At 62.7% G+C, this 115,343-nt stretch carries 104 protein-coding genes (1 of these 104 running past the window's edge); 59 read left to right on the top strand and 45 right to left on the bottom strand.

Going from position 1 to position 115,343, the window contains the following annotated elements; translation table 11 throughout:
- Positions 1 to 124 precede the first annotated feature (124 nt).
- The 4 genes from QMK17_RS17530 to QMK17_RS17545 form a co-directional block, all read right to left on the bottom strand.
- Positions 125 to 538, bottom strand: a complete 414-nt coding sequence (locus tag QMK17_RS17530) for a DUF1707 SHOCT-like domain-containing protein (protein ID WP_283510570.1) — start codon at positions 536 to 538, stop codon at positions 125 to 127.
- A 420-nt stretch (positions 539 to 958) separates the two neighbouring features.
- Positions 959 to 1,156, bottom strand: coding sequence for a hypothetical protein (locus tag QMK17_RS17535; RefSeq protein ID WP_283510668.1), 198 nt, complete (start codon positions 1,154 to 1,156; stop codon positions 959 to 961).
- Between the two features lie 185 nt (positions 1,157 to 1,341).
- Positions 1,342 to 1,494 carry a hypothetical protein gene (locus QMK17_RS17540; protein WP_283510571.1) on the bottom strand — a complete coding sequence of 51 codons (153 nt, stop codon included), beginning with the start codon at positions 1,492 to 1,494 and terminating at the stop codon, positions 1,342 to 1,344.
- A gap of 34 nt (positions 1,495 to 1,528) precedes the next feature.
- Complete coding sequence (locus QMK17_RS17545) at positions 1,529 to 1,948, bottom strand: DUF7144 family membrane protein (protein ID WP_283510572.1); 420 nt, start codon at positions 1,946 to 1,948, stop codon at positions 1,529 to 1,531.
- A gap of 171 nt (positions 1,949 to 2,119) precedes the next feature.
- On the opposite strand from QMK17_RS17545, the gene QMK17_RS17550 reads away from it, so the two are divergent.
- Positions 2,120 to 3,244: an AI-2E family transporter gene (locus QMK17_RS17550; RefSeq protein ID WP_283510573.1), complete on the top strand. Its 1,125-nt coding sequence runs from the start codon at positions 2,120 to 2,122 to the stop codon at positions 3,242 to 3,244.
- A 175-nt stretch (positions 3,245 to 3,419) separates the two neighbouring features.
- On the opposite strand, the gene QMK17_RS17555 is transcribed toward QMK17_RS17550, so the two are convergent.
- The 10 genes from QMK17_RS17555 to QMK17_RS17600 all read right to left on the bottom strand — a co-directional run bounded on the left by QMK17_RS17555 (position 3,420) and on the right by QMK17_RS17600 (position 16,916).
- On the bottom strand, positions 3,420 to 4,082 hold the full coding sequence (locus tag QMK17_RS17555; RefSeq protein ID WP_283510574.1) for a GAP family protein: 663 nt from the start codon (positions 4,080 to 4,082) through the stop codon (positions 3,420 to 3,422).
- A 355-nt stretch (positions 4,083 to 4,437) separates the two neighbouring features.
- A complete protein-coding gene (locus tag QMK17_RS17560) occupies positions 4,438 to 5,085 on the bottom strand; it encodes a helix-turn-helix transcriptional regulator (RefSeq protein WP_283510575.1) in 648 nt (215 codons plus the stop codon).
- Positions 5,086 to 5,189: 104 nt separating this feature from the next.
- Positions 5,190 to 7,085: an AAA family ATPase gene (locus tag QMK17_RS17565; protein ID WP_283510576.1), complete on the bottom strand. Its 1,896-nt coding sequence runs from the start codon at positions 7,083 to 7,085 to the stop codon at positions 5,190 to 5,192.
- A 576-nt stretch (positions 7,086 to 7,661) separates the two neighbouring features.
- The gene (locus tag QMK17_RS17570; RefSeq protein ID WP_283510577.1) at positions 7,662 to 9,455 is read right to left on the bottom strand and encodes an acetyl/propionyl/methylcrotonyl-CoA carboxylase subunit alpha; all 1,794 of its coding nucleotides are present in this window, start codon (positions 9,453 to 9,455) and stop codon (positions 7,662 to 7,664) included.
- Between the two features lie 145 nt (positions 9,456 to 9,600).
- Positions 9,601 to 11,076, bottom strand: coding sequence for a condensation domain-containing protein (locus QMK17_RS17575; protein ID WP_283510578.1), 1,476 nt, complete (start codon positions 11,074 to 11,076; stop codon positions 9,601 to 9,603).
- 181 nt (positions 11,077 to 11,257) lie between these two features.
- A complete protein-coding gene (locus QMK17_RS17580) occupies positions 11,258 to 11,662 on the bottom strand; it encodes a SufE family protein (RefSeq protein ID WP_283510579.1) in 405 nt (134 codons plus the stop codon).
- A 23-nt stretch (positions 11,663 to 11,685) separates the two neighbouring features.
- Positions 11,686 to 12,582 (bottom strand): sulfurtransferase, encoded by an 897-nt coding sequence (locus QMK17_RS17585; protein WP_283510580.1) that lies wholly within the window; start codon positions 12,580 to 12,582, stop codon positions 11,686 to 11,688.
- Positions 12,583 to 12,631: 49 nt separating this feature from the next.
- The gene (locus tag QMK17_RS17590; protein WP_283510581.1) at positions 12,632 to 14,023 is read right to left on the bottom strand and encodes a condensation domain-containing protein; all 1,392 of its coding nucleotides are present in this window, start codon (positions 14,021 to 14,023) and stop codon (positions 12,632 to 12,634) included.
- Complete coding sequence (locus QMK17_RS17595) at positions 14,024 to 15,457, bottom strand: condensation domain-containing protein (protein WP_283510582.1); 1,434 nt, start codon at positions 15,455 to 15,457, stop codon at positions 14,024 to 14,026. It lies immediately after the preceding gene.
- 16 nt (positions 15,458 to 15,473) lie between these two features.
- Entirely contained in the window at positions 15,474 to 16,916 is a 1,443-nt protein-coding gene (locus QMK17_RS17600; protein WP_283510583.1) for a condensation domain-containing protein, read from the bottom strand.
- A gap of 828 nt (positions 16,917 to 17,744) precedes the next feature.
- Between QMK17_RS17600 and QMK17_RS17605 the strand changes: the two genes are divergently transcribed.
- Complete coding sequence (locus QMK17_RS17605; protein WP_283510584.1) at positions 17,745 to 18,866, top strand: hypothetical protein; 1,122 nt, start codon at positions 17,745 to 17,747, stop codon at positions 18,864 to 18,866.
- Here the strand turns inward: QMK17_RS17605 and QMK17_RS17610 are convergent.
- Positions 18,847 to 20,136 carry a glycosyltransferase gene (locus tag QMK17_RS17610; protein ID WP_283510585.1) on the bottom strand — a complete coding sequence of 430 codons (1,290 nt, stop codon included), beginning with the start codon at positions 20,134 to 20,136 and terminating at the stop codon, positions 18,847 to 18,849. The two genes, QMK17_RS17605 and QMK17_RS17610, sit on opposite strands and share 20 nt — an antisense overlap.
- Positions 20,137 to 20,313: 177 nt before the next feature.
- On the opposite strand from QMK17_RS17610, the gene QMK17_RS17615 reads away from it, so the two are divergent.
- Positions 20,314 to 21,645, top strand: coding sequence for a hypothetical protein (locus QMK17_RS17615; protein WP_283510586.1), 1,332 nt, complete (start codon positions 20,314 to 20,316; stop codon positions 21,643 to 21,645).
- A 64-nt stretch (positions 21,646 to 21,709) separates the two neighbouring features.
- Complete coding sequence (locus tag QMK17_RS17620; RefSeq protein ID WP_283510587.1) at positions 21,710 to 22,156, top strand: flavodoxin domain-containing protein; 447 nt, start codon at positions 21,710 to 21,712, stop codon at positions 22,154 to 22,156.
- On the opposite strand, the gene QMK17_RS17625 is transcribed toward QMK17_RS17620, so the two are convergent.
- The 3 genes from QMK17_RS17625 to QMK17_RS17635 all read right to left on the bottom strand — a co-directional run bounded on the left by QMK17_RS17625 (position 22,142) and on the right by QMK17_RS17635 (position 24,833).
- Positions 22,142 to 22,768, bottom strand: a complete 627-nt coding sequence (locus QMK17_RS17625; protein ID WP_283510588.1) for a Maf family protein — start codon at positions 22,766 to 22,768, stop codon at positions 22,142 to 22,144. The two genes, QMK17_RS17620 and QMK17_RS17625, sit on opposite strands and share 15 nt — an antisense overlap.
- 11 nt (positions 22,769 to 22,779) lie before the next feature.
- A complete protein-coding gene (locus QMK17_RS17630) occupies positions 22,780 to 23,088 on the bottom strand; it encodes an acyl-CoA carboxylase subunit epsilon (protein WP_442972789.1) in 309 nt (102 codons plus the stop codon).
- A gap of 104 nt (positions 23,089 to 23,192) precedes the next feature.
- Positions 23,193 to 24,833, bottom strand: a complete 1,641-nt coding sequence (locus tag QMK17_RS17635) for an acyl-CoA carboxylase subunit beta (protein ID WP_283510589.1) — start codon at positions 24,831 to 24,833, stop codon at positions 23,193 to 23,195.
- Between the two features lie 136 nt (positions 24,834 to 24,969).
- Between QMK17_RS17635 and QMK17_RS17640 the strand changes: the two genes are divergently transcribed.
- From QMK17_RS17640 to QMK17_RS17655, 4 genes are all read left to right on the top strand, one after another.
- Positions 24,970 to 25,800: a biotin--[acetyl-CoA-carboxylase] ligase gene (locus tag QMK17_RS17640; RefSeq protein ID WP_283510590.1), complete on the top strand. Its 831-nt coding sequence runs from the start codon at positions 24,970 to 24,972 to the stop codon at positions 25,798 to 25,800.
- 90 nt (positions 25,801 to 25,890) lie between these two features.
- The gene (locus QMK17_RS17645; RefSeq protein WP_283510591.1) at positions 25,891 to 26,511 is read left to right on the top strand and encodes a PH domain-containing protein; all 621 of its coding nucleotides are present in this window, start codon (positions 25,891 to 25,893) and stop codon (positions 26,509 to 26,511) included.
- A gap of 34 nt (positions 26,512 to 26,545) precedes the next feature.
- Positions 26,546 to 27,226, top strand: coding sequence for a response regulator transcription factor (locus QMK17_RS17650; protein WP_283510592.1), 681 nt, complete (start codon positions 26,546 to 26,548; stop codon positions 27,224 to 27,226).
- Between the two features lie 9 nt (positions 27,227 to 27,235).
- On the top strand, positions 27,236 to 28,558 hold the full coding sequence (locus QMK17_RS17655) for a sensor histidine kinase (protein ID WP_283510593.1): 1,323 nt from the start codon (positions 27,236 to 27,238) through the stop codon (positions 28,556 to 28,558).
- A gap of 58 nt (positions 28,559 to 28,616) precedes the next feature.
- On the opposite strand, the gene QMK17_RS17660 is transcribed toward QMK17_RS17655, so the two are convergent.
- Positions 28,617 to 29,180, bottom strand: coding sequence for a GtrA family protein (locus tag QMK17_RS17660; protein WP_283510594.1), 564 nt, complete (start codon positions 29,178 to 29,180; stop codon positions 28,617 to 28,619).
- A gap of 266 nt (positions 29,181 to 29,446) precedes the next feature.
- Between QMK17_RS17660 and QMK17_RS17665 the strand changes: the two genes are divergently transcribed.
- Genes QMK17_RS17665 through QMK17_RS17675 form a run of 3 tightly spaced genes read left to right on the top strand, consistent with a single transcriptional unit; the run spans position 29,447 to position 31,544 of the window.
- Positions 29,447 to 30,646 carry a 5-(carboxyamino)imidazole ribonucleotide synthase gene (locus tag QMK17_RS17665; RefSeq protein ID WP_283510670.1) on the top strand — a complete coding sequence of 400 codons (1,200 nt, stop codon included), beginning with the start codon at positions 29,447 to 29,449 and terminating at the stop codon, positions 30,644 to 30,646.
- Positions 30,643 to 31,170: a 5-(carboxyamino)imidazole ribonucleotide mutase gene (purE, locus tag QMK17_RS17670; RefSeq protein WP_283510595.1), complete on the top strand. Its 528-nt coding sequence runs from the start codon at positions 30,643 to 30,645 to the stop codon at positions 31,168 to 31,170. Before QMK17_RS17665 ends, purE begins: the two co-directional genes overlap by 4 nt.
- Complete coding sequence (locus tag QMK17_RS17675) at positions 31,167 to 31,544, top strand: hypothetical protein (protein WP_283510596.1); 378 nt, start codon at positions 31,167 to 31,169, stop codon at positions 31,542 to 31,544. The genes purE and QMK17_RS17675 overlap by 4 nt, the downstream gene beginning before the upstream one ends.
- Here QMK17_RS17675 and QMK17_RS17680 read toward each other — a convergent pair.
- On the bottom strand, positions 31,541 to 32,248 hold the full coding sequence (locus tag QMK17_RS17680; protein ID WP_283510597.1) for a TIGR03089 family protein: 708 nt from the start codon (positions 32,246 to 32,248) through the stop codon (positions 31,541 to 31,543). The genes QMK17_RS17675 and QMK17_RS17680 overlap by 4 nt on opposite strands.
- Before the next feature lie 31 nt (positions 32,249 to 32,279).
- Positions 32,280 to 33,758, bottom strand: coding sequence for an LCP family protein (locus QMK17_RS17685; protein WP_442972791.1), 1,479 nt, complete (start codon positions 33,756 to 33,758; stop codon positions 32,280 to 32,282).
- 348 nt (positions 33,759 to 34,106) lie between these two features.
- On the opposite strand from QMK17_RS17685, the gene rfbD reads away from it, so the two are divergent.
- From rfbD to QMK17_RS17700, 3 genes are read left to right on the top strand one after another with little or no spacing between them, the layout of a single operon-like run.
- On the top strand, positions 34,107 to 34,973 hold the full coding sequence (rfbD, locus tag QMK17_RS17690) for a dTDP-4-dehydrorhamnose reductase (RefSeq protein ID WP_283510598.1): 867 nt from the start codon (positions 34,107 to 34,109) through the stop codon (positions 34,971 to 34,973).
- A 34-nt stretch (positions 34,974 to 35,007) separates the two neighbouring features.
- Entirely contained in the window at positions 35,008 to 35,919 is a 912-nt protein-coding gene (locus QMK17_RS17695; RefSeq protein ID WP_283510599.1) for a glycosyltransferase family 2 protein, read from the top strand.
- Positions 35,909 to 36,994 (top strand): NDP-sugar synthase, encoded by a 1,086-nt coding sequence (locus QMK17_RS17700; protein WP_283510600.1) that lies wholly within the window; start codon positions 35,909 to 35,911, stop codon positions 36,992 to 36,994. Before QMK17_RS17695 ends, QMK17_RS17700 begins: the two co-directional genes overlap by 11 nt.
- A gap of 13 nt (positions 36,995 to 37,007) precedes the next feature.
- Here the strand turns inward: QMK17_RS17700 and QMK17_RS17705 are convergent, their stop codons facing one another.
- From QMK17_RS17705 to cofD, 3 genes are read right to left on the bottom strand one after another with little or no spacing between them, the layout of a single operon-like run.
- Positions 37,008 to 37,556: an NUDIX hydrolase gene (locus tag QMK17_RS17705; protein WP_283510601.1), complete on the bottom strand. Its 549-nt coding sequence runs from the start codon at positions 37,554 to 37,556 to the stop codon at positions 37,008 to 37,010.
- A 5-nt stretch (positions 37,557 to 37,561) separates the two neighbouring features.
- Positions 37,562 to 38,917 carry a coenzyme F420-0:L-glutamate ligase gene (locus tag QMK17_RS17710; protein ID WP_283510602.1) on the bottom strand — a complete coding sequence of 452 codons (1,356 nt, stop codon included), beginning with the start codon at positions 38,915 to 38,917 and terminating at the stop codon, positions 37,562 to 37,564.
- Positions 38,914 to 39,882, bottom strand: coding sequence for a 2-phospho-L-lactate transferase (gene cofD, locus QMK17_RS17715; protein ID WP_283510603.1), 969 nt, complete (start codon positions 39,880 to 39,882; stop codon positions 38,914 to 38,916). Before cofD ends, QMK17_RS17710 begins: the two co-directional genes overlap by 4 nt.
- 930 nt (positions 39,883 to 40,812) lie before the next feature.
- On the opposite strand from cofD, the gene QMK17_RS17720 reads away from it, so the two are divergent.
- On the top strand, positions 40,813 to 41,073 hold the full coding sequence (locus QMK17_RS17720; RefSeq protein ID WP_283510672.1) for a WhiB family transcriptional regulator: 261 nt from the start codon (positions 40,813 to 40,815) through the stop codon (positions 41,071 to 41,073).
- Between the two features lie 107 nt (positions 41,074 to 41,180).
- Here the strand turns inward: QMK17_RS17720 and QMK17_RS17725 are convergent, their stop codons facing one another.
- Entirely contained in the window at positions 41,181 to 41,669 is a 489-nt protein-coding gene (locus tag QMK17_RS17725) for a metallopeptidase family protein (protein WP_283510604.1), read from the bottom strand.
- A gap of 133 nt (positions 41,670 to 41,802) precedes the next feature.
- On the opposite strand from QMK17_RS17725, the gene QMK17_RS17730 reads away from it, so the two are divergent.
- The 13 genes from QMK17_RS17730 (at position 41,803) to secA (ending at position 59,448) form a co-directional block, all read left to right on the top strand.
- The gene (locus tag QMK17_RS17730; protein WP_283510605.1) at positions 41,803 to 42,222 is read left to right on the top strand and encodes a DUF3499 domain-containing protein; all 420 of its coding nucleotides are present in this window, start codon (positions 41,803 to 41,805) and stop codon (positions 42,220 to 42,222) included.
- A gap of 229 nt (positions 42,223 to 42,451) precedes the next feature.
- Positions 42,452 to 43,828 carry a phosphomannomutase/phosphoglucomutase gene (locus QMK17_RS17735; RefSeq protein ID WP_283510606.1) on the top strand — a complete coding sequence of 459 codons (1,377 nt, stop codon included), beginning with the start codon at positions 42,452 to 42,454 and terminating at the stop codon, positions 43,826 to 43,828.
- A 74-nt stretch (positions 43,829 to 43,902) separates the two neighbouring features.
- On the top strand, positions 43,903 to 45,021 hold the full coding sequence (locus tag QMK17_RS17740) for a tobH protein (RefSeq protein ID WP_283510607.1): 1,119 nt from the start codon (positions 43,903 to 43,905) through the stop codon (positions 45,019 to 45,021).
- Positions 45,021 to 46,259 carry a mannose-6-phosphate isomerase, class I gene (gene manA / locus QMK17_RS17745; protein WP_283510608.1) on the top strand — a complete coding sequence of 413 codons (1,239 nt, stop codon included), beginning with the start codon at positions 45,021 to 45,023 and terminating at the stop codon, positions 46,257 to 46,259. The genes QMK17_RS17740 and manA overlap by 1 nt, the downstream gene beginning before the upstream one ends.
- Positions 46,260 to 46,414: 155 nt before the next feature.
- Positions 46,415 to 47,923, top strand: a complete 1,509-nt coding sequence (locus QMK17_RS17750; RefSeq protein ID WP_283510609.1) for an amino acid permease — start codon at positions 46,415 to 46,417, stop codon at positions 47,921 to 47,923.
- 233 nt (positions 47,924 to 48,156) lie between these two features.
- The gene (gene ahcY / locus QMK17_RS17755; protein ID WP_283510610.1) at positions 48,157 to 49,662 is read left to right on the top strand and encodes an adenosylhomocysteinase; all 1,506 of its coding nucleotides are present in this window, start codon (positions 48,157 to 48,159) and stop codon (positions 49,660 to 49,662) included.
- 24 nt (positions 49,663 to 49,686) lie between these two features.
- Positions 49,687 to 50,352, top strand: a complete 666-nt coding sequence (locus tag QMK17_RS17760; protein WP_283510611.1) for a dTMP kinase — start codon at positions 49,687 to 49,689, stop codon at positions 50,350 to 50,352.
- A gap of 4 nt (positions 50,353 to 50,356) precedes the next feature.
- Positions 50,357 to 51,034 (top strand): MtrAB system response regulator MtrA, encoded by a 678-nt coding sequence (mtrA, locus tag QMK17_RS17765; protein WP_283510612.1) that lies wholly within the window; start codon positions 50,357 to 50,359, stop codon positions 51,032 to 51,034.
- Positions 51,031 to 52,824, top strand: coding sequence for an MtrAB system histidine kinase MtrB (gene mtrB, locus QMK17_RS17770; RefSeq protein WP_283510613.1), 1,794 nt, complete (start codon positions 51,031 to 51,033; stop codon positions 52,822 to 52,824). Before mtrA ends, mtrB begins: the two co-directional genes overlap by 4 nt.
- Entirely contained in the window at positions 52,821 to 54,599 is a 1,779-nt protein-coding gene (gene lpqB / locus QMK17_RS17775) for an MtrAB system accessory lipoprotein LpqB (protein ID WP_283510614.1), read from the top strand. Before mtrB ends, lpqB begins: the two co-directional genes overlap by 4 nt.
- 75 nt (positions 54,600 to 54,674) lie before the next feature.
- Positions 54,675 to 55,394, top strand: coding sequence for a ComF family protein (locus QMK17_RS17780; protein ID WP_283510615.1), 720 nt, complete (start codon positions 54,675 to 54,677; stop codon positions 55,392 to 55,394).
- A gap of 216 nt (positions 55,395 to 55,610) precedes the next feature.
- Positions 55,611 to 56,279: a ribosome hibernation-promoting factor, HPF/YfiA family gene (gene hpf, locus QMK17_RS17785; protein ID WP_283510616.1), complete on the top strand. Its 669-nt coding sequence runs from the start codon at positions 55,611 to 55,613 to the stop codon at positions 56,277 to 56,279.
- A 271-nt stretch (positions 56,280 to 56,550) separates the two neighbouring features.
- The gene (gene secA, locus QMK17_RS17790) at positions 56,551 to 59,448 is read left to right on the top strand and encodes a preprotein translocase subunit SecA (protein WP_442972790.1); all 2,898 of its coding nucleotides are present in this window, start codon (positions 56,551 to 56,553) and stop codon (positions 59,446 to 59,448) included.
- A gap of 41 nt (positions 59,449 to 59,489) precedes the next feature.
- On the opposite strand, the gene QMK17_RS17795 is transcribed toward secA, so the two are convergent.
- Positions 59,490 to 59,879: an Rv3235 family protein gene (locus QMK17_RS17795; protein WP_283510618.1), complete on the bottom strand. Its 390-nt coding sequence runs from the start codon at positions 59,877 to 59,879 to the stop codon at positions 59,490 to 59,492.
- Between the two features lie 504 nt (positions 59,880 to 60,383).
- Here QMK17_RS17795 and QMK17_RS17800 point away from each other — a divergent pair.
- The 5 genes from QMK17_RS17800 (at position 60,384) to QMK17_RS17820 (ending at position 66,442) form a co-directional block, all read left to right on the top strand.
- Complete coding sequence (locus tag QMK17_RS17800) at positions 60,384 to 61,850, top strand: WS/DGAT/MGAT family O-acyltransferase (protein ID WP_283510619.1); 1,467 nt, start codon at positions 60,384 to 60,386, stop codon at positions 61,848 to 61,850.
- Entirely contained in the window at positions 61,825 to 62,397 is a 573-nt protein-coding gene (locus tag QMK17_RS17805) for a DUF6912 family protein (RefSeq protein WP_283510620.1), read from the top strand. Before QMK17_RS17800 ends, QMK17_RS17805 begins: the two co-directional genes overlap by 26 nt.
- Before the next feature lie 126 nt (positions 62,398 to 62,523).
- Entirely contained in the window at positions 62,524 to 63,639 is a 1,116-nt protein-coding gene (locus tag QMK17_RS17810) for a ferredoxin reductase (protein WP_283510621.1), read from the top strand.
- Positions 63,640 to 63,776: 137 nt separating this feature from the next.
- Complete coding sequence (locus tag QMK17_RS17815) at positions 63,777 to 65,099, top strand: fatty acid desaturase family protein (RefSeq protein ID WP_283510622.1); 1,323 nt, start codon at positions 63,777 to 63,779, stop codon at positions 65,097 to 65,099.
- An 86-nt stretch (positions 65,100 to 65,185) separates the two neighbouring features.
- Entirely contained in the window at positions 65,186 to 66,442 is a 1,257-nt protein-coding gene (locus QMK17_RS17820) for a fatty acid desaturase family protein (RefSeq protein WP_283510623.1), read from the top strand.
- A 51-nt stretch (positions 66,443 to 66,493) separates the two neighbouring features.
- Here QMK17_RS17820 and rsgA read toward each other — a convergent pair whose 3' ends face one another.
- Genes rsgA through ybaK form a run of 3 tightly spaced genes read right to left on the bottom strand, consistent with a single transcriptional unit; the run spans position 66,494 to position 69,346 of the window.
- The gene (rsgA, locus tag QMK17_RS17825) at positions 66,494 to 67,483 is read right to left on the bottom strand and encodes a ribosome small subunit-dependent GTPase A (protein WP_283510673.1); all 990 of its coding nucleotides are present in this window, start codon (positions 67,481 to 67,483) and stop codon (positions 66,494 to 66,496) included.
- Positions 67,480 to 68,805 carry a 3-phosphoshikimate 1-carboxyvinyltransferase gene (gene aroA / locus QMK17_RS17830; protein ID WP_283510624.1) on the bottom strand — a complete coding sequence of 442 codons (1,326 nt, stop codon included), beginning with the start codon at positions 68,803 to 68,805 and terminating at the stop codon, positions 67,480 to 67,482. Before aroA ends, rsgA begins: the two co-directional genes overlap by 4 nt.
- 46 nt (positions 68,806 to 68,851) lie before the next feature.
- The gene (ybaK, locus tag QMK17_RS17835) at positions 68,852 to 69,346 is read right to left on the bottom strand and encodes a Cys-tRNA(Pro) deacylase (RefSeq protein WP_283510625.1); all 495 of its coding nucleotides are present in this window, start codon (positions 69,344 to 69,346) and stop codon (positions 68,852 to 68,854) included.
- Positions 69,347 to 69,577: 231 nt separating this feature from the next.
- On the opposite strand from ybaK, the gene QMK17_RS17840 reads away from it, so the two are divergent.
- On the top strand, positions 69,578 to 70,237 hold the full coding sequence (locus QMK17_RS17840) for a sigma-70 family RNA polymerase sigma factor (protein WP_283510674.1): 660 nt from the start codon (positions 69,578 to 69,580) through the stop codon (positions 70,235 to 70,237).
- Positions 70,234 to 70,539 (top strand): mycothiol system anti-sigma-R factor, encoded by a 306-nt coding sequence (gene rsrA, locus QMK17_RS17845; protein ID WP_283510626.1) that lies wholly within the window; start codon positions 70,234 to 70,236, stop codon positions 70,537 to 70,539. The genes QMK17_RS17840 and rsrA overlap by 4 nt, the downstream gene beginning before the upstream one ends.
- A gap of 78 nt (positions 70,540 to 70,617) precedes the next feature.
- Here rsrA and QMK17_RS26510 read toward each other — a convergent pair whose 3' ends face one another.
- Complete coding sequence (locus tag QMK17_RS26510) at positions 70,618 to 70,692, bottom strand: 50S ribosomal protein bL37 (protein ID WP_115967926.1); 75 nt, start codon at positions 70,690 to 70,692, stop codon at positions 70,618 to 70,620.
- A 109-nt stretch (positions 70,693 to 70,801) separates the two neighbouring features.
- On the opposite strand from QMK17_RS26510, the gene QMK17_RS17850 reads away from it, so the two are divergent.
- The gene (locus QMK17_RS17850) at positions 70,802 to 71,017 is read left to right on the top strand and encodes a biotin/lipoyl-binding carrier protein (protein WP_283510675.1); all 216 of its coding nucleotides are present in this window, start codon (positions 70,802 to 70,804) and stop codon (positions 71,015 to 71,017) included.
- 18 nt (positions 71,018 to 71,035) lie between these two features.
- Entirely contained in the window at positions 71,036 to 72,514 is a 1,479-nt protein-coding gene (locus QMK17_RS17855; RefSeq protein ID WP_283510627.1) for a sensor histidine kinase, read from the top strand.
- Between the two features lie 152 nt (positions 72,515 to 72,666).
- Here the strand turns inward: QMK17_RS17855 and QMK17_RS17860 are convergent, their stop codons facing one another.
- Positions 72,667 to 72,921 carry a WhiB family transcriptional regulator gene (locus QMK17_RS17860; protein ID WP_026347946.1) on the bottom strand — a complete coding sequence of 85 codons (255 nt, stop codon included), beginning with the start codon at positions 72,919 to 72,921 and terminating at the stop codon, positions 72,667 to 72,669.
- A 329-nt stretch (positions 72,922 to 73,250) separates the two neighbouring features.
- The gene (locus tag QMK17_RS17865; protein ID WP_283510628.1) at positions 73,251 to 74,207 is read right to left on the bottom strand and encodes a diacylglycerol/lipid kinase family protein; all 957 of its coding nucleotides are present in this window, start codon (positions 74,205 to 74,207) and stop codon (positions 73,251 to 73,253) included.
- An 83-nt stretch (positions 74,208 to 74,290) separates the two neighbouring features.
- Here QMK17_RS17865 and QMK17_RS17870 point away from each other — a divergent pair, with 83 nt between their 5' ends.
- Entirely contained in the window at positions 74,291 to 74,716 is a 426-nt protein-coding gene (locus QMK17_RS17870; RefSeq protein ID WP_283510629.1) for a hypothetical protein, read from the top strand.
- 35 nt (positions 74,717 to 74,751) lie between these two features.
- On the opposite strand, the gene QMK17_RS17875 is transcribed toward QMK17_RS17870, so the two are convergent.
- Complete coding sequence (locus QMK17_RS17875; protein ID WP_283510630.1) at positions 74,752 to 75,249, bottom strand: GNAT family N-acetyltransferase; 498 nt, start codon at positions 75,247 to 75,249, stop codon at positions 74,752 to 74,754.
- Complete coding sequence (locus tag QMK17_RS17880; protein WP_283510631.1) at positions 75,246 to 75,881, bottom strand: acid phosphatase; 636 nt, start codon at positions 75,879 to 75,881, stop codon at positions 75,246 to 75,248. The genes QMK17_RS17875 and QMK17_RS17880 overlap by 4 nt, the downstream gene beginning before the upstream one ends.
- A gap of 248 nt (positions 75,882 to 76,129) precedes the next feature.
- On the opposite strand from QMK17_RS17880, the gene QMK17_RS17885 reads away from it, so the two are divergent.
- Positions 76,130 to 77,608, top strand: a complete 1,479-nt coding sequence (locus tag QMK17_RS17885) for a DHA2 family efflux MFS transporter permease subunit (RefSeq protein WP_283510632.1) — start codon at positions 76,130 to 76,132, stop codon at positions 77,606 to 77,608.
- Positions 77,609 to 77,758: 150 nt separating this feature from the next.
- Positions 77,759 to 78,556 carry a ParA family protein gene (locus tag QMK17_RS17890; RefSeq protein WP_283510633.1) on the top strand — a complete coding sequence of 266 codons (798 nt, stop codon included), beginning with the start codon at positions 77,759 to 77,761 and terminating at the stop codon, positions 78,554 to 78,556.
- A gap of 7 nt (positions 78,557 to 78,563) precedes the next feature.
- On the opposite strand, the gene QMK17_RS17895 is transcribed toward QMK17_RS17890, so the two are convergent.
- Positions 78,564 to 79,832, bottom strand: a complete 1,269-nt coding sequence (locus tag QMK17_RS17895; RefSeq protein ID WP_283510634.1) for an Rv3212 family protein — start codon at positions 79,830 to 79,832, stop codon at positions 78,564 to 78,566.
- Positions 79,833 to 79,843: 11 nt separating this feature from the next.
- Positions 79,844 to 81,532: a DEAD/DEAH box helicase gene (locus QMK17_RS17900; protein WP_283510635.1), complete on the bottom strand. Its 1,689-nt coding sequence runs from the start codon at positions 81,530 to 81,532 to the stop codon at positions 79,844 to 79,846.
- Positions 81,533 to 81,883: 351 nt separating this feature from the next.
- On the opposite strand from QMK17_RS17900, the gene QMK17_RS17905 reads away from it, so the two are divergent.
- Both QMK17_RS17905 and QMK17_RS17910 read left to right on the top strand, forming a co-directional pair.
- Positions 81,884 to 82,615, top strand: coding sequence for a ferritin-like fold-containing protein (locus QMK17_RS17905; protein WP_283510636.1), 732 nt, complete (start codon positions 81,884 to 81,886; stop codon positions 82,613 to 82,615).
- A 127-nt stretch (positions 82,616 to 82,742) separates the two neighbouring features.
- A complete protein-coding gene (locus tag QMK17_RS17910; protein ID WP_283510637.1) occupies positions 82,743 to 82,970 on the top strand; it encodes a DUF3107 domain-containing protein in 228 nt (75 codons plus the stop codon).
- 96 nt (positions 82,971 to 83,066) lie between these two features.
- Here the strand turns inward: QMK17_RS17910 and QMK17_RS17915 are convergent, their stop codons facing one another.
- Positions 83,067 to 83,720, bottom strand: a complete 654-nt coding sequence (locus QMK17_RS17915) for a TetR/AcrR family transcriptional regulator (RefSeq protein WP_283510638.1) — start codon at positions 83,718 to 83,720, stop codon at positions 83,067 to 83,069.
- Between the two features lie 280 nt (positions 83,721 to 84,000).
- On the opposite strand from QMK17_RS17915, the gene QMK17_RS17920 reads away from it, so the two are divergent.
- The 3 genes from QMK17_RS17920 (at position 84,001) to QMK17_RS17930 (ending at position 87,419) form a co-directional block, all read left to right on the top strand.
- The gene (locus tag QMK17_RS17920; protein ID WP_283510676.1) at positions 84,001 to 85,191 is read left to right on the top strand and encodes a DUF3152 domain-containing protein; all 1,191 of its coding nucleotides are present in this window, start codon (positions 84,001 to 84,003) and stop codon (positions 85,189 to 85,191) included.
- A 54-nt stretch (positions 85,192 to 85,245) separates the two neighbouring features.
- A complete protein-coding gene (gene moeZ / locus QMK17_RS17925; RefSeq protein WP_283510639.1) occupies positions 85,246 to 86,421 on the top strand; it encodes an adenylyltransferase/sulfurtransferase MoeZ in 1,176 nt (391 codons plus the stop codon).
- A gap of 143 nt (positions 86,422 to 86,564) precedes the next feature.
- On the top strand, positions 86,565 to 87,419 hold the full coding sequence (locus QMK17_RS17930) for a TIGR02569 family protein (RefSeq protein WP_283510640.1): 855 nt from the start codon (positions 86,565 to 86,567) through the stop codon (positions 87,417 to 87,419).
- A 6-nt stretch (positions 87,420 to 87,425) separates the two neighbouring features.
- On the opposite strand, the gene QMK17_RS17935 is transcribed toward QMK17_RS17930, so the two are convergent.
- Entirely contained in the window at positions 87,426 to 88,121 is a 696-nt protein-coding gene (locus tag QMK17_RS17935; protein WP_283510641.1) for a FadR/GntR family transcriptional regulator, read from the bottom strand.
- Positions 88,122 to 88,204: 83 nt separating this feature from the next.
- Here QMK17_RS17935 and QMK17_RS17940 point away from each other — a divergent pair, with 83 nt between their 5' ends.
- The 6 genes from QMK17_RS17940 (at position 88,205) to QMK17_RS17965 (ending at position 96,089) form a co-directional block, all read left to right on the top strand.
- Positions 88,205 to 89,452: an MFS transporter gene (locus tag QMK17_RS17940; protein WP_283510642.1), complete on the top strand. Its 1,248-nt coding sequence runs from the start codon at positions 88,205 to 88,207 to the stop codon at positions 89,450 to 89,452.
- A gap of 221 nt (positions 89,453 to 89,673) precedes the next feature.
- Positions 89,674 to 91,086 (top strand): nitrate/nitrite transporter, encoded by a 1,413-nt coding sequence (locus tag QMK17_RS17945; RefSeq protein WP_283510677.1) that lies wholly within the window; start codon positions 89,674 to 89,676, stop codon positions 91,084 to 91,086.
- A 49-nt stretch (positions 91,087 to 91,135) separates the two neighbouring features.
- Positions 91,136 to 93,634, top strand: coding sequence for a nitrite reductase large subunit NirB (gene nirB / locus QMK17_RS17950; RefSeq protein ID WP_283510643.1), 2,499 nt, complete (start codon positions 91,136 to 91,138; stop codon positions 93,632 to 93,634).
- A 103-nt stretch (positions 93,635 to 93,737) separates the two neighbouring features.
- Positions 93,738 to 94,139: a nitrite reductase small subunit NirD gene (gene nirD, locus QMK17_RS17955; RefSeq protein ID WP_283510644.1), complete on the top strand. Its 402-nt coding sequence runs from the start codon at positions 93,738 to 93,740 to the stop codon at positions 94,137 to 94,139.
- Positions 94,136 to 95,356, top strand: a complete 1,221-nt coding sequence (locus QMK17_RS17960; protein ID WP_283510645.1) for a uroporphyrinogen-III synthase — start codon at positions 94,136 to 94,138, stop codon at positions 95,354 to 95,356. Before nirD ends, QMK17_RS17960 begins: the two co-directional genes overlap by 4 nt.
- Position 95,357: 1 nt before the next feature.
- Positions 95,358 to 96,089 carry a sirohydrochlorin chelatase gene (locus tag QMK17_RS17965; RefSeq protein ID WP_283510646.1) on the top strand — a complete coding sequence of 244 codons (732 nt, stop codon included), beginning with the start codon at positions 95,358 to 95,360 and terminating at the stop codon, positions 96,087 to 96,089.
- Here the strand turns inward: QMK17_RS17965 and QMK17_RS17970 are convergent.
- Positions 96,046 to 97,806 (bottom strand): NTP transferase domain-containing protein, encoded by a 1,761-nt coding sequence (locus QMK17_RS17970; RefSeq protein ID WP_283510647.1) that lies wholly within the window; start codon positions 97,804 to 97,806, stop codon positions 96,046 to 96,048. The genes QMK17_RS17965 and QMK17_RS17970 overlap by 44 nt on opposite strands.
- Entirely contained in the window at positions 97,803 to 98,237 is a 435-nt protein-coding gene (locus QMK17_RS17975; RefSeq protein WP_283510648.1) for a PaaI family thioesterase, read from the bottom strand. Before QMK17_RS17975 ends, QMK17_RS17970 begins: the two co-directional genes overlap by 4 nt.
- Before the next feature lie 225 nt (positions 98,238 to 98,462).
- On the opposite strand from QMK17_RS17975, the gene yczR reads away from it, so the two are divergent.
- On the top strand, positions 98,463 to 99,920 hold the full coding sequence (gene yczR, locus QMK17_RS17980) for a MocR-like transcription factor YczR (RefSeq protein WP_283510649.1): 1,458 nt from the start codon (positions 98,463 to 98,465) through the stop codon (positions 99,918 to 99,920).
- Positions 99,921 to 99,926: 6 nt separating this feature from the next.
- Here yczR and QMK17_RS17985 read toward each other — a convergent pair whose 3' ends face one another.
- The gene (locus QMK17_RS17985) at positions 99,927 to 100,226 is read right to left on the bottom strand and encodes an MGMT family protein (RefSeq protein ID WP_283510650.1); all 300 of its coding nucleotides are present in this window, start codon (positions 100,224 to 100,226) and stop codon (positions 99,927 to 99,929) included.
- Positions 100,227 to 101,003, bottom strand: a complete 777-nt coding sequence (locus tag QMK17_RS17990; protein WP_283510651.1) for an alpha/beta fold hydrolase — start codon at positions 101,001 to 101,003, stop codon at positions 100,227 to 100,229.
- Positions 101,004 to 101,091: 88 nt separating this feature from the next.
- Between QMK17_RS17990 and QMK17_RS17995 the strand changes: the two genes are divergently transcribed.
- Together QMK17_RS17995 and QMK17_RS18000 are read left to right on the top strand one after the other, a co-directional pair.
- On the top strand, positions 101,092 to 104,466 hold the full coding sequence (locus QMK17_RS17995; RefSeq protein WP_283510652.1) for an ATP-dependent helicase: 3,375 nt from the start codon (positions 101,092 to 101,094) through the stop codon (positions 104,464 to 104,466).
- Entirely contained in the window at positions 104,463 to 107,954 is a 3,492-nt protein-coding gene (locus QMK17_RS18000) for an ATP-dependent helicase (protein WP_283510653.1), read from the top strand. Before QMK17_RS17995 ends, QMK17_RS18000 begins: the two co-directional genes overlap by 4 nt.
- A gap of 7 nt (positions 107,955 to 107,961) precedes the next feature.
- Here the strand turns inward: QMK17_RS18000 and QMK17_RS18005 are convergent, their stop codons facing one another.
- Positions 107,962 to 108,348: a DoxX family protein gene (locus tag QMK17_RS18005; RefSeq protein WP_283510654.1), complete on the bottom strand. Its 387-nt coding sequence runs from the start codon at positions 108,346 to 108,348 to the stop codon at positions 107,962 to 107,964.
- 124 nt (positions 108,349 to 108,472) lie between these two features.
- Here QMK17_RS18005 and QMK17_RS18010 point away from each other — a divergent pair, with 124 nt between their 5' ends.
- Both QMK17_RS18010 and nudC read left to right on the top strand, forming a co-directional pair.
- Positions 108,473 to 109,540: a potassium channel family protein gene (locus tag QMK17_RS18010; RefSeq protein WP_283510655.1), complete on the top strand. Its 1,068-nt coding sequence runs from the start codon at positions 108,473 to 108,475 to the stop codon at positions 109,538 to 109,540.
- Between the two features lie 24 nt (positions 109,541 to 109,564).
- Positions 109,565 to 110,470: an NAD(+) diphosphatase gene (gene nudC / locus QMK17_RS18015; RefSeq protein ID WP_283510656.1), complete on the top strand. Its 906-nt coding sequence runs from the start codon at positions 109,565 to 109,567 to the stop codon at positions 110,468 to 110,470.
- Positions 110,471 to 110,474: 4 nt separating this feature from the next.
- On the opposite strand, the gene QMK17_RS18020 is transcribed toward nudC, so the two are convergent.
- Positions 110,475 to 110,735, bottom strand: a complete 261-nt coding sequence (locus tag QMK17_RS18020; protein WP_283510678.1) for a mycoredoxin — start codon at positions 110,733 to 110,735, stop codon at positions 110,475 to 110,477.
- Positions 110,736 to 110,853: 118 nt separating this feature from the next.
- Here QMK17_RS18020 and QMK17_RS18025 point away from each other — a divergent pair, with 118 nt between their 5' ends.
- From QMK17_RS18025 to QMK17_RS18035, 3 genes are all read left to right on the top strand, one after another.
- Entirely contained in the window at positions 110,854 to 112,983 is a 2,130-nt protein-coding gene (locus QMK17_RS18025) for an ATP-dependent DNA helicase UvrD2 (RefSeq protein ID WP_283510657.1), read from the top strand.
- Positions 112,984 to 113,184: 201 nt separating this feature from the next.
- Positions 113,185 to 113,508, top strand: coding sequence for a hypothetical protein (locus QMK17_RS18030; RefSeq protein ID WP_283510658.1), 324 nt, complete (start codon positions 113,185 to 113,187; stop codon positions 113,506 to 113,508).
- A 231-nt stretch (positions 113,509 to 113,739) separates the two neighbouring features.
- Positions 113,740 to 114,012: a WhiB family transcriptional regulator gene (locus QMK17_RS18035; RefSeq protein WP_283510679.1), complete on the top strand. Its 273-nt coding sequence runs from the start codon at positions 113,740 to 113,742 to the stop codon at positions 114,010 to 114,012.
- 85 nt (positions 114,013 to 114,097) lie between these two features.
- Here QMK17_RS18035 and QMK17_RS18040 read toward each other — a convergent pair whose 3' ends face one another.
- A protein-coding gene (locus QMK17_RS18040) for an ABC1 kinase family protein (protein WP_283510659.1) crosses the window boundary here: on the bottom strand, positions 114,098 to 115,343 show its 3' portion. It continues 71 nt past the right edge of the window; only the last 1,246 of its 1,317 coding nucleotides appear in the window; the start codon falls outside the window, past its right edge; its stop codon occupies positions 114,098 to 114,100.

Genomic DNA, 115,343 nt, shown 5'->3' on the forward strand with positions numbered 1-115,343 from the left:
ACCCTCGACGCAGGCATTCAGCTCTCGACTACCAAGCCCCGAACGATGTCCACTACAGTTACCGGCAGCACGACAACGCGGCCTGAATTTAACCATCTCCAGTGTCCGAAATCCCCGCGGCAGATCAGTCGCCCCCGAACAGCAGCGCGCCCGCGAGGGGGACCAGTAGAAAGAACAGCCAACTGCTGTCCACTGGCACGACGAAAAACAGGACCAGCGCGATGATCGGAACTGCACCCATGACTGCTTTGCGCCAGTCCCAACCAGTGTCAGCAGCGGGCTCATCTTGTGAGTGCGGCGCCGGTGAACTGGACTTCGAAATGTCCAGAGGCCTTGACACGGTGGGTGCCAGTGACGGCGTCGGCAGATCGATGAACACGGCATCGAGTTCGCCGCGCGTGGTAGCCGAGGTGACGACAGCGCTTCGCTCATCGAACTCGGGAAGAGTAATTCGTCCGTCGCTCAAGTGTTGGCTGAGATTGGACAGTGCCTGCTCGCGTTCGGACGTACCTATGCGAACGTCCGGGTTCTCTGCCATGCGCTACACCTTAGCCGCACACAGACGAAGCCGGACATCAGTTTCAGAAGACGCTTGCACTACTTCAAAGACCTCTGCGCGTTAGCCCGATACTGACCCTTTCGAGTGGTATTTACCGGCAAGTTTCGTATGTAGGTGGTCATCCGAAAGAGATGAGAGCCGCGGACTTCGACCGCTCCACGCTCTCTGTGAGCAGCGGCCGCGACGACCGCGATCACGGCCAACAGTAGCCCCCAGAATGCTCCGCCAGGGGCCCCGCGCCCCTGAGATCGCGTAGTTGATGACAGTGACGAGTTGTTGTTTCTGCAGATCTTTGAGCGTGTCGACGTTGGGAGCGGAGAAATCCGATCGCGTAAGTCAGTTGTGGGCGAGGGCGGAATGCTCACCCACGGAGCCCAGATCGCGACGGTTAGAGGTGAGTCAAGGAAGTCGACGCATCTCTACGACGGTGAGCCCCAGGGTGTCGAACCGGCCAAGAATCCCGCGGAGTTGAGTATCGCTGTGTACGGGCCCGCACAGCGCGGTGAATGCGCGCTGACTCGGCGCGGTGGTGAACTCCGGGAATACAGCCAGGGCGCGTTCGCTGAGCTCACCCTTGATCAGAAATTCGTAGCGCATCGGTGGAGTGCGTCTGGGTACGGACACAGTCGTCTCCTCGAAAGCAGGTGGCGCCGACACTCTGGTTCACGTGTGGAGTAGGTCCTTCATCGGTGAGGAGTGGGGCGGTGGATTCTCCGTCCAGCGCTAGATCGACCCGAGGCGCTGTGCGGGCGCGTTGCTGTCGCGGCGGGTCTTCATGTGGGCTACCGGACGACGAGAGCTGCAACGAACACGATCAGTGCAACAACCCCGAGGACCATCAGTGCCGTGAATACTGTGGGATTCGACAGCAACGGAACCGTGCGATCCGTCGAGGTCTCCTCCGCAGTAGGGGCCCCGGGGTCGGGGTTCTTCACTCTTACAGGTTCATTCGACCGAGAGAGCATCGAGTCACAACGCGGGCCTCGGGTCCCAGGTTGCGACTGCCCAGATCACGATCAAATCGAGAGTGATGATCAGGATGGACCACAGCGGGTAGTACGGGAGCCAGAGGAAGTTGGCGACGATCGACACTGCGGCGATGATGACAGCTGAGGCCCGGGCCCACACCGCGCCACTGAACAAGCCGAGCGCTATGGCGCCGAGCAGGACCGCCAGTATGATGTGGATCCATCCCCACGTCGTCAGGTCGAGCTGATACGTGTAAACAAAGCCGACGACGAAGAGTTCATCTCCCACCACTGCGGAAATCCCCTGCAGCAGTGTAACGATGGCAGCAGTGAGAAGCAGCAGTGCGGCAGCGAACGTGGTACCGCCTGCCACCCCCCGCCGGACGGGATGACGGTGAAGGCTGGAATCCGATGTTGCCATGATTTGTCCTTCCGCTTGATTGACGAGTGTCGGGCAAGTCTCATGCGAAGCATGTCCTGACTTCTCATCCGTGCGGGGTGAACGTCACCCCGCACGGATGAGAAGTCAGGACGTACGGCAAGGCATCGTTCGAGTCGATCGTTTGTGCCCATATACGTCAGGAGCGGTCCCATGTCGCGCATACCCGATCCCCACGTATTGCCGCAGGTTCCGACGTGGTCGTTGCCACGAGGGGTCATCGTCCTGCTCGGATCCGCCGGATTGGTCATCACGATCGCCGGCGCAAGAGCCTTCGCCAACGTCCTCGGCCCGGTGCTACTTGCGTTGATGCTCACGGTTGCGGTACATCCGCTACCGAACTGGCTGCGGCGCAAAGGGGTACCGAACGCAGTCGCCGTCGTCGCAGCTGTGCTGGCAGTCTGGGCAGTGCTCGGCGTCCTGGTGGTGTCACTGGTAGTTTCCGTTGCCCAACTGTCCTCGCTGCTTCCGACCTACGCGGACCGCCTCGACGAGTTAGTGGCCAATGTCGAGTCGACTTTGGCTGCCAGGGGAATCAGCACGGACGATATCGACGCAATGTTGTCCGGCATCGATCCCAACACAGTATTCGCGCTGGTCGAATCTATCGTGACTGGGACTCTTGGGATTTTCTCGAGCCTGTTGTTCGTCCTGATCGTCGCGCTGTTCATGGCCGTCGACGGCATGTCCTACACGTCGCGAATGAAAATCTTGGACCGGGTGCGGCCAGATATCGCCATGGCGTTTTCCTCGTTCGCCGGAGGGACCCGCCGCTACCTGGTTATCTCGACCGTCTTCGGGTTGATCGTCGCGGTACTCGACGGCTTGGCACTGTGGGCGCTGGATGTTCCGTTGCCTGTGCTGTGGGCGCTGCTTGCTTTCATCACCAATTACATTCCCAATATCGGTTTCGTACTCGGCGTCATTCCACCGGCCCTGCTCGCGCTCCTGCAGGGCGGGCCTGTGTTGATGCTTGCCGTCATCCTCGTATACAGCGTCCTCAACGTGGTCATTCAGTCGATCATTCAACCCAAGTTCGTCGGTGACGCAGTCGGATTGTCGGTCACACTGACATTCCTGTCCTTGGTGTTCTGGGCATGGGTACTGGGCCCACTGGGGGCGATACTGGCTATACCGGTCACGCTCCTCGCCAAAGCCCTACTGGTGGACATCGATCCGTCCACCCGGTGGGCCGACGTCCTCCTCAGCGGCGGTGCGGTACCGCCTCCACCGGACGGAAGCGAGGATAGCGAAACAAGCGAAACGTCGAAGGAATGAACGAGATTTCTTGATCACGAACAGCCTTTCGCCATTGCCGGCCTCTTGTGATTGTGGGGCACGTAGCTCCGGTCGAGACTGCGTCGGAATTTGTTCCTGTATTTGTCCGCCCGACCGCGATCAGGCCCGCGGTGCAACCGGCGAGCAGCACTACGTCAGCGGTGCTCCTACACGATCAGAACAGTCCGCCCATTCCCTTGCCGATCAATACCACCGAGATCACCAGAATCAGGACACTCATCACCGCTGCATTGTTCGTCTCCAGCCATTCCTTCAGGGATGCGAGCGGTGCCGACAGGCGCTGAGCTGCAACTTGATACGCGATCACTGGTAGCGCGACCGTCGAGGACCCCAAGATGACGAACACGGCTACAGCGACGATCGTCTGCCCGCTGTCGACGGCGCCGCCGCCGATGGTGACCCCCGCTGCAATACACATCAGCAGATTCTTCGGATTGATCGCGGCGAGCGCGAAACCGACACCTAACGCTTTGCCTGCAGTCATGCCGTCGATGGCGGTCATCCACTTCGGAGTGGCATGCTCCGCCCCGCGGGTGCGCCATTGACGAATTCCAACCAGAAGCAGCAGCACACCGATGGCAAGTTTGATCCACGACGAGGTCGCCGACGGTTCATCGTCAGATCCGGTCGCTGCACTGCCGACAAGAACGAAGATCGTAGTGGCGATGATGATTCCGCCGATCCATCCGGCTGCGAAGCCGATGCTGGTGCTGCCCGCGTGCTTACCGAGCAGCATCAAAATCGCGGCGATGATGGGGATTGGGGAGACAGCCACACCGATTGCCAGCGGTAGTAGGTCTCCGAGCACTGTTCCCACTGTCGGTTCCTTTCAGCGACCGGTCGTGTGTATCGCGATGTGAACTCGGCGAAGACTGGGCGATATTTGGCGCCCATAGGACCGGTCGCTGATCGCACCATCGTAAGCAGTGACGTGTTCCTCTTTCAGTTCGCTTGCAGTGGGGAACTTCCGAACGGTCGATGTGCCCGGCATGTCGGCCTCCATCAAGTAGTGGTGGTGTTCGACTCGACGGTATGAGCAGCCCTGGCAGCAGCTTTCATCAGTTGTGGGTGAGGGGTCCCCTCGGACGACTCTGATGCCGACACTCTGGTGCATCGATCGAGCAGTCTCGTCATCCTCGAAGAGTGAAGCGGGCAGTCGCCTCCGCTCGCGGTCAAATCATCCCGAGTTTCTGCGCTGCTGCGATAGCGTCACGGCGATTGGTGACACCGAGCTTGCGGTAAATCCCTCGCAGGTGTGTCTTGACCGTGTTGACGGAGATGAATTTGTCGGCGGCGATGGACTCGGCGGTGCGGAACGAGGGTAGTTCACGCAGCAAGTCCATCTCTCGTGGGCTCAACCTGACCACGGAGGTGTCGATACCGGGTTTGACGGCGGCGCGAACAACGGCGGCGAAGCCATCGAGCGTGCCGAACCGCCCGAAGTTGCGGTCGAGGACTGTCCGCACGTACCGCTGACTGTATGTGAACGGACGCAATAGTTTTTGTGACTCACCGACAGTGAGCGCGTTACGGAGTGCAGTGAATGCGGTGTCGGTATCGCGCTCTGCTGCCAGAGTTGTCGCTTCGAGCCACGCCCACACCGCTGTGATGGGATGTAGTGCCGGTAGCGAACCGTCCAGGACTGGATCCAGTGCGACATGCGCACCAACGAACCTGCCGTGGAATCGTTCGACCATCGCTGACAGCACTGCACTTTCGGCAGTGTCACCGAGTTTGTGGTGCACGAACGCTGCGTAGTTCGTGGCGTCGACGATGTTGCCCGCAGCGAGAAAGGTGTGCTGGACATCGGCTGCGATCATCGCTGTCAAGTGTGGCGGCAGAGGATCTGTCTCTGGCGTGAACCGAGTTCGGAGTCGGTCGGCTACTTTGCTCGGCAAGCTCGTGCGGTCGGTGATGGCGTGGATCAGCTGGCCGGTTTCCGCCATCGCAGGCACGAGGGAGTCGTTGAGCACCGACCAGGAGACGTCGTTGCGGCCGGGGGCCAGTCCATTCGGAGGTCGGCGGCGTAGACGGCATAGGCCTGGATCAAGGCGACCGTATCGGCAGGACCCAGACTGTGAGTGTTGGTCAGAGCCACCGCAGTCATCGCGGTCGAGGTGACCGCGTCGAAGCGGCCTGTGAACGCCGACAACACAGTTCGTGCCCCCAGGCAGTGCAGTTCGAGTACCGGTGAGTGAGCCGCGTGTGCGTGAGCGCTGGCGTCTACGACATGTCGATCTGCATCGGCGAGCCGGCCGAGAAAGAGTTCCGTCGCCGCTTGGTGGAGAGCGATCGAGGCATCGATGTCGGAGCGCTCGCCGCAATTGTCGATGTGATGCAGAGTGCGCAGAGCGGTTTCGGTGGCGGTGGCGGTGTCATTGAGTACGTCGGTGTGCAGGGCAAGCTGCGCCTCGAGCAGCGCGGCCAGCGCCGACTCGATCGCTGTTGCCGTGTGGGGTTCACGGCCGAGCCAGACCAATGTCGCAGCTGCGGGCGCGAAGTTGCCCGCAGCCAGCAGAGCGAGCGCGGTGATCAAACGCGTTGTGGGGTAACCGCGGACCTCCCGAGGCGCTCGCTCGACCAAACCGAGAATGGCGCCCGCGGAATGCCCACCGAGTACGAGGTCAATAGCGGCCTGTTCGAGCACGGCGGCTGTCGTGTCCGGATCACCGCTGTCGATCGCATGCCTGAGGGCGTCGAAGGGCTGGCCGTTCTCGATGTACCACAGGGAGGCGCGGCGGCGGATATCTGAAACTGTGCAGACATCGTCGCGTTCTGCCTCTGCTCGAAGGTAAGCGCGCATCAACGGGTGATAGCGGTAGAGCGGTCCCTGATCGGTGGCCGTTCGGCTGATCAAAAAGTTGTTGCGAGTCAAAGCTTCCAACACGACATGAGTTGAAGGTATCCGAGTCAGATATGCGGCCAGTGAGTTGGTTACGGCATCGGGAATCGCAGTGATTATCAATATCTGCCTGATCCGCGGAGGTAACGAGGTGATGAATTCGTCGACCAGGAAGTCCGATGTCGCGCGGTCGGTGCCGGCGTAAAGGGAGAGAGCATCACGGGGATTGGTGCTGCGGAGCGCGGTCAGAGCGGCGAGCTGCAGGCCCGCAGCCCATCCCTCGGTCTTACTCATCACAGTGTCGAGGACGTCGTCGGTTAGTTGGTCGAGTTGGTGGCGAGACAACAGCTCCCGGGATTCGTCGGATGTGAAAGCGATGTCTTCGGCTGTGATTTCGGCTACTGCACCAGCCAACCTCGAGCGACTGAGCAGCAGCGGAGGTTCGAAGCGCCCAGAGAGAATCAGCCGGAATGAGGGCGGCGCCCAGCGGAGCAGCGCCGCCATCTCCTCTAGCGCGGACGCGTCGCGGAGGAGATGAGCATCGTCGATCACCAAGCACAACAGTCCGGCTGAGGAATCGAGCAGCTCCCCCAGCCCAGCAAGGTCCGAGCGATCACCGGCGAACTCGGAAAGAGTCAACCGCTGGGCGGCATCCGCGAGGGCACTGTTTTCGCTCGCCGCAGCGGCGGCAATGATTGCCGCGCGCAACACCTGCACATCGTTGTCATCCTCGGTGGCGGTCAACCACATCGCCGTGGCCACGGGTGGAGTGACACCTCGAATCCACCGGGAGAGCAGCACCGTCTTACCGGACCCGGCAGGTGCGGTGATCGACACTATTCGCAGATCTGCATCACCGATCAAGACCGAGTTCATCGTCGCGCACAACCGTGAACGGTCGACAGTGGAGCGCGTCGACACCGACGGCGCGATATTTCGGCCACGCTGCACACCGACACGGGAACGAGAAATTGTCATGGTCGCACCACCTCCCGACTTCAGGATCAGGCACGAAACACGACTGATGTTCGTACCTGAGCCCAGGCGATTACGTATACGCCGAGCCTAAGCGACAACTGCAAGCTTTACAGCGTCTTCTACGCTCTATCCCTGCAGGTCACAGAGGTATCGAGGGTGATGATCGGGTTATCCCCACCGAAACGGCGTAGAAGGTTGGTTTATGCAATTCAAACAGGTATCCCCACCGATATACGGTGACTACGTGCACCACCGAATTTCAATGCACTATCAGCACCACGAAGAACACGACAGGCTGACAGCACCCAGCACCAGCGGACCTGGCGGCCTCAGTGGCGAGAGTGCAATGCGCGTCGGGGTGGCCCACCTGATACGGACCCACACAGCTCAGTCACGGGCCCGCAGCAACGCAGTTCGGCGGTAATTCGTAACACGGCAAAAGCCGAGTGCACGACCGTGCAGTGCACTTCCGGCATCCGCATCAGAGTGTCAGCAGACCGGTGCACTCACCCGCAAAACGCCAGCTGAACAATGCACCCGTCTGCTGAAACTGACATCGGACGTCGCTCGTACGTGTTACTTCAGTTCGGCGAGGACTGTGCCCTGGGTGATGGCAGAGCCGGGGGAGACGGACAGTCCGGTGACAACCCCAGCTTTGTGGGCGTTGACGGGGTTCTCCATTTTCATTGCTTCGAGCACGGCGATGAGGTCGCCTTCGGCGACTTCCTGGCCTTCCTCGACTGCGACCTTGACGACGGTTCCCTGCATCGGTGCGGTGACCGCGTCGCCGGAGGCTGCGCCGCCTGCTGCACCGCCGCGCTTGCGGGGCTTGGGCTTACGACGTACCGCTCCGTCGGAGGCTGCGCCGTTTCCGCCGATCGAGAACTGCCCGGGCAGTGAGACCTCGACACGGCGGCCGCCGACCTCGACGACCACAGCGCGACGCGGCAGCGTCTCGTCCTCGTCGAGCGGCTCACCGGCGGTGAAGGGGGGTACCTGGTTGTCCCATTCGGTTTCGATCCAGCGGGTGTGCACGCTGAAGGAGGAACCGTCGCCGATGAACGCTGGGTCCGAGACCACTGCGGCGTGGAACGGGATGACCGTCGCGAGGCCTTCGACCTTGAATTCGGCCAATGCGCGACGCGAACGTGCGAGGGCTTCCTCGCGGGTAGCGCCGGTGACGATCAGCTTGGCGAGCATCGAGTCGAACTGGCCCCCGATGACCGATCCGGATTCGACGCCGGAATCGACGCGCACGCCCGGGCCCGAGGGGGCGACGAACGTGGTGACCGGGCCAGGGGCGGGCAGGAAGCCTCGGCCGGCGTCTTCGCCGTTGATGCGGAATTCGAAGGAGTGCCCGCGCGGGGTGGGGTCTTCGGTGATGGAGAGTTCTTCACCGTTGGCGATGCGGAACTGCTGAAGGACGAGGTCGATGCCGGAGGTTTCTTCGGTGACGGGGTGCTCGACCTGAAGGCGAGTGTTGACCTCCAAGAACGAGACGAGGCCGTCCTGGCCGACGAGGTATTCCACGGTGCCGGCGCCGTAGTAGCCGGCTTCTTTGCAGATGGCTTTGGCGGAGGCGTGAATCTCGGTGCGCTGAGCTTCGGTGAGGAACGGTGCCGGTGCTTCTTCGACGAGTTTCTGGAAGCGGCGCTGCAGGGAGCAGTCGCGGGTGCCGGCGACGATGACGTTGCCGTGTTGGTCGGCAATGACCTGTGCTTCGACGTGGCGTGGTTTGTCGAGGTAACGCTCGACGAAGCATTCACCGCGGCCGAACGCGGATACGGCTTCGCGGGTGGCCGAGTCGAAGAGTTCGGGGATTTCTTCGCGGGTGCGGGCCACCTTCATGCCGCGTCCGCCGCCGCCGAAGGCTGCTTTGATGGCGATGGGCAGGCCGTGCTCGTCGACGAAGGCGAGGATTTCGTCGGCGTCTTTGACAGGTTCGGCGGTGCCGGGAACGGAGGGCGCTTTGGCGCGGGCGGCGATGTGGCGGGCGGTGACTTTGTCACCGAGGTCGCGGATGGATTGGGGGGACGGTCCGATCCAGATCAGTCCGGCGTCGATGACGGCCTGGGCGAAGTCGGCGTTTTCGGAGAGGAATCCGTAGCCGGGGTGGATGGAGTCGGCGCCAGACTTTTTTGCGGCGTCGAGGATCTTCTCGATCACCAAATAAGATTCCGCGGAAGTCTGGCCGCCGAGGGCGAAGGCTTCGTCGGCGAGGCGGACGAAGGGTGCGTCGGCGTCGGGTTCGGCGTAGACGGCGACGCTTCTCAGGCCGGCGTCCGCTGCTGCTCGTATCACTCGCACTGCGATCTCGCCGCGGTTTGCGACAAGGACCTTGGTGATATGCGCACTGGCATGGCTGGGCACTGAGCCTCCTGAGATGTCGAGTGGTCTGTGCTGGCCGTTGTGCCGCACGGGTAATTCAGGTCTCTTCGGAGTTTAAGCACAGCCGACAGCACAACCGAAACTGGATGCTGATTATCGGGAACCTCTCCAAAAAAGTCGCGGGTCCCTACTGATTGGTAGCAACAGGTTCGGTTGTTGCTGTTTCGGCAGTAGAGGCGTGTCCCGCTCGATACGTCATGATTGCAGTGCCGGTGTCGACGACCTCGTCGAGGATGCGGCGGACGGCGCCCACGTACTGGTGGACGTTCGATGTGGCGGTTTCGGTGTTCGGGTACCTCGCCGCGATGTTGAGGCCGCGAGGCGTGCGGTTGATCCACAGGTACACGTCATGGTCGTACTGCTTGCTGCGCAAGGCGCGAGCATTCCAGTCGTGCCAGTTCTCTGCCATCGGTGCGAACCGAACATCCATGAACGAGACGACGAAACGCGGCTTGGCGGACGCACCGAGTGCAGCGAACACTCGATCGAGTGGGACCCTGGCTATGGGTTTGGTGGCGGCCACCTGCTCGGTAGCTTTCGCGACGACGGCGCCGAAGGAGTCGAGCCCGTCGATGTCGAACGCGAGGGGGCAGAGACCGACGAACCAGCCGAGCGAGGACACCCAATGCGGCTGATCACGCGTATGCACCGGCGTGATCGTTCGGAACTCGGTGTTACCCGACAGTTCAGCGCTTGCGACCGCCATTGCACCGAGCAGACCCGAGAAGAAGCTGTTGCCGGTCTTTCGGCAGGCGACAGAGAAGGCGTCGGCACGGTCGGCATCGAGCACCCAGGCCGACAAGCCGCTCTGCGCCGCCGACAAGTCGTTGGGCTCGCCGATGTCGAGTGGGAAGGCAGGAAAACTACCGTTGCCGTCGTTCAGGAACTTCCGCCACGTGACGACTGCTTCGTGGGTGTGTTCCAACTCGGCGTGAATGCGCCGTTCCGAGACCCCGAAGTCCAGGTAGCTGCCTGCCTCGAAGAGTTGGGCTGGGGTGTTGTCCTTCGCCTCCGCATACAGAGCCGTGATTTCGTGTGCAACGAGAACGGTGGACAATCCGTCGATGATCGAGTGATCGGCTGCGAAGAAGACAGTGACTCTGCCGTCGTCCGCCGGGGTCAACGGCTCGAGAGTGACGAAGGCGTACGCAGGCCATGCCAGCGGCGAGGTGTACTCGTCGAAGAGATAGTGCAGGTGCTCGAACACCTCGCTCGACTGCTCGCAGCGTTCTTGCTCCACCTGCCAGATGTCGATCGCGCCCTCCGCGGCCGTAACCCGCGACAGACCGCCGGACTCTTCGTCGATCGCCGCATGCGAGCGCATCGATTCATGGCGATCGACCCACGCGAGCACCGCTGACCGAAATGCTGGCTTGTCCAATGGGCCGAGAATCTCGAACGCAGCTCCGAGCCAGCTTTCGCGGCCGCGTCGCGGACTCGCGAGGCTTGTCCGCAGATGTGCCTCGTGCACGTACGAGGTAGGGCGTTCGTCCGGTTGCCAGCCGGCAAGGACGGGGGTCGCCGCGTGTGGGCCCACACTCGGCATCCACTCGGTGAGGGTTCCGGCGGGTACGGGGTAGTCGGCCAGCTCGGTGAATTCCATGGTGGCAGCAACTTTTCTTTCACAACGACGACAAGAGGATCGGTCGAACCAAAATCGACCCGTAGGACCCCAGCGTCCTCGGATCGTGTTCGCCCACCCACGAGTGTACCGATCCGTTTGTGTATCGATCAAGACGACCCGAAAGCTTCACTTCACGGGTCGCCTCGATCGGTTGCTCGAACTACTTCAGATGCCGCTTGATTCTCGCCAACATTGCCGACATTCCGCGGAGACGGAGCGGGCTTACGGCGTCGCGGAGACCCAACGCCACGTAGAAGTCGTCGGGAACGTCGAGGATCTGCTGAGCACTGTGTCCGTCCAGACCCTGATGCAGAATCGACGCGAACCCGCGAGTGGTCGGGGCCTCCGGAGGAGCGCTGAAATACAGCTGGACGTGGTCTCGGTCCGCAGCGTCGACGGACAGGAACAGCGGCGACTGGCATTCGGGGACCGGCTCCATCGCTGCCTGCTCGAGATGGGCGGGCAGTTCGGGAAGCTCACGGCTGAACTCCAGCAGGAGCTGCAACTTGTCTTGGCCCTCGACGGCCGCGAAGTCCTCGACTATCTCTGCAAGAGATTCAGGCATGTCAGCCCGCATGTCAGCCACGCTTACGGCTTCGTCGGAGCGTTGCCGGGCTCCTCGCCGCGCGCGATGGGGACCCGCACGGCGTTACCCCACTCGGTCCAGGAACCGTCGTAATTGCGGACGTTGTCGTGACCGAGAAGGTGAGTGAGGACGAACCAGGTGTGGCTCGATCGCTCGCCGATGCGGCAGTAGGCGATCACCTTGTCGTTGGAGATGATGTCGCCGTAGATCTCTTCGAGCTCCGATCGCGGACGGAATCGACTGTCGGGAGCAGCCGCCTTGGCCCACGGGATGCTCACTGCTGTGGGAATGTGACCACCGCGCAGTGCGCCTTCCTCGGGGTAGTCCGGCATGTGTGTGCGTTCGCCGGTGTACTCGGCAGGCGAGCGCACATCGACCAGCGGAATTGTGCCCAGGCTCGACAGAACGTCGGAGGCGTAGGCGCGGATCGGTGCGTCGTTGCGCTCGACCACCGGGTAGTCGGTTGCCGGGTACTCGGGAACGTCGAGCGTCGTCTCACGGTTCTCCGCGAGCCACGCGTCACGACCGCCGTCGAGAAGTCGAACGTCCTCATGGCCGAACAGCGTGAACACCCACAACGCGTAGGCGGCCCACCAGTTGCTCTTGTCGCCGTAGATGACGACGGTGTCCGTGCGTGAGATGCCCTTACGAGCGAGAAGTGCGGCGAATTGCTCGCCGTCGATGTAATCGCGAGTGACCGGATCGTTGAGGTCGAGGTGCCAATCGATCTTGACGGCACCCGGGATGTGGCCGACGTCGTAGAGCAGGACATCTTCGTCCGATTCCACGACTTTGAGGCCGGGGGTGCCCAGATGTGCGGACAACCATTGGGTGGAGACCAGGCGATCCGGATGCGCATAGTCGGCGAACGTGGGGGTTGGGTCTGCTGCTATGGGCACTTCTTCTTCGCTCCTACGCAAGTTCGACTTGATGCTGACCCGATCAATCCTATGCGCTGTGTCCGACAAGCGAGAGTTCGTCGGGGCTCGGCGACTCGCCGGTGTTCGATCGAACTACCTGCGTCAACTGCTCGACGAACCGATCGATGACGGCGTGCGCCTGCTCGGTGTCCGGGAATCGCGCCCGAAGTGACAAGCCGTCGCCGGTGCGAGTGATCCAGAACTGCGCATCGTCGGCGGTGGTTGCATTGCTGATGTGGTGCGCACGAAGGTGTGTGCCCTCGCCTCTCAGCAGAGTGCGGTAGTCGATGTAGGAAATCATGAACACGTCCTCCCTCGTCCGCGTGAATCTCTCGCCCAAGGCTTGGAGTACGCGGGGTATCGGAACCGTGCCCAGTGGTAGAGCTGCGCGAAAGGACTCGTAGGCAGATGCCAGAGTGTCGCCGAAACTCTGCCCGACGGTGACGGACATCGGTGCGTTGGTGGTGAACCACCCGACCGCGTGTTCGTACTGCTTGTCGCGCCGAGTGTGCAGTGGGAACAGTAGTGGAAGCCGTGTTGGGCCGCCGATACGAGCCGACGCCTCTGCCATCGCCGCGGCGATCCCTGCGAACATTCCAGTCCCGAGTCGTCGGCATTCGGATTCGAATGCCGCTGCGTGCTCGGCATCCGCGAGCGCATGAATCGTGGTGGCCTGCGGTGCTTGGACGCCGTGAGGTACACCGAGATCGAAAGGGAATCCTGGGGTCGACCCGCCGCAGTGCTCGACGAACTCTGCCCACTTCTCGACGCGAGGGTCGGAGACCGGGACTACCGGAGAAGCGGCTTCCGCGGCGCAGTACTCGATGAAGCTTCCTGTCGCGTCCAGTTCGATCGTGGTGCCGGAGCGGCGCGCGTCGTACAGCGCCGAAAGCTCTTCTACTGCAACGACTATCGACACCGCGTCGACGTGTGCGTGATCGAATCCGCACAGGATCGTCGAGCGGTCGGGACGTTCGACGGCTGCGAAGGAGTAGGAAGGGTGCCTCGACGGATGGCACAACACGTCGAATCGGGTTCGGACGTGGGCACTCAACGTGTATGGATCGGTGATTCGCGTCTGCGACGGGCGTCCGACGTGGACCTTATGGGCCCCGTGTACCTGCCTGAAGATTTCGCCGTCCACGGAACGAAACGTGGTTCTCAAGGCGTCGTGTCTCGAGATGAACTGCTCGATGGCCCAGGCCAACGAATCCTCGTCGAGAGTACCGACGACATCGAATGCTCCCGCGATCCACACGGTGGAGGACGACTGGTCCGAATTGCTCAGTGCCGCAGACAGGTGAAAGTTCTGATTGAACGACGGAGGAACCGGCGACGGGGTTCCCTCGCCGAGCGACACCGGCCACTCGATGTAGGTGCCCGGATCGGTGAGGTACTCGGTGATCGAGGTGACCCGCATCTAGTGGAAACCCATTCTGGCTGGACTGCGCAGTGCGTAATCGCCTTCGCGTGCAACCGATTCCAATACGCGTTGCAGGTGTGAGTGGTAACGCTCCACCGATTCGGCCGCAACATCGTTGTCCGGTACCTGCGCAACGAGATACAGATGATCTGCATCGCGGTTGATCCACATCGATGCGTTCGAGGTTGCACCCTCCCCGGTGAAGTGCTCACCGCGTGCATCGGCCGGGCGTCCAACGCCGGGGAACCAGCGAAAATCAATGTAGGACAGCATGTTCGGGCTCACCGCAAGCTCGCTCCCGAGGGTGCCGTCGGCAGCGAGAGCGCCGAGGACCGCGTGAACGGGTGCTTCGGCGATCTGCTTGGATTTCTCGAATCCGGCGTGTGCCCGAGTGGCGACGACGGAGAACGAGTTCGCGCCTGCGACCTCGAACGCGACCGGGGCGAAATTGACGAACCATCCCTGAGAGACTCCGTAGTCTCCGAGATGGCGCGTACTGAGAACGGTGATACCGAAGTAGTTCTCGCGCTCGGCGAGTTCGTAATCCGTGATCGCGACGGCCGCGAATACACCGCTGCTGATTCGGGCACCCGCAACCTTGCACGCTGTATCGAAGTTTGCCGTCGCGTCGGCGTCGAGCAGATGTCGTTCGACGATGCGTACCTGGCCGCGTTCCCCTTCGGCCAATCCGAGGTCAAGAGGGAAGCGAGGCATTTTGTCGTCGTTGTCGGCGAACATCCGCTTCCATGCCTGGATCTCCGGCGCGTCCGGGCCGTACTGTGCGGCGCGGACGCGTTCTTCCGACGAATAGTCGAGATGGCTGCCCGCCGCCGCGGGAGCAGGGGCGTCCTCGCCGATCTCGAGCGCGTACAGATCCGCGAGTTCACTGATGACGAGGGCCTGCGATCCGCCGTCGGTGAAGGCGTGGTCGGCTGCGTAGTACAGCGTGAAGTCCGCCGACCGCTCGACCGCACCCACCACGAACCCTGGCCACTCGAACGCGGTCGCCTCAGCGGAGAACCGTGCGCGAACATAGCGCTGGAACTCCTCGTCCGTGGCGAACGCGCCGACCTCGCGCGGCTCGAACGATGCGACTGCAGTCGATCCGAGTCGGCGAACAACCGCGCCGTCATCGATCTCGAACCAGCACCTCAAACCCTCGTGCCGAAGCACATATGCCGCGATCGCGCGGGATAGTGCGTCGCGGTCGAGCGATCCGTCGATCGTCGTGGCCACACCGGTGTACGCATGATGATCGTCGTCTCGCTCTGCCGCCGCAGCGGCTGCCCGCAGATGGTCCTCCTGGAGAAACGACGTAGGCGCCGGGTGGACAGGGGCGCGGCGAGCCGCATCGAGCGCTTCGCCGACTGGATGCCATTCCAACAGCTTGCCTGGCTCGGGCTTCCAGCTGCCCATCGCGGTGATGATCATCTAGTTCTCGACGCTCCTAATCTCGGCCGGCTCCGACTGCCTCCACCAGAGTGTCCATCGCCTCGGCGGGCTCGTCGATGACCGTGGTCAGTACTGAGACGAACTCGGTGATGAAACGGTGAACGTTGGTTGTCGATACGTCGGAGCTTGGGAAACGTGCCGAGATGTTGAGTCCTTGCAGGGTGCGATTGACCCAGAAATAGACCTCGTTCTCGGCGTGGCATTCACTGCGCAGCGCGCGACCCTTCCTGGCCTGCCACTTGTCGCCGTCCGGAAGGAACCGCAAGTCGATGTACGAGACCACGAAGCGTGGGATTTCGGTCGAGCCGAGCAACGACGCAACACGAGAATACGGGACTGATGCCAGGCCCTTGTACTGCGTCGATGCGGTTGCTGCGCACTCGATCGCCTCGGCGAACGTACTTGCGTTCTCCAGGCGAATTTCGGTGGGAAGGATGCCTACGTACCAGCCGACACTGGCAGCCCACTGTTCCGCATGACGTGTGTGCATCGGCATGATCGTCCGGAACGTGCTCTCGCCCGTGAGGCGGGCATTCACCAGCGCGAACGCCGCCATGATTCCGGACTGCATGTTCTGGCCCGCCGTACGGCAGGCTGCATTGAACTTTTCGACCTGCTCGTGGGTGAGCAGCCAGGACGACACGCTGCTTTGACGGGTGGCCAGATCTGTCGGCGCGGAACCGTCTGCGGCATTGAGCGGCAGAGGAAACGCGGGGAAGCGACCGCTGTCGACGGCGAGGAACCTCTCCCACGCCACGACTGCATCGTGGTCATCGGTCAACGACTCGCCCAGCATGCGCTCGTCGGCCGAGAAGTCGACATAACTGCCGACCTCGGGAAGCTGTGGATCGGTGCCGTCGAGTGCCTGTGCGTACAAACGATCGATTTCGTTGATCGCATAGATCTGGCTGTAAGCATCCATGACGGAGTGGTCGGCAGCAAAGATCACCAGGAATTTGTCCTGCTGCGGCGCGCTCGCTGCCACATGGGCTGCCGGAACCACGGTTGCCATCACGAAATGCGGCCACAGAGTAGGGGAGACCACGTCGGCAAACCAGGATTCCAGGTGCTCGAATACCTGCGATTCGTTGCGCGTCCGTTGCTCTTGGCGGTCGTGGACACGGACGGCGTCGGCGGGAACCGTGAACCGATGCCACCGACCGGTCGCGTCGTCGCGCTCGACCCTGGTGCGGAAAGCTTCGTGTCGCGCGATATAACTTTCGATCGTCCGACGCATGACGTCGACGTCGTATCTGCGGTGAATCTCGAAGACCGTACCGATCCAGGATCCGTCGTTTCCGCGGCTGCAGTGGTCCTCGTGTGTGAAGGAAACCCCGCGGTCGTCCAATTGCCACGCCGAGTCGTCGGCGATGGCGGGAACCCACTCGGTGAGCTTTCCTGCAGGTAGTGGGTAGTCGGCCAGTTCGGTGTATTCCATCGAGTATCCAATTCCGAGCTCGGCCAGCGGCAACTGGCTAGTTGGTTGCTTGAATCAGCAGTAGGACGTGGGTACAGGCGGACGTATTCACCGGGACGCATTGATTCTCGGTAACCGAAGTGACACGGACCTGTTGTTTGTAACTCGAAATTTACTGTCGGCGTCAATGCACGGCAGTCGATCCGATATTTAGAGTAAGTGGGATCGTGAAGTAATTCGCACTGCAAAAAGGTGTGATTGATCACCCCGGCCGGAGTTGACGGATGAGGAGGTGGGATGGGATCGGTGTGCGCGTTCCGTCCGGCCAGCGAGACACAGCAGCGTATACCGTTGCTGTACAAGTGATTTGCTGATTTCAGCTCCTCCGCACCGGGCGCGTCGATGTGCGTATCGCCACGGGTTTCGGTGAGTCTGGTCAGTGTGGAGGGCATCTCGGCCGATGGCCCGGTATTCGTCACACCGCCGGAAACGGACCAATCCGTATGAACACAGGCCCGACTTTAACGACCATGTTTCTGGTCAGGCAATGAAAAATTCATCTTCGGGTTTGTTTCGTCTTTGTAGTAAGTTTTGCCGATGACCCGAATTGGATTTGCGGATCACTTGTTCCTGCGAATGCACCACGGTATCGGCAATCCAGTGTTCAATCAGTTCTTATGGAGGTTCGATACTGCTTTATCGAGCTCTGAGCTCGGTGAACTCCACGAAGACCTGACGCGCGGCCTCTTGTCGCGGGCGGTCGTCGCGCCGGTTCTGCCAACGGCGAGGCATCGATGGATCGCATCCGACACGTCATTGCCCCTGCATCTGGCAATGGTTACCGTCGACGTGAGCGCCATTCGCACCTGGGCCGAACAGCAGATCACCGATCGGGTGGATCCCGAGCATGGAACCGGGTGGCAACTCGCGGCGGCCCCGTTGTCCGACGGCGGAACGATCGTCTCCCTTGTGTGCTCGCACATGGTCGCCGACGGGTCGGGCATGGTCGCGGCCGTACGGCAGGCAAATCGCGAGGATGTCGGTGTCACCGCTGCCGACCTCGGGCCACAGCCCACTGTGCTGAACGCCTTGGTCGAAGACATCGGCGACACGGTCGGTCAGATCACTCCGATCGTGCAGTGGGTTGCGAAAAAGGCTGCCGGTGCGCTCTCGCGGTCGGCTGCGCCCGAGTCGCCGCGGACGCCGGCCGCGCAGCCTCACCGAAGCGATGTCGATACCCGCGCGGTCGATATCCGCGCGCGCAACGGAGACTCCCGACGATGGAGTCCTCCCTACGTAGTGGTGGAACTTCCTGCCGAGCAGTGGCGCGCGACGGCTGCAGAGTGGGGCGGTACGTCCAACTCCCTTTTCATCGCGCTGATGACAGCCATCTCGGAGGCGTCGGGTCGCGCTCGTCCCGGTGACGAGCTCCGATGGTCGTTGCCGTACAGCGAGCGTGACATCGGCGACCTCGACTCGAACTCGACAAAGATCATTCCGGTGTGTGTGCCTGTGGCCGAACCGGGAGATCGTGACCTCAGCCGATTTCGCAAGGCCAGCAAGTCAGCGTTCGTCGACTTCGCGGCCCGGCAAGCTGCCGGCATATCTACCGAGTCGATTCCGCTTCCTCTCATTCAGATGCTTCCTGACGCGATCGTCGCGAAACTCCCGATGCCCGCCGACGGCGCAGAGGGGCTGTGCTCGAACCTCGGGCATCTGCCCGACGACTTCGTCACGATCGGCGGGGTACGAGCTCGGAGTGTCGCTGCACGCGCAACATTCGTAGGTGCGGACGCAGCGTCGGCTCGCAGGCTCGGAGGTGGGTCGACGGCATGGGCGGCGGAGACGGACGATGCGGTGACTATCACGCTGCACGGCATGGATCCGGACCGGATGTCGACGGACGAAGAACTGCGGAGGGTGGTCGAGCAGGTTCTGAGTCGCTGGAACCTCACGGGCCGTTACTGGTGACTGCTCTCTCGACGAGATCGGCCGACACTCGAACCGCATCGGAGGGTGGAGTCATCGACAATCCGAGTTCGTGTGCTCGCACAGCAGTTTCGGGTGCCAGCAGTACGCGAAGACCCGCCTCGAGTGTGTCGTTGTCCAGACGGGAGAACTTCATCGACGTGCCTGCACCGATACGGCCGAGCGCGGCGCCCCAGAACGGTTGATCGGCACTGAACCAGCAGATCATCGTCGGGAGTCCCGCGCGAATTCCCGCGGCCGTCGTGCCCGCGCCCCCGTGATGAACTGCTGCTCGACACAACGGGAATACCGTTGCGTGATCCACTGCGCCCACCAGTGACACCGCCGAACCCGGCTCGATCCGTTCGCTCATCGAGCTCCATCCGGAGCTGACCAGGGCTCGGTGGCCGCCGGACGTGCAGACCTCGTCGATCGTTCGGACCAATGCGACAGGGTCCTTCACCGGCATGCTCCCGAAGCCGAAGTACAGCGGCGGAGGGCCTTCGTCGATCCATTCGCGCAGAGCGGATCCCGTGCTGAGATCGGCACCGAGAGGCTGTGGGGCGGAGGGGAGTTCGAGGAATCCGACGAACGGCCGTGAGGACCCCCACTCGTGCTCCAATCCGGGGAACAGGGCCCCGTCGTATGCCTGTAGTTCCAGACCGCCGTAATTCGAGATCCGTTTGGGCAGGGCAGATTCGGCATCGGGCAGGCCCAGGCTGCGACGCTGGCTGTTCTCGCGTTCTCGCATGGAACGCCAACGCATCGATTCCAGCAAGCGCCACGTGGCACGATTGACGCCAGATGGTAGCTTCCTGCCGGGTACCACCGACATTGCGCCGTTACCTCGAATCGGGCAGTAGTGCAGCGCGAGAAAAGGAATGGCCAGAGCTTCGGCGACATTGAACGTCATCTCCTGGCCCAGTGTTCCGGTAACAGCGGCGTCGGCTCCCACTGCCATTGCGGACAGCTGGCTCGTCATGTCGTCCCACCCGAAATTGGCCAACTCCGCGAGAGCAGCAAATCGCGTGCGTGGGTTCTTGGCCTTTATTCGTCGTCGTACGAGGTCGGACTCCAACAGGGCCTTGGTATCCGGCCCGAATGGAACGACCGAGACGCTTGTGCTGGAAGTGGTTGCCGCTGTGGCGAATCTCACCAGGTTGGGGGGAGCGCCGAACACGACACTATGGCCGCGACGGTCCAGTTCGATGGCGAGAGCAAGTCCCGGTTGGACATCTCCGCGGCTGCCGGTGAACGGCAGTACGAACTTCATGACGCACTCCTTCGCGTTCAAGGGTGCGACGAGCTCCTTCGGTCTCGGGGTCTCATCGCCGAAATGAAACCTACCCCATCTCGCGTGGTGGCGCGTAAGGCGAACAGCGACAAGCTTCTTTGGAACTTTCCACATGCTCGGGCCGCTCCGTGGTCGGAGCCGGGATACGCTCGTGCGGTGAATCGACTGACCTATGACGACGATCTGTTCCTTCGAATGGAATGCGTTCTCGGCGTTCCCGTCGTCAACCAGATCGTATGGCAGTTCGACACTGTGATCTCCACGGAGGATCTGTCCTCGGCGTGGCACAACCTAGCTGCCGGTCCCATCAACCGCGCCGTGCGACGAGCCCGAATCCCCGGCGCGCGAGACACCTGGGTTGGGGCAGGAGAGCCGCTACCGCTCGCGGTCGACGGGATACGCTCGGCCGCTCGGCTCAGCGAGTGGATCCAACAGAAAGCGAACGTGAATCTGGACCCGGAAACCGGGCCGGTCTGGCAATTGGCATTCACGGAATTCGACACCGGCGGGTGCGCTGTCTCTCTCGTTGCCTCACACGTCGTGGGTGACGGGGGTGCACTCACGTCCGCTGCGATCGCGGCGCTTCGCGGTCCAGGCGATCCCGAAGATTTCAAGTCCGCGTGGGGCGAATCCGAGGTACACGATCTGCGTGACGCGGCAAGTCAGCTGTGTAGAGCAGCGGCGGGTAGCGCGCGCGCACTGGGCCGCGGCATTCGGTCCGCCGTGAGTCGCGCGAAGGGCGGCGAGCGGACACCGAGCACTCCGAGAGGCCCCTCGCCTGTCGAGCCGTCGGCCTCCGGCCCGTTCACGCCCAGCACCGTGGTCGTCGACAGCCCCACGAAGCAGTGGGTCGATGCCGCGACCCGAGCTGGGGGAAGCGCCAACAGTCTTCTCGTCGCGGTCGCACTGGGAATCCTGACATCGAGCGGACGTATCGGCGAGTCCGATCCGGTCAAGGTGTCCTTGCCGGTCAGTACCCGCGTAGCGGGCGATGTGCGTGCCAATGCGACGTCCGGGGTCTCGATCATGGTCGAAGGCGGAGGAGGCTTCCGCTCGGATCTGGGGCCCGTCAGGCGCGACAGCAAGAAGGCGTTCACCACCCTCGCGGACACCTCGCATTCGACCACGTTCGAGCTGACGAAGCCTCTCATGCAGATGCTTCCCGACGCGATCGTTGCCAAGGCTGCACAGTCGGCCACCGCGCCCCTGTGCTTGTGCTCGAATCTCGGCGACCGTGGAGTTGCACTGCGGTCCATCGGAGGCGCGGAGGCCGGCTCGGTGGCGATGCGTTCCATCACTCAGAACACCACCGTCGAACTTCTGCGTAGGACCAGAGGCGGCGTCAGCGTCTGGTGGAACACATCAGGAGAGACGTCGACGCTGTGCGTCACCGGACTCGACCCTGATCTGTTTCCGAACGCCGAGCACCTGAAAAAATTGGTCGCGGACGAGTACGACAGGTGGCAGCTGACGGCGACCTTCTGGTGAGGCTATGCTTATCCACCGATTCAGCACTGGCTTCAGTGCCACTCGGAGAGAAGGGGAAGTGAACATGGCAGTAGTCGTCTTGTTCGGTTCGGAGACCGGTACCGCTGAGGAGGTCGCGGACAAGATCGCCGACGTGTTGGTGGACCACGACACCGAGGTTCGCGACATGCTCGAGTACGAAGTTTCGGACATGGACACCGACGACTTCCACGTCATCATCTGCTCCACCTACGGCGACGGTGAACTCCCTACAGGCGCCCAGCCGTTCTACGACGCGCTGGTGGAGGACGCGCCCGACCTGACGGGGCTGAGGTTCGCGCTGTTCGGTCTCGGCGATCGCATCTATGAGGACACATTCAACCGCGGCGGCGAGATCATTGCGGAGAAGCTGGTGGAACTCGGGGCAACGCACGTACACGAGCACGCCCGCCACGACAGCTCGTCGAGCGTCAGGCCGAAGACGCAAGCCGAGGAATGGGCAAAGGAACTGACCGACCTACTGGCCGGCTGACGCCGACCACACGTCCGACATCGAGACGCCTACCTCGTTCAGCAGACGCCGAACGAGCGGTAGTCCGATGCCGATGACGCTGGACGGATCTCCTTCGATGCGATCGACGAACCATCCACCGAGTCCGTCCAGCGTGAACGCTCCTGCGACTTCGAGCGGTTCCCCCGAGGCCAGGTAAGCGTCGAGATCCGAAGCCGACGGCTCGGCGAAGTACACCGTGGTGGAACTGCACGCGGCAGCCACCGCTACCACCGCACCCGACTTCACCCGAACGACGGCATGCCCGGTCAGCAGATCACCCGAACGGCCGGCCATCGTCGACCAGCGTTTTCGGGCTACCTCGACGGTATGAGGTTTTCCCTGGAGCGCGTCGGCGATCGACAGCATCGAATCGCAGCCGACGACCACGGCGTCATCGAATTCCGAGAGCACGGCCTCTGCTTTGGCGCGGGCCAGGGTGACCACCACTTCTTCTGGGGAAGGCAAGTTCCCGAGCGACGCGGTCAGTGCATCTTCGTCGACCCCGGACACACGCACGATGGGTTCGACGCCCGCGGCGCGAAGTACTCCGAGACGTGCAGGCGACGCAGATGCCAGAACGAAGCGCGTCATGAACGGTCGATCTAGTAGCGGCGTGAAGCCGCGAAAGAGTACGGCGAGAACGGCGCGAACGTCCGATGCATCGCAGCCGGTGAGCCCCACAACTCGGGCGGACGTGCATCCGCCCGTGGGGACGATGCCGCTGCCGCGGCCGTCAGAACCACCACGAGTGCCGCGATCTCCTCATCGGAAGGGTTGCCCTTCACGACGTGGATCGCATCGCGCAACTGCGCTGCCACGGCTTCGTCCACCCCCGCTGCCTGGTCCACCCCCGCTGCCTGGTCGAGCTCGGTTAGTTGGTCGATGTCGAACAGCCTCGTCGATGCGGTCACAAGATCATGATTCCCTTCAACGCTCGCTACATCATTGTTCGCCGGGGCGCTCACTGCATCCTGATTCGCCGGGGCGCTCACTGCATCCTGATTCGCCGGGGCGCTCACAGTGGAATGTTTCCATGCTTTTTCGGGGGCAGGGTGACCTGTTTGCGTTCGAGCAGGCGCAGTGCGGAGACGATCTGTCCTCGGGTGTGGCTCGGGGGGATGACGGCGTCGAGGTAACCACGCTCGGCGGCGACGTAGGGGTTGACGAGGGTGTCCTCGTATTCCTGCTGCAACTTCAAGCGCAGCGCGTCGACGTCTTCACCGTTCTTTGCCGCTTCGAGAAGTTGTTTGCGGTAGACGAACCCGACAGCGCCCGATGCGCCCATGACGGCGATCTGTGCGGTGGGCCAGGCGAGGTTGACGTCGGCGCCCATGTGCTTGGAGCCCATGACGTCGTAGGCGCCGCCGTAGGCTTTGCGGGTGATGACGGTGATCTTCCCGACGGTTGCTTCGCCGTAGGCATACAAGAGTTTCGCGCCGCGGCGGATGATGCCGTTGAATTCTTGTCCGGTGCCGGGTAGGAATCCTGGCACGTCGACGAGGGTGATGATGGGGACGTTGAAGGCGTCGCAGGTACGGACGAAGCGGGCCGCTTTTTCGGAGGCGTCGATGTCGAGGCAGCCGGCGAACTGGGTGGGCTGGTTGGCGACGATGCCGACGGAGCGTCCGTCGACGCGTCCGAAGCCGACGATGATGTTGCGGGCGCGGCCTTCTTGGACTTCCAAGAATTCGTCGTCGTCGAGGATGCGGGTGATGACTTCGTGCATGTCGTACGGGGTGTTCGGTGAATCCGGGATGAGGGTGTCGAGTTCGAGGTCCTCGGCGGTGAGGTTGTCTTCGATGCCTCCGTCGATCGGATCGCTCGGGATGGTGCGGGGTGCCTCGGCGCGGTTGTTGCTGGGGAGGTATCCGAGGAGGTCGCGGACGTAGTCGAGGGCGTCTTGTTCGCCGGAGGCGACGTAGTGGGCGACACCGGATTTCTCCATGTGGGTGGTGGCGCCACCGAGTTCTTCCATGGTGACGTTTTCGCCGGTGACGGTCTTGATGACGTCGGGTCCGGTGACAAACATCTGGGAGGTGCCATCGACCATGACGACGAAGTCGGTCAGCGCGGGGGAGTAGACGTGTCCGCCTGCTGCTGCTCCCATGACCAGGGAGATTTGGGGGATGACGCCGGAGGCTTGGACGTTGCGGTGGAAGATTTCTCCGTAGAGGCCGAGTGAGACGACGCCTTCCTGGATGCGGGCGCCTGCTCCTTCGTTGATGCCGATGAGGGGGCGGCCGGTTTTGATGGCGAGGTCCATGACCTTGACGATTTTTTCGCCGTAGATTTCGCCGAGGCTGCCGCCGAAGACGGTGACGTCCTGGGAGAAGATGCAGACGTCGCGGCCGTCGATGGTGCCGTAGCCGGTGACGACGCCGTCGCCGAAGGGGCGGTTGTCGGCGAGGCCGAAGTTCTGGGAGCGGTGGCGGGCGAGGGCGTCCATTTCGACGAAGGACCCGTCGTCGAGCAGTGCGGTGATGCGTTCGCGTGCGGTGAGCTTGCCTTTGGCGTGGACTTTGTCGATCGCTTCCTCGCCTGAGGGGGCCATCGCCGCTTCGCGCCGGCTGCGCAGGTCGGCGATCTTGCCCGCCGTTGTGTGAATGTCGGGCTTCTCGGCCGATTCCTGCGCAGTCGAATCCTGAACACTGGTCATGGGCAAATACTTTAACCACGGCTGTGACACCCGTCCCGACCGAGGGGCGCGTTGGCGAACCCTTTGCAACGCTACCGGCCGGTACCGTTCGGCGTCGGAGCGGCTCGTCGAGGTGTGTGCCCATATGCTCGAAACCATGTGGACCAATCTGGATCGACCTCCGCTCGACGTATCGGCACTACGGCGAGCACTCGTCGACGGGCCGCAAGCGTCCTGGTCCAGGTTGGATGTAGTGGAGCAGACCGGGTCGACCAACGCAGACCTGATCTCGCAGTCGGCCGGTCTCGCAGACCGCACCGCCCTGATCGCCGAGCATCAGGAGTCGGGACGCGGACGACACGCAAGGCCGTTCTCCGGTCCACCCAGGTCACAACTTCTACTGTCCGTTCTTGTCAAACTTCCAGGCGTGGATCCAGCGGTTCTGGGATGGCTTCCGCTGCTGGCCGGCGTGGCGGTCGTCGACGCCCTGCGAACGGTCGCATCAGTGGATGCCACATTGAAATGGCCGAACGACGTATTGATCAAGGGCAGAAAGGTAGCCGGAATTCTCGCCGAGGTGGCCGCGCACGGCGGAACGCCCGCAGTGGTTGTCGGAATCGGCTTGAACGTCTCGATGAGAGAGGACGAACTTCCCGTCCCGACCGCCACCTCTCTCGTTCTCGAGAACGCCGCTGTCGCCGACCGGGACACCATCCTGCGCGCGATCCTGCGCGGAATCGGCGCCGAGGTGGACTCCTGGCGTAACTCGAACTGGAACACCGAGAATCTCGCGCACCGCTATCGCGAACGATGCGACACCATTGGGCGACGAGTACGAGTGGAGTTGCCGGGCGATCGCCAGTTCCTGGGCGACGCGACCGACATCGACGACCAAGGTCGCATCGTGGTCCGATCCGATGACGACGGCCAGATCATCGCGGTAGCGGCCGGCGACGTCACCCACCTACGAGCGGTCGAACACGGGTAGAGGGGTGCACCGTCCGTCGCGCATGATGTCGTTGGTGTGCGTGGCAGGATCGCCTGACACGAGTATGAATTCGGCCGAGGAGTGAGTCGCATGGGCTATCCGCAGGAAGCACTGGCGGAAGAGGAAGAGCTGCTGCTGCACCATCATCCGCATTGGAAGATGCTGATCTTGCCTGCGTTGACGTTCATCGTTGTGACGGCGGTCGCCGGGTTCGGTATCGGGGTTGCCTCGGCTCGATTGAACGGCACGAGTTCCACTATCGCAATGATCGTGATGGCCGTCCTCTGGGCAGTCATCGTCGGATGGCGTTGTGTAGCACCGTTGATCAGTTGGAAGTGCACTCACTTCATCGTCACGGATCGGCGCGTGCTGATACGACAAGGTGTGATCACACATTCAGGGATCGACATTCCGATGGGGCGAATCAGCAACGTGCAGTTCCGGCACGGCCTCGTCGATCGCATGCTTGGAACGGGCACTCTCATCATCGCGTCGGCGTCGGACGACCCACTCGAGTTCGACGACATACCGCGCGTGCAGCGCGTCCACTCGCTGCTGTATCAGCAGGTGTTCGATTCCCAGTCGTTCGATTCCCAGTCGTTCACCTCCAGGGAGTACGGGCGCTCGGGACCTGATGCCTTCGGCGGCGGTGAGGGACCGTCTCCTGATGCCGGCCGTCCGGGCTGGCGTACGGGTCGTCGCGGCAAATAACCTTTTTCACAGTTTCGAACCGTAGGCTTGGCCGGTGACCGACGTGCTGCTGGCTGAAGATGACGAAGCAATTGCTGCTCCACTCTCGCGTGCCCTCGGCCGCGAGGGTTACACCGTGACGGTCGAGCAAACCGGTCCTGCGGCACTGCAGCGCGCTCTCGAAGGCAACTACGACCTACTCATCCTGGATCTGGGACTGCCGGGGATGGATGGGCTCGAAGTGTGTCGGCAGGTTCGCGCCAACAGGTCCGAACTTGCTGTTCTCATGCTTACAGCGCGGACCGACGAAGTCGACTTCGTCGTCGGTCTCGATGCCGGTGCCGACGACTACGTCGGCAAACCGTTCAGGCTCGCCGAATTGATGGCCCGAGTTCGTGCGTTGCTGCGTCGCCGTGGTCCAGGAGAGGACAGCCCGATCGAGGTCGGTGGCATCCGCCTCGAGCCGGCTGCGCGTCGCGTCCTGGTCAACGGCGCGGAGATATCACTGGCCAACAAGGAATACGAACTCCTGAAGGTGCTGCTGGACCACGCTGGTCAGGTCGTCTCGCGCGAGACGATTCTGCGCGAGGTGTGGGGTGACGCCGAACTCCGCGGGTCCAAGACACTCGACATGCACATGTCGTGGTTGCGCCGAAAAATCGGCGACGAAGGTTCCGTTGCCGAGCGGCGAATCGCAACGGTCCGCGGAGTCGGATTCCGAATCAACAGCGACTAGGCACGGTAGATGCGCCGTCGGATACTCCAGTCGATCCTGGCCGTGGTGATACTCACGGCGCTGCTGCTCGGTCTGCCGTTGATGTACACGGCTTGGCTCTGGGTCGAGGACTTCACCAGAGACGATCTGCAGCGAAGACTCGATCGCATGGCGTCCGAAATCTTGTCGCAGGAAGGCGACACGGGGATGGTCGTCGGCGATTTGGATATCGGTTCGCTTCGGCTTGCGATTCCGCAGTCCGGCCGCCTCATAGTGGTGTTTCCGACTCCGGCGGACGCAGCGTCCCGTGTGGACATCGGCGAGCCATTCGTATCGAGGCCGCTCGTCGAGTCGCTCTCCATGGGCACATCCGGGTCGCTTCGGCTCGAGGTGCCGTCGGACGACATGCGCACGTTGCAACGTCAGGCTGTCGGGGCCGTGGCACTCGTAGTGCTGGCGTCGATCCTCGCAGGCACTGCCGTTGCTGTACTTACCGCCAAGCGACTGGCCGACCCGCTACAGGACGTTGCGCGCCGCGCGGCGCGGCTCGCGGAGGGCGACTTCAGACCTGATCCGCGGCGACATGGCATCGCCGAACTGGACAGAGTCTCGGAAGTGCTCGACTCGGCGACCGTGGAAATTGCCGGAAGGCTGCAGCGCGAGCACGCGCTCGTCGCGGACGTCTCCCATCAACTTCGGAGTCGACTCACCGCAGTCCGGTTGAGGCTCGACGAGCTGTCCACCCATTCGGACCCGGATGTCGTCGGCGAGGCTGAGGAAGCCATGGCCCAGGTGGACCGGCTCACTCTCGCAATCGACGAGTTGGTGCGATCCTCCCGTAGCGATGGCGCTGCGGGAGCCGAGGAAGTTCCGGTCATCGACGAGCTGACAGGAATGATCGCCGAGTGGCAGAGGACATTCGAGGACGGTGGACGATCGCTTTCCCTGGCGGGTGATGACGGGGTGACCGCGTCGGTCACCGGTTCGAGGCTTCGTGAGGCCGTGTCGGTTCTCGTCGACAATGCTCTCTCTCACGGCGGTGGTACGTGCACCGTCGCAGTTCGCTTGATCCCTGCCTTGGATACGGCCGACCGAAAACGCGAACCGCTTGCCTGCATCGAGGTATCCGACGAGGGGGAGGGCGTCAGCAACGAGCTGGCACCGCACATCTTCGATCGTGGATTCTCAGGCGCAGGGTCAACCGGTGTCGGGCTCGCACTGGCCCGCGCGTTGGTCGAAGCCGACGGAGGAAGGTTGGAACTGCAACGGCGCAGACCAGCCATGTTCGCGGTGTTCTTGCCCGCGTATCGCGAATCGAGCGCGCTGGTTCGGCGGGCTCGCGAGCCACGTTAGTCGCCCCCGGGGATCGGACATTCATGCTGTCGAGAGTGGCCGTACGAGCGGAAGCGGGCTAGCTGTGACCGAGCTGTTCCTCGGCGGCTTCCTCTTCCGTTGGATCGTAATCAGTGGACCCGGCAGCGGCGCCGTGGATGTTTTCCTCCGGAAAGGCGAATTTGCGGAGTGCCCAGAATCGGAACGCCATCTGCAGAAGATTGCCGATGATGTAGTTGAGTACGAAGTCCAGGATCAGCAGCATCGTCAGGCTGTTGTGGCCTTCGCGGATGTCGAACAGGTTGTTGGCGATGAACAGCGGCGCGGCAGAGAGGATAACGCCGATGCCGCTGATGGTGAAGAAGAGCAGTGCTTCGTGGTGGCGCTCGCGTCCGCCGCGATTCTTGAAAGCCCACTCGCGATTGAGGATGTAGCTCAGGATCGTGGCCATCACGCCGGAGATGACCTTTGCGATCACCGGCTTCGGCTCCAACACTGTAAGGCTGAGGGAATAGAAGATGACGAGGTCGAAGACCATCGTAGTTCCGCCGACAATTGCGAATTTGATCAGTTCGCTGTGACGGATCGCCAGCTCCCGAACTGGTCCGGGGAGGCGGTGAATCACGTTGTCGATCGAGGGCACAACGGAGAAGTCTACGAAACGTTGGGGCGAATCACGAAACCGCTCGCGGAATCATCAGCTACCTCTCAGGAGTGGAGCTCGCGGAATGACCCGAACTTTCGGGATTGGAGCCCGCGGAACGCCCCGGATTCGAGGTGCGAAGTGTGGACCGACGAGGGACGAATCACCTCCACATGACAACATAGGAAGCCGTGACTGCTCCACATTCGCCTTCTGCCGCGTCCAATCCGCCGCGTCCCGATACACCTCGTGCATCGACAAGTGGAATGCCCGTCGTTGCAATGATCGGTGGTGGTCAGCTCGCCCGGATGACGCATCAGGCTGCTGTCGCGTTGGGCCAGTGCCTTCGTGTTCTGTCTGCAGGTTCCGACGAGCCGGCGGCCCAGGTCAGTGCGGACGTCGTTCTCGGACATCACGACGATCTGAATGCGTTGCGCACCGTCGCGACCGGGTCCAACGTGGTGACGTTCGATCACGAGCAGGTGCCCACCGAGCATCTGGAGGCTCTGGTTGCCGAGGGTGTCAACGTGCAGCCGCCCCCGAGTGCGCTGGTCTTCGCGCAGGACAAATTGCGCATGCGCCGCAAACTCGCTGAGCTCGGAGTGGCAATCCCAGCTTTCGCCGAGGTCACTTGGGCGGGTGATGTCACAAAGTTCGGTGAGGAACACGGGTGGCCGGTGGTCGTCAAAGCGATCAGGGGCGGTTACGACGGTCGCGGGGTGTGGATGCCCGCCGATGCAGAAGAAGCCGAGGCTACCGTTCAGCACCAGCTCGATCTCGGCGTACCGCTGATGGTCGAGGAAAAGGTCGAGTTGCGACGCGAGCTGTCGGCGATGGTCGGGCGTTCGCCGTTCGGTCAGGGCGCAGCGTGGCCGGTCGTGGAGACCGTTCAGCGCGACGGTCAGTGCGCGGTGGTGATCGCCCCCGCGCCATCGCTCGACGAGGACACCGCGATCGATGCCGAGCGAATGGCTCTCGGTCTCGCCGCCGAATTGGGTGTCGTCGGATCGATGGCAGTCGAACTGTTCGAGACGATGGACGGCAGGATCCTTGTCAACGAGCTTGCGATGCGCCCGCACAATTCGGGCCACTGGACCATGGACGGGTGCCGAACGTCGCAGTTCGAGCAACACTTGCGAGCCGTCCTCGACTACCCACTCGGCGATACGTCGCCACTGGCCCCAGTGACGGTGATGGCCAATATTCTGGGAGCGCCCGAAGTGCCGTCGATGAGCATGGACGAGCGTCTGCACCACCTTTTCGCTCGAATGCCTGATGCGAAGGTGCACCTCTACGGCAAGGGCGAGCGTAAAGACCGCAAGATTGGGCACGTGAACATCATCGGCGGTGCCGACGGTCGTTCCGACAACGCGGCCTATGTTGCGGAAGTCCGAGAAAAAGCCGAACGTGCGGCGCATTGGATGTCGCACGCCGAATGGACCGACGGATGGGATCCGCACGCATGACCGATGGGCCACACTTGACCGATGAGCAAGGACCTCGAGTCGGGTTGATCATGGGGAGTGACTCGGACTGGCCGACGATGGAAGCAGCTGCGGAAGCGTTGGCGGAGTTCGGAGTTCGATTCGAAGTTGGTGTGATCTCAGCGCACCGGACTCCGCAGCGCATGATCGACTACGCGAACAGCGCATCGGGCCGGGGTTTGCGAGTGATCATCGCCGGCGCCGGAGGGGCAGCTCACCTGCCCGGCATGGTCGCCTCAGCGACCCCGTTGCCGGTGATCGGCGTGCCGGTACCGCTGAAGTACCTCGATGGCATGGACTCGCTGCTGTCGATCGTGCAGATGCCTGCCGGTGTCCCCGTGGCGACGGTATCGATCGGCGGAGCGCGCAATGCGGGTCTGCTCGCCGTGCGTATCCTCGGCGCCACCGATGCTGCGCTGCAGCAGCGCATGGCGACCTTCCAGGCCGGTCTCGAGACGATGGTTCTCGAGAAAGACGCTGCCTTGCGGGCGAAGCTGCTGGGATGACGGACTCCGTCCACGCGCGCGTACGGGGCGCCGCGCGAGGACGGACTCAGGCGAGGCTGGTGACGTACGCTGCGTTGGTCTATGCCCGCATATGGCGCGCCGACATCACTTTCGAGCCGTCATGCCGTCTGTTCGTTGCATCGAACATGCGCGGAGGATTCGGTAGGGGAGGGACCACGATCGGCGGTGTCTACCTCACACGAACAAATACCTCGCAGGTGGTGCTGCGCCACGAAGCGGTCCACGCGGACCAATGGGCACGCTACGGCGTGACATTCGCGGTTCGGTACCTGGCGGAGGAAATCCGTCGACCGGGCCCCAGAAACCGATACGAGATCGAAGCAGGCCTGCGCGACGGCGGTTACACGACCTAGCCGAGCGTCGCAGTGATTTTTTCGGTGGACTTCCGCCGTTCCGTCTTACTGTCGTCCGGGTTGCTCACCTGAACGAGCGAACCGCCCGCGACCAGAACCGACAGTAATCCGTCGATCAGCTCGTCGGCGGTGCTCCATGGGAGCGAGGACAGCACTCGATCTCCGACAGCTAGCGAATGTGCTTCTGCCCGTGCACGTGCGGCGGCCAAAACCTCGTCCACGGGTGTGCTGTCAAGTGCCCCCAGCTGGCCCGACGGTCGGAATTGGTCGCCGTGCACGCGGACCGACGTCGCGTAGTCCGTCACTCCGAGAGGAAGATTCGGTACCGGCTTGCCGAACGCGTCGAGCGAGAGCGCAAGGATTTCGGGGACGTCGCCGGCCTCCTCGATGCGATCACCGTGCACGAGAGCGAGTTCTGCGTTGTCGTCGGCGCCGATCGTGACGTCGGCTCCGGCCCACCAGGCGCCGAGAAGTACAGCTGCCGTCTGCCAATGCGCTGGAAGAAGCACACTGACCCGCGCACCCGGTTCCACACCGAACTCGTCGCGGAGCAAATTGGCGGTCTTTGCGGCCCAATTGGCCAGCGTCACCGTCGACACCTCGACGCGCTCGCCCGTGGCGTCGTCGTAGTACGTCACCCGCGGACCTGCCGGGTCGCTGCGGAGGATGGGATCCAGCAGTTCCTGTGTCAATGTCGAAGCCACATCGGAACCCTATCCGATGGCGGATGAGGGCTCAGTTGACGCAGGCGGGTCCGGTCGAGCCTGCATCGATCGGAGGTGCGGGCGATTCGCCTGCAGACGTCGGCGCATCGGTCGTTGTCGGTATCGCGGCCACCCCGCCGTCGGCACCAGGCCCGTCGTAGTCGGAGGCGAGCACGACACGCAGAGTGTTCCCGGTCAGCGTGTCGTCGAAGGAGATCGGAAGTCCGCCCAGCGCCGCGGCAACTTCACGTGCAGCATCGCTGTCCGGATCGGCTGCCTGAATCGCGCTGGAGGACAACGACGACCCCTCGTAGTTTCCGATCGTTCCACCGGTGTACCCCAACTGACCGAGGGAGCTCGCCACTCCGTTCGCAAGCCCGTCGATTCCGCTGTCGTTGGCCACCTCGACGGTTACGGTGGAGGGATCGAGAGTGGACTTGGCGGTCGACTGGGGCGAATCCTGTTCGTCCGCAGTGCCGTCCAGGAGTCCCTCGACGTACTTCTTCACCGCTGCCGGGTCGACCTCGACAATGGACTCGCCGTAATCGGTCACGCCGTTGATGTCGACCGCGGGGATGGTCTCGAACTTGACCTTTCCGCCCGCGAGGTCCTGTAGACGCGTCGCGAACTGCAGTATGTCCCAGTCGGAATCGAGCACCACCGAGCGCTGGACGGCGCCGCTGAGTTGGCTGAGCCTGCTCGGGTTGCTGAGCGTCTTGGCGCTCAACACGCTGCGCACCAGCGAGGCCATGAACACCTGTTGGCGCACGATCCTGTCGAGATCGCCACGCGGCAAGTCGTGCCGCTGACGGACGAAACTCAGAGCGTCCGCACCGGACAGTGTCTGCTCGCCTGCCGGAAAGTTGGCGCCCGACATCGGTTCGTCGACAGGTGCGTTCAAACAGACATCGACGCCTCCGACCGCATCGGTCAGAAGAACGAAACCGAGAAGACCGACTTCGGCGTAATGATCGACAGTGATACCGGTCAGGTCGCCTACCGACTCGATGAGCGCCTCGCGGCCGGCTTCGGTCGACTGGCTTTCGGCGTCGGCATCCGAAGCACCCGATTCGACGAGTTCGAGCCGCTTGTTCTCCTTCGTGGCACCGTAGGCGGCATTGATCTTCGACATACCGATGCCGGGCACCTCGACGTACGAGTCGCGAGGAATCGAAATTGCGGTGGCCGACGAGCCGTCGTTCGGAACACGAATGAGCACGATCGTGTCGGTGTTCGACGCCACCTCTTCGCCTGCGCGAAGCGAATCCAGTTCTGCCTGAGACAGTGAGTTTCCATGCGCATCGGTTCGACTATCGGTTCCGACCATCAGAATGTCGACGGCGCCGTCGGATCCGCCCCCGAGACCGAGGGCGCCCGCGGTGGCAATGTTGGAGCGAAGACTGTCGACGCCTCGCCAGGCGAACCCCGTGAACAGCAGAACGAGAACCGACACTGCGGCGATCGCGACCTGCGGACCACGTAAACGGCGCCCGCGCCCAGGTGCCGACACGGCTGATGCCGACACGGGTGATGCCGACACAGGGGGCGTCGATGCGCGGCCTTCCTCGACGGTCGATGCGGGAGGTCTGCGTCGCGAGCGTTCTGGGCGTTCGGCGCGTGCGGGGCGTTCGTCGGATGATGCGTTCCCGGCGCGGTGAGTGCTGCGGCCTGTGCGGCGGGACTGTTCGCCGCGACGGGAGCGGGAACGGGGCTCGTCCCGTGATGCGTCCGACTCTCGTGGCACCTGCTGCCCTCTCTGCTGTCGAAATGAGTATGTTCGTCGTCCCCGGAGGTCCAGGCTACTTGTGAAATGTCCCTGGCTCGCTCAAGCGCCGACGGCGTGCCACACTTTCGGACTGTGGCGTACATCCTTGTTACCGGAGCCGGGGGACAACTCGGGCAACAGATAATGCAACTGTCGAGCGCTGACGACTCACAACATCGCACAGTCGGTGTGAACAGCGCGGAGCTGGACATCACGGACCCAACTGCGGTCGACGCAGCCGTCGAGCCAGGCATGGTGGTGATCAATTGCGCGGCCTACACTGCCGTCGACGCCGCGGAAACTGACGAGGCGCGCGCGCTCGCCGTCAACGCCGACGGACCTCGAAATCTTGCTCAGTCGTGCGCGCGCGTCGGTGCCCGTCTGGTCCACGTGTCCACCGACTACGTGTTCGACGGAACGTCCTCCGTGCCGTACGAGCCAGATCAGTCAACGGCACCGCAGAGCGCATACGGACGAACCAAGCTGGCGGGGGAACGCGCCGTTCTGCAGGCGCTCCCTTCGGCGACCGTGGTCAGAACGGCGTGGGTGTACACCGGCGTCGGTTCCGACTTCGTCTCCACCATGTTGAGGTTCGAAGGTGAACGAGACACGATCAACGTCGTGGACGACCAAGTCGGATCACCGACCTACGCACGCGACCTTGCTGCAGGTCTACTCGAACTCGCACGTGCTGAATCGGCGAGCGCTCCGATTCTGCATCTGACCAACGCCGGTACTGCCAGCTGGTTCGACCTAGCGCGTGCCGTGTTCGCCGGAGTCGGCGCCGATCCGGCGAGGGTCAGGCCCTGCTCGAGTTCGGACTTTGTCCGACCTGCGCCGAGACCTGCGTTCTCGGTCCTCTCGGCCGATGCCTGGTTGCAGGCCGGTTTCGCACCGCTGCGTAGCTGGCGGGATGCATTGTCGGAGGCGTTGGACGCGGCTCGTTCGGCCACGACGTGATGGTCGGTGAGCGGAGGCAGTTAGTGTTGCCCGCGTGAGTTCCAAGCTGGCCGTCGTAACGGTGACCTATTCGCCCGGGGAACACCTCGATGAGTTTCTGTCCTCCCTTGCCCTGGCAACCGAGGAGACGCCGCAGGTGATCATGGCCGACAATGGTTCGACGGACGGTTCACCCGAAGCCGCCGAAGCGGCCTACCCCAACGCACGTCTGTTCCGGACCGGAGCGAACCTCGGATACGGGGGCGCTGTCAATCGTGCCGTCGCTGAAATCGACGAAAGCATCGAGTTCGTCGTCGTCGCGAATCCAGACGTTCGGTGGCATCCGGGCTCGCTCGACGGCTTGCTCGCCGCAGCAGAGCGCTGGCCGCGCGCCGGAGCGCTCGGACCGCTCATTCGCGAACCCGACGGGAGCCGCTATCCGTCGGCACGTGCCGTGCCCGATCTCACCTCGGGAGCGGGCCATGCACTGTTGAGCAAGGTCTGGCCGAGTAACCCGTGGACGCTCCGTTATCGCCAGGACAACGAGGCTGTGACCGAACGAACAGTCGGCTGGTTGTCCGGTTCCTGCCTGGTCCTGAGGCGGTCTGCTTTCGACGCGGTGAACGGGTTCGACTCCCGTTATTTCATGTACATGGAGGACGTCGACTTGGGCGACCGTCTCGGTACCGCCGGCTGGCTCAATGTCTACATCCCCGACGTCGAGGTCACCCATACCAAGGGGCATGCGGCAGGTAGGCATCCGGAGCTGATGCTCCCGGCGCACCACGAGAGCGCGTATCGCTTCCAGGCGGATCGTCACCCCCATCTATGGCAAGCTCCCCTACGATGGGCGCTGCGCGCGGGTCTCGCAGCGCGCTCGAAGGTTGTTGTGGCTTCGGCACTTCGACAGCGACAGATCGATGACCGTGACAAGCGGGACAACAGAGAGGCCGACCATGTCAGCTGACACAGGCAAAACTACTGATGCTGTAATTCTCGTGGGCGGCAAGGGAACTCGCCTTCGGCCGCTCACGTTGTCGGCTCCGAAGCCTATGCTTCCCACCGCGGGCCTCCCGTTTCTGCACCATCTGCTGGCCCGAATCAAGGCGGCTGGAATCAACCACGTCGTACTCGGAACCTCGTTCAAATCCGAGGTCTTCGAAGAGCACTTCGGCGACGGCTCTTCTCTCGGTATCGAACTCGAATACGTCACCGAAACCGAACCGATGGGAACCGGCGGCGGAATCCGCAACGTGCTCCCGCGTCTTCGGGCCGACAATGTGATGGTGTTCAACGGCGATGTGCTCGGCGGCACAGATCTCACCGCGGTACTCGACACTCACCGGCGTACCGAAGCGGACGTCACGCTGCATCTCGTGCGGGTCGGCGATCCACGTGCGTTCGGATGCGTTCCCACCGACGAGAACGGCCGAGTGACCGCATTCCTCGAGAAGACTCAGGATCCACCGACCGACCAGATCAACGCGGGTTGCTACGTCTTCAAACGAGAAATCATCGAGAAGATTCCGCACGACCGTCCGGTCTCCGTCGAGCGTGAAGTGTTTCCAGCGTTGCTCGCGGAGGACAAGCATGTGTACGGACACGTGGACAGCGCGTACTGGCGCGATATGGGTACGCCCGAGGACTTCGTCAAGGGCTCGGCTGACCTCGTCCGCGGCATCGCGCCCTCGCCGGCACTCACCGGAACCAGGGGGGAGTCCCTCGTGCATCCGAGCGCAGGCGTCGCGCCGGGGGCGTTGTTGATCGGCGGTACCGTCATCGGACGTGGCGCCGAGGTCGGTGCGGGAGCACGACTGGACGGTGCGGTTATTTTCGACGGTGCTGTCGTCGAGGCCGGTGCGGTGGTGGAGCGATCGATCATCGGCTTCGGTGCTCGAATCGGGCCGCGCGCGCTCGTACGGGACGCTGTGATCGGCGACGGTGCCGATATCGGTGCACGATGTGAACTGCTTCGAGGCGCCCGCGTGTGGCCGGGAGTGAAACTTCCCGATGGCGGAGTGCGTTTCTCCACCGACGTCTGATCGCGCCGGTTCGTCAGCGTTCGGCAGCGAGTTCGACGAGGTGAGTGATCGTCTCCACCTCGGCCGACTCCGGCAGTGAGTCCACCGGCCACCATGCCAGGTCGGTGGACTCCTCGCTGCGCACTGCCGCCGCTCCGTCGGGGGCACGCACAACGAATCGCAGATCAAGATGTCGAGTGGGCACGCCGAGTGAGCATGTGATCGGGTGCGTGTGTGCCGACAGCAGCGAGTCGTCGATGGTGAGATCCTCGATTCCCGACTCCTCCCTGGCCTCTCTGAGCGCCGCGTCGACAACCGTGTCGTCGTGAGGCTCGCAGTGTCCGCCCAGCTGAATCCACCGACCGACACGCGGATGCAGCGTCAGCAGAACGTGCGTGCCCGAGGTGTTCAACACCAGCGACGACGCCGTGAAGTGGCCGGCGACATTCGTGCGCAAACAACCGTCGGGATTGCTGACGAGGAACGCGAGCATCGTGTGTCGCAGTGAGTCGTCATGCCAATCGAGGCAATCCCAGTCGGTGAGTACCGACTGGGCAGATCTGAGAAGTGATTGCGCGCTCATCGCTATCAGATTTCCAACAGTTCTTTCCCCGGCCCGGACGGGGTTCGAACGGTCGAGGCCTCCAGCGGATGTCCGATTGCGATGGCGCCCATGGGTTGCCAATCCGCCTGCAGACCCAGCTCCGTCCGAACGACGTCGCCGGCAAAGATGGTGGACCCCACCCAGCAGCTCCCGAGCCCACGAGCGGCGAGTGATACCAGTAGGCCTTGCACCGCAGCGCCGACCGCCACGGTGAACATTGTTTGCTCTGCGCGCGTGCGGCGTTCGTCGGAATACGCGTGAGCTCCGTCGGGAACACAGAACGGTATGACGATCTCCGGGGCGTCGAACAAAATGTTGCCGCGGGAGGTGCGTCGGTCGATTCGTTCGTCCGACCAACCGTCGGCGCGCAAATCCGTTCGCCATTGTTCCTTCATCCGCGACAACAGGTGAGCGCGCAGCGCGGGCGTTCTCACCCAGACGAACCTGACCGGATGTGTGTGGTGCGGTGCGGGTGCGGTCAACGCGTCCGCCACGGCAGCGCGGATGTCGTCGGGGTCCACGGCGTCGTCGGTGAACGCGCGGACCGATCGCCGAAGCAGGACAGCTTCGCGTCTACCACGAGCGATGGATTCCTCGGTGCCGAGCCAGAACAGGTCGTCCTCGCCAGGGCGAACCAGATCCCTTGCGCGCGAGCCGTTGTCGACGGGGGTCAAGCCTCGTACGACAGCCACCGGGACCGACCCAAGTTTTCCTTTCACCAGATCTCCCGCGGCAGCGATCTCGTCGGCGATCGCGACCTCGGTGACGACCAATTCGTTGCCCTGCGAATCTTCGGCGCCCGCATATCCGTGCACCACCGCAAGGCCCGCACTACCGATCGCGGCGTCGGTTTGACCGATACGCCACGCGCGACCCATCGTGTCGGTGACGATTATGCCGACAGTCACCCCGAGCGCTTCGGCAAGAGCGGTCCGAAGTGCCGAGGCACTCGCGTCCGGATCTTCGGGTAGAAGCGCGAGTTCGGCCCCGTCGACATTCGACCCGTCGATACCGGAGGCCGCCTGCACTATTCCGAGGTTGTTCTCGGTGATGAGCGTGCGTCCCTTCCGTGCAACGACGCGCACCGCCTCCCGGTCCACCAGGATTCGTCGGGCCGCGTCACGTTCCTCCGGATCGAGCGGAGCGGAGACGAGCCTGCCCTCGACTTTGGAGAAGACCTTGCTCGTCACGACCAGGATGTCGTTCTCACGTATCCACGGTGCGCATCGAGCGATCGACGCCGCGAGATCGTCGCCCGGACGGAACTCGGGAAGATCCCGCACCGGGATGATTTCGATGCTGCCTCCGGGTGCGTGGTCTTGGGGCCGCGCATCGATCACAGTGTCAACCCAGCGGATCTCAGGGCCACCACTGCCATTTCGGCGGTCGTAGCCGGATCGGTCATCAACAGGGGAACGCTGAGCACCTCGACACCGGGAACGGTGGCGGTGTCGGTCGAATGAACGAGCCACGCATCGAGGATTCCTGTGTCCGAACGGGCACCGTAATAGTTCCCGACGGCTTCCGCCGAGGTCTCGACTCCAATGACGGAGAGGCACTCGTCCGCCATGCCGCGTAGAGGCTTGCCGTCCACCACGGGGGACAGGCCGACCACCTTGGCGGGAGTCGTCCGCAGCGCGCTGCGGATTCCGGGGACGGCGAGTATCGCCCCGACGCTCACCACCGGGTTGGAGGGAGCGAGAATGACGGCGTCTGCCTCTGCAATCGCGTCGAGAACACCGGGGGCGGGAGCCGCTTGTTCGGCACCGACGTTCGCGAAACTGTGGGTGGGGATCTGTGCGCGGTATCGAACCCACCACTCCTGGAAGTGGATTGCTCGTTGCGATTCTCCGGTCGGGTCCTCCGGGTCGGTGACGACGACGTGGGTTTCACTTCGGTCGTCGGTGACCGGCAGTAGACGCACTCCAGGCTGCCATCTGTTGCACAGGGCTTCGGTCACCGCGGACAACGGGTAGCCGGTGCGAAGCATCCGGCTACGAATGAGGTGAGTGGCGATGTCACGGTCACCGAGTCCGAACCAATCCGGGTCGGCTCCATAGGCCGCGAGTTCGTCTCGCGCATGCCAGGTCTCCGCAATCCGGCCCCACCCACGTTCGGTGTCGATTCCGTCTCCGAGTGTGTACATGCAGGTGTCGAGATCGGGGCAGATGCGCAGACCGTGCATCCACACGTCGTCGCCGACATTGACCACTGCGGTGATGTCGTCGTCGTCACCCAGTAGTGTTTTGAGGCCCTGTAGGAATCGTGCTCCGCCTACTCCGCCGACCAAGACAGTCACTTTCACAGTGACAAAGCCTATGCCGTGTACAGAATCGGCGGATGGTCGACTGCCCGTCGTCGCGTTCTGGGGTGGCGTGTGCCGGACTGAAGGGCTCGACACGTGACGGCGCGGACCCCGCGAAAGCACGTGCGCGTGCGATCCGGAGAATGAGTGCGGTGACCGCGTTCGTGGTCGGTGCTCATCAAGTTCGCTGCCCGTTTGAGCAGTGTTTTCTCGGCGCGACACGCTCAAGACGGGCGTGATTCCGGGGAGGGTGCTGATTTCGGTCGGCAGATGGTATTGGAATATTGCGTACCAGCTTGACCGCAACACAGTCCGGCGTGTCTAATCACATGTATGTCATTCCAAGGTCTTCGAGCGAGTTCACTTGGAGCCAACCTTGATTCGAACATGCGTTCCCATGCGGCGCCTTCTCATGTAGACGTGTTGTAAAGGTCGAGGATTCGGGTATGACAACGAATGTGGATGAGACTACGAATACCGGCGCGGGGCAAGGTGTTCGGAACCGACCGGATATTACTGCGCTATTGAAATGGTGAGGAGGCGGAAGCGATGTATGACCAGCACGTGACACGTGAACAACAGGGCGAGGCCCTGTCTCACCTCAGCGCAGTCAGCGACGCGCCGCAGACCGATTCCGAAGCGGGCGCCGCACGTGGCGACTGCGAGAACAGATTCGAGCACAACAACTTTGCCGACGTAGCGGGCGATGAGAAGATCGCTCCAACCGAACATGTGCCGGTCGACGCTGGTGCGGCCTATGTCGGCGTCGCTTCGGTTGGGGTGGTGACCGAATTGGGCCCCGCTGCAATCGTTTCGAGCGTTGCCGATCTCGATGACCCACGTGGTGAAGAGAATTCGGACTACCGGGACGACGAGGAATCGGACGACGAGGACTCCAATGTCGTCGCGCCGATTCGCGCGGCCCAGCCGATGCTGTCGATCGTCGGATTCGATCGGATGTTCGAGGAGATCGAGGATCAGTGGCAGGAACGTGCATTGTGTGCACAGACCGATCCCGAAGCCTTCTTCCCTGAAAAGGGCGGTTCCACTCGCGAGGCCAAGCGAATCTGCCTTGGATGCGACGTAAAGGACGAATGCCTCGAGTACGCACTCGCCAAAGACGAGCGCTTCGGTATTTGGGGCGGGCTGTCCGAGCGTGAACGTCGCCGGCTCAAGCGCGGAATCGTCTGACGATCCACAGCTGGCACTTTCCGACCCGCTGAGGCGCACCGGCGAAGCGCAGCTGCGTCGGGATTCATTCCCTTGGGGGATTCATTCCTTTTTAGGTTTCATCCCTTTCAGGTTTCGTCATCGAGTGCGGGATCGACGACGTCGGGATCCACACCGAGGTACGTCGCGACCTGCTCGACAAGTACTTCGTAGAGAAGATCCTCCAGGTCCTCCCGGTGCTTTGCGCGCCGTTCCAGTGGTTTTCTGAACAGCACGATCCGAGCGCGTGTCGCATCGCCGCGTTTGTCGATACCTGCTGGTACAAGTCGGGACAAGGGGACGGGGCCCTCGGCGACCACTTCCGGTGGCCACTCGACGGACTCCGGGTCGATGGCCCGAATCTTGGGAACTTCGTCGACTGCGATGTCGAGGCGCTCCAATTTTTGGTGCCACTGATGGCCTATCCGAGCGAACGCTTCCAGCACGGCCCGATCGAATTTGTCTGCGCGCGATCGGTGCCCTGGAACGTTGTTGGGTAGCAGGGGGCCACGAATTCCGCGGCCGCGCCGCGCGGCAGATCGAGAGGTGATTCTGCGTCCGGATGCGCTTGGAGCCATGTGCTGAGGCTAACGGTGAGCGCTGGAGCTGTGTCGAGAGGATCGCGGTTGTAGCGGGTGTCCAAGGCTGACGCTGAACGGTCGCGGTGTGTCGGGGGGCTCGCAGTCGCGCTAGGGGGTTAGTCTCTTGGACGTGAGATCTCTGCGTGGATGCTGCAGGCCTGGCTGCAACCGATCGGCCGTTGCAACGCTCACGTATGTCTACTCGGATTCCACGGCAGTGGTCGGTCCGCTTGCCACTGTCGATGAGCCGCATTCCTGGGATCTGTGCGACGTGCATGCAACAACCACGACGGCTCCCAAGGGGTGGGAGCTCGTCCGCTACGAGGGCGGGTTCACCACCACGTCGCCCGACGAAGATGATCTGACGGCACTGGCCGAGGCCGTGCGCGAGGCCGGGCGCGGCGAGCGTTCGCGGACCGAGGACGCGGGCTCGGGGGAGCGCTACGAGGGGCGACGCCGATCCGAGGTCCCAACCGACCGTAGGACCTCCACGCCGACACGAACCGGTCGCCGAGGCCATTTGCGTGTCCTACCCGATCCCACGTCCTGATTCGACGGGCGTACCTGATCCTACGTTCGAATCGATGTCGTTCGAGCGCCTGAAGCGTGCATCATTTCTGTCACATCTACCGTTCCCCGCCACGCTGTCAACAGCTATTTGTGACACATTCGTAGTCGAGATGATGTGTTCGAACGAGCCGTCGTCATCAAGCGGAACCGTCTGTTTCAATTTTGTCGATAACCGCGCCCGATCCACCGAAAACCCTGAGGAGTTGTTCGTGGCACGAACTGCCGAGTCCGTCAATGCAGTCATCAAGGCCTATGACGTGCGTGGGGTGGTGGGTGAACAGATCGATGCCCAGTTCGTCCGTGACGTCGGTGCATCTTTTGCCCGCCTGGTCCGTGACGGTGCGGTGACCCGGGTCGTCATCGGACACGACATGCGTGCGTCGTCGCCCGAGTTGTCCAGAGCGTTCGCTGACGGAGTCACGTCGCAGGGCCTCGATGTCGTCCACATCGGGCTTGCTTCGACGGATCAGCTGTACTTCGCCTCGGGATTCCTCGAGAGCCCAGGAGCGATGTTCACGGCCAGCCACAATCCGGCGAAGTACAACGGCATCAAACTGTGCCGCGCGGGTGCGAAGCCGGTTGGTCAGGACACCGGTCTCGACACCATCAAAGATGAACTCGTAGCAGGCGTGCCAGGTTACGACGGTGCGGTCGGTTCGGTCAGCGAGCGGGATGTATTGAACGAGTACGCGACGTTCGTCCGTGACCTTGTCGACTTGTCGAAGGTGTCCGGGGTGAAGATCGCGGTCGATGCCGGAAACGGCATGGGTGGGCACACGGTCCCTGCGGTGTTCGACTCTCTTCCCGTCACCATCGAGCCGCTGTACTTCGAGCTCGACGGAACATTCCCCAACCACGAAGCCAATCCGCTGGATCCCGCAAACCTCGTGGACCTCCAGAAGTTCGTTCTCGAGACCGGGGCCGACATAGGTCTCGCGTTCGACGGCGATGCGGATCGTTGCTTCGTGGTCGACGAACTCGGAAACCCGGTGTCGCCGTCTGCGGTCACCGGCCTCGTGGCCGAACGTGAACTGGCCAAGGAGCCTGGGGCCACTGTCATTCACAACTTGATCACCTCGCGCGCGGTGCCCGAGTTGGTCACCGAGCTCGGTGGAACGCCCGTCCGAACACGAGTCGGTCACTCGTTCATCAAGCAGCAGATGGCCGATACCGGCGCAATCTTCGGCGGTGAGCACTCAGCGCACTACTACTTCCGCGATTTCTGGGGTGCGGACTCCGGGATGCTGGCTGCTTTGCATGTCCTCGCCGCCCTCGGCTCGCAAGATCAGCCGTTGTCCGAGCTCATGAAGGCTTACGAGTCCTACTCGGCGTCCGGCGAGATCAATTCGACCGTCGCCGATGCTGCCGAGAGGACCGCAGCGGTGCTCGATGCTTTTTCGGACCGGACGGTGACGGTAGATCGACTCGACGGTGTGACCATCGACCTTGAGGACGGCGCCTGGTTCAACCTCCGAGCGTCCAACACCGAACCACTTCTGCGACTGAACGTCGAGGCGCGTACCCGGGACGAGGTCGATGCACTCACCTCGGAGATACTCGGCGTGGTTCGGGCTCAACTGGAATAGTGGGCGCAATATCGGGTATGCGGGCAACGTCGAGTTGTGAGTGAAGGATCGAGTGCGAAGGGCGGTGTCGGCGCATGGCTGCATTGTCGGCTCTTCTCGATCTCGATGACACAGATGCTCTCATCGCGGCTGATTCGGAAGGGGCGCTGCGTAGCGCAGCACTCGCGGGCGCACAGATGCGTGCGACTGCGACGGCGTTCGATGACGGCGTCGGAGACAGGTTGCGTGACATGCGGCCGCGAAGCGTGGTGTTCGTCGCCGGTGAGGGCCGCGCTGGGCGTGCGGCGTCGTTGGTGATCGCCGCGATCGGGTCGCAGATCGGTGTTCCGCTCGTTCATACTCCGAGGACGCCGCCGTGGGTGGGCCCACTCGATGTCGTCGTTGTCTCCGGCGACGACGCGGGAGATCCGAGACTCGCCGAATCCGTCGCCGCCGCGGTGCGACGTGGCTCGGAAACGGTCCTCGTCACTCCTGACGAAGGGCCTTTGCGCTCCGCTGCGTCGGGTCGAGCTGTGTTCCTGCCTCCCCGGATTGCCGTAAGAGAACACAATTCGTTGATGCGCTATCTCACGGCGGGCATTTGTGTGCTGGACGCGGTGGCGCTGGACAACTACCGGTCGTTGCTACCGAACCTGGAGGGTCTCGCCGACCGTCTCGACCACGAATCCGCGCGAAATCATCCCGCGAACGAGGTCTTCCACAATCCGGCCAAAACGCTCGCATCGCGCATTGCGGGCAGCCGAATCGTGTTGACGGGCACCGAACCTGTGTCCGTCGAGATCGCTCGACACGGAAGCGAGATATTGCTGCGCGCGGCGGGTATCGTCGCGGCTTCGGGAGAACTCGCCGACGTCATAGCGGCTGTCGTTCACGCGGGCCGAGCCACCGCGTCGACGCACGTCGACTATGACCCTTTTTTCCACGATGAGCAGGTCGACGGGCCCCGGCCGGAGGCAGGCATCCGCGTGCTTGTCGCAGCGACACCGATGCGTGCCGCCGATGCCGAGCGCCGCACTGCTGCACTCGACGACGCAGTCGTGCTCACGGTGAGGGCGGACGATCTGCTCGTAACACCGCAGGGTGTGCCCGAGATACCGCAGTCGAGCGCCGCAGGCGACCTCGAATCGATGACATTGCTGGCGACGCGGTTGGAGATGGCCGCCGCGTATCTACATCTGATGGGCGGTAAATAGTGCAACCACTGCACGGTGCAGTCAGGTCGTACGCGTGGGGGTCTCGGACCGCACTTGCTCGGCTGCAGGGCCGGTCGGTGCCCTCGGAGCATCCCGAGGCCGAAATCTGGCTCGGCGCCCATCCGGGTGATCCAGCGAAGCTCGGTTCGGAATCGAGCGGGCGTTCTCTGCTCGCGGCGATCGACGCCGACCCCAGCGGGCAACTCGGGTCGCGGACCGCCGAAGACTTCGGTGAGCGCCTTCCATTTCTGCTGAAACTACTTGCTGCCGACGAGCCCTTGTCGCTGCAGGCTCACCCAAGCTCGGTGCAAGCTGCAGAGGGTTTCGCCAAGGAAGATGCAGCGCGTGTGCCGATCGACTCGTCCGTTCGCAATTACAAGGACGCCTCGCACAAGCCAGAGCTGATAGTGGCGCTCACCGAGTTCCATGCGCTCGCGGGATTCCGGTGTCCCAGGAAGACAGTCGAGTTCATCGACGCGTTGGGTGTGGACGCGTTGTCCGGCTACCGATCGCTACTGGCCGATCAGCCCGACGAAGCAGGGCTGAGAACGGTCTTCACGTCGTGGATCACGTTGCCAGGCCCGGCAATGGATGCTCTGCTGCCGATCGTGGCCGACGGCTGCGTTCGATACCTCTCGACATTGGCTCACTCCGACGGCGGAGAGTTCGTGGCCGAGGCCCGAACGCTGCTCGAGTTGGGGGAGTCCTACCCGGGAGATGCCGGCGTTCTCGCGGCACTGCTGCTCAATCGTGTGACGCTGGCTCCAGGTCAGGGTCTTTATCTCGATGCGGGCAACCTGCACGCGTACCTGTCGGGCATGGGTGTCGAAATTATGGCCAACTCCGACAACGTGTTGCGTGGTGGGCTCACGCCGAAGCACGTCGACGTCCCAGAACTGCTGCGAGTGCTCGATTTCGAACCAGCCGAGGTTCGCATCCTCGACCCGCAGCCGGTCTCGCCGGCGATGCCGGTCCGCTACGACACCCCCGCGCCCGAATTCGCGTTGACGCGGTCGCTGTTGCCGAGCGGCACTTCGGTCGAGTTGGACGGCGAGGGACCACAGATTCTGCTGTGCACCAGCGGTCGTGTTGCACTCGACGACAAGGAGAGCACGCTCGTCCTCGAACAGGGTGCTGCAGCGTGGGTCTCGGCGTCCGACGCTGCAGTGACCGTGACCGCGGACTGGGGCGACGCCGAAGTGTTCCGGGCGACAGTAGGTCGGACCGAGTTCCGATAGTTGTGTGTTGCGTCGAACGGCACAGCGTTCGGCGAACCGACCATGAGTGACGCGTATCGCACTTAGGGTGTTACCAAAGGGGTCCGAGTGACTTCGCAGGCGCGATCCGCCTACGGCGAAGTTGCTCGGACAAACTATGTCGACAGGGTGAAAAGATGGAACAAGAGCGCGCGCCGAAGACCCCTCGTAAGACGGGGATCTTCAGAACAAAATCGGTCGAACAATCGATGCGTGACACGGATGAGCCGGATACCAAACTGCGCAAGGAACTCACATCGTGGGACTTGACGGTGTTCGGTGTGGCAGTGGTTATCGGAGCAGGAATCTTCACGTTGACCGCGCGCACCGCGGGCAACGTTGCGGGTCCCTCGGTATCGCTGGCTTTCGTCCTGGCGGCAGTGTCCTGCGGCTTGGCTGCTCTCTGCTACGCCGAGTTCGCATCGACAGTTCCGGTGGCAGGCAGCGCCTACACGTTCTCTTACGCGACGTTCGGTGAGTTCATTGCCTGGATCATCGGCTGGGACCTCATTCTGGAATTTGCTTTGGCGTCTTCCGTGGTCGCAAAGGGCTGGTCTTTGTATCTAGGAGAGGTTCTCGGATCGGTGTCGCCTACGGTGTCGATCGGTCCACTGGATTTGGACTGGGGTGCGCTTGTCATTGTTCTGATCATCACGGCACTCTTGGCATCGGGGACGAAATTGTCGTCCCGGGTGTCGTTGATCATCACCGCGATCAAAGTGGCCGTGGTTCTTCTTGTCGTCATTGTCGGTGCGTTCTACATCAAGGCCGAGAACTACTCGCCGTACATCCCGCCCTCCGCCCAAGGTGAGACGGCCGACGGAATTCACCAATCGCTGTTTGCGTTCGTGACGGGTGCAGGCGGAAGCACCTTCGGGTGGTACGGCCTGCTGGCTGCTGCGAGCTTGGTGTTCTTCGCGTTCATCGGCTTCGACGTCGTCGCTACCACGGCCGAGGAAGCCAAGGAACCGCAGAAAGCGTTGCCGCGAGGCATTCTCGGTTCTTTGGTGATCGTGACCATTCTTTACGTAGCGGTCACCTTGGTATTGACAGGAATGGTGAAGTACACCGAGCTTGCAGGCGACAGTTCGACATTGGCCACCGCATTCGAACTGAACGGCCTGACGTGGGCCAAGAACATCATCTCGTTCGGCGCCCTTGCCGGTCTCACGACGGTAGTCATGGTCTTGATGCTCGGTCAGACGCGCGTACTGTTCGCGATGTCGCGTGACGGGCTCATGCCGCGTGGTCTCGCTCATACGGGCAAGCGCGGAACCCCAGTCCGAATTACTCTGATCGTCGGGTTCGTCGTTGCGATTCTCGCGGCGTTCTTCCCGATCGGAACACTCGAAGAAATGGTCAACATCGGGACGCTGTTCGCGTTCGTCCTCGTCTCGATCGGCGTGGTCGTTTTGCGCCGAACTCGTCCCGACCTCGAGCGTGGGTTCAAGGTTCCGTTGATGCCGTGGATTCCGATCCTCGCCGTCATTGCCTGCTTGTGGCTGATGGTCAATCTATCGGTGGAGACCTGGCTCAGGTTCCTGGTCTGGATGGCGCTCGGAGTTGTCGTGTATTTCGCCTACAGCAGACGAAATGCCGACAAGACGATGCTTGAACGTGAGCGAGCGCGTTCCGCTGATCAATAGGATCCGTCCAGGAGGACTGGTCGTATCAACTGTTACCACTGCAGTGACTGTTGTCCGCTAAGTATTCGGGCCGACTCCCCGATGCCGACTGGATGCCTCGACCTCAATGCGACGAACCGGACACCGATGGTGGCCCGAGCCGGCCGGGGAGCGCGGCGCGGAAGGTAGCGCGAACAGAACCAGCGTCGACCCGATAGCCTGGAGCAGGAATTCAACGCAAGAGGAGAGGGAAGATGACGACCTCAGTATCGCCGGACTCGGCATCAAAGGACAGTTCTTCGGCGCTTGTCGCCGACAGCCGGGGTGGAATCGACTTCAAGGTCGCAGACCTGTCGCTCGCAGAGTTCGGCCGCAAAGAGATTCGCCTCGCCGAGCACGAGATGCCCGGCCTGATCGCTCTTCGTCGCGAATACGCGGAGGTTCTACCCCTTAAGGGCGCCCGCGTGTCCGGGTCGCTGCACATGACCATTCAGACTGCGGTTCTCATCGAAACGCTCGTCGCGCTCGGCGCCGAGGTGCGATGGGCATCGTGCAACATCTTCTCCACCCAGGACCACGCAGCCGCAGCGGTAGTCGTTGGTCCGCACGGCACCGAAGAAGAGCCCAAGGGCGTGCCGGTATTCGCCTGGAAGGGCGAAAGCCTCGAAGAATACTGGTGGGCCGCCGAGCAGATGCTCACGTGGCCCGGCGCTCCCGCGAACATGATTCTCGACGACGGTGGCGACGCCACGATGCTCGTTCTGCGCGGTGCGCAGTTCGAGAAGGCAGGCGTCGTGCCGCCGACCGACGACGATCACGACTCCGACGAGTACAAGGTGTTCCTCGGACTGCTGCGTCGTTCGCTCGAAGCATCGAAGACGAAATGGACCGAGGTTGCAGGGTCGGTGAAGGGTGTCACCGAGGAGACCACCACCGGTGTCCTGCGGCTGTACCAGTTCGCTGCCGCCGGTGAACTCGTGTTCCCGGCGATCAACGTGAATGATTCGGTCACCAAAAGCAAGTTCGACAACAAGTACGGCACCCGTCACTCGCTGATCGACGGGATCAACCGCGGCACCGACGTTCTCATCGGCGGCAAGGCCGTTCTCGTCTGTGGATACGGCGACGTCGGTAAGGGCTGCGCCGAGGCACTCAAGGGGCAGGGTGCACGCGTCACCGTCACCGAGGCGGACCCGATCAACGCCCTCCAGGCACTGATGGACGGCTTCGATGTCCGCACTGTCGAGGAGTACATCGAGAAGGCCGACATCGTCATCACCTCGACGGGCAACCTCGGCATCATCACCTTCGACCACATGAAGCGGATGAAGCACCAGGCAATCCTCGGCAACATCGGCCACTTCGACAACGAGATCGACATGGCAGGTCTCGAGAAGGCCAAGGGCGTCACGCGGATCAATATCAAGCCACAGGTCGACGAGTTCCAGTTCCCCGATGGTCACTCGATCATCGTCCTGTCCGAAGGGCGGTTGCTGAACCTCGGTAACGCGACCGGTCACCCTTCGTTCGTGATGAGCAACAGCTTCTCCAACCAGGTCATCGCGCAGATCGAGCTGTGGACCAAGCCCGACGAGTACGACAACGAGGTGTACCGCCTCCCGAAGCACCTGGACGAGAAGGTCGCGAAGATTCACGTCGAGGCACTCGGTGGCACCATCACCAAGCTCACCAAGGAACAGGCCGAGTACATCGGCGTCGACGTCGACGGACCGTACAAGCCAGAGCACTACCGGTACTGATCGAGCCGAAACGCACTTAGTTCCATGGGCACACTGGTTGTGATCGAGGGAGTCGACGGCGCGGGCAAGAACACGCTCGCCCGTCGGCTCGTTTCGTCATGGGAACGCGATGATCTGGACGTCGTTCGTATCGGATTTCCGCGCTATGAGGTTTCGGTGCACGCGGACCTTGCGGCCGAGGCACTGCGCGGCGACCACGGAGATACGGCATCGAGCGTCCATGCGATGGCTTTGCTGTTTGCGTTGGATCGCAGGGACGCGGCAGTCGAGCTTCGAGAGCTGTTGTCCCGCAACCACATCGTTCTTCTCGATCGATATGTTGCATCGAACGCCGCGTATACCGCGGCGAGGCTGGAACAGTCGGCGGACGGCGAGGCGGTCGAATGGATTCGATCGCTGGAGTTCGACCGTTTCGGGGTTCCCGTACCCGATGTACAAATTCTGCTCGATGTGTCCGTCGAGCTCGCGGCTCAGCGCGCTGCATCCCGAGAAAGCGAGGACGCATCGCGCGTGCGGGATGTGTACGAGCGAGACGGGTCACTACAATCTCGTACCTCGGCGGTATACGGGGAACTGGCCGCGTTGGACTGGGCATCGCCGTGGCGAGTCGTCGGTGCCGACGTCGATCCCGATCGACTCGCCGCCGACGTGTTCAATCAGCCATGTGGCGGCATGAAAGTGACAACATAGGACCATGAAGCCTCGGATTCTTGTAGTCGACGACGATTCGGCCTTGGCCGAAATGCTCACCATCGTCCTTCGCGGCGAGGGTTTCGAACCGTTCGTGGTCGGAGACGGCACGCTGGCGTTGGCTGCGGTTCGCGAGAACCGGCCCGATCTGGTCCTGCTCGATCTGATGCTTCCCGGCATGAACGGCATCGATGTGTGCCGTGTGCTGCGCGCCGATTCCGGCGTTCCGATCGTGATGCTGACCGCGAAGACGGACACCGTCGACGTAGTGCTCGGCCTCGAATCGGGTGCCGACGACTACATCATGAAGCCGTTCAAGCCCAAGGAACTTGTTGCCCGTGTTCGCGCACGGCTGCGCCGCACCGAGGACGAGCCGGCTGAATTGCTGTCGATCGCGGACATCGTCATCGACGTACCCGCGCACAAGGTGAGCCGCGGAGACGAGCTCGTATCGCTCACCCCGCTGGAGTTCGATCTACTGGTGGCACTTGCTCGCAAGCCTCGACAGGTATTCACGCGTGAGGTGCTGCTCGAGCAGGTGTGGGGTTACCGCCATGCCGCCGACACGCGCCTGGTCAACGTGCACGTACAGCGACTGCGCGCGAAGGTCGAGAAGGATCCGGAGAATCCCGAGGTCGTGTTGACCGTGAGAGGGGTCGGCTACAAGGCCGGACCACCGTGATCTGGGGTACTCCGTCACGGCGCAGAATCAACGGAACGTTCTCGCCGCTCCTGCGCTGGTTCAGAACGCTCGGTACATCGATCGGCCATGCCTGGCGTCGGTCGTTGCAACTCAGAGTCGTCGTGTCGACTCTGACTTTGTCGTTGGTGGTCATCACGATCCTCGGGGCCGTTCTCACCGGCCAGATCACCGATCGGTTACTGGAAGCGAAAATCACCGCGGCAACCGAGGAACTCGAACGCTCGCGCACCACCGTCGAAGGCGCGCTTGCCGGTGCCGAGGACTCGACGGGTGTGAGCGCGAGGTTGGAACGAGCGCGTGCTCAGCTGACGAATCGCGATGTCGATTCGGGCCAGACGTCGGGCTCGGCCGGTACGTTCGATCCGGTGTTGATCGTCAGGGGTGACGGCGTTCGAGAGGACGCGTCGCTCGGCCCGGCAGAACAGATCCCGCAGAGCCTGCGCAACTTTGTGCAGAAGGGTCTCATCAGCTGGCAGTACGCGACGGTGAATGACAAAGAGCAAGGCGGCTATTCGGGCCCCGCGATCATCTTCGGCACACCGACGGCGTCGGACATCGCTGACCTCGAGCTGTACCTGGTGTTCCCACTCGGAAGCGAAGAGCGCACCCTCTCGTTGGTTCGAGGAACACTGCTTATTGGCGCGGTTGTCCTGCTCGTGCTGCTGGCGGCGATCTCCATGCTGGTGGCTCGACAGGTGGTGCTTCCGATCCGGTCTGCCTCCCGCATCGCGGTGCGATTCGCCGACGGCCGATTGAAGGAGCGGATGCCGGTGCGCGGGGAGGACGACATGGCCCGTCTGGCGATGTCGTTCAACGAGATGGCCGAGAGCCTGTCCAAACAGATCACCCAACTCGAGGAGTTCGGCAGCCTCCAGCGGCGATTCACCTCCGACGTCAGCCACGAACTTCGAACGCCTCTCACCACCGTCCGTATGGCCGCAGACCTGATTCACGACGGCAGCGCCAACCTCGATCCCGCGTTGAAGCGGTCCTCGGAGTTGTTGGTGAACGAACTCGACAGATTCGAGACGCTCCTCGGCGACCTGTTGGAGATCAGCCGGCACGACGCCGGTGTCGCCGAGCTCGCGGCCGAACAGCTCGATCTGCGGATGTGTGCTCGCGCCGCGGTGTCCACCGTGCGCCACCTTGCACGCGACTCGGGAACCGAGGTCGTGGTCGACATGCCAGAGCACGCAGTTATCGCGGAGGTCGATCCGCGCCGGGTCGAACGTATCCTGCGGAATCTTCTTGCGAACGCGCTCGACCACGGCGAAGGCCGTCCGGTACTTCTTCGGCTGCGAGCCAATGCCGATGCAGCCGCGTTCGTGGTCCGCGATCAGGGGATTGGACTGCGGCCGGGTGAGGAGAAACTTGTGTTCAATCGCTTCTGGCGCTCGGATCCGTCACGGGTGCGCAGATCCGGTGGCACCGGACTCGGATTGGCAATCAGTGTGGAGGACGCACGTCTGCACGAGGGCAAGCTCGAGGCGTGGGGAGCAGTGGGCGAAGGTGCCTGCTTCCGCCTGACGCTTCCGTTGATTCGCGGGCACAAGGTTATCGGGAGCCCACTTCCGCTCAAGCCGAGCACGAGGCGTTACACCCAGGGGCAACCGTTGCCATCCGCGCAGTCGGGGCAGGTTCTGCCCACTGCAGGTCCGGCACGCGAGCTCGATACTGAGAAGTCGGACGGTCAGCAGTCCGTCTCGGCAGGCGCATCGTCGTCCATTGCAGTCGAGCCGGAACACGACGACACGGCGGAGAACCAGTGACCGGCCGGGACGTGAAGTGGACGGTCGCGCTCGCTGTCATCGCTGTCGTGACGCTCGTGGCCGGGTGTGCGAGCCTTCCTGAATCATCGAGTCCCCAGGCAATCGGATCGCTCACAGCGGGCGCTGCGTCCACCACCCCTCCGCAGCCTTCCCCAGGCCGCGAGCCGGACCGGCTGGTTCGCGACTTCGTGACCGCAAGCTCGAGTTCCGCGAACCGGCATCAAGCAGCAAGACAATTCCTCACGAGCTCTGCGTCGAGCAACTGGGACGACAGCGCGAAAACTGTGATCGCGGACAAGATCGATCTGCTGTCCGGTCCTCGGACAGACGACGAAGCCGAGTTCACATTGCGATCCAATACCGTCGGCCTGCTCGCACCCGGAGGCGATTACCAGGCGGGCGCAGGCACCGTCGACTCGACGATCAAGATGACGAAGGTCGACGGGGAGTGGAGAATCGACGAACTTCCGCCGGGCGTCATCCTCGACCGATCTCAATTCTTCGCCGCCTACCAACGCCAATCGCTGTTCTTCGTCGATCCATTGGGCGCGGCGCTGGTACCAGATGTGCGGTGGGTCAGTGGATCTACAGACCAGCTGGCCAATCAGCTCGTGCAGTTGCTGATCGACGGCCCGAAATCAACGCTTGCGCCTGCAGTGTCCAACGAACTGGGAACCGACATCGGAATCCGCGGTCCCATCACCAGGGCCGACGGCTCGACAAGCCAGGGCGGAAGTCGCGCGGGCGGCGTCAGAATCGATTTCGGTGGTCTGCAATCGGTCGACTCGATGAGCCGCGTGCTCCTCGCCGCGCAGGTGGTGTGGACGCTTGCCTCTGCTGACGTCGCCGGACCCTACGTTCTACTCGCCGACGGACAACCACTGGACAACAGTAAACCCGACGGCTGGACGACGGCTGATGTGGAATCTCTCGATCCTGAAGCGTCCTCCGACTCCGATGTCGGATTGCATGCTTTGGTCTCGGGCCAGTTGGTGTCGGTCGACGACGTCGGCACGACGCCGGTGCCCGGCTACTTCGGTAGCGTCCAGAACCTCCGGTCTGTTGCGTTGTCCACCGACGGCACGCTCGTCGCAGGTGTGGCCGATACCGGCAGGCCCGCGCCCGAACCGTCGTCGACCCTCATGATCGGTGGCTCGGACAGCGGTGCGTTCCCTGTCGCGGAAGGTCAATCGATCACCAGACCTACGTGGGGCGTGGACAACAACGCCGCCTGGGCGGTCATCGACGGGACGAATGTGATTCGGGCTGCTCGTGATCCAGCGAACGGTCAGGTGTCTGTTCTTCCGGTGGATGCTGGAGCCATCACCGCGCTCGGCGCGCGAATTACCGATCTCCGACTTTCTCGTGACGGGGTCCGAGCGGCGATGATCGTCGACGGCCTTGTCTACGTGGCAACCGTGGTGCGCCAGGCCAACGGGCTGTATTCGCTGCTCTCGCCGAAAGCTGTGGCAAACGGGCTCGGCAGCGATGCCCTCGCCCTCGACTGGAGTACCGGCGACACAGTCGTAGTCGTACGAATAGCAACCGATGTCCCAGTGGTTCAGGTGACGACAGACGGCTCCCGTTTGGACGCTTTGCCCAGTCGAAACCTGACGGCCCCGGTGCTGTCGGTCGATGCGTCCCCGACAACCGAATATGTCGCAGACTCTCGAGCTGTTTTCCAGCTCAACAACAGTGATCCAGCAGGCGATCGGTATTGGCGTGAAGTGGCAGGCCTCGCCGGAGTGAAAGCAACGCCGATCCTGCCCGGCTGACCTTCGATGATCGCTGACCTTCGATATCGGTTGCTAGCGGCCTTTCGTGTCGGACTCCTCGGTGATACTGCGCGGATGACTTCTGATGCGAGTGCCGGCTTGTTGGCATCGTTGGTGGACCTCGTACTACCGCGTGAGTGCGGCGGGTGCGAGCGGACCGGAAGTCTGTGGTGCGGCCAGTGCGACGCCGCGCTGAGAGTTCCGCCGATTTCCTTGCGCCCCCGCGTGGATCCGGGAGTGCCCTGCTGGGCACTCGGCCCTTACTCGGGTCCTCGGCGCTCGGCGGTTCTCGCCTTGAAGGAGCGCAATCGGCGCGACCTTGCTCGGCCACTCGGGAGTGCCGTCGCCGCTGCAGTGAATCATCTGCGGGTCTTCGGTCACATCGACCCTCCCGAGTTGGGGGAGCTCATGATGATTCCTGCACCCACCCGTGCGCGTGCTGCGCGGGCGCGCGGAGGAGACCCGGTGGAACGTTTCGCGGTCGCCGCAGCAGCGGCTCTGGACCCCGAGCGCGTCACCGTCTCCAGCGTGTTGCGGATGCGGCGAGGTGTACGCGATTCGGTGGGACTTTCGGCACCGGATCGGGCGGCGAACGTCGCGGGACGAATCGCAATCGGTGCACCGGGACGGGCTCGCTCCAACAACGAACTTCGCCGTCGCTTCGGGACACTCGACCGGTCTATCCTGCTCATCGACGATGTGTTGACCACCGGCGCCACAGCACACGAATCCGTCTGTGTTCTAAAGGATTCGGGGATTGACGTCGACGGCGTTCTGGTGATCGCCGCGGTGTGAAACCTGTTGGCCGGATCGATATCCGCGTGGCCAATTTTCGATGAACGGTGGCACACGAGCAGATGACCGACTAACGTCGCGGACACGCCTTTCGTACGGGCGAGGCGACTTCTTTTGCGGAGGTGATGCGGCTGCACGTGATGCCGAATGGTTCCCCACTCGGCATGAGCACTTGCCGCGTCGCACCGGCGGCGCGACCGATTTCGGGAGGTACGCGTGACGACCCCTTCACAAGCTTCGGTTTTCTTCGACGAGAAGCCTTCTGACGAGTCCACCAAGACCCATGCCGACGTTGTGGTCAAAGGCCGCAACGTCGAGATCCCAGACCACTTCCGGATATACGTGTCCGAGAAACTCGCCAGGCTCGAACGCTTCGATCCATCCATCCACTTGTTCGACGTCGAGCTGCAGCACGAGCGCAATCGCAGACAGGCCAAGGCGTGCCAGCGCGTGGAAATCACAGCCAAGGGCAAAGGGCCGGTGGTTCGTGCAGAGGCCTGTGCCGACAGTTTTTATGCCGCTCTCGAATCGGTGACGTCCAAGTTGGAGAACCGGTTGCGCCGGACCAAAGATCGTCGCAAGGTCCACTACGGCGAAAAGACCCCCGTCTCCGTGGCCGAGGCCACGGCGGTACTGGCGGAGGACGACAGCCTCGCGCTCGACCCCGATGTCAAACTCGACTCGTTCGAGGACGAACCAACGGGGCCCGGTCAGATTGTGCGCACCAAGATTCACTCGGCCGCGCCGATGAGTGTGGACGACGCGCTGTACGAGATGGAACTCGTCGGTCACGATTTCTTCCTCTTTCACGACAGCGCGACCGACCGTCCCTCGGTCGTGTATCGCAGACACGCATTCGACTACGGGTTGATCAGGCTCACCTGACCAAAGTTCCGCTACCGTAGGCAGGCCCGACTCGGGATGAAAACCCCAGGTCGGGCCTGCTGCGGTGTGGTGGGTTTACGGCGCACTGCGCAGCAACGCCTACCATGGACGCGTCGGGTTCACTCCTGACGCCGCAGACGGCGTCCGGAGAGCTGATCACCGAGAGTTCGATGCCCTGTGTATTACCGATTTCCGTAACCGAGGATCGAGGACGAGAAAGCCCGTGCCTTCGCTGTCGTTTTCCAAGCTGCTCCGTGTTGGTGAAGGTCGCATGGTCAAGCGACTCAAGAACATCGCTGACCATGTGTCCACTCTCTCCCCGGACGTCGAGGGCCTGTCCGACGACGCATTGCGGGCCAAAACCGCAGAGTTCAAAGGACGGTACGTCGCAGGAGAATCGCTTGACGAACTGCTGCCGGAGGCCTTCGCGGTAGCGCGTGAGGCCTCGTGGCGCGTGCTGTCACAGCGCCACTTCGACGTCCAGGTCATGGGCGGTGCCGCGCTGCACTTCGGCAACATCGCCGAGATGAAGACCGGCGAAGGAAAGACCCTCACCTGTGTGCTCCCCGCCTATTTGAACGCGCTGGCGGGCGAGGGCGTGCACGTCGTCACCGTCAACGACTACTTGGCCAAGCGTGACTCGGAGTGGATGGGTCGCGTTCACAGATTCCTCGGACTCGACGTGGACGTGATTCTGTCCGGTATGACACCGGCCGAACGTCGCGCCGCGTATGCAGCGGACATCACCTACGGAACCAACAACGAGTTCGGTTTCGATTACCTCCGCGACAACATGACGCACTCGCTCGATGATCTGGTGCAGCGCGGTCACAACTTTGCTGTAGTCGACGAGGTCGACTCGATCCTCATCGACGAGGCTCGCACGCCGCTCATCATTTCCGGACCCGCTGACGCGTCGTCGAAGTGGTACGGAGAGTTCGCGCGCATCGTTCCGATGATGAAGCCGGAAACTCACTACGAGGTGGACATCCGTAAGCGCACCATCGGCGTGCACGAGGCCGGCGTCGAATTGGTCGAGGACCAGCTCGGCATCGACAATCTCTACGAGGCTGCCAACTCCCCGTTGGTCAACTACCTCAACAACGCCATCAAGGCGAAAGAGCTGTATGCCAAGGACAAGGACTACATCGTCCGAGACGGCGAAGTCATCATCGTCGACGAGTTCACGGGCCGAATTCTGGTGGGACGCCGCTACAACGAAGGCATGCACCAGGCCATCGAGGCCAAAGAAAAAGTCGAGATCAAGGCCGAGAATCAAACTCTGGCAACCATTACGCTGCAGAATTACTTCCGCCTCTACGAGAAGCTGTCGGGCATGACCGGTACCGCGCAGACCGAGGCAGCGGAATTGCACCAGATCTACGGACTGGGTGTAATCCCCATCCCGACCAACCGGCCCATGGTTCGTGTCGACAACGGCGACCTCATTTACAAGACCGAGGAAGCAAAGTTCGATGCCGTGGTAGCCGACGTCGTCGAGCGGCATGGAAAGGGCCAGCCGGTTCTGATCGGCACCACCAGTGTCGAGCGGTCGGAATACTTGTCGAAGCAGTTCACCAAGCGCGGGGTGGTCCACAGCGTTCTCAACGCCAAGTTCCACGAGCAGGAGGCGACCATCGTCGCCGAGGCCGGCCGTCAGGGCGCGGTCACCGTTGCAACGAACATGGCGGGTCGCGGTACCGACGTCGTCCTCGGTGGCAACCCGGACATCATCACCGACGTGCAGCTGCGCAAGCAGGGCCTCGATCCGGTCGAGACCCCCGACGAGTACCAGGCGGCATGGGATTCGGCCCTCGAGACCGTGAAGGCTCAGGTCAAAGAAGACGCCGACATTGTTCGTGAGGCCGGTGGCCTCTATGTTCTGGGTACAGAGCGACACGATTCACGTCGCATCGACAACCAGCTTCGCGGACGCTCCGGCCGTCAGGGCGACCCGGGCGAGTCGCGTTTCTATCTTTCGCTCGGTGACGAATTGATGCGTCGGTTCAACGGCGGAGCGCTGGAATCGATCATGACGCGTCTGAACCTGCCGGACGACGTCCCCATCGAGGCCAAGATGGTGTCCAAGGCCATCAAGAGTGCGCAGACTCAGGTCGAGCAGCAGAACTTCGAGATTCGCAAGAACGTTCTCAAGTACGACGAGGTGATGAATCAGCAGCGCACCGTCATCTATGAAGAGCGTCGTCGGATCCTCGAAGGCGCGGACATGGAGGGTCAGGTAGAGGGGATGATCACCGATGTGATCACCGCCTACGTCAACGGTGCTACTGCCGAAGGCTACGTCGAGGACTGGGATCTCGAGCAGTTGTGGACTGCCATGAAGACGCTCTACCCAGTAGGTCTCGATCATCACGAGCTTTCCCACGAGAACGAATTGGGAGAGAAGAGCGACCTCAGCCGCGAAGAACTGCTCGAAGCCCTCCTCTCGGACGCGCGCACCGCATACAACGCGCGCGAGAAGAGCATCGAGGAAATCGCGGGCGACAACGGAATGCGCGAGCTCGAGCGTCGTGTGCTGCTCTCGGTACTCGACAGGAAATGGCGCGAGCACCTTTACGAGATGGACTACCTGAAGGAAGGAATCGGTTTGCGTGCAATGGCGCAGCGCGATCCCCTGGTGGAATATCAGCGCGAGGGGTACGACATGTTCCGCGGCATGCTCGAGGGTCTGAAGGAAGAGTCCGTCGGGTTCCTGTTCAATCTTCAGGTCGAAGCGACACCCGCTCCTACCGGGCCCGCCGTCGCCGGCGGCCTCGCGGTAGCACCCGGACTCGCCTCGCCGGTGGGTACCGGTGTTTCTCAGGGCGCTGCTCCCAAGGCCACGGCTTCGGCACCGAAGCAGCGTCCTGCGGAGGAGACCCCAGTGCCGCCCGTCGCCGCGCCGGTCCCGAGCGCGCTCCGTGCCAAGGGCCTCGATGAGAAGCAGGGCGAACGGCTGACGTTCTCCGGCCCCGACGAAGACGGAGGCACCGCGGTGCGCCGCTCCAGTGGGGCCTCGAACGGCAGCGATTCGAACGGCAGCGATTCGAAGGGCAGCGATTCGAACGGCAGCGATGGTGGCGAGCAGGGGACGCGACGCGAGCGCCGAGAGGCTGCGCGCACGCAGTCCAAGCCGGCCAAGAGTGCGCGCTCGAAGAAGAAGCGCTAGAAGAGCACTTGCTGTGGGGCAGATCGCTTCGGGCCGGGGGGTCACCCGACTCGAAGCGACGTCACAGTCCACCCTGACCGCCGCTTACCGGACCGGTATCGAAGGCAGGCCGCTACCGCGAACACACGGGGCCCTCGTCGGTACGTTCCGAAGACTTCGACGGAGTTGGTCGATGCGCGGGCGATGTGAACCCTGCGCAGGGACGCCACTCCGAGTCGAAGCCCTGGTGTGGGCGTCCTGACGATCGTTTTGACCGATTCGACCACCGCCGGCGCGAACAACGTGCCCATCTGCTCCGCGGGCCGCCTGCGGTCGAGCACTTCCAGCAAGAGCCGCAGTGCCTGTTCCGCGCTGCGCCTGGCGTCTTCCGGCACAGTTGCGTCAGCGAAGAACCCGGTGGCGAGTTCGGGAACAGTCTTGTGCGCGTGCACGGGGAGACTCCGGGGAAACGGCCTGCGGCGGTCTGCGCCTGATCGGTTTCGGGGGTGTCCACTGGCGACACGATTGTCACAGAGACCCGGCTGCGAAGTGCACCCGATTTCGGTAGGCGGTTCGAACGATCGTGCGCGCCCGAGAAATGTGTGATGGCTGGTTTCGTCGGCTCGGTCCACGATGCCCCCTCTCGTTCCATGTTGCGTGTACCTGTCGGTGTGTGTCGGGGCCTATCCGCGTAGTCGGTGTCTTCGGACAACCGAATGCCTTTTCGGGTGTGCACGCGGGAGGAGCCTCTATATGGTTCAGACGAAACGGTCGGGCTTCCGGTTCCAGTGACATGTTTGCCGGTCCACTTGCTGGTCGCCCGAGAAGATCAACAAGAGATGGCTGTAGCCTGTGGCTTCATCCGTTTGGTGGTCGGGGCTCGACATTCGTGCCGCCGTTCGGATGTATTTTCATCTCGATTGTCGACGAGCAATGACGGGAAACCGGTACACGCGATGGCGAACAGGCTGACGACACAGGACGCGTCGTTCTACTTTCTCGAGGCCAGTAGTACGCCCATGCATCTCGGATCATTGGCCGTCTTCCGCACTCCTCGTAGCGGCTTCAGCTACGAGAATTTGCTGTCCTTGGTGGAACAGCGGTTGGTTCTCGTGCCGCGCTATCGGCAGAAAGTGCGAGAGGTGGCGTTCGGTCTTGCACGTCCGGTGTGGGTCGACGATCCCGATTTCGACATCACCTATCACATTCGCCGCTCGGCTCTGCCGAAGCCGGGGTCCGACGAGCAATTGCACGATTTGGTTGCCAGGCTCACCTCGCGTCCTCTCGATCGGACTCGGCCACTGTGGGAGATGTACCTCGTCGAGGGCTTGACCAAGAATCGATTCGCGATATTCACCAAATCCCATTCGGCGCTCGTCGACGGTGAAAAGGCGCTCGAGATCGGCCAAGTGATCCTCGACGCGAGCAAGAGTCCGCCGACCATGGCCGAGGAACTTTGGATGCCTGCGCGTGAACCTCGCGAATCGGCTCTCGTGTTCGATGCGATCACCGAGATGATCGTGCGCCCAGGGGAGGGTGTGGAAGTGCTCAAGGGTGCTGTCGCCGGGGTGGCGGGCGTCGCGGGAGGCGTTGTGAAGGCGACAGGAAAAGTGTTGTCTGCCGTGCGGACGGCGGCTCAAACTGCGCCGTCGAGTCCGTTGAATACACCGATATCGCGAAACCGTCGTTTCGCTGTCGCCAAGACTGAGCTGTCGGACTACCGAAAAATCCACAACCGCTTCGGTTGTTCGATCAACGATGTAGTTCTTGCGGTCGTCACCGGAGCGCTCAGGAACTGGCTGCTGTCTCGCGGCGAGCCGGTGACGGCATCGTCGACAGTGCGCGCGATGGTTCCGATGTCGGTGTACGTCTCCAACGAGCGAGCAGGCTACGACGAGTACGCGGATCGTCTGACGGGCGATCACGCCACCGACGGTGATCCCGACGACTCGCCGCGGAGCGAGGTGTCGTCTTTTCTCATCGATCTTCCGGTCGGGGAGCCGAACGCCGTCGTCCGGATTTCGCACATAGCTCACGCAACCGACGCGCATGCGAAACAGTCGCCTGGGGTCACCGCTCACACGTTGATGCGTATCTCGGGGTTTGCGCCTGCGAGCCTGCACGCGATGGGAGCGCGCGCGGGCAGCAGGTTGTCGCAGCGCCTGTTCAACCTCATCATCACCAACGCGCCGGGACCACAATTTCCGTTGTACGTCGGGGGCGCCCGTATGTTGGAGATGTTCCCTGTCTCTCCGCTGTTCGAGAATCAGGCGCTCAGCATCGGCTTGACGTCCTACGACGGATTCGTCTGCTTCGGATTGAATGCCGACCGTGGTGCCATGCCGGATGTCGACGTGATTACAGCACTGCTGCTGGAGGCTTTGGAGGAACTCGTCGATGCCAGCAACGATTCGAGAGTGTGAGGTAACCGCAGTGAGGGTCTACGTACCGGCGACAGTGTCCATGTTGCGGACTTTGGTGGCTGACGGAGAGTTCCATCCGGTGAGTAGAACCGCATTCGCGGTCACCCCGACGCTCCGGGAGTCATACTCCTCGGGCGACGACGAGGAGCTCGCCGAGGTGGCGATGAACGAGGCTGCTCGTGCGTCGCTTCGTTTGGTGGCGGCCGGCATCGAGGATGAGCAGGACGGGGCGGTCGACGGCGGGATCATCGACGGTGGGGTCGTGTATCGCCGGGCGGTGATCGCCGCAGACGTCGACGACCCAACTCTGCGGCCCGACCTCGACGATTCGGTCGTTCGGCTCAAAGAACCCTTGCGTATGGACCAGGTGGCGTCGATACACGTCGATCTGGAAGCTGCAGAATCGGATGTGGCGAAGGCAGTTGCGGTCGTCGACGCAGCCGATATGGGAGATCATGATGCCGAATTCGTGCTCGGCGACGCCGAAGACCATATTCTTGCCTGGTACGCCACGCAGGAACTGCCGTTCCTGCTCGAGTTCCTGTAGTCGGACGGACTGTCCGGTAACCTACGGTAGCGTAACCTGGACATAGGTGAGGTTGCAGACGCACCGCGGAACGCGCGACGTGGCGTACCGGATCTACTGTTTCGAGCGAGGGGAACAAACTTTCCGATGGACCTGAAGAAGTGGCTGGAAGCCCCGGCTGCGGATGTTTCGGCACCGAAGCGACCGAAGCTCAACATGTTGCGCGGCGCCATCACTCGGATCACCACGCCGTTGCTTCCCGACGACTACCTTCACCTTGCCAATCCGCTGTGGTCAGCTCGCGAGTTGCGGGGACGCGTCGTCGAGGTCAAGCAGGAGACTGCAACAGCGGTGACTCTGGTCATTCAACCTGGCTGGGGATTCAACTTCGATTATCAACCAGGCCAATACATTGGAATCGGACTCCATCTTGGCGGCCGGTGGCACTGGCGTTCGTACTCGCTGACGTCGCCGCCCAATTGGGACGAGAAGCGGATCTCCATCACCGTCAAGGCGATGCCGGAGGGCTTCCTTTCGAGCCATCTGGTCGGCGGCGTTCCTCAGGGAACCATCGTTCGGCTCAACGCGCCCAAGGGGAACTTCGCGCTACCGACGCCACCCCCGGACAAGATACTTTTCATCACTGCGGGTAGTGGAATCACACCCATCATCTCGATGCTGCGGACGCTGGATCGGCACGGCGACATGCCGGACACCGTGCACATCCATTCGGCACCTACCGAGGACGAAGTGATGTTCGGGGACGAGTTGACGACCATCGCCGCGGGACACCAGCAGTTTCAGTCGCACATCCAGCTGACCCGGTCTGACGGCAAGTTCGCATTGGCCTCGCTCGACGGCCTCTACCCGGATTGGCGTACTCGCGAGACGTGGGCGTGCGGTCCTGCGGCGTTGCTGGAGGATCTGGAGCGGGTCTGGAAACAAGAAGGTATCGAGAACAAGCTTCACCTCGAGCGGTTCGAGATTGCCAGGGCCGATACCTCGGGCAAGGGTGGCAAGGTCACGTTCTCCAAGTCGGATCGGTCGGCGGACATCGACGGAGCGACGAGTCTGCTCGAGGCGGGCGAGAACCTGGGTGTTCAGATGCCGTTCGGTTGCCGGATGGGTATCTGTCAGTCGTGCGTGGTGCCATTGACCTCGGGCCATGTGATCGATCTGCGTTCCGGCAAGGAACACGGTGAAGGCGAACGTATCCAAACGTGCATCTCCGCCGCTGCGGGCGATTGCACTCTGGAGCTGTGAAGACGAGTACAGGGTGACTGCCTTACGTGAACGAGCACCAACGGATTTCTCAGCAAGTTCGGGTACCCTTGGCAACGTCGCTTCGCCTAAAATATACGTTTAGTTCGGGCTGGCGCCCATAACTCTGGAGGACCACGATGGCCATCACGGACATCAAGGAGTTCGCTCATCTCACCGAAGCAGACATGGAAGCCTTCGGTCGCGAACTCGACGCGGTACGCCGCGACATCGAGGATTCGCGTGGCGAGAAAGACGCCGCGTATATCCGCCGCACCATCAAGTTGCAACGCTGCTTGGAGCTCGGCGGTCGAATGGTCTTGATGGGCAGCAAGTACCGACCGGCATGGCTTGCAGGCACGGCCATGTTGAGCGTTGCCAAGATCATCGAGAACATGGAACTCGGGCACAACGTGATGCACGGGCAATGGGACTGGATGAACGATCCGGAGATCCACTCGGTGTCGTGGGAGTGGGATCAGACCGGGCCGTCCGAGCAGTGGAAGCGTGCGCACAACTATTCGCACCACACCTATACCAACATTGTTGGAATGGATGACGATATCGGTTTCGGAATTCTTCGGATGACTCGTGACGAGCCGTGGAAGCCGATGAATCTCCTGCAGCCGCTTGCCAATGTCGTGCTCGCAACAACGTTCGAGTGGGGAATTGCGCTGCACGATCTCGATGCTCAGAAAGAACTCGACGGCGAGCACGCGGGCAACTTCTGGAAGTCACCGACCAATCGTGCGTTCGCTCGCAAGATTGCGCGGCAGGTCGGCAAGGACTTCGTGTTGTTCCCTGCGCTGACTGGTCCTTCTTGGAAGAGCACGCTGACCGCGAACGCCACGGCCAACCTCGTCCGCAATCTGTGGTCGTATGCAGTCATCTTCTGTGGGCACTTTCCTGATGGCGCCGAGAAGTTCACGATGGGCCAGTTCGACACCGAAACTCGTGCTGAGTGGTACCTCCGTCAGATGCTCGGTAGCGCGAACTTCGACGCAGGCAAGCTTATGGCGTTCATGAGTGGCAATCTCTGCTATCAGATCGAGCACCATATGTTCCCTGATCTGCCGAGTAACCGCTACAAAGAAATCTCCGAACGCGTGCATGCGCTGTGCGAGAAGTACGACCTTCCATATACGACGGGTTCGCTCGGCAAGCAGTATTTGTTGGCACTGCGCACGATCCACAAGTTGTCGCTGCCGGACAGCTGGCTCCGCGCTACCTCGGACAATGCTCCGGAGACCAGCTCTGAGCGTCGTTTCCGCCCGGATGATGCACCTGTCGTGCACGCCCTGCGTATCGACCCGCTCACCGGGCAGCGCCGCGGCCTCCGTTCTGCGATCGCCGAGGCGCGGGTGACATTGCGGCACGCGAAAAAGGAAGCGAAGCGGCAGGCGAAGGCGCTTCGTCAGGCGCAGCGGGATCGAGTGAGTTCGGTCACGCCTACGTCGCCGTAACCTACGGAACCGTAAGTTACGGTAGAGTAGCCGGGAGTAGAGACACTATGTGTCACCACCGACGACTGCCAGGAGGGCCGTAACCCGTGGCGATTTCGGAAATCAAAGAGTATGCACACCTGACCGATGCTGATGTCGAAGCACTCGGAGTCGAACTCGACGCGATCAGACGCGACATCGAAGGCTCACGCGGTGAGCGTGATGCCCGGTACATCCGCAACACGATCAGGCTGCAGCGCTCCCTTGAAATTGGTGGCCGCGCAGTCCTTTTCGCCAGTCGTAAGCGGCCGGCGTGGTTGTTGGGAACCGGGATGCTCGGCGCCGCCAAAATCATCGAGAACATGGAACTCGGGCACAACGTGATGCACGGGCAATGGGACTGGATGAACGATCCGGAGGTCCACTCCACATCGTGGGAGTGGGACAACACCGGTCCGTCGGCGCACTGGAAGCAGACGCACAACTACATCCACCACAAGTACACCAACATCCTCGGGATGGACGACGACGTCGGCTACGGTCTGCTTCGCGTTACGCGTGATCAGCGGTGGAAGCCGTTCAATTTGGGTAACCCCGTGTTCAACCTGCTGCTCCAGCTGTTCTTCGAGTATGGAGTTGCAGCGCAGCACCTCGAGTTGGGCAAGGTCGCCCAGGGGCGGGTTCCTCGTGAGGAGTTCGAGCAGAAGCGCCGCGAGGTGCTGGAAAAAGTCGGTAAGCAGATCGCCAAGGACTATGTCGTCTACCCGGCGCTCACCGGACCGGCCTGGAAGAGCACTCTGACGGCCAATATCGTGGCGAACATGATCCGCAACGTCTGGACCAACACGGTTATCTTCTGTGGTCACTTCCCGGACGGCGCAGAGAAGTTCACCAAGGCCGACATGGTGGGTGAAACCCAGGGGGAGTGGTACCTGCGTCAGATGCTCGGCAGTGCGAACTTCAACGCAGGCCCCGTCATGGAATTCATGAGTGGCAATCTTTGCTACCAGATCGAGCACCACCTGTTCCCTGACCTTCCGAGCAATCGCCTGCGGGAGATCAAGTTTCGCGTTCTCGAACTGGCCGAGAAGTACGACCTGCCGTACACCACCGGATCGATCGGCAAGCAATACCTGCTGTCGTGGCGAACCATTGCGAAGCTCTCGCTTCCGAACAAGTACCTCAAGGCGTCGGCCGACGACGCGCCCGAAACTGCATCGGAACGCAAGTTCGCCGGTGACACCGGTCGCGGCTTGCTGACCGTCGATCCAGAGACAGGCAAACGTCGCGGACTCCGAACCGCAATCGCCGAGTCGAAGAGCAAGAGGGGGCTTCGCGGACTCGTCGCGAAGGTTGCCCGATAGAAGAAACACCGAACAGAAAACGCTTACACGACGCTTGGTGGTCTCTCCGGACTACCAGGCGTCGTTCGTGCGTACGGCCTCGAGAAGTAGACGCACGGCAGCGACGCGCCGTGCGGCGTCGCCGATCAGGGCGTCCAATGCGCATTCCGGATCGGCAGGTGGACCGAGATGGGTGCACCCGCGCGGACATTCCTTGATCGCATCTGCCAGATCCGAGAATGCGGCGACCACCTGTTCGGGCGAGATGTGTGCCAACCCGAACGATCGAATACCTGGCGTGTCCACGACCCACCCGCCGCCTGGCAGAGGGAGGGCGACGGACTGCGTCGACGTATGTCTGCCCTTTCCTACTCCCGATACGACGCCGGTGGCGCGATGGGCGTCGGGAACCAGTCGGTTCACGAGCGTGGATTTCCCCACTCCCGAATGCCCTATGAGCGCGGTCAACCGGTTGTCGAGTGTTTTCGTCAGTTCGGTCAGATCCTCGCTCTGGCCCGCCAGGACGACCGGGACGTCCAGATCGGCGAAGGCCGCCGCAAACTCGGCGGGATCGGCCAGGTCGCTCTTGGTGAGGCACAGAATGGGTTTCAGCCCTCCAACGTACGCAGCAACGAGTGCCCGCTCGACGAATCCTGTCCGCGGTGGGGGATCCGCCAGTGCCGCAACGATGAGGAGTTGTTCTGCGTTGGCGACGACGACTCGCTCGTACGGGTCGGTGTCGTCGGCGGTGCGTCGCAGCACGGTAGTGCGCTCGGCGACGCGGACGATGCGGGCGAGTGTGTCGACCTTGCCCGAGAGGTCTCCGACGATGTCGACGTCGTCTCCCACGACGATCGGGGTTCGGCCCAGTTCGCGGGCGCGCATGGTAACCACGTGCCTATCGGGATCGCCGCCCAGAACACAACCCCACCGGCCACGGTCGACGGACACCACCATGCCCGATTCCGCGTCGGCATGGTCCGGTCGCGTCTTCGTTCGGGGGCGCGAACTCTTGCCCGGCCGAATCCGAACGTCCGATTCGTCGTAGCGGCGCGGCGTCAGGACGAGATCTCTTCCGCGGTGTGCGTCGGCGAACCCGCCAGCATGTCGGCCCACAATAACTCGAAACCGGGAAGGGTCTTGGCGGTGGTGCCGATGTCGTCGACCTCGACTCCTTGGACGACAAGGCCGAGAATAGCTCCCGCAGTTGCCATTCGGTGATCGGCGTAGGCATGCCACATGCCGCCGTGAAGAGCGGTGGGCATTATGTCGAGACCGTCGTCGGTCTCGTCGGCGGAGCCGCCGAGCCTGCCGATCTCGGTGGCGAGGGCGGCGAGACGGTCGGTCTCGTGTCCGCGAAGATGCGCGATCCCACGGAGGTGAGATGGTCCGTCGGCCAAGGCGGCGAGGGCGGCGACCGTCGGAGTCAGCTCCCCGACTTCGTGCAGGTCGATGTCGATGCCGCGCAGGGTGTCCGGCCCGCGAACCACGAGGGTGCCGTCGATCAATTGCACGTCGGCGCCCATGCGCGAGAGAATCTCTCGCACAGCGTCGCCGGGTTGAGTGGTCGTCGACGGCCAGTTCGGCACTCGGACTTCGCCTCCCGTCACCGCAGCGGCGGCGAGGAACGGTGTTGCATTGGACAGGTCGGGCTCGATCACCCAGTCCACTGCATTCACCGGGCCGGGGTGAACCCGCCAGGTGTCGGCGTCGCCGCTCTCGGCCGGCGTGTCGACGCGGACCCCGGCGCGGCGCAACATTTCGACGGTCATGTCGATGTGCGGCATCGACGGAACCGGCTTACCGACGTGGTGGATGACGATTCCGTCGTCGAAACCAGCAGCCGAGAGCATCAGACCCGAGACGAACTGCGACGAGCCCGACGCGTCGATCTCCACCGATCCTCCGCGCACGCTGCCCGTGCCGTCGACGGTGAACGGAAGACTGTCTCCTGCCACGCCGACGCCGATGGCGCGCAGCGCACTCAGAATGGTGTCCAGAGGCCGGGTTCGAGCTTGCTCGTCGCCGTCGAAGGCCACCGCTCCCGTGGCCAGAGCGGCCAGCGGCGGCACGAATCGCATAACGGTGCCGGCCAGCCCGCAATCGATGGAACCACCGTGCAGCGGCGCGGGGAAGACCGTGAGCGACGTCGGATCATCGGGATCGATGTCGATCCTGACGCCGATCTCGCGTAGCGCTGCGATCATCAAGTCGGTATCGCGGCTGCGTAGCGTCCCGGAAACCGACGAAGGGCCAGTGGCCAGTGCCGAGATGATCAGCGCTCGATTGGTGATGGACTTGGATCCGGGAAGGGTGACCGTCGCACGAACGGGCGCGGAGGTCGACGGTGCAGTCCAGGGATTCACCACCCCATCCTTGCGCATCCGGTATCAGCGTGTGGCATTCGGTATCAGTGTGTGGCTTTCGGCGTCACTGCGTGGCAACACGCGCGGTCACTGCGTTCGTGAGTCGAACGAGGTCGCGTGGATCGAGCTCGATTTCGAGACCTCGACGACCTCCGCTGCACAGTATGCGGTCCCAGTTCAGCGCCGACTCGTCCACGACGGTGACGAGTAGCCGTTTCTGCCCGATCGGGGAGATGCCGCCGAAGACGTACCCGGTGGAGCGCTCGGCATCGATCCGGTCGGCCATCGCAATTTTGCGGGCACCCAGCGCGGACGCTGCGCTCTTGAGCGAGAGCGTCGTGGTGACCGGCAACACCGCGACGGCGAGGGAGCTGTCCGGACGCTTGACGACGAGGGTCTTGAATATTTGCTCGGACGTGACTCCCAGGCGTTCGGTGAGGACATCGGCGGCCTCGCTACCGTACGACTCGTTGCGCGGGTCGTGCTCGTAGGTGTGCACACGATGGCCGACTTGTCTCGCGATCAGCAGCGCGACGGCGGGCGTCGGAGCAGCAGGCATGCAGGCCACTGTAGCGATGGTGGGCCGCGTGAATACCGGTTCGACTTCGTCGGCCGTCGACCGGACGGGAACACGCGGCGCACTCCCGTTGTTCTTTGCACTACGAGTGCAAGTGGAAGGAAGGGAGTGACTGTGGCCTTGATGACCACCGATCGCCGCGAGGCGGGTGTATCGGGTGCGGGTGCGATCTATGTGAAGGACCTGCCCTCGCCCACGGTAGCCTGGTCGAACATGGCTACCGAAGGGAACAGCGTGGAGGAAGTCGAGCGCCCAGCTCAGGCGGCAGCCGAGTCGGCAGGTGAACTGACGGCGCGCTTCGAGCGCGACGCTCTCCCGATGCTGGATCAGCTGTACGGCGCGGCATTGCGTATGACGCGTAACCCGGCGGACGCCGAAGATCTCGTCCAGGAGACGTACATCAAGGCGTATTCGGCGTTTCGATCGTTCCGCGAGGGCACGAACTTGAAGGCCTGGTTGTATCGGATCCTTACCAACACCTACATCAACTCGTATCGGAAGAAGCAGCGCCAGCCTGCGCAGTATCCGACCGACGAGATCACCGACTGGCAGCTGGCGGCGACCGCCGAACACACCTCGACCGGACTCCGTTCGGCTGAGGTGGAGGCGCTCGACGCTCTTCCCGACGACGACATCAAGGCGGCTCTACAGTCTCTCCCGGAAGAGTTCCGGATGGCGGTCTACTACGCCGACGTCGAGGGATTCCCATACAAAGAAATTGCCGAGATCATGGGTACGCCCATCGGAACGGTGATGTCGCGTTTGCATCGCGGGCGCAAGCAGCTGAGGGGTCAGCTGGCCGGCGTGGCTCGCGAGCGTGGATTCAATCGCAACGGTGCGGTGGACATGCACGAGCAGGAGGTTTCGAAGTGACATCAGATGTGCCCGAAACGCCGACTGCGGCAGATCGAGAGTTCGAGAACCTCGATTGTTCCGCTGTGATCGCGGACGTCTGGCTGATGCTCGACAACGAATGCGACCAGGGGAGCCGCGAACGCCTCCAGCGTCACATCGACGAATGCGGATCGTGCTTTGCTGCCTACGGCATCGAGGAGAAGGTCAAAAACCTCATCAACCGTAAGTGCGGAGGCGATCAAGCACCGGCAGGGCTACGCGAGAGGCTCAGCATCGAGATCCGAAGTACCGTGCTCATCAAACAGACGGAAATCGACTGACCTCGTAGACCAGGTAATCGAAGAAGGGCCGGGAAGCAGATGCTTCCCGGCCCTTCTTCGATTACCCGTGGCAATACGTCAGCTGTTCGGACGTTTGCCGTGGTTGGCTTTGTTTCCCTTACGACTGCGCTTCTTGCGCCCACGCTTACCCATGATGAGCTCCTCTCTACTTGTTCACTACAGTCTTTCACGTGTGATCGGCTGTGTTTCCAGTGGTGCCCGAATCCTGCTGCGAATCAGCCCCGAACGAGAGGGAAACATCATGGCCGAGGACGTACGTGCAGAGATGGTATCGACCGTGCTCGAGATTGTCGTGACCGAGGGGGCGACGGTGTCGATCGGAGACACGTTGGTCGTTCTCGAATCGATGAAGATGGAAATCCCGGTGCTGGTCGAGTCCGAGGGAACCGTCACAACCATCGGAGTGCAGGTCGGTGACGTCATTCAACAAGGCGATCTTATTGCCGTGGTGTCCTGAGTCGGCCGAGCTCGTACGGTGTCGACACTCAGTGACCTTCTCGCCGAACACACCGATCTGCCCGGTGACGCGGTGGACCATCTGCAGCGAGTGGTCGGGGAGTGGCAACTCCTGGCCGATCTGTCTTTCGCCGACCTGCTCCTGTGGGTCGGCACGGAGGAGATCGAGGGCCGTCCGGATGCCGAGGTACTGTGCGTAGCCCAGTGCAGGCCGACCACAGCTCCTACGGCGTTCACCGAGGATATGGTCGGTGCGGCTGTATCGGAATTCCAGCACCCCAACGTCATGGACTCGTTGATCACGAGAACGATCGTGCGCGGGGAGGGAGGAAACACCGAGAGCGTGCCCGTCCGCTGCGGTGAGCATGTCATTGCGGTGCTCACCCGTGACACCAATCCCGCGCAGCAGCGTCCTCCCAGTGCGCTGGAGATTGCGTACCGCGACTGCGCGGACGACTTGTGCAGAATGATCAGCGAAGGCACGTTTCCGACACCGGTCGAGCGAACCGACGTCAACTCGTCTCCTCGGGCCGGCGATGGATTCATCCGCCTCGATACCGAAGGTCGGGTCGTATACGCCAGTCCCAATGCCCTCTCGGCCTATCACCGAATGGGGTTGACGACAGAACTGTCCGGCCGAGATCTTGCCTCGGTAACGCGGTCGTTGATAACCGATCCATTCGACTCTCAGGAAGTTGCGGACCACATTCGTGCATCGCTCACGAGCAGCGAGGGACATCGCATGGAGGCCGATGCACGGGGCGCTACCGTGCTCATTCGCACGCTTTCGCTTCGCCCACTCGGTCGATCGGTTGGCGCCATCGTCTTGGTTCGCGACGTTACCGAGGTCAAGCGCCGCGACCGGGCGCTGCTCAGCAAGGATGCGACGATTCGCGAGATCCATCACCGGGTGAAGAACAATCTTCAGACGGTGGCTGCGCTGCTGCGTCTGCAGTCGAGACGGCTGGAGAATGAGGAAGCGCGGACTGCGTTGTCCGAGTCGGTACGGCGAGTGACCTCGATCGCTCTCGTCCACGAGATGCTGTCCATGTCGGTCGACGAGGAAGTCGACCTCGACGAGATCGTCGATCGTCTCGTACCGATCATGCTGGACGTCGCCACCGTCAACCCGCGGGTTCGGGTAGCCCGAGAGGGAAAGCTTGGAGTGTTCTCGGCCGAGCGGGCGACCCCGTTGGTGATGGTGCTGACGGAACTGGTGCAGAACGCCATGGAACACGGCTTCGACGCCGGAAGCGCAGGTGTGGTGCTTGTCTCTGCCGATCGATCCTCCAAATGGCTGGATGTCGTCATTCACGACGACGGCCGCGGACTGCCGCCAGGGTTTTCGCTGGAGAAGTCGGAAGGGCTCGGCCTCCAGATCGTGCGCACCCTCGTGTCGGTCGAACTCAACGGATCCCTTGGTCTGCATCCGGCATCCGGGGGTGGCACCGATGCCTCGCTGCGGGTGCCGTTGGGGCGCCGCGCACCTCGGCTGTGATACCAGGAACGGGGAGCGACGGGCGGAGATCTGTGCGTGGGTGCACGAGGGTCGACGCAGCACAGGACCCGGTTTCCTGAAGAAACCGGGTCCTGTGTTGTCAGCTCTGTACGGGGCGCTCGCGCGCTCTCCGTGCGGCCGGGGAATGAATGCTAGACGGAGCTACGTGCTCGCGTGCGTGCGTTCCGACGCTTCAGTGCGCGACGCTCGTCTTCGCTCATTCCACCCCACACGCCGGCATCTTGGCCGGACTCGAGTGCCCACGAGAGGCACTCAGCGGTGACGGGGCACCGCGTGCAGACGACCTTGGCATCGGCGATCTGCGCGAGTGCCGGGCCACTGTTTCCCACTGGGAAAAAAAGTTCCGGATCTTCGTCGCGACAAATTGCCTTGTGGCGCCAGTCCATCCTCTGCTCCTTACCGGGCGCCGGAGCGCCGTTTCGTTTAACTGCTGTTTCGAGTTTGTCCATTGTTCACTCATGCGTATTCAATGTTTCCGCACTGTTGCTTGTGAATGCTTTCACGAACTTAGGGGAAGTCAAGAGATAGCCGCGTGACCGTGGTCAAGCTCACTCTGTTAGGCTGCCGTAAGCCTCCTGCGCTCCTTTGTACCCTCCTGAGACGGTTTGTGCAGGCAATTTCCCGGCAGTAGCAGTGTGAGATGGCTTTCGGCACGGCTGCGTGACGCCTCGAGGACCGCCCGGTCGGGGAGTGTTCGGCACCAATTCGGCGCAATTCAGGCCAGGTTCGGGGCGATGACCTCCAGTGCCGCCGGCGTAGCGAAGAAATCGGCTTCGGTGCGCATTCCGAGGTAGTCGCCGTCCATCTGCAGGCCGATCGGCTCGCTCGAAGTAATACGAACGCGCGGTGTGTCGTCGACGCGAAAGAGCTTGCGCGACTTCAGTTTCGAACCTGAAGTCAGCAATTGACGTGAGATGTTCAGGCTCGGGATCACGTTGGTCGTCGACACCGCGAAGAGGCCTAGTCCCGTGTCGAACGACGTCCCTGGGTTCGTATGAACCGGGCGCTCGTTCAGATAGGTCCACGGACTCGAGTTCGAAACGAAAGCGTAATGAATGCCCGTTACCGGATCGTGATCAGGCACATCGACCGTCAACGTCGGAGCGTGACGCTTGTTACGAAAAAAGGCGCTGACGGCAGCGCGAACGTACCGCGTCGCCGAGACAGGTCCGCCGTCCTTGCGCCCAGCGTCGATGGCCCGGCAGACGTCCGCGTCCAGTCCGAGGCCTGCGTTGAAGGTAAACCAGCGGTTGTCGCAGTGTCCGAGGCCGATGGTCCGTCGCGAACGAGCGGCCAACAAATCGATCAGTTGATTAGTCGCGGCGACCGGATCGGCCTCGATCCCGAGCGAACGCGCGAACACGTTGGCGCTTCCGCCTGGAACCACAGCCAGTGGGGGGATCGCGCCGATGGTCACAGATCTCATCGACGTCGGCAGCGGGACACCGAGGAGACCGTTGATCACCTCGTTGACCGTTCCGTCGCCGCCATGGACGATCACCAGACCCATACCGTCTTCCCTGGCCTGACGGGCCAGTTCGGCTGCATGATCGCGATGCGTCGTGTGGGCGACGGTTACTCGGACTCGACTCGACAACGCATGGGCCAACAAGTCTCTTGCGGCCGGGGTCGTCGACGTCGCGTTTGGATTGACGATCAGGAGCGCACGCACGGAACATCAGCCTAATGGGTCGTTCCGCAAGGTCCCCTCCTGGCTAACTGGGTCGGGGACAACGCGTGTTCTAGGCTTGTGCGGTGCCAACGCCGTCGCAGTCCACGATGCCGCCTCCAACGTTCAGGGCCGCTGGCGTGCTCGTCTCGCTGGAAGGGCTAGTCGGTCTGGTCGCCGCAGTCGTTCTGCTGGTCCGCGCACTTTCAGGCGCGACCGACAACGCGGCAAACGGATACGGAACTGCCGGGTGGTTCGCCGTGGTGAGCGCTGCCGTCGGGGGAGCAGGTATTGCCCTTGTGTTGGGTAAGCGATGGGGACGTGCAGTAGCGCTCGTCGTCCAGCTTCTGTTGCTTCCGGTTGTCTGGTCGTTGCTCACCGATTCCCACCAGCCGCTCTACGGGGCTCTGCTCGGTATCGCGGTGATCGCGATACTGGTGCTGCTGTTCAGCCCGGCGTCGTCCCAGTGGATGGCGGCCGAATATTCGCACCTCGACGACGAGAACACCTAGTCACAAGTCCGACACTTGGCGCATGAGCGCTCGTTCTACGGCGAAACCCGCTGGGCGAGGGCCTCCAGTGCCGTCCCGGTCATCCGAAATGTCGTCCACTCGTCCTGCGCAACAGCTCCGAGCGACTCGTAGAAACCGATCGATGGGGTGTTCCAGTCCAGTACCGACCAGCTGAGCCGCGTGTACCCCTTCGCTGTGCACTCCGCGGCCAAGGCTGCGAGCAGTGCACTGCCCATTCCCGAACCACGTGAAGCGGGTTGCACGTACAGGTCCTCGAGGTAGATGCCGTTGACGCCGTCCCACGTCGAGAAGTTCAAGAACCAGATCGCTGTCCCGACGACACCGCCGTCGCTTTCGGCGACGTGCGCGAAGACGGACGGGTTGTCTCCGAACAGTGCTGTGTGAATCTGTTCCGGTCGAACAGTGCACTGATCCAGCAACTTCTCGTATTCCGCAAGTTCGCGGACCAACCCACAGATCGCGCCGACGTCGGTCGGTTGCGCTCGCCTGACCGTCTCCCCGACAACTGTCATCGCCGCGACTCCTGATCTCGGCCCGTTCGCACCGACGGGTGAATGTTGTGAACGATGATTTGACGGAAGGAATGCTCGAAGCCCAGTACCGAGTATGCGGCGGGCGACATCGCGAATCGCTTTCCTTCTGCGACCGGCAGGTGCAACCAGCGGGTGAGCAGTGCGCGGGAAAAGTGACCGTGTCCGACGAGAACGACATCGCGCTCGGCGAGAGCCGGCAGCACCACGGAAAGAACGAGATCGGCCCTCGCGCCGATGTCCTCCATGCTCTCCCCGCCAGGGCACGGGTGGGTCCACACCGTCCAATGCGGAACGGTCTCCTGGATGCGCTGTGACGTCAGCCCCTCGTAGTCGCCGTAGTCCCACTCGGCGAGCCCGTCCCATTCCCTCTCGACCGTCAAGCCTGCAAGTCGAGCGGTACGAAGTGCGCGCGCTCGGGGACTGCTGATCACGAGGGGCGATCGGAGGCCCAGTTCGCCGACGAGCTCACCCGCTGCGCTCGCCTGCCGTTCGCCGATGTCGGTGAGCGGAACATCCGTGGCTCCGGTATGGCGGCCGGACGTCGCCCATTCGGTCTGGCCGTGGCGTAGTAGCACGACACGTCCGGATTCGGCGGGGGATGGAGTTGTCATGAGTGCAATGATGCCGTGCCGGGAGTCACAGCGATTCGGGTGCATGCGTTTCGAAAACGGATTGAGTAGCGCCGGACAACAGTGAATACTGTTTCGAGTCGTTCGTAATCTCGCGGTCCGCGCTGTCGTCAGCGTAGAAACAGCGAGGGTCGATGCAGCGAAGGTGGGCTCGCGCAAGGGCGCGCGAAATTCGACACACAGGTGCGCAGCAGCCTCTGCTTGCCGTAACAGTAAGGACCACAAGGAATATGACGCAGCCAGGTACGTCGCTACCGGTAGATGCGCCGGACAAGCTCGACTCAGGTGTGTTGAAGATCGCGGGCGTCGTTGTTCTCGGCGCCATCATGTCCATTCTCGATGTCACCGTGGTCAGCGTTGCGTTGCCGACGTTCATGGAGGTCTTCGACGCGACGTATGCAACGGTCGCGTGGACAATGACCGGATACACGCTCGCGCTTGCGACGGTGATTCCGCTGACCGGTTGGGCCGCAGACCGTTTCGGCACCAAGCGCCTCTACATCGCAGCATTGATTCTGTTCGTGTTCGGATCGGTTCTGTGCAGCTTCGCCTGGGACATCACGTCGCTCATAACGTTCCGTGTCCTGCAGGGGCTCGGTGGCGGAATGCTGATGCCGCTGGGTATGACGATCATGACGCGCGCCGCCGGTCCGGAACGTATCGGTCGGGTGATGGCGGTGCTCGGTGTGCCGATGCTGCTCGGGCCGATCGGTGGCCCGATTCTCGGTGGTTGGCTTCTGCAGGCTGCAAGCTGGCACTGGATCTTCCTCATCAACGTTCCGATCGGCGCCATCGCACTCATTGCGGCCGTCGTGATCTTCCCGAAGGACAACCCGACTCCGTCCGAGTCCTTCGACTTCATGGGAATGCTCATGCTCTCGCCGGGTCTGGCCCTGTTCTTGTTCGGCGTGTCGTCCATCCCGGAAACCGGGACGGTTGTGGCGACGCGTGTGCTCCTGCCCGCGATCGCCGGCTTCGCGCTGATAGTGGCTTTCGTGCGCCACGCCCTGCGCACCGAGCACCCTCTGATCGATCTTCACTTGTTCAGGAACCGTGCGCTCACGGTCGCGGTGCTCACCACCGTTCTGTTCATGGTGGCGTTCATGGGTGCGGGTCTGCTCTTCCCGAGTTACTTCCTGCAGATTCGCGGTGAAAGTACGCTCGCGGCCGGGTTGCTGCTCGCACCGCAAGGGCTGGGCGCAATGCTGACGATGCCGATTGCGGGCACGTTCGCAGACCGCATGGGACCCGGCAAGATCGTTCTCGTGGGCATGGTGTTCATCACTGCAGGTATGGCTGTGTTCACTCAGGTCGGCGCCGACACCTCGTACGCAGTTCTGCTAGGAGGCCTGTTCGTGATGGGCATGGGCCTCGGCGCCACGATGATGCCGATCATGACCGCCGCACTCCAGACTCTCAACGATCACACGATTGCGCGCGGTTCGACGTTGATGAACATCGTGCAGCAGACGGCCGGATCCATTGGTACTGCTGTCATGTCCGTCGTGCTGACCAGCCAGATGAAGAACGTTGTCAATGCGACGTCGCCTGCCGACGCACTCGATATCTCGGCGGGAGCGTTCGGAACCACCTTCATGGTCGCCCTCGTTCTCATCGTGCTGACGTTCATCCCTGCATACTTCCTTCCGCGCAAGAAGATCGCACCGCTCGAGGGTGCAGACACGCCGAAGGCCGTTTTGCTGCACTGAGGCCTTCGCCGACACCACCGTGGCCGAGTCGCGCACGGATGTAGAAACGGGTTGTGGGTGTGCCGCCCGAGGTTGCAACTGTCAGCTTCCGACGCGCCCACAACCGGCTACGTCTGGCCTCGCGGGAGTATGTGCGCAAAGATCAGGAACGTGACGACAGTACTGGCGGTTGCCAATCAAAAAGGCGGCGTCGCAAAAACCACTACGGTGGCATCTCTTGCGGCAGCGCTCCACGCTCTCGAACAACGGGTTCTCGTGGTGGATCTGGACCCGCAAGGATGCCTGACATTCTCCCTGGGCCACAACCCGGACAAACTCACCACCTCGGTACACGAGGTTCTGACCGGCGACGCTTCGGTGGCCGACGCGATCGTCGACACCGACGAAGGCATCGTACTTTTGCCTGCCACCATCGATCTGGCAGGTGCCGAAGCGCTTCTGCTGATGCGTGCAGGACGTGAATTCGCTTTGAAGCGCGCTCTGGCAGCTGTGATCGACGACTTCGACGTCATCGTCATCGACTGCCCGCCGTCGCTCGGTGTGCTGACACTCAATGGTCTGACCGCCGCACAGTCGGTGCTGGTGCCCCTGCAATGTGAAACGTTGGCGCATCGGGGGGTTGGCCAGCTGCTGCGTACCGTGTCGGAGGTTCAGCAGATCACCAATCCCGATCTTGCGTTGCTCGGTGCGCTGCCGACGTTGTTCGACGCTCGTACCACGCACAGTCGTGACGTGCTCAGTGATGTATCCGACCGGTACGCGCTGCCCGTGCTCGCGCCGCCGATTCCACGCACCGTGCGTTTCGCCGAAGCATCGGCATCGGGAGCGACTGTTCTCTCGGGCCGGAAAAACAAAGGAGCGCAGGCATATCGGGAGCTCGCCGCAAATCTGCTCGCCCACTGGCAGAAGGGTTCAGCCCTGAAAACGTACACGCCCGACGAAAGCTGAACTGGGGCTACGGTGAAGCGGTTCCGGCCAACGCGGTAATAGTGTCTCCGCGCTGTTCCACGATGACACCGCCGATGACGGACATGCCGACAGGCCCGATGTAGTCGCCGCGGTCCACCGCAATGGTGCGGTCGGCGGCCCCGGTCGCCGGATCGATGACTGCGATGCCCTCAGGAATGGGAATCAACAGTTTGCCTGCCATGAGTGCGCCCTCGCCCAGCGACCCGGGTAGTGACCAAAGCGGGGCCAGGTCGCTCAATCCCAGTGCGACTGTCCCACTTCCGGTCCACCAGCTGAAAACGCTCGCAGCCTTGGCCGGCGGCGGAGTATCGACGAATGAGGGTTCGGAGAGTGCGTCGGGGAGATCGTATGAGCCGAGCGGCTGAGCCGTGCCGTCGAACAGTGCGATGCTCGCGGGCTTGCCCGAATGTGCTGGGATGGCCAGCGCCACACGATCTCCCGACGCCACGATCACCGTGGCGCCCTGTCCTGTCTCATCCCCCCCAGTTCCGTTTTCTTCGGTCAACGAGGCCACGACACTCGACCCGTACTCTTCCGGTTGGGATGCATCCGTCGGAGCCGGGTTCATCGATGTGAGCCGGGGAGCAGATTCACCGGGGCAGCTTTCGAGCACTGCAACCCGCGAACTGTTCGAAGCGGACGACAGTAGGGTGCATCCCGATCTGGGTTGCGTGTTCGGGTTGACGGGAGCGTCAACTCGGCCGTATTCGAGGGTCCGCACGAGGTCGGAGCGCCATAGTTCCATCCGAGTGGCGCCGCGCGAGGTGAGGTACGTTCCATCACCCACCAGATCGACCTGCGCATCGGCGTCGCTGGAGCGCTGAGCTGAGCGTGTACCGGTCGAAGTGTCCAGCTCGGTCGCCTGCGAGCACCCGCGCTCGTCGCGATAGACCACGACGGCGGTGTTCCAGGAGCTGGCGATTCCGCACAGAGACGTGTCCCGGGTGTAGGTCCAGGAGACCGATCCGTCTCGCGGATCACGGCCGGTGACGGTGCCGTCATCGCCTGCGACGACGGCACTACCGGTGACAACAGGGGACTCGGTGACCGGGCTGTGTGCATGCCAGATATCGATCAGAGATTCGGGCACGGACATGGAGACGCTCAACTGCGGAAGTGGGGAATGCGTCGTGTCGGACGTCGTGCCGTGTGCATCGCTGCGGAGCCAGATCGTTCCGAGAGCGAGCACCGCGACAACCACAAGGGCTGCCGCGGCGACGAGATCCGACCGTCGACGACGTTCGGGTGCCAGCACAGAGAAGGAGACTACTCGGCCGAGGACCGAACGGTCTCCTGCTGACCGGCCGTGTCCTGTGCGGGTGCGGTAGAGGAGGACGGGCGACGACGTCGGCGACGCTTGCGCGGTGCCGCCGAATCCGAATCGCCTGATGTTGCCGGGCGACCCTCGGAATCGGATGGTGCGGAATCACCGGACACGGTGTCCACCGCCCCTGACTTCGGGGCCTCGGTATGACCTGTCGCGGACTCACCAGCGCGCGTCCGCCGACGGGACCGGCTTCGGCGAGGTTTGGTGGCGGCTGTCGTCTCGACAGTCGCATGCTCGGTGTCGTCCGCATGCTTGGGGCCGTCGTCTGTCGTATCGGAGCTCTCGGACTCTGCGGGCTTCACCGACTTCTTCTTCACTGAACCGGTGACATCGGTGGGAATGTCGAGTTCTTCGAAGAGGTGGGGTGAGCTCGAGTACGTCTCGACGGGGTCGGGCGTGTCGAGTTTGAGCGCCTTGTCGATGAGCTGCCACCGCGGAATGTCGTCCCAGTCCACGAGCGTGACGGCTATACCGGTGCGTCCAGCACGGCCGGTACGGCCGATCCGGTGGACGTAGGTCTTCTCGTCCTCGGGGCACTGGTAGTTGATGACGTGCGTGACGTCGTCGATGTCGATACCGCGGGCAGCAACGTCGGTGGCGACCAGAACGTCGATGCCGCCGGTGCGGAACTTCTTCAGAGCCTTCTCACGCTGGATCTGGCCCAGATCGCCATGGACCGCGCCGACGGCGAAGCCGCGTTCGAGGAGTTCGTCGGCTACCTTCTGGGCGGTGCGCTTGGTACGAGTGAAGATCATCGTGGCGCCGCGACCGTTGGCCTGCAGAACCTTCGACACCATCTCGACCTTGTCGAGCGCATGTGCACGGAAGACATGCTGCTTCGTCCGATCGTGCACGGCGGACGAGTCCGCTTCCTCTGCGCGGATATGGGTCGGCTGCGTCAGGAAGGTACGGGCGAGTGTGATGATCGGACCCGGCATCGTCGCCGAGAACAACATCGTCTGACGCTTGTCCGGAACCATGCCGAGAATGCGTTCGATGTCGGGGAGAAATCCGAGATCGAGCATCTCGTCGGCCTCATCGAGAACGAGGACGCCGACCTTGCCGAGGATCAAGTGCCCTTGCTTTGCCAGGTCGAGGAGCCGACCCGGGGTGCCGACGACGACATCGACGCCCTTCTGGAGAGCGTTGATCTGCGCTTCGTACGGGCGACCACCGTAAATCGACAGAACCTTCACCGGTCCGTTGGTCGACTTCAGGTGCTTCGCTGCGTTCTCGAGATCGGAGGTGACCTGAACGCACAGCTCACGCGTGGGAACGATTATCAGCGCCCGCGGTGTGCCGTCGAGTGGATGGGTGCCCGAGTCCGGCGTGGCGATGCGGTGAAGCAGCGGAACTCCGAAACCGAAGGTCTTGCCCATTCCGGTTCTGGCCTGACCGATGAGGTCGTCGCCTGCCAGTGCCAGGGGCAGCGTCAATTCTTGAATGGCGAAGGTGCGCTCGATCCCGATGTCTTTCAGGGACCGGACGATGTCCTCGCGTACGCCGAGTTCTGCGAACGTGGGCGGTACGTGGGTGTCGTCGAGCTGGGCCGACAACGTGGTGTCGCCGGTTTCGGGTTCTTGGTCGATGACGATCTTGCTCAGTGTTCTAGCCTTCCTCGTGGTCACACGTACGCACAAGAAAGGACACAGGCCTATTGCCGGCCGAAGTCGATGCCCTCGATCCTTCTGTGATGCCGCAGCGAGCCTCAGCCGTGTCGTTGGAACTGTGAAGAACTCGACAGGCGAAGCAGTCGTTGCGAACGAAGATCAGGTGCGCACACATTGTCGCGGATCTCCGCGTCGAAAATCGGTCCGTGCTATCGGTCCGGGCGGATATCCGAGCACCATGGTAGCTTGCCCGGCACTCAATTCGCATATCTTGCCCTATCTTGCTGGTCCCGGCCGTGCGAGTCGGTGTGAACATTCGCATGTCGGCGGCGGCGCGGTGGGGTGGCGGGCGAGACTACGATCTAACGCATGGGAGCCCACTCGTCCGAATCGTTCACCGACGAAGCACTGTCCGACACGCTCGGTACACCGACAAGTTCAGGCGAGCAAGCGCGGATTCCGTTCGATCACCCCGGGGTTCCGGAGCTGCTGGCAGTTCTCGCGTACGGCGAGATCTCGGCGTTCTACCGGTTGGCCGAGGATGCACGCATGGCGCCGTCCATGCAGGGGCGCGTGGCACTGGCGAGCATGGCCGCAGCCGAGATGAATCACTTCGAGACACTGGTGAACGCATTGTCCGATCGTGGCGTCGAGGTGTACTCCGCCATGGATCCTTTTGTTCGCGCGCTCGACGACTATCACGCGTCGACCAACCCGTCGACGTGGTTGGAAGTTCTCGTCAAAGCTCACGTGGGAGATGGGTTGGCGGCGGACTTCTACCGCGAAATCGCCCACACGCTGGATCCAGCTGTCGCGGCGACGGTCCGCGAGGTGCTGGCGGAAACGGGGCACTCGGAGTTCGTCGTGCACGAGGTGTCGACCCGTGTGAAAGCGAGTTCTCAGGACAAGGCGCGGCTGATGCTGTGGGGTCGACGGCTGCTCGGAGAAGCGATCACTCAGGCGCAGTTCGTTCTGGCGCAGCGCGAAAGCCTGACCGATCTGGTGATCACGTCGTCCGGCGATCTCAACGGAGTCGCGGCGCTCTTCGATCGGATGCAGGAACAACATTCGGAAAGAATGGGTGTTCTCGGCTTGATCTGACCTGTCGTCGGCCGGCGAGAAGCGTGTGTTCGCTGACAGCACAGCCACGGGTGAGGCCTGCCGAACCGGGAGGCACTAGCCTTGAGCGGAGCAGCGCACGCTAAATCTATGAGTTCGGAGGTTGGCCGTGGAGGTCAAGATCGGTGTAACGGAAAGCTCTCGCGAGCTCGTGGTGAACAGTGGCCAGTCTCCGGAAGAGGTCGAGACGCTCGTCGCCGAGGCCTTGAGCGGTAAGAAGGACATTCTGTCCCTCGTGGACGAAAAGGGTCGTAAGTACCTCGTGCAGTCCGCGAAGGTGTCCTACGTCGAGATCGGTCCCGCCGATTCGCGCAAGGTCGGTTTCGCTACCTCGTAATGCAGACGAATATGTGACATGCAGCCCAGTTCGGGCACACGAAAGGGCCGCGCATCGCCAGGAGCGATGCGCGGCCCTTTGTTTGCTGTCAGCAGGTCATGGGGACTGAAGCGGAACGTGGGACAGTCCGCCCCACGCGAGCGAGACCGTGGTGTCGACCGCGTCTTCCTTGGAGATCGGGCGGTCTGCTTCGAGCCAGTAACGGGCGGTGAACTGACTTGCGCCGACCAAGCCGACCGCGAGAACACGGGCGCGGTACGGGTCGAGACCCGAGTCGTGCGCAACGAGGTCGAACACAGCATCGACGCATGCTTCGGTGGCCTGTTCGACACGTGCGTTGACCTGAGGGTCACCCATGAGGTCGGACTCGAACACCAACCGGAAGCCTTGAGTGTCGGTGTCGACGAAGTCGTAGAACGCCAGAACGGCAGCTCGGACGCGCTTGCGGTTGTCTGTCGTGGAACGCAGTGCCTGCCGGACGCCCGAAATCAGAGTGTCGACATAGCTCTGAAGCACAGCGAGGTAAAGCTCGAGCTTGCCAGGGAAGTGCTGGTAGAGAACCGGCTTGCTCACGCCCGCGCATTCGGCGATCTCGTCCATGCCCGACGCGTGGTAACCGCGGGTCACGAAGATCTCGCTTGCCGCTGCGAGCAGTTGCGCGCGTCGCGCTTCACGCGGTAACCGAGCGCTTCGACGGCCTGGTGTTGAGGTCGGACGGTCCGAGGACATCCGATCCGCGAGTTCAGTCATTGTGGTAATTCCCATCCGCGTCGTCACCGCGCGAGTAGTAAGGAACGGCTCGCTGGCTCGAGTCGAGGAGCCGCCGTTATCCATTGCGCAGATCGTGAAGCAACGATACCCGCCAGCGCCTCCTCGTCGACCTCTGCGGTGCGCGGGTCGTCGCGCATCGGTTGTTCCGAGTAGGTGAAGGGTCGGTTACGCGAAGGATTACTCGTCCTAGGGTTTGTTCGGACCCACAAACATCGGCGCGGCGGGCGGCGTACGCGGACGACTGTGAGATTCTGGCGTGGTGACTGACCGAGGCGGACCGCGGAGCAGCGGGCGGACATGGGCAGACGCCGACGAGAACCGTTACGCGGAACATCGGGGGTCCGAACCACGTCGCGTCCGCAGCGAAGGCCCGTCAGAAGGTCGACCGCGACGCCCCGACGACGGCAGCTCCGGCGGATCCGACGGTCGAACGTCCGACGACCTCCCTCGTGAGGTTGGCGGACGCGGGTCGCATCAGCCGTTACGAGCACAGTGGGATCCGACTGCGCGTAGCGAATCGCAGCGGACTCGTTCTCCGCGGCCGGAGCGCACAGTGAGGAAGCAGTCCAAGCTCGGCAAGTTCGCGTCCGTGTACGGCTGGCGCGCATATGCCATTCCAATTCTTCTGGTGGTCACCACCCTGGTAGTAGTCGATGCAGTGCGGACTGGAGATCCTGGTACGTCGCCGATCACTGCTGGTTCCTCCCAGGCTGCCGAACCAGGGTTCGGTGAGCTGAGTTCCGGTACGACGGACACCACCGGGGTGATCGGGGTACCTCCGACAGCCGACGGCAACTTCGCCGAATCCATTCCGTCGGGCGAGCTGCCGGACGGTGGCTCGTTCACTGTGCAGGGAGCAGGTACGTGGCACCTCGTACCCGGCATGAGCGATCAGGTGGGGCAGGGAACCGAACGAGTGTTCACCTACAGCGTCGAGGTCGAGGACGGGGTGGACACAGCAGGCTTCGGTGGTGACGAGTCTTTCGGTCGACTCGTCGACGAGACGCTCAGAAATCCCAAGAGTTGGACAAACGACCCGCGTTTTGCGTTTCGGCGGATAGATCAGGGAGAACCGGACTTTCGGATCTCCCTGACGTCGCAGATGAGTATCCGTCAGGCATGCGGATACGACATCCAACTCGAAGTGTCCTGCTACAACCCCGGTATCGGCCGGGTCGTGCTCAACGAGCCTCGGTGGGTTCGCGGCGCTGTCGCGTTCCAAGGCGACATCGGTTCTTATCGGCAATACCAAATCAATCACGAGGTCGGCCACGCGATCGGCTACCAGCAGCATCAGCCGTGTGAGATCGACGGCGGGCTTGCGCCGGTGATGATGCAACAGTCTTTCGGGACGTCCAACGACGACATCGCGCGGCTCGATCCGGAGGGTGTCGTGCCGATGGACGGCAAGACCTGCAGATTCAACTCGTGGCCGCATCCGCGCGCTTGACGGTTCACCGCTCCTGCTGCAGTTCTCGACGCCGATGTTCGGTAGCGTCGTGACATGACTCAGCTGCCGCCCCTCGTAGAGCCGACAGGTGAGCTGTCGAATCAGGACGTAGCTCGTTACAGCAGGCACCTCATCATCCCGAAGGTCGGAATGGACGGGCAGCGCCGGTTGCGAGCGGCACGCGTTCTCGTCATCGGCGCAGGGGGACTGGGATCGCCTGCGCTTGCCTACCTCGCGGCTGCAGGCGTCGGAACGCTGGGTATCGTCGAATTCGACGAGGTGGAACTGTCCAATCTCCAGCGCCAAGTCATCCATGGTCGGTCTGATGTCGGCAGATCCAAGGCGGCCAGTGCGCGAGATTCCATTCATGAGCTGAACGACGGCGTCGACGTCAGGCTCCACGAATTCCGTTTGGATCGGTCGAATGCGGTCGAGCTCTTCGAGCAATACGATCTGATTCTCGACGGCACCGACAACTTCGCGACCCGCTACCTCGTCAACGATGCGGCGATACTTGCAGGAAAGCCCTACGTCTGGGGGTCCATCTACCGATTCGAAGGTCAGGTATCGGTCTTTTGGGAGGACGCGCCAGGGGGTGTCGGGCTGAACTATCGAGATCTGTACCCGGAAGCTCCGCCGCCGGGGATGGTGCCGTCGTGCGCCGAGGGCGGGGTACTCGGTGTGTTGTGTGCGTCGGTCGGCTCGATCATGGTGACCGAGGCGATCAAGCTGATCACGGGCATCGGAGACACCCTTCTCGGCCGCCTGATCGTGTATGACGCACTCGCGATGACCTATCGGACAATCAGGGTGCAGCGAGACCCGGAGCGCGTGGCGGTGACAGAATTGATCGACTACGACGAGTTCTGTGGTGTTGTCTCGGCGGACGCAGAGGCGGCAGCGGACGGGTCGACGATCACTCCGATGGAATTGGCGGCGCTCATGAACAGCTCCGAAAATTTTGCGCTGATCGACGTGCGCGAGCCCGTCGAATGGGACATCGTGCGAATCGACGGCGCGACGCTGATCCCCAAGGGTCGGATCATGTCAGGTGAGGCGCTGGCGGAGCTGCCTCAGGATCGCAGGGTCGTACTTCACTGCAAGACAGGGATTCGGTCAGCCGAGGCGCTGGCCGTGGTCAAACGGGCAGGCTTCTCCGACGCTGTTCACTTGCAGGGCGGGATCGTTGCCTGGGCCAATCAGGTTGATCCGTCCCTTCCCTCGTACTGACACCGCTGCTTGTCCGACGCCACTGCTTGTCCGACGCCGCTGCCTTTCTGCCGTCCAGCCGACTCGAGCTCTTACCGACTAAGGCGCTTACCGACTAGCGCGCCTAAGGACCGCCGTGGCAGGTCGGCGGTACCGTGAAGTGCGTGAGCTCAGTGGAACCCCCTCAGCACGTGATCTCCACGTTCGGGCTGCGAAACGTACCTCCTACCCCGCTCGGCGGGGATTGGGACGGTGGGTGGCGGCTCGGCGACGTTGTTCTGTCGCCTGTTGCAGACCACGCGAGAGCGGCGTGGTCTGCGAAAGTGCGTGAAAATCTGTCGGTCGACGGCGTCAGGTTGGCACGACCCGTCCGGTCGACCGACGGGCGATATGTCGTCAGCAGTTGGCGCGCCGACACCTTCATTGCGGGCTCGCCCGAGCCTCGGCACGACGAAGTGGTGTCGTTGTCCGTGCGACTGCATGCGGCTACCGCCCAGCTCGAGCGCCCCCGTTTTCTGGTTCAACCCCCGGTCGCGCCGTGGGCTGACGCCGATGTGTTCGTCGCTGCAGACCGTGCGGCATGGGAGGCGACACCGTTGCGAGCCGCCCGCGCTGCGGGTGCGCCCGAAGTGACGACGAAGGACGGCAAACAGAGTCTCGAGCTGATCACCCAGCTTGCGAGTCTACGAAAAGCCGTGATGTCGCAAGAGCAGTTGGTGCACGGTGATCTGTTCGGCACTGTGCTGTTCGAGGGCAACGACGCGCCTGGCATCACCGACATTGCTCCGTATTGGCGGCCTGCGTCATGGGCTGCGGCGGTGACGGTGGTGGACGCCATTTCGTGGGGCGGTGCCGACGATGCCCTGATCGGCCGGTGGGAAGATCTGCCGGAGTGGCCGCAGATGTTGTTGCGCGCTTTGATTTTCCGTTTCTCAGTGCATGCGCTGCACGCTCGATCGACGCCCGAGGCGTTCCCTGGGCTGGCGCGGACGGCAGATCTCGTACGGCTGTTGCTGTAGGGAGATCTAGCGGGCCGAAGGTTCGGGCGCGCTCGTCGCTTGACTGTCGGTTCCGAGCTCGTCGAAGAACGTCAAAGACGCGATACGTGCGCCTTCGGCGTCTCCGCTGACGATGGCGTCGACGAGCGCGGAATGCTCGTCGGCGTAGCCGTTTCCATGTGCGGTGACATGGTGGCGCATCGTGCGTTCGATCGTCGGAAGAAGAGAGTCGTAGAACTCGAGATAGATCGCATTGTGACTCGCTGCCACGATGGCGCGGTGGAACCGAGCGTCCACGGCGATCGCATGCTCGGTAGTGTCGTTCGCCCACGAGTGGTTGCGGTTCTCTAGGGCCTCGGTCAGTGCGCGGATGTCCTCGGTGTCTCTTCGCTCGGCGGCGAGGACGGCTGCCGTCACCTCCAGGGTGCGCCGCAACTCGGTGACGTCTCTGTCCTGCGAGTCGGCGAAAAATTTTCCGAGAGTTCCTCCGAGATCGGAGGTGGCCATGACGAACGTGCCCGACCCTTGCCTGCGTTCGACCATGCCAGCGTGGACGAGGGCCTGCACGGCCTCGCGCACCGTATTTCTTCCGGTTCCGGTCAACTCGCAGAGCTCCGGCTCGGTCGGAATACGCGTCCCGACGGACCAGCGTTTGCTGACAATTTCCTCGCGAAGTTGCGCCGTCACTTGTGAAATGAGGCTGGACCGCTGGACGTGTTGCACGCGTGACTCTCCTGTTGGCTTCCCGTTGTGCTCGCCAGTTTACTGCTTTGCGCCAGATGATCCGGTCATCCTATGATTTAGGGGTGAGTTCTACCGTCGTGACCGAGGCCGATGTCCGTTCCCGCGCGCCACACCTGTTTCGTGGGCGCGTACTGGTCTTCGCTGCCATCATCGTCTCGGCGCTGACCTTGCGTGCAGCAGTCACTTCGATCAGCCCGCTGTTCGGTCGTATCGGCGCAGACCTGCACTTCGGATCCGCCGTCGTCGGACTGGTGGGCATGTTGCCACCGGCAATGTTTGCCGTGTTCGGTCTCCTGACACCCATCATCGTCAAGCGGACCGGACTCGAACGCGCCGCGCTGATCGCGATGACGCTGACGACGATCGGTATGGCAACGCGTGCGTTCGCGCCGGGCACCGCATCGCTGCTCGGTCTCTCGGCGATCGCCCTTGCGGGTATGGGCATCGGAAATGTTGTCATCCCGCCTCTCGTGAAGCGTTACTTCTCGGACCGGCTGGCTGTTGTCAGCACTCTCTACATTTGTGCGCTGCAGATCAGCACCATGGTTCCGCCGCTGCTGGCCGTTCCCGTCGCCGAAGCGCACGGATGGCGCATCTCGATCGGTGTTTGGTCATTGGTGGGCGTGGCAGCAGCGGTGCCGTGGCTCGGCGTAGTTCTCGCACGCCGCGGTCGCGACACCGAAGACGTCTCCGCCGAGGCAGGATCGGCTGCGGTGCACGAGGCCGGGCCCGGCAAAATCTGGCGCTCGTCCCTGGCCTGGGGGATGGTCTGCATGTTCGCGATGACTTCCTTCATCACGTACTCGATGCTGACCTGGCTACCCACGATTCTCACCGACGCAGGGATCGATGAAGCTCTCGCGGGTGCCTCGGTCGCGGCGTTCGGAGCCATGGGATTGATCTCCTCGCTGGTTGCGCCATCGTTGTGTGCCCGCCTGCGCAACCCATTCGGACTCGTCGTTGCAGCAGCGGTGTTCTACCTCGTCGGCTTCGCCGGCCTGTATTTCTCACCGACCAGCGGTACCGTTCTGTGGGTGTGCTTCATCGGTCTCGGCACGATGACCTTCCCGATGTCGCTGACGCTCATCAACCTGCGGACGCGTACACCTGCCGGCTCCTCGGGTCTGTCCGGTTTCACCCAGGGCCTCGGTTACGTGGTGTCGGCGACCGGTCCGCTGTCGTTCGGTCTGCTGCACACACTCTCCGGCGGTTGGGCCGTTCCGATTCTCGTCCTGACCGGCTGTGTCGCAGTTCTTCTGGTCGGCGGATTCTTCTGCTGCAGGCCGCGAATGCTGGAAGACACCTGGTGATCATCGCGGAGGTCGTGCTTCCTCCGTCTCACGAATGCTGAATTGGCAACGTGAGACCAAGTTAATCCACAGGTCACCGCGGGCAGCGCCCGCGCAACATGGTTTTTCTATCTTTGGGTCTCCCACGCGATCAGGAGGCCCACGTGACCAGCACACCCGAGGCACCATCAGCCGAAACTGCTTCGACAGCGACGCCAGAGCCGGGGACGGTTCCAGTGTCGATCAAGCATCGCATCAGTCACTGGAACTCCGAGGATGTAGCGGCCTGGGAGGGCGGCGGCAAAGCAATTGCGAAACGGAACTTGATCTGGTCCGTCGTAGCCGAACACGTCGGCTTCTCGATCTGGTCGATCTGGTCCGTCATGGTTCTGTTCATGCCGGTCTCGGTCTACGGCATCGACGCTGCAGGTAAGTTCTTCCTGGTCGCGGTGCCCACGCTGGTCGGCGCGATCCTCCGCATTCCGTACACGTTCGCGACCGCGAAGTTCGGCGGCCGCAACTGGACGATCTTCAGCGCGCTGGTGCTGCTGATCCCAACGCTTCTGACCATGTACTTCATGTTGAACCCGGCGTCGTACACCACCTACATTGTGGTCGCCGCGTTCGCCGGTCTCGGTGGTGGCAACTTCGCCTCGTCGATGACCAACATCAACGCGTTCTACCCGCAACGCGAAAAGGGCTGGGCGCTAGGGCTGAACGCAGGTGGCGGCAACATCGGTGTGCCCGTGATTCAGTTGATCGGCCTACTCGTCATCGCCACGATCGGCAACACGGCCCCGGAGCTGGTCTGTGCCATCTACCTCGTCTTCATCGCCGTCGCAGCAGTCGGTGCGGCCCTCTTCATGGACAACCTCGACAACCAGAAGACCAACGGCCGCTCGATGATCGACGTTCTCAAGTTTTCCGACGCATGGTGGATCGCGTTCCTCTACATCGGCACCTTCGGTTCGTTCATCGGCTTCAGCTTCGCGTTCGGTCAGGTGCTACAGATCAACTTCCTGGCCGGCCTCACCGACGGCGCTCCTGCCACGCCGCCGCAGCAGGCGCAGGCGTCGCTGCACGCAGCGCAGATCGCCTTCCTCGGACCTCTCCTCGGATCGATCTCGCGTCCCTTCGGCGGCAAGCTCGCCGACAAGATCGGCGGCGGCAAGATCACCTTATACACCTTCGTCGCGATGGTCTTTTCCACCGGAATTCTGGTTGCCGCAAGCACCTGGGACGACGGCACAGCCGGTGCAGCCAGCGGAACGATGATGACGCTCTTCGTCGTAGGATTCATCCTCTTGTTCCTGCTGTCCGGTCTGGGCAATGGCTCGGTTTACAAGATGATTCCTGCGATCTTCGCTGCCAAGTCGGTCGAATTGCAAGGCATGACAACGAATGAGCAGCAGCACTGGTCGCGTCGGATGTCGGGAGCGCTCATCGGAATCGCCGGTGCCATCGGCGCTTTGGGCGGTGTCGGTATCAATCTGGTTCTGCGCGCCTCGTACACGGGCTCCGCAAAGTCTGCGACGAACGCCTTCTGGGTTTTCCTCGGCTTCTACGTTCTGTGCGGATTGGTTACCTGGGCCGTCTACCTCCGCAAGCCTCGTGTCATTGCAGACGAGGCGACAAACGCATCCGTCGCGGTCTGACTCGACAACTCTCGAGCTTCGATCGACAAATACTTTGAAAGGACCTCACGTGAAGAACGCGGTGGTTGTAGGACACGGAATGGTCGGTCACCGATTCGTCGAGGCGCTTCGCGCACGGGACGACGCTTCCGACTGGAAGGTCACGGTGCTGTGCGAGGAGGCACTGCCGGCCTACGACCGCGTGGGACTCTCGTCCTATGTCGGCGCCTGGGATCACAAAGAACTTGCTCTCGCGGGCAACGACTATCCCGGTGACGCCATCGTCGACATGAGGCTCGGCGTGCGAGCCGACAGTATCGATCGGGCCGGGAAAACGGTCACGACCTCGACCGGTGACATCGTCGACTACGACGCGCTCGTGTTCGCCACCGGCTCATATCCTTTCGTTCCTCCGATCGCCGGCCACGATCGCCCGGAGTGTTTCGTCTACCGCACCCTCTCCGATTTGGACGAGATCAGGGCACGCGCCGACGCTGCAGGTCCGGGGGCGGTCGGCGTCGTTGTCGGCGGAGGATTGCTCGGGCTCGAAGCGGCCAATGCGCTGAAGAAAATGGGCATGACACCGCATGTCGTCGAGTTCGCTCCGCGACTCATGCCGTTGCAGGTCGATGAAGGTGGCGGCGCGCTGCTGGCACGTCTGGTCACCGATCTGGGGTTGCACGTGCACGCGGGCGTCGGAACGTCGTCGATCACCGAGAACCCCGACGGAGCTGGTCTGGCGGTGGAGCTCTCCGACGGTAGCGTCATCGACGCAGCGCTTCTGGTGTTCTCCGCGGGTGTGCGTCCGCAGGATCAGCTTGCACGCGACTGCGGTCTCGACGTCGGTGAGCGCGGCGGAATCTTGGTCGACATCGGCTGCCGTACCGCAGATCCCGATGTCTACGCGATCGGCGAGTGCGCCGCAGTCGAAGGCCGGTGCTACGGCCTGGTCGCTCCGGGCTACTCGACCGCCGAGGTCGTCGCCGATCGCCTGCTGGGCGGCGAAGCCGAGTTCCCCGGCGCTGACATGTCCACGAAGCTCAAGTTGATGGGCGTCGACGTCGCCAGCTTCGGCGACGCCATGGCCGCGACGCCAGGAGCATTGGAGGTCGTCTTCAGCGACGCACCGAAGGGAACGTACGCCAAGCTTGTCGTGTCCGACGACGCGAAGACTCTGCTCGGTGGAATCCTCGTCGGCGATGCCACTGCGTACTCCTTGCTCCGACCTCTTGTCGGACGTGAACTTCCCGGTGATCCCGGCTCGTTGATCTCGCCTGCGGCCGAGCAGGTCGGTATGGGCGCCCTGCCCGACGATGCGGAGATCTGCTCGTGCAACGGCGTTACCAAGGGGGCAATCTGCGGCGCAATCGAAGGCGGCGCATGCGATGTGGCCGCGGTAAAGAATTGCACCTCCGCCGGAACCACGTGTGGAGGATGCCTCCCGTCGATCAAGCAATTACTCGCAGCGTCCGGTGTGGTGATGTCGAAGGCGCTGTGTGAGCACTTCTCTCAATCACGTGCCGAGCTGTTCGAGATCGTGCGGGCGACCAATACCCGCACGTTCTCCTCGCTGATCGCCAAGTACGGCAACGGAAGTGGTTGCGACATCTGTAAGCCCGTCGTCGCCTCGATTCTGGCATCGACGTCCTCGGACCACATCCTCGACGGTGAGCAGGCATCGCTGCAGGACACCAATGATCACTTCCTTGCAAACATTCAGAAGAACGGCACGTATTCCGTCGTTCCACGGATGCCGGGAGGGGAGTGCACCGCCGAGCAGCTCATCGTCATCGGTGAGGTGGCACGCGATTTCGGTCTGTACACCAAGGTCACCGGTGGTCAGCGCATCGACATGTTCGGTGCTCGGGTGGAGCAGCTGCCGGCTATCTGGAAACGTCTGGTGGACGCCGGCATGGAATCCGGTCAGGCGTACGGTAAGTCGCTGCGAACGGTCAAGAGCTGCGTCGGCTCGAGTTGGTGCCGCTACGGCGTGCAGGATTCTGTCGGTATGGCCGTGGACCTCGAGAATCGTTACCGGGGCCTGCGGTCGCCTCACAAGATCAAGTTCGGTGTGTCCGGGTGCGCTCGCGAGTGTGCGGAGGCTCGCGGCAAGGACGTCGGCATCATCGCCACCGAGGGCGGCTGGAATCTCTATGTCGGCGGAAACGGCGGACAGTCGCCCAAGCACGCGCAGTTGTTGGCGTCGAACCTCGACGACGCAACGCTCGTCAGCTACATCGACCGGTACCTCATGTTCTACGTCCGAACCGCCGATCGTCTCCAGCGGACGGCGCCCTGGCTCGATTCCCTCGACGGCGGACTCGAGCACCTGAAAGCAGTCGTCTGCGATGACAGTCTCGGGATCGGCGCAGAACTCGAAGCCGATATGGATCGCCACGTAGCCGGATACAAGGACGAGTGGGCCGGAGTGTTGGAGGACGAGGAGAAGTTGGGCCGCTTCGTATCCTTCGTCAATGCGCCCGAAGAATCAGATCCGACGATCACTTTCGATGAAAGTGGAGAACGCAAAGTTCCCGTGTTGATGGGAATGCCCTCCATCGGGGCCTGACAACGGCTCAGTCACGAAACTGAACGCATGTGTACACCCGGGTAATCGCCACTTAACGACGAAGAAACATCGGCAACGTGCAATAGCACCAGGAGGTACACAGATGACTGTCATCGATTCTCGAACCACCACAGCCAGCACGACCGGGCAGGCCTCGGCCACTCACACAGCTCCCGAGTGGACCGCAGCGTGCGCTGTGGATTCACTGGTCCCTGGCCGAGGCGTGGCGGTGTTGTTGCACGGGGGAACACAGGCAGCCCTGTTCTTGCTACCTGGGGGTCATTTGTTCGCGGTCGGCAACATCGATCCGTTCGGCCGTGCCGCGGTCATGTCGCGAGGGTTGGTCGGCGACCGCGCAGGCGAGCCGACGATCGCCTCGCCGCTGCTCAAGCAGGTCTACTCCCTCGTCGACGGCCGCTGTCTCGACGACGAGTCCACGACGATCGGATCCTTCGAGACGAGGATCGTCGACGGAGTGATCTTCGTGCGTGGCGAATCGACATGACACAACCCGCCGAGGCCACTGAGCCTCTGGCCGGATTCACCGTCGGGATAACGGCGTCACGTCGAGCCGAGGAATTTGCAACGCTGCTGGTTCGGCGCGGTGCGTCGGTGATGCATGCCCCTGCCATTCGTATCATTCCGCTCGCCGACGACGCCGAGTTGGAACGTGTCACCGAGGCGATAATCGCCGCACCGCCTGAGATCACCATTGCAACAACGGGTATCGGCTTTCGTGGGTGGATCGAGGCTGCGGAGGGCTGGGGGCAGGCAGAAAATTTGGGACGCGCATTGGCATCGTCCAGATTGCTTGCCCGAGGTCCCAAGGCCAAGGGCGCAATTCGTGCGGCGGACCTGCGCGAGGAGTGGAGCCCGGCGTCGGAATGTTCGGCGGAAGTTCTCGAGCACCTGTTGCGAGAAGGGGTCGACGGAAAGCGGATTGCGGTTCAATTGCACGGCGCGACGACGGAATGGGAGCCTGTCCCGGATTTCTGCGAGGTGCTGCGCGAGGCGGGCGCCGACGTGGTTCCCGTTCCCGTCTATCGGTGGACCGCCCCGGACGACGGTGCGCCCATGGATCGAATGATCGAAGCCGTCGTCGTCGGCGACCTCGATGCAATCAGCTTCACGAGTGCGCCTGCGGTGGCGTCACTGCTGATGCGAGCCGACGAAAACGGCGTACTCGAACCTCTGCTGCAATCTATGCGCACCAGGGTGCTTCCCGTGTGCGTCGGCCCGGTGACTGCGGCGCCGCTGGAACAACTGAAGGTTCCCACCACGCAGCCGGCGCGCGCACGTCTGGGCGCACTGGCTCGTCATATCGCGGAGGAGCTTCCGAGGCGCTGCGCGCCAATGGACGCGGGTGGGCATTCTCTGAGCGTCCGAAGCAGGTGTGTTGTCGTCGACGGTGTCGTGCGTTCGGTGTCGCCTGCCGGTATGGCGCTGATGAAGACACTCGCAGCTCGGCCGGGACGGGTGGTTTCTCGCGACGAACTCCTTGCCGCTCTGCCCGGAGGCGGTGACGACACTCATGCCGTCGAGACTGCAATGACACGGCTTCGCTCTTCGCTCGGCGCTCCGAAGGTCATCCATACAGTGGTCAAGCGCGGGTACCGTCTGGCGGTCGATCCCGTCGAGGTGACTGAGAAATCTGCCGAAGCCGAGGCTGCCACGGTGTCCCATGCGTCGCCGATTCGGATCCCCGAAGGGAGCAAGTACTAGCATGACCAACCCCGGAAAAGCATCACTCGTTCTCGTCGCGCACGGTACGCGCAATCCACGCGGCGTCGAAATGATCGCCGAACTCGCCGATGCAGTGAGCCTGAAGGTTGGCACGACGCGCGTTGCGTTCGTCGACGTCCTCGGCCCGACTCCGAAAGAAGTTCTGCGTGAACTGGACGGTCCCGCCGTGGTTGTTCCCGCGTTCTTGGCATCGGGATACCACGTTCACACCGACGTTCCGCGAGAGGTGGCCGACAGTGGTCATCGCAGTGTGACGGTGACGTGTGCACTCGGGCCGGATCCGGTGTTTGCATCGGTTATGCTCGAGCGTCTCGTCGTGGCCGGTTGGCGTCCGGGCGACGCCATCGTGTTCGCGGCCGCCGGATCCTCGGACAGACGAGCACTTCTGGAGCATCGCCGTGCCGCTGCGATGCTCGCCGAGGTCACCCGCGTTCGAGTCGCAATCGGATATGTGGCCACCGCCGAACCGGCGGTTCCCGTCGCAGTCGAGACACTCAGGGCCGAGGGCCATCGACGAGTGTTCGTTTCTTCGTATCTCCTGGCACGAGGTCTCTTTCACACCCGCCTGGCCGACGCCGGTAGCGACGGGGTGGCCGACCCGATCGGATTGCATTCCGGCATAGTAGATTTGGTAGCCGAGCGTTTCTATGAGGGTTCCGCCAGACTCGTCAACGAGGCAGCAGGAGCAACTCAACCGGCACGCCGGGGTTGAACTCTGCGGGAATCAGCGCTAACGCGTCACTGTCGACCAGGTGCAGCAGATGTGCAGTACGAACGTGCTCCTGAACTCGCCAGTGCGTCCCGTCCAATTTCACGGGAACGAGGCGAGCAACAGATGATGTCGCCGAATGTTCGCCGGTCAGTAGTCCCATCATGGGCGCCCGCGGTGTCCGACAGGTCAGTGCGTCGACAATGGCGGGCCCGGTCAGCATCAGCGTGCACACCGCGGCCAAAGGATTTCCCGGCAGCCCGAGTACGACTGTTCCCGAGGGCAGTACCGCAGTGATCTGGGAACCGCCCGGCCGAATCTGTGTGCGGCGGACGATGACCTTCGCATCGGCCCGAACGAGTGCCGTGCGGAGTTGGTCGGCAGCACCACCGCCGGTTGCGCCCACCACGATGACGACGTCGGCGGTCGTCGACTGCGCGAGCAGATCTTCGAACGCGCCAGGGGAGTCCTGAAGGTACACGGTGTCGACGAGGGCGATGCCGCAGGTTGCCAAGTAATGCGTGAAGACAGGACCGACACTGTCGCGGGTCTGCCCCCGGGTCAATGGTCCTTCGCTGCGAATCTCGCTCCCACTCAGCACCACTCGGGCACTAACCGGTCCGCGAACGGTGAGTTCGCGCACTTCGCCGCTGAGCGCAACCGACACGACTGCAGCCGATACCTCTCGTCCGGCGGCCACCAATTCCACTCCCGCAGACCAGTCTTCGCCTGCACGGCGGGTGTCGTCTCGGGTGAGCACACCGTCGCGAAGACGCAGCGTGGCGCCGTCGCGCACAACGTGCTCGTCGCGCACTGTCGAGGTCGCACCCTTTGGTACGTGCGCTCCGGTTGCTATGCGGATCGCACGCCCGGTGCCGAGCGTCTCGTCGAGCGTGGTTCCCGCGTAGACGATTTCGCTGTGTATCGTCCATGGTCCGTCCCCTGCCACGGCGTAGCCGTCCATTGCCGAGATATCTACGGGCGGAAGGGGAGTGGCCGCGAAGATTGGTTGCGCCAGGGTGGAGCCGAAGGACCCGGCGAGCGGCACCGAGCGGGTGGGCAGCGGCGAAATGTGGCGGCGGATGTCGGCGCGGGCCTCGTCGGCTGTCGGGGTCGGCTCATCCGGTATGTCGGCTGCGGCGCTTTCGCGAGCTGCCGCGAGGTCACCGAGCGTGTCGCAATCGCCGATGTTCGGGATCTTCACTACGGCGTGGTCGTCCGGAACTATCGACCGCGCGGACTTGTTCGCAGTGTCCGAGAGGCCGGCTATGCGCCGGCGGAGCTCTCCCGCGTGCCAGGCTCCGAACAGATACTGTGTCCGACCGGAGTCGTCGGCGGCAAAAACTGCCGGGTGCGAGAGAAGCTCTGACAGAACGGTGTCGACGGACCCTTCGTCGACGAAGGGAAGGTCGGATGCCAGAACCATGATGACCTCCGCGGAACCTCCAATTGCAAGCGCCGACAATCCTGCTGCTATGGCCGCCACGGGCCCAGAACCCGGCGGACTTTCGCGGACCTGCACGATATCCGGACGCAGATCGTCGCGGTGCGGGCCGACGACCACGATGCGGCGTGCCACGGCGGTAGCGTCGATTGCGCGCTGTAGCAGGCTGATCCCTCCGACGGTCAAAGCCGGCTTGTCGACGCCGCCCATTCGGCGACCGCCACCTCCGGCGAGGATGATGGCATCGATTGTGAATTCTGGTGAGTGAGGTGTCACGTCGGAAGCGGGACGTTCTGCAGCCGGACCTGGCCTCGTGCGATCGTTTTGCCGCTGTCCGATGCAGTGATGGTTACCAGCCACAATTGCTGAACCTGGCTCTGTTGCAATGGTTCTGCGATCACATCGACGCGGCCGCCTTTGCTGGCGCGCAAGAAGTCGGTACCGTTGTGGACGCCGACGGCGAATTCGCCGCGGTCCTTGACTGCCTCGCTTGCGCCGATGCTGGCCGCGGATTCGACTGCGGTGGTGTAGACACCGCCGTGTACCACTCCCCACGGGGTGAGGTGTTCCTCCGTCAGTTCGATGTGTCCTGACACCTTGGTGCCGGAGACTTCGTCGACGACGAGTCCTGCTGCGGCCACGAACGGGCTTGCCTTGGCAAGTTCGTACTTCGCGGTCGGTCGCGGATCGAACTGTCCGAGGTTCATACCTGACGAGGTTAGTGCGTGGGGTCGGTCCGGTACACGTCAGTCCGAGAAACGATGGCTTTTCGGCGGTCCTTCGGGGCCGCATCGACCTCCTCCCCGAATGATCGACGCAAGCCAGGCCAATGATGCGACGGCCAGTGCAAAAATCAGTCCTGTTATCAACATTCATAGATAATGGACTGCTATTGGTGCAGATAGCTCAGTCCTCTGTGGCAAAGTGGTCTGATGGTCTCGTTCAACAAGACATCCGCCGAACTCGATGCTGTGGCGCTTGCCGCATTGCTCGGAGTAGTGGAAGGGGACGGGCAGCCTCTCTACCGCGCGCTGTGCGATGGCCTGCGGCGCATCATCTCCGATGGAGCGGCTGGAGCGGGGAGTCGGTTGCCGCCCGAGCGTGCGTTGTCGAACGCCCTCGGAGTCAGCCGCGTGACTGTGACCTCGGCTTACAAAGCATTGCAAGCGCAAGGCTGGGCGGAGGCCGTGCACGGTGCGGGGACGTTCGTCGCGATCCCTGTGGAAAAAACCTCGTGGGGCGCGATGATGCGCGCGGAATCCCCCGGTGTGCTCGACTTCGTCAATGCAGCGCCGGAGGCATCGCCTTTTCTGTCAGCGGCGTTCACGGATGCGCTGACCACGGTCGACTCGGCGCTGGCCGGACATGGATATGCGCCGTCGGGGACCCATGGACTTCGCACGGCGATCGCCGCGCGGTACACCGAACGGGGTTCACCGACCCACCCCGACCAGATCGTCGTCACCTCGGGTGCCGGGGATGCCGCGCACCTGGCATTCGAAACGTTCGCACGGCCGGGTAACAGGGTGCTCATCGAACATCCCACCTACCCTGGCGCGGTAGAGGCTCTGGAAAGTGTAGGAGCACTGGCTGTTCCAGTTCCGGTGGATGCCGCTGATCCCGATGCATTCGTCGACGAGGCGGATCGTGCCGCGCGCCAGAACGCACCGACACTGGCGTACCTGATGCCCGATTTCTCCAATCCGACGGGAGCGAGGATGACGGCGACCGGTCGACGAAGGCTTTCGGCGACGATGGCGCGTCACGGAATTCTGACGATCGTGGACGAAGTTGCGGCCGATCTGGTGCTGGACGGATCGCCCATGCTGGAGCCGTTCGGGGTTCCGGCACCTGGGACAGCGACTATTTCGATCGGTTCCCTCAGTAAAACGGTGTGGGGCGGACTTCGAGTCGGGTGGGTCCGATCCGATCGCGAACTCGTTGCTCGGATGGCGAGAACTTATGCCAAAAGGCAGCTGTCGGTGTCGATACTCGAACAGGCTGTGGCACTGCATGTGCTAGCGCGTTACGACGACGTTCTCGCGGCGCGCCGCACGTGGCTGCAGGGACAGCGAGATCTGCTGGTCTCGCACATGCGCGCCGATCTTCCGGGATGGACGTTCCGAGTTCCTGACGGTGGCTTGTCGCTGTGGTGCTCGTTGCCGGAGGGCATCACGTCCGAGGATGTCGTTCGGCGAGCCGCGACACAAAATCTACTGTTGGCCAGAGGTACTCGATTCGGAACCGGGTACGCCTTCGATGATCGATTGCGACTGCCGTTCACGCGTCCCGCCGTCGAGTTGGGTGCTGCCGTGCGAGTTCTGGCGGAGACGTTCTCGGGCGCGGCAGGGGAGGGACATACCGTCGAACCGGCCGAGGTGGTGGTCTAGGTCGTTCTACTCGAAACCGAACCTCACCGCTCGCAGGTTCACCCGCCCGTAGCTGGCCAGGACACCTTCTTCTCGAAGCCGTTCGAGTTGCTTCGCCGCGAGGTGAGCGGCGGGCTTGCCGCTTGCCGACAACACTCGATGCCACGGAAGATCGGCTGAATCGTTGCGCATGATCCAGCCAACGATCCGCGGACTGGACAACCCTGCGGCGGAAGCGATGTCGCCGTAGGTGACTACATTACCCACCGGCACCGATGCAACGAGTCGACGTACCGACTCGACCTGCTCGTCCGTAATTCGAGCCATCTAGAGCAACCTGCGCACCAGTTCGGCGACCTCCGTCGGTTTCGCCTGCGCGACCATGTGGTCGCAGTCGAGCTCGACGATGCTCAGATCGGCTCCCAGACGTTCCTTCAGCGCGGATTTGAGTTCATCGCCGACATACGGAGGCTGGACCCGCATGGCCTGGACCAGCACGGTGGGAGTCCCCGCGGGAGGCACGGCGAGCGGCCGAGCCAATTCGCCCCAGGACGAGACCACCGCCGGAGTGGATATCCGCCATGTGACCCGTCCGTTGTCGGCGGGAATCAGATGGTCGGTGACTTCCTGCTCCAGCAACTCGATCGGAACGTCGGCCCATGCGCCGTTGATCTTCTCGGACTTCGCTTCGTCGGCATCGGTGTAGTCGGGGTATTTGGCAGTCAGGCCTGCCACCTCGAGAAGATCCGCCGCGTCCAGATCGATTGCTGGATCCAGTAGGACCAACGCACGCACGAGTTCCGGGTGCCGCAATGCCAGGTGTATCGCCAATGCGCCGCCGAAGGAGTGACCCAGAACGAGGACCGGTCCACGAGCCTGGCTGGTCAGTAGTGCTGCGAGACTCTCGACCTGCGTGACAATGTCCCAGGGCGGAGTCCACGGCGACCGACCGTGGCCGATCAGATCGGGAGCGATCACGCGGGCCTCGGCAAGATAATTGTCGGCAAGATCGGCCCAGCGAGCACCGTGACCCGTCATCCCGTGAATTGCAAGAATCTCCGGACCGTCGGCGGGCCCGTAGGTGAAGAAGTTCAGCTCTGGCATGGTCTCGACTATGCCGTATCGGCGTCTGCGTTGCCGTGTCGCCTGGCTCCAGGCGAAGTCTGTCGGTGGGGCGTGATGCAATCGATGAATGAATACAGGCGGCCCGGTGGGAGAAACCACGGCAAGGGGCACCTCGAGAGGTAGGCACGGCAACGCTGCAACTCTCGTGCGGTCCCCGCGCGTGGCGAGTCTCTCTCGGACCTGGACGGGCGCGGCGCAGGCTCTGCTGGCCAGTGAGGCCGATGCCGCATCGGCGGCCGCGGACGGTGCACCGGGGTGGCGTCCGTGGCAGGTACTCGGCGGACCGGGTACCGGAAAATCTTCTCTTGTGGCGGACTACGCGGTGTCGCGAATCGTGTCCGGTGATCCCGAGTCGGTTCTCGTGCTCACCCAGTCGAAGCCTGCGGCCATCTCGATGCGGGAGCAGATCACGAGCGGTCTTTTTGCAGGCGAGCATTCGGTGCGTGCAACTCGGGAACCACTGGTCCGCACCGTGCACTCCTACGCCTTCGCTGTGTTGCGACTGCAGGCAGCGGTGTACGGCAACCCGCCACCGCGTCTGCTCACCGGAGCCGAACAGGACGCTGTGGTGCGTGAGATGCTCCACGGTGACATCGAAGACGGCGCTCTCGACTGGCCGGATCGTCTCCGGCCCGCCCTCGGAATGGCTGGATTCGTCACCGCGGTACGCGACTTGATGCTGCGGTCCTCCGAGCGTGGGATCGGGCCGGAGGGCCTGGTCAAATTGGGGCGCAAGCATTCACGTCCGGAATGGGTCGCCGTCGGCAAGTTCGCGAGCCGGTACGAGCAAGCGATGTTGCTACGAGGTGCGGTCGGTGTCGAAGCTGCAGGTGCGTCCGCGCCCGGCCTCGACGCCGCGGAGCTGATCGGCAGCGCACTGATGGCGTTCGCGACCGACCCCGATCTTTTGCATGCCGAGCGTACGCGCATCAGGCATTTGGTCGTCGACGATGCCCAGCATCTTGATCCGCAAGCAGCCGAGCTGGTTCGGCTCGTCGGCAGCAATACCGAATCGACAATCATCGCGGGGGATCCGGATCAGTCGGTGTTCACCTTCCGCGGCGCCGATCCGACGTTCGTGGCCGATCTCGCCGATCCCGGGGACGCCCGTCGCGTCGTGTTGACGCACAATTTTCGAAGTGCGCCTTCGGTTGCGAAGATCACGGGAATTATCGCCGGCCGCATTCCCGGAAGCAATCGTCACCGCGGCGCAGAGCCTGTCGCCGAACCACGCTACGGCGAGGCGAGAACGGTTGTGCAGGTGTTCGGATCGGCGGCGAAGGAAGCCGCGCTCATTGCCGACGTGATGCGACGCGCGCATCTTGTGGACGGTATGCCCTGGTCGGACATGGCAGTCGTGGTGCGATCGGTTCCGCGTGTAATTGCGCCATTGCGCCGTGCGCTGCACGGCGCGGGTGTTCCTCTCGTGACACCAGCATCGGAATTACCGCTGCACCGCCAACGCGGAGCCGTGGGTTTGTTGCTGGTTCTTCGCGCACTCGTGGATCCGTCCTTCGACGGAGAGGATTCGTTGGCACTTCTCTCCGGGCCGATCGGAGGCGCGGACCCAGTGAGTTTGCGCCGACTCCGACGAGGAGTTCGCCGGATCGAACTGGCAGCGGGCGGAGAACGAGATTCGTCGGAGCTTCTGCGCGCAGCGATCGTCGGAACCGGCCCGAACACGAAGTGGGGCGGACGTGGTCGCACGGATCTGATCTCTGAACTGTCCGACGTCGAATCGGCGCCTTTGCGCAAAGTTCTCGGCGTGATGCGTAGGGCAGATGCCGTCGTTCGCGGAGGCCGCGGCGTAGAGGATGTGCTCTGGGCAGCGTGGCAAGCGTCCGGTCTCGAACGCCGATGGTCTTCGGCATCGGCATTGGGCGGCTCGGCGGGGGCGCAGGCCGACCGAGATCTCGACGCGGTGGTAGCGCTGTTCGATGCGGCCGCGTCGTATGTGGACCGGCTTCCGCAAGCCAGGCTCGGCGGATTCGTCGAATATATTTCACAGCAGCAGATTCCGACGTCCAACTCGCTACGGTCGTCCACGGTGCCGGACGCCGTGACGTTGCTGAGCGCGCATTCGGCGGCAGGGCGTGAATGGGAACTCGTTGCCGTTGCCGGCGTGCAGGAGGGACTGTGGCCGGGGCTGCGCGCACGCGGAAGTCTGCTCGGCACCGAATCGCTTGTCGACCTCGCATCGGGGATGGCCGAGGCCGGGAAACTGATCGACAGCACACTGTCCAAAACTGCGCCCTTACTGGCAGAGGAAAGAAAGTTGTTCATGGTCGCGTGCAGTCGCGCTCGATCCGTTCTGCTCGTCACGGCCGTCGATTCCAACACAGGCGACACCGATCTCGTCCGGTCTCGGTTTCTCGACGAGTTGTCCGGACGTGACGGGGACTCCGAAGCGGCGCCCCCCGCCGAACCTGCGGCCCCACTGGACGGGCGCGTGCTCGCCCTTCCGATGTTGGTCGCGGAACTGCGTGGCGTCGTGTGTGATCCTGCGGTCGCCGAGGGAGACCCGGACAAACGCACGCGGGCTGCCCGTCAGCTCGCGAGACTTGCAGCTGCAGGTGTGAAGGGCGCTCATCCCGACGAGTGGTTCGGTGTGGCAGGCGTCAGCACCTCGGCACCGCTCTGGGCCCCGGACGACGGGCCTGTTCCACTGTCGCCGTCGACCGTCGAGCAGCTCACCACCTGCCCGCTTCGCTGGATGCTCGATCGGCACGGGGGAAACGATGGCGCCACTACTCACGCAGTGACGGGAACGCTGGTTCATACCCTCGTGCAGGCCGTTGCGGGCAATATGCCACCGGAGCAGGTTCGTCGAGCCCTTGAAACAGCTTGGGATGCAGTTGATCTGGGATCTCAGTGGTTTTCTCGGCACGAGCTCGACCGTACCGGCGCCATGCTGGAGACATTCGAGACATGGCTTCGCGGAAGCCGCGGCGAACTGACCGAGGCCGGCGTCGAAGTGAAAGTCGAAGGAGTGCTGGAGGCCAGGACGGAGAACGAGCCATCGGTTGCTCTGCGCGGCCGTATCGACAGGCTCGAACACGATCGCGACGGGCGTCCGGTGATCATCGATGTGAAGACCGCCAAGACGGTGATGTCCAAAGAGGATGCGCGAAGCCATAATCAGCTCGCTACCTACCAGGTCGCCGCAGCAGCGGGTGCGATCGAAGGAGAGCCTGCGGGCGAACCTGGCGGTGCTCGATTGGTCTTCGTCGCCAAGCCTCACAACAAGGAGGGCGCTACCCAACGCGTTCAGGAAGCTCCGACGCCGGAGAAACTGAAGGAGTGGCGTGACATCGTCCATCAGGCGGCCGCGTCCACCCAGGGCCCGTCATTCGAGGCCTACGTCAACGACGGGTGCAGACACTGCCCAGTGAAGTCGAGTTGCCCAGCACACGAAACCGGTAGACAGGTGACCGAGAATTGAGCACCCGCACAGCACCTCCACCGCGTAGCGACGTTGCCGTTCGTCAGCCCCGCATCGATCCGATAGAACTCGCACGTGCGCTCGGACAGAAGCATCCACCGACGCCCGAGCAGGCGGCGGTGATTTCAGCGCCACTCGGCCCCACATTGGTCGTGGCGGGTGCAGGAGCAGGCAAGACCGAAACGATGGCAGCGCGTGTGGTCTGGATGGTTGCCAACGAGCTGGTGGATCCCGACAGTGTCCTCGGTCTTACCTTCACGCGAAAGGCCGCACAGCAGCTCACGACTCGAATTCGCGTGCGGTTGGCGCGGCTGGCCGGTTCCGACGTGGTTCGAGCCCTCGACCCGAGTCTGAAACTTCGTGACCGCATCACCTCGGGTGAGCCGGAAGTGAGTACTTATCACTCCTATGCGGGGAGGCTTCTGTCCGAACATGGGCTGCTGCTCCCGATGGAGCCGTCGGCAACTCTGCTGTCCGAAACCGAACTGTGGCAGCTCGCGCACCGCGTCGTCAGTACCTGGGACGGAGACCTCGACACCGATCGCAATCCCACGTCCATCACAGAAGCGGTGCTCGCGCTGTCCGGGCAGCTCGCCGAGCACCTCGTCGACCCGGACGATCTTCGCACTGCGCACACCGATCTCGATCAACTCGTGCACATGCTCGGGCCCGGTCCGAAACAGCGGGGCGGCCCGTCCAAGATACTTCTCGATATTCTCGATGCTCAGCACAAGAGAGTCGCGTTGTTGCCGTTGGTGGAGCGGCTCGATCAGACGTTGCGTAGAGAGGGTGCTCTCGATTTCGGCAGCCAGATGTCACTGGCCGCACGCGTCGCGGCGGAGCATGCCGATGTAGGTCGTTCCGAGCGCGAGAGGTTTCGTCTCGTGTTGCTCGACGAATACCAGGACACCGGCCACGCGCAGCGAGTGCTGCTGTCCTCCTTGTTCGGTGGGGGATCGGACCAGTCGCTTGCACTCACCGCCGTCGGCGATCCCATGCAGTCCATCTATGGCTGGCGCGGCGCTTCGGCGGCGAACCTGCCCCGGTTCGCGACCGACTTTCCTCTTGCCGGCGGTACGCCGGCGCCGTGCCTCGAGTTGCTGACGAGTTGGCGGAATCCGCCCGAGGCGCTGGCTCTCGCCAACAAGATCACCGAGTCGTTGCGACAGAGCGGTGTCCCCGTGCCGACGCTGCGGGCAAGGCCGGGCGCGACGCCGGGCGATGTGCGGCTGGCGGTGACGGCCACCGTGATCGACGAGCGAGAATGGGTCGCCGATCGTATTGCTGCGGAATATCGTCGTGCGAGGGACGAGGACAGGCCCCCGCCTACCGCTGCGGTGTTGGTGCGCCGAAATGCTGACGCCGAACCGATCGCCGAGGCGCTCCGCAGCAGAGGCCTGCCCGTAGAGGTTGTCGGCCTTGGAGGGCTTCTGCACATCCCTGAGATCGCCGATGTGATCTCCATGCTCAGGCTCGTCGCAGATCCTGTGGCAGGTAGTGCCGCCATGCGCATCCTGACCGGATCCCGCTGGCAAATCGGGGCCGCAGATCTTCGCGCGTTGTCACAACGATCGCGAGAGCTTGGAATCAGAGGTGGTTTCGGCACTTCGGGCAAGGTAGACGATCCCGCTGCGCTCGAGTCGGCATTGGAAGGTTCGCTGCCTGGCGAACAGTCAGAGCAAGCCGGGTTGGCCGACGCGATCGCCGATCCCGGATCTGCCGAACGGTACTCGGAAACTGGGTTCCGGCGAATATCGGCGTTGGCTGCGGAGTTGCAGATTTTGCGTGGTCGGATCGGTCAGCCCCTCACCGAACTCGTCACCGATATCGAGCGGGCAATGGGGATCGGTATCGAAGCCCAGGCGCGAACGACGGTCGGCGCTTCCGCCGGCGTCGGACGTGAGCACTTGGACGAATTCGCCGTCGTGGTGGCCGATTACGCGGACAACCCCAGCGCGACCATCACCGGATTTCTGTCGTTTCTTGCCGCAGCCGAGACTGTGGAGAACGGTTTGGCGCCAGGAGAGGTCGAGGTCGCGCTGCACCGAGTGCAGGTACTGACGGTCCATTCGGCGAAGGGCCTCGAGTGGGAAGTTGTCGCGGTGCCGCACGTAGCGAAGGGGGTGTTTCCCTCGTCCACCTCGTCGTCGACGTGGCTCGGTGCGATGGCAGAACTACCGCCGTCGCTGCGAGGGGACCGCTCGGTCGTCGACGCCGACGGACTTATGTCCGAGGGTGTTCCCATTCTCGAGCTGAACGATCTGTACAACCGAAAAGATCTGCAGGACGCCATCGACCGACACAAGGATGCGCTCGCGCGCCGGAGACTGGCCGAGGATCGCAGGTTGTTCTACGTCGCGTTGACGCGGACCGAACGCGCCTTGTTCGTCTCTGCCCACCACTGGGACGAATCCTCGACCAAGTCGCGTGGACCGTCCGAATTCTTGGATGAACTGAAGACACTCGTGGACGAGCACTCGGAGACCGGTGCGGATCCGGTTGCGCGGATCGAGGAGTGGGCGCGCGTACCCGAGGATGGGATCGCCAATCCCCTTGCTTCCGAGCCGCATTCGGCCATGTGGCCGCGTGATCCACTGGGGTCGAGACGGATGGCCGTCGAAGCAGGAGCTCGAGCCGTCCTGGATGCCCTCGCTGAGCCCAGTGTTCCTACCGAGCCCAATACCCTCGTTGACGCTGGTGACGACGACGCTGGGGATCCCGAGAGCTGGGCAGCGGATGTGGACGCTCTGCTGGCCGAACGTGAGCGACGGTCCAGGTTGACCGTCGATGTTGCACTGCCGGAGAATCTCTCGGTGAGTCAGCTCGTCGAGCTTGCCGCGGACCCGGATGCGTTGGCCGCAAGGTTGCGCCGTCCTCTGCCGTACCCACCGAACCCGCTGGCCAGACGAGGTACCGCCTTCCATGCCTGGATCGAACGACGATTCGGTGCGACTCGACTGCTCGACCTCGACGAACTGCCGGGCTCGGCTGACACCGGTGCTGCAGCCGACGTCGACCTCGAGACACTTCAGCAGGCGTTTCTGGATTCCGAGTGGTCGTTACGCAGCCCGATCGAGGTGGAGGTGCCCTTCGAAACTTCGGTTGCCGGAACCGTTCTGCGTGGTCGAATCGACGCCGTGTTCGCCGACTCGGACGGCGGTTGGACGGTCATCGACTGGAAGACCGGTGCCGAACCGAGCGCAACCGAGGAAAAGTCGGTCGTAATGCAGTTGGCTGCCTACCGAATTGCGTGGGCCGAACTGATGTCGGTGTCGCGCACCGAGCCGGTCCCTCTGGACAAGGTTCGCGCAGCATTCCATTACGTGCGGAGTGGACGCACCATCGCGCCTGTCGACCTACCCGATGTCCACGCGCTGGCGGCCCTGATCGACGGTACGGCTGCTGCACCCGGCACGAGCTGGCCTATGGACACAACCACCTCCCCCGACACCGCGGTGCCGGAGGTCGGGTTCTCACAGGAGGACTGATTTCCTCCTACGAGGCGTTTCGTCTTGCCTTCAACGATTCCGTCACCAACGGAATCTGCAGCGGCAGGCGCGCGAGCAACGCGGCCTTCACCGCCGGCGACGTTTTGGGATTTGCCACGACTCGGCGCGCAAGGTCGATGTTTGCAGGGAAGACGGCGATGAACAGTACTGCCGCCAACGCACCGCCGATTCGTCTGGTCCGAGGCACGGCGAGGGCGGTCGCAACGGCGAGCTCGGCAACACCCGATACCTGCGTGTAGGTGCGGGCCGAACCAGGCAGAGCGGTCGGAACCTGCATGTCGAAGAACTTCGGGGTGGCGAAGTGAAGTGCGCCCGCGCCCCCCAACAACACTGCCAATCTCACTGCGGCTGCCTGACTCGTGCGCTGTGTCATGGGGTACACCGTGCCACACGAGGGGACGCGTGTTCTCCGGTGTGGCATCGAGTAGCAGTGTCGTGGGTGCCCAACCGGTCCGACCGGGTTACGCTGCCAGCCGTGAACAATCGGAGTAGGCACCGTGGCAGGTAGATTGCGCGCTCGGTTGAGCGAAGGTGACACACTCGCGGACAAGCCAGACTTCGCACTCGTCGGAGTTCTACGGATCCCGGAACTGCAGAGCAGTCCGTGGCGGGCGATTTATCGGCGAATTCTCATCGCACTCGCGGCTCTGATGCTCGCCGCGATCATCGTCTATCTCGATCGCGACGGTTACCGGGACGCACAGGACAACGAACTGTCGTTCCTCGACTCGTTGTATTACGCGACGGTGTCGCTCTCGACCACTGGCTACGGAGACATCACTCCGATCACGCCGTCGGCCCGTTTGATCAATATTCTCGTCATCACCCCACTTCGAATCTTCTTCCTCATCTTGTTGGTCGGCACCACGCTCGCAGTTCTTACCGAGCGGTCCCGGCAGGCATTCAAAATTCAGCGATGGAGGCGCAGCGTGCGCAATCACACCGTGGTTATCGGTTTCGGAACCAAGGGCCGCACCGCCGTCGACGCGATGCTCGGAGACGGTGTGCCTGCCTCCGAGATCGTGGTCGTCGACACTGATCAGGCAGTTCTCGATTCTGCATCGAACATGGGGCTGGTGACCGTCCACGGGTCGGCCACCAAGTCCGATGTGCTCCGGCTGACGGGAGCTCAACATGCCGCCGCCATCATCGTCGCGACCAACCGCGACGACACTGCTGTGCTCGTGACTCTCACTGCGCGGGAGATCGCGCCCAAGGCAAAAATTGTTGCGGCGATCAGGGAGGCTGAGAACACTCACTTGCTCAGGCAGTCCGGTGCCGACTCGGTTGTGGTGTCCTCGGAGACCGCTGGTCGTCTGCTCGGCATCGCAACCACGACACCGAATGTCGTGGAAATGATCGAGGACTTGCTGACTCCGGAGGCCGGTTTCGCCATTGCGGAACGCGAAGTGGAGCGTGATGAGGTGGGTGGGTCACCGCGACATCTCAATGACATCGTGCTCGGTGTCGTTCGCGCCGGAAAGTTGTTCAGGGTCGGTTCACCCGAGGTCGACGCAATCGAGGCAACCGACCGGCTGCTCTACATCCGCCGCGTCGGGGAGTGATCGGCGCGCAGTAGGCTCGTACTCGTGCGAAGATTCGAACTCGGTACACCGCCCCTGCTCTCGCGCTCTCCGTTGAACCGAGCGGAAGAGTTGCGGAAGGACACCGAGGCGTTACGTGCGGGCTGGTCCACCGCACACATCCTTCAGGTCGACCAGCGCGGCAGGCTGCGTGTCGACGATTCGGGATTGGTGTACGTGCCTGCGACAGACGTGGCCGCGGAACCGGCGTTGGATGCGGTCTTCCTCGGTATCGACGGTGGTCGGCATCTGTGGGCGCAGCGAGTCGGTGTACTGGCCGGTGAATTGGGCGATCTGCGCACGACCGGCGACCGCTTGAGCGAAGTCGAGTTGTCGATTCTGACGAGCGCGCTCGCAATTCTGAACTGGCATGCACGTTCGAGCTTCAGTGCGCTGGACGGTGCGGCAACGACACCTACGTCGGCAGGCTGGTCCAGGATCAGCACCTCCAACGGGCACGAGGAGTTTCCGCGCACCGACCCCGCGGTCATCTGCCTGGTGCATGACGGCGCCGATCGAATTTTGCTGGCGCGCGCCCCCACGTGGCCGGAACGTAGGTTTTCGGTGCTCGCCGGGTTTGTCGAAGCCGGCGAGTCGCTCGAGACATGCGTTCTTCGCGAGATCAAGGAAGAAGTCGGAATCGCCGTGACCGACATCACCTATCTCGGCAGTCAGCCGTGGCCGTTTCCACGTTCGGTGATGATCGGATTCTCCGCTGTGGCCGACCCGGACGTTCCGCTGCAATTTCTCGACGGCGAGATTGCGGAAGCACATTGGTTCAGCCGCGACGAAGTGCGGGACGCACTCGAACTCGGCGATTGGTCGAGCGATTCGGATACCCGGCTGTTGCTGCCGGGATCCATCTCCATTGCCCGCGGAATGCTCGAAGCGTGGGCTGCGGCCGAGAGCTGAGCCGCTACAGGTTCAACGAGCGCTTCACTGCTGCGAGGGTGGGATTCGTAGCGGTGGTGCCGTCGGCGTAGCGAACGGTCGGCACGATGTGGTTGCCGTTGTTCACACTTCCGACGAACTCGGCGGATTTCGGATCATCCTCGATGTCGATCTCCGCATAGGCGATTCCCGCTTCGTCGAGCTGGGTCTTGAGCCTGCGGCAGTATCCACACCACGTCGTGGAGTAGATGGTCAAGGCGGCCGTGTCGTCGGCGGTGTTCGCGATGGTAGTCACGACAACAGTCAACGTCGTGGGTCGTGTTGTTGTTCCACCGGGTGTGTGGCTCGGATGGATCCGCTGAGTGCGTGGCCGGGAAAGAACAGTGTCCGAGCAGCCTGACAAGATGGAGGCCATGTCTGTGGATTCGATGACCACCGGGTTGGATCCCGAGCAGTCCGCTGCCGTCTCCGCTCCGCGCGGGCCCGTATGTGTTCTGGCAGGAGCAGGTACGGGCAAGACGCGCACAATCACCAGGCGTATCGCGCACCTCGTCTCTGCTGGCCACGTGTCGGCCGGGCAGGTGCTGGCCGTGACGTTCACCGCTCGCGCGGCGGGGGAGATGCGCGGCCGGTTACGCGCGCTGGGCGTCGGAGGTGATGGCCCCGCCGTGCAAGCTCGGACCTTTCACGCTGCGGCGCTACGGCAGCTGAAGTATTTCTGGCCGCAGGTCGTGGGAGACACCGGCTGGCAACTGCTCGACCGAAAGTTTGCGTTGGTGAGTCAAGCCGCGAATCGGGCAGGCATCTCCACGGCCACCGATTCGATCCGCGACCTTGCCGGGGAGATCGAATGGGCCAAGGGCTCGCTCGTCGCGCCGGAGGATTACCCGGCGATCACTGCGCGATTGCGTCGAGAAGTACCGATGGATGCGGCCAAGGTCGCGTCCGTGTACGCGGGGTACGAGGATCTCAAATCGCACGGCGGTGACGGAATGCTGCTGGACTTCGACGATTTGCTGCTGCACACCGCAGCTGCACTCGAGGAACATTCGGCCGTTGCCGACGAGTTTCGCGAGCGCTACCGGTGTTTCGTCGTCGACGAATACCAGGACGTGACCCCGCTTCAGCAGCGTGTGCTCGACGCCTGGCTCGGCGAACGAGACGACCTCACTGTCGTCGGTGACGCCAACCAGACGATCTACTCTTTCACCGGTGCGACTCCGCGCTATCTGCTCGATTTTTCTCGGCGTTTCCCCGATGCGACGGTCGTCCGGCTCGAGCGCGACTACCGATCGACACCCGAGGTGGTTTCGCTTGCCAACCGTGTGATCGGAGCAGCTCGTGGCCGAATCGCCGGTACGAGGTTGCAGCTGATCGGGCAGCGGCCCCCGGGTCCTGAGCCTGAGTTCTTCGAGTATGACGACGAGCCTGCGGAGGCCGATGGTGTTGCGCGTGCGATCAAGCGACTGATCTCGAAAGGTGTTGCGCCTGCGGAGATCGCAGTGCTCTACCGTATCAACGCGCAGTCGGAGGTGCACGAGCAGGCGCTGACCGGGATGCAAATCCCCTACCAGGTGCGCGGAGGAGAAGGGTTCTTCAACCGACCCGAAGTGAGGCAGGGTATTTCGGCTCTACGAACAGCTTCCGGTCGCGGCGATCTGCCGGAGGCCTCGAAAGTCGGAGATGGACTACCCTCGCTCGTGCGGGCGGTACTCGCACCCTTGGGGCTGACGGCTACCGAACCCGCCGGTGCTCAGGCTCGTGAAAAATGGTCATCGCTTGGAGGCATCGTTCAGGTCGCCGAAGAACTCGTCGTGCAGGATCCCGAGATCGACCTCGATCGCCTTCTGACGGAACTGGCCGCGCGCGCCGAGGCTCGACACCCACCCGTCGTCCAAGGAGTGACGTTAGCTTCTTTACACGCGGCCAAGGGTCTCGAATGGGACGCAGTATTCATCGTCGGACTTGCGGACGGTACGCTGCCGATCTCGCACGCGCTCGGCAACGACCCGAGTGCGAACAACGATGCGGCCATCGAGGAAGAACGACGACTGCTGTATGTCGGCGTCACCAGAGCGCGGCAGCACTTGCATCTGTCGTGGGCGCTCGCCCGCAACGAAGGCGGGCGGAAGTCTCGTCGCAGATCGAGGTTTCTCAACGGTCTGATTCCGGAGGAGTCACCTGCCTCGCGCATCGCGACGACTCCGTCGACGAAGAAGTCCGGGCCGAAGTGCAGGCTGTGTGGGAAGCCGCTGCTCGGCACTGCGGCAACCATGCTCGGCCGCTGCGAAAGCCATCCCACCGACGTCGACATCGGATTGCTCGATGCATTGAAGTCGTGGCGTCTCGACAAGTCTCGCGAATTGAAGGTTCCCGCGTACGTGGTATTCAGCGACACCACGTTGACGGCGATCGCCGAGCAGCAGCCCCAGGACGACAGGGGGCTCGTCGCGATCCCTGGGATCGGGGCAAAGAAACTGGAGCGCTTCGGCGAGGACGTGTTGACGGTTGTCAGGGACTCTTCGAGCGACTGACCCCGCTTTCCGTCGAAACCGCAGGTAGACATTTCGACATAACCGCAGGTAGAAAATAACTTGTGCAGTTTCGACCAACAGGTTTAGTCTGTTTTCATTGCTAACGGGAGACCGCGAGCAGTACACGTGCCCGAAAGGGTAGGTGTGAGCAGATACAAGACAATTGCCCGCATTCGATTCGAGAACTGGAGGTGGAGAAAAATGAACAATCAACTATTCGGCTTTGCCGTGATCAGTGCAGATTTGGGTATCACCAAATCCGTGCTCGGTGTCTCCGCTTCCAGCTACGTCGGCGGTAACGCTCTCCTGACCGCCGCCTCCGCTCCGGCCGCCTCCAGCCTCATTGCTGCACCCACGACGGGCTCCACGTCGAATAGTGCAATGCAGGCGCAGGAAGCAGCAGGAGCTGCCGAGAAGGCCGCGGCCGAGCAGTGGCCAGCACATCCGGCAGCACCCGCAGCACGTCGTCGCCGCGCACACGTGGCGTCCGTGATCGAAGATCGATATCGAGAGAGTTCTCGGTAGCGATACTCGATTCGCCTTCCAGGCCACGGACCCGCATACGCGGACCGTGGCCTTTTTCGTTCGATGAGTCCCCTCGAATTCGAACGTTCGGCTCACCTGGTTCGCAGAATTTCCGCCAACTGTAAACACGCCGTACGAAAAGTAGAGGAGACCGACGTGTCAACCGTCACGGTCCGGACGACATGCCGATACCAGTCCGACTCAGCGCCGAACGACACTGCGCAGTACCCGATGGACGCGCAGATCAGCGCAGCCGAGAATGCAGGCTTCGAAGTACCCTGTCGTGCAGCTGATCCCGATATGTGGTTTGCCGAGAATCCTGGCGAGCTCGAACGCGCCAAGGAGCTGTGCGCGGAATGCCCCATCCGTCGAACCTGCCTCAGTGCAGCGCTGGATCGCGCTGAGCCATGGGGTGTATGGGGAGGCGAAATCCTCGACCAAGGAGTCGTCATCGCCCGCAAGCGTCCACGTGGACGGCCGCGCAAGCATCAGCAGGTTGCGTGAGGCTTTATCCGATCGAGACGCGCAGCCGACTGAAGCCAGTGGTGCCGGAAAGCTCAGTGGGGCCTGGCTTTTCTGACGAAGCAGATCAATCTTCGTCCGTGAAGCCGGGCATCCACTCGGTGAGGATGGACATGTAGGGGGCGTAGGCATCGAGTTGCGCGCAGATGCCTACGAGGCCGCCGAGAACGCGAAAGATCATGATGTATTCGGCCGGCATGTTGAGTGCTCGCGCAGTACGGAATTGAGCGCTGTCGAATTCGGTCGCGGAACCTGCGGCCTTCTGGAGCCACGAACGAGTGAAATGGAAGGATTCGGCCCGAATGGGATCGGTGAACGGACGCAGGTAGTCCGAAATCTCCTGTGCGGTAACAGTCCGTCCAGGAATAACGAAACCGCTCTCGGTGCAGAGTGCCACCAGCTCGTCGAAGCGTTCTTCGCGGGCGAGACGAACCATCCTACCGAGCACCGGCGGTAGTCCGTTCGGCATCGGGGCAGTGGCACCGAAGTCGATGACACCGAGTCTCCCGTCGGCGAGCATCATGAAGTTTCCTGGGTGTGGATCGGCGTGCAGCAAACCCGCGCGTGCCGGCGCAGTGAAGGCGAACCGAACGAGTAGCTCGCCCGCGGCATTGCGTTGGTCTACCGATCCATTCGAGATGATCGACGAGAGCGGTGTGCCCGTCATCCATTCGGTTACCAAAACTTTCGGCGCGCTTGCCACGACACGGGGGATGGCGAAGCGGGCATCTTTGTCGAACTCCGCGGCGAAGGCGCGTTGGCTGGTGGCTTCGATGCGGTAGTCGAGCTCGTCCTCGGTGCGCGCGATCAATTCGTCCAGCACCGGTTTGACGTCTGCGCCGGTGAAAATGGCGCTGAACGTGTTCGCGAAACGCGACATCGTCTTGAGGTCGGCACGCAGAGCATCGTCGGCACCGGGGTACTGCACCTTCACGGCAACATCGCGCCCATCCGACCACACCGCCCGATGCACTTGACCAATGCTGGCCGAAGCGACCGGTGTGTCTTCGAAGGATGTGAACCGGGAACGCCACGCGGTTCCGAGTTGGTGGTCGAGGACACGATGAACTTTCGCTGCCGACAACGGCGGCGCGTCCGCCTGGAGTTTGGTGAGCGCCTCACGGTACGGCTCTGCGAACTCCTCGGGCACGGCGGCTTCCATCACGGACAGTGCCTGCCCGAATTTCATTGCGCCGCCCTTGAGCTCGCCGAGAACCGAGAACAACTGTTCGGCGGCCTTCGCCGCCAATTCCGAGTCGATCTCGTCGCGATTGCCACCGGCCAACTTCTTTCCGAAGCCGACAGCGGCCCGA

Source organism: Rhodococcus sp. G-MC3 (assembly GCF_030063335.1).
Lineage (GTDB): Bacteria > Actinomycetota > Actinomycetes > Mycobacteriales > Mycobacteriaceae > Rhodococcoides.

Coding starts and splice junctions, on each gene's coding strand:
- yczR (WP_283510649.1), top strand. CDS start 98,463: ATGGTCTCGTTCAACAAGACATCCGCCGAACTCGATGCTGTGGCGCTT.
- QMK17_RS17700 (WP_283510600.1), top strand. CDS start 35,909: ATGTCAGCTGACACAGGCAAAACTACTGATGCTGTAATTCTCGTGGGC.
- QMK17_RS17575 (WP_283510578.1), bottom strand. CDS start 11,076: ATGGAATTCACCGAGCTGGCCGACTACCCCGTACCCGCCGGAACCCTC.
- QMK17_RS17805 (WP_283510620.1), top strand. CDS start 61,825: ATGCCAGCAACGATTCGAGAGTGTGAGGTAACCGCAGTGAGGGTCTAC.
- QMK17_RS18005 (WP_283510654.1), bottom strand. CDS start 108,348: ATGACACAGCGCACGAGTCAGGCAGCCGCAGTGAGATTGGCAGTGTTG.
- QMK17_RS17535 (WP_283510668.1), bottom strand. CDS start 1,156: ATGCGCTACGAATTTCTGATCAAGGGTGAGCTCAGCGAACGCGCCCTG.
- QMK17_RS17800 (WP_283510619.1), top strand. CDS start 60,384: ATGGCGAACAGGCTGACGACACAGGACGCGTCGTTCTACTTTCTCGAG.
- QMK17_RS17915 (WP_283510638.1), bottom strand. CDS start 83,720: ATGACTGAACTCGCGGATCGGATGTCCTCGGACCGTCCGACCTCAACA.
- secA (WP_442972790.1), top strand. CDS start 56,551: ATGGTCAAGCGACTCAAGAACATCGCTGACCATGTGTCCACTCTCTCC.
- QMK17_RS17860 (WP_026347946.1), bottom strand. CDS start 72,921: ATGGACTGGCGCCACAAGGCAATTTGTCGCGACGAAGATCCGGAACTT.
- QMK17_RS17990 (WP_283510651.1), bottom strand. CDS start 101,003: ATGCCAGAGCTGAACTTCTTCACCTACGGGCCCGCCGACGGTCCGGAG.
- QMK17_RS18025 (WP_283510657.1), top strand. CDS start 110,854: ATGGAGGCCATGTCTGTGGATTCGATGACCACCGGGTTGGATCCCGAG.
- purE (WP_283510595.1), top strand. CDS start 30,643: ATGACCGATGGGCCACACTTGACCGATGAGCAAGGACCTCGAGTCGGG.
- QMK17_RS17880 (WP_283510631.1), bottom strand. CDS start 75,881: ATGACAACTCCATCCCCCGCCGAATCCGGACGTGTCGTGCTACTACGC.
- QMK17_RS17995 (WP_283510652.1), top strand. CDS start 101,092: ATGAATACAGGCGGCCCGGTGGGAGAAACCACGGCAAGGGGCACCTCG.
- QMK17_RS17610 (WP_283510585.1), bottom strand. CDS start 20,136: ATGAAGTTCGTACTGCCGTTCACCGGCAGCCGCGGAGATGTCCAACCG.
- moeZ (WP_283510639.1), top strand. CDS start 85,246: ATGACTCAGCTGCCGCCCCTCGTAGAGCCGACAGGTGAGCTGTCGAAT.
- QMK17_RS17875 (WP_283510630.1), bottom strand. CDS start 75,249: ATGACAGTTGTCGGGGAGACGGTCAGGCGAGCGCAACCGACCGACGTC.
- QMK17_RS17985 (WP_283510650.1), bottom strand. CDS start 100,226: ATGGCTCGAATTACGGACGAGCAGGTCGAGTCGGTACGTCGACTCGTT.
- QMK17_RS17965 (WP_283510646.1), top strand. CDS start 95,358: ATGACCAACCCCGGAAAAGCATCACTCGTTCTCGTCGCGCACGGTACG.
- QMK17_RS17655 (WP_283510593.1), top strand. CDS start 27,236: ATGCGCCGTCGGATACTCCAGTCGATCCTGGCCGTGGTGATACTCACG.
- QMK17_RS17565 (WP_283510576.1), bottom strand. CDS start 7,085: ATGACAATTTCTCGTTCCCGTGTCGGTGTGCAGCGTGGCCGAAATATC.
- QMK17_RS17560 (WP_283510575.1), bottom strand. CDS start 5,085: ATGATCGCAGCCGATGTCCAGCACACCTTTCTCGCTGCGGGCAACATC.
- QMK17_RS17810 (WP_283510621.1), top strand. CDS start 62,524: ATGGACCTGAAGAAGTGGCTGGAAGCCCCGGCTGCGGATGTTTCGGCA.
- nirD (WP_283510644.1), top strand. CDS start 93,738: ATGACTGTCATCGATTCTCGAACCACCACAGCCAGCACGACCGGGCAG.
- ybaK (WP_283510625.1), bottom strand. CDS start 69,346: ATGCCTGCTGCTCCGACGCCCGCCGTCGCGCTGCTGATCGCGAGACAA.
- QMK17_RS18035 (WP_283510679.1), top strand. CDS start 113,740: ATGGACGCGCAGATCAGCGCAGCCGAGAATGCAGGCTTCGAAGTACCC.
- QMK17_RS17960 (WP_283510645.1), top strand. CDS start 94,136: ATGACACAACCCGCCGAGGCCACTGAGCCTCTGGCCGGATTCACCGTC.
- ahcY (WP_283510610.1), top strand. CDS start 48,157: ATGACGACCTCAGTATCGCCGGACTCGGCATCAAAGGACAGTTCTTCG.
- QMK17_RS17705 (WP_283510601.1), bottom strand. CDS start 37,556: ATGAGCGCGCAATCACTTCTCAGATCTGCCCAGTCGGTACTCACCGAC.
- QMK17_RS17635 (WP_283510589.1), bottom strand. CDS start 24,833: ATGACCAGTGTTCAGGATTCGACTGCGCAGGAATCGGCCGAGAAGCCC.
- QMK17_RS17590 (WP_283510581.1), bottom strand. CDS start 14,023: ATGCGGGTCACCTCGATCACCGAGTACCTCACCGATCCGGGCACCTAC.
- QMK17_RS17550 (WP_283510573.1), top strand. CDS start 2,120: ATGTCGCGCATACCCGATCCCCACGTATTGCCGCAGGTTCCGACGTGG.
- QMK17_RS18030 (WP_283510658.1), top strand. CDS start 113,185: ATGAACAATCAACTATTCGGCTTTGCCGTGATCAGTGCAGATTTGGGT.
- QMK17_RS17665 (WP_283510670.1), top strand. CDS start 29,447: ATGCCCGTCGTTGCAATGATCGGTGGTGGTCAGCTCGCCCGGATGACG.
- QMK17_RS17600 (WP_283510583.1), bottom strand. CDS start 16,916: ATGGAATACACCGAACTGGCCGACTACCCACTACCTGCAGGAAAGCTC.
- QMK17_RS17580 (WP_283510579.1), bottom strand. CDS start 11,662: ATGCCTGAATCTCTTGCAGAGATAGTCGAGGACTTCGCGGCCGTCGAG.
- QMK17_RS17725 (WP_283510604.1), bottom strand. CDS start 41,669: ATGGCTCCAAGCGCATCCGGACGCAGAATCACCTCTCGATCTGCCGCG.
- QMK17_RS17530 (WP_283510570.1), bottom strand. CDS start 538: ATGGCAGAGAACCCGGACGTTCGCATAGGTACGTCCGAACGCGAGCAG.
- QMK17_RS17840 (WP_283510674.1), top strand. CDS start 69,578: ATGGCTACCGAAGGGAACAGCGTGGAGGAAGTCGAGCGCCCAGCTCAG.
- QMK17_RS17975 (WP_283510648.1), bottom strand. CDS start 98,237: ATGAACCTCGGACAGTTCGATCCGCGACCGACCGCGAAGTACGAACTT.
- QMK17_RS17850 (WP_283510675.1), top strand. CDS start 70,802: ATGGCCGAGGACGTACGTGCAGAGATGGTATCGACCGTGCTCGAGATT.
- QMK17_RS17675 (WP_283510596.1), top strand. CDS start 31,167: ATGACGGACTCCGTCCACGCGCGCGTACGGGGCGCCGCGCGAGGACGG.
- QMK17_RS17760 (WP_283510611.1), top strand. CDS start 49,687: ATGGGCACACTGGTTGTGATCGAGGGAGTCGACGGCGCGGGCAAGAAC.
- QMK17_RS17815 (WP_283510622.1), top strand. CDS start 63,777: ATGGCCATCACGGACATCAAGGAGTTCGCTCATCTCACCGAAGCAGAC.
- QMK17_RS17780 (WP_283510615.1), top strand. CDS start 54,675: ATGACTTCTGATGCGAGTGCCGGCTTGTTGGCATCGTTGGTGGACCTC.
- QMK17_RS17750 (WP_283510609.1), top strand. CDS start 46,415: ATGGAACAAGAGCGCGCGCCGAAGACCCCTCGTAAGACGGGGATCTTC.
- QMK17_RS17545 (WP_283510572.1), bottom strand. CDS start 1,948: ATGGCAACATCGGATTCCAGCCTTCACCGTCATCCCGTCCGGCGGGGG.
- QMK17_RS17905 (WP_283510636.1), top strand. CDS start 81,884: ATGGGAGCCCACTCGTCCGAATCGTTCACCGACGAAGCACTGTCCGAC.
- QMK17_RS17595 (WP_283510582.1), bottom strand. CDS start 15,457: ATGATCATCACCGCGATGGGCAGCTGGAAGCCCGAGCCAGGCAAGCTG.
- QMK17_RS17740 (WP_283510607.1), top strand. CDS start 43,903: ATGGCTGCATTGTCGGCTCTTCTCGATCTCGATGACACAGATGCTCTC.
- QMK17_RS17720 (WP_283510672.1), top strand. CDS start 40,813: ATGCTGTCGATCGTCGGATTCGATCGGATGTTCGAGGAGATCGAGGAT.
- QMK17_RS17625 (WP_283510588.1), bottom strand. CDS start 22,768: ATGACGCGCTTCGTTCTGGCATCTGCGTCGCCTGCACGTCTCGGAGTA.
- aroA (WP_283510624.1), bottom strand. CDS start 68,805: ATGCGCAAGGATGGGGTGGTGAATCCCTGGACTGCACCGTCGACCTCC.
- mtrA (WP_283510612.1), top strand. CDS start 50,357: ATGAAGCCTCGGATTCTTGTAGTCGACGACGATTCGGCCTTGGCCGAA.
- QMK17_RS17885 (WP_283510632.1), top strand. CDS start 76,130: ATGACGCAGCCAGGTACGTCGCTACCGGTAGATGCGCCGGACAAGCTC.
- QMK17_RS17640 (WP_283510590.1), top strand. CDS start 24,970: ATGTGGACCAATCTGGATCGACCTCCGCTCGACGTATCGGCACTACGG.
- QMK17_RS17620 (WP_283510587.1), top strand. CDS start 21,710: ATGGCAGTAGTCGTCTTGTTCGGTTCGGAGACCGGTACCGCTGAGGAG.
- QMK17_RS17645 (WP_283510591.1), top strand. CDS start 25,891: ATGGGCTATCCGCAGGAAGCACTGGCGGAAGAGGAAGAGCTGCTGCTG.